Annotated in this window: 97 protein-coding genes, 2 tRNA genes and 10 pseudogenes (2 of these 109 cut by a window edge); 54 read left to right on the forward strand and 55 right to left on the reverse strand. The window is 42.2% G+C overall.

Annotated elements, in window-relative coordinates; genetic code table 11:
• A protein-coding gene (uvrA, locus tag GQR42_RS05050; protein WP_158199142.1) for an excinuclease ABC subunit UvrA crosses the window boundary here: on the forward strand, positions 1-602 show its end. 2,272 nt of this gene lie to the left of the window's left edge; the window shows 602 of its 2,874 coding nt (coding positions 2,273-2,874); the start codon falls outside the window, past its left edge; it ends in the stop codon at positions 600-602.
• A 286-nt stretch (positions 603-888) separates the two neighbouring features.
• Here the strand turns inward: uvrA and GQR42_RS05055 are convergent, their stop codons facing one another.
• The 3 genes from GQR42_RS05055 to GQR42_RS05065 all read right to left on the reverse strand — a co-directional run bounded on the left by GQR42_RS05055 (position 889) and on the right by GQR42_RS05065 (position 2,468).
• Positions 889-1,665, reverse strand: a complete 777-nt coding sequence (locus GQR42_RS05055; protein WP_158199143.1) for a class I SAM-dependent methyltransferase — start codon at positions 1,663-1,665, stop codon at positions 889-891.
• A 151-nt stretch (positions 1,666-1,816) separates the two neighbouring features.
• Positions 1,817-2,164, reverse strand: a complete 348-nt coding sequence (locus GQR42_RS05060) for a PIN domain-containing protein (protein WP_371731304.1) — start codon at positions 2,162-2,164, stop codon at positions 1,817-1,819.
• Positions 2,165-2,213: 49 nt separating this feature from the next.
• Positions 2,214-2,468 (reverse strand): hypothetical protein, encoded by a 255-nt coding sequence (locus GQR42_RS05065; protein WP_233271274.1) that lies wholly within the window; start codon positions 2,466-2,468, stop codon positions 2,214-2,216.
• A gap of 1,153 nt (positions 2,469-3,621) precedes the next feature.
• Between GQR42_RS05065 and GQR42_RS05070 the strand changes: the two genes are divergently transcribed.
• The 7 genes and pseudogenes from GQR42_RS05070 to corA all read left to right on the forward strand — a co-directional run bounded on the left by GQR42_RS05070 (position 3,622) and on the right by corA (position 17,449).
• A complete protein-coding gene (locus GQR42_RS05070; protein WP_158199145.1) occupies positions 3,622-4,908 on the forward strand; it encodes an RNA-guided endonuclease InsQ/TnpB family protein in 1,287 nt (428 codons plus the stop codon).
• Positions 4,909-4,981: 73 nt separating this feature from the next.
• On the forward strand, positions 4,982-11,083 hold the full coding sequence (locus GQR42_RS05075; protein ID WP_158199146.1) for a beta strand repeat-containing protein: 6,102 nt from the start codon (positions 4,982-4,984) through the stop codon (positions 11,081-11,083).
• A gap of 568 nt (positions 11,084-11,651) precedes the next feature.
• Positions 11,652-11,949: pseudogene (locus tag GQR42_RS29835) on the forward strand (hypothetical protein).
• A 6-nt stretch (positions 11,950-11,955) separates the two neighbouring features.
• Positions 11,956-12,359: pseudogene (locus GQR42_RS05085) on the forward strand (type II toxin-antitoxin system VapC family toxin).
• Between the two features lie 232 nt (positions 12,360-12,591).
• Complete coding sequence (locus GQR42_RS05090; protein WP_158199147.1) at positions 12,592-13,077, forward strand: DUF29 domain-containing protein; 486 nt, start codon at positions 12,592-12,594, stop codon at positions 13,075-13,077.
• Between the two features lie 1,842 nt (positions 13,078-14,919).
• On the forward strand, positions 14,920-16,197 hold the full coding sequence (locus GQR42_RS05095; RefSeq protein ID WP_158199148.1) for a recombinase family protein: 1,278 nt from the start codon (positions 14,920-14,922) through the stop codon (positions 16,195-16,197).
• Between the two features lie 91 nt (positions 16,198-16,288).
• Positions 16,289-17,449, forward strand: coding sequence for a magnesium/cobalt transporter CorA (gene corA, locus GQR42_RS05100; protein ID WP_158199149.1), 1,161 nt, complete (start codon positions 16,289-16,291; stop codon positions 17,447-17,449).
• A gap of 59 nt (positions 17,450-17,508) precedes the next feature.
• Here the strand turns inward: corA and GQR42_RS27450 are convergent, their stop codons facing one another.
• From GQR42_RS27450 to GQR42_RS05120, 5 genes are all read right to left on the reverse strand, one after another.
• The gene (locus tag GQR42_RS27450) at positions 17,509-17,685 is read right to left on the reverse strand and encodes a hypothetical protein (protein WP_199273272.1); all 177 of its coding nucleotides are present in this window, start codon (positions 17,683-17,685) and stop codon (positions 17,509-17,511) included.
• Positions 17,686-17,827: 142 nt separating this feature from the next.
• A complete protein-coding gene (locus tag GQR42_RS05105; RefSeq protein WP_158199150.1) occupies positions 17,828-18,652 on the reverse strand; it encodes an ABC transporter permease in 825 nt (274 codons plus the stop codon).
• Positions 18,652-19,161: a tetratricopeptide repeat protein gene (locus GQR42_RS05110; RefSeq protein ID WP_158199151.1), complete on the reverse strand. Its 510-nt coding sequence runs from the start codon at positions 19,159-19,161 to the stop codon at positions 18,652-18,654. The genes GQR42_RS05105 and GQR42_RS05110 overlap by 1 nt, the downstream gene beginning before the upstream one ends.
• A 24-nt stretch (positions 19,162-19,185) precedes the next feature.
• The gene (locus GQR42_RS05115; RefSeq protein ID WP_158199152.1) at positions 19,186-19,698 is read right to left on the reverse strand and encodes a hypothetical protein; all 513 of its coding nucleotides are present in this window, start codon (positions 19,696-19,698) and stop codon (positions 19,186-19,188) included.
• Between the two features lie 229 nt (positions 19,699-19,927).
• The gene (locus GQR42_RS05120; protein WP_052278103.1) at positions 19,928-20,413 is read right to left on the reverse strand and encodes an allophycocyanin subunit alpha-B; all 486 of its coding nucleotides are present in this window, start codon (positions 20,411-20,413) and stop codon (positions 19,928-19,930) included.
• Between the two features lie 232 nt (positions 20,414-20,645).
• Here GQR42_RS05120 and GQR42_RS05125 point away from each other — a divergent pair, with 232 nt between their 5' ends.
• On the forward strand, positions 20,646-21,407 hold the full coding sequence (locus GQR42_RS05125; protein WP_158199153.1) for a slipin family protein: 762 nt from the start codon (positions 20,646-20,648) through the stop codon (positions 21,405-21,407).
• 70 nt (positions 21,408-21,477) lie between these two features.
• Here the strand turns inward: GQR42_RS05125 and gorA are convergent, their stop codons facing one another.
• On the reverse strand, positions 21,478-22,830 hold the full coding sequence (gene gorA / locus GQR42_RS05130; RefSeq protein ID WP_158199154.1) for a glutathione-disulfide reductase: 1,353 nt from the start codon (positions 22,828-22,830) through the stop codon (positions 21,478-21,480).
• A 174-nt stretch (positions 22,831-23,004) separates the two neighbouring features.
• Between gorA and dacB the strand changes: the two genes are divergently transcribed.
• Positions 23,005-24,429 carry a D-alanyl-D-alanine carboxypeptidase/D-alanyl-D-alanine endopeptidase gene (gene dacB / locus GQR42_RS05135; protein ID WP_158199155.1) on the forward strand — a complete coding sequence of 475 codons (1,425 nt, stop codon included), beginning with the start codon at positions 23,005-23,007 and terminating at the stop codon, positions 24,427-24,429.
• 348 nt (positions 24,430-24,777) lie between these two features.
• Positions 24,778-26,256 (forward strand): glycogen synthase GlgA, encoded by a 1,479-nt coding sequence (gene glgA, locus GQR42_RS05140; RefSeq protein WP_158199156.1) that lies wholly within the window; start codon positions 24,778-24,780, stop codon positions 26,254-26,256.
• 276 nt (positions 26,257-26,532) lie between these two features.
• On the opposite strand, the gene GQR42_RS05145 is transcribed toward glgA, so the two are convergent.
• The 3 genes from GQR42_RS05145 to trmB are packed head-to-tail and all read right to left on the reverse strand — an operon-like array spanning position 26,533 to position 28,631.
• Positions 26,533-27,333 (reverse strand): tetratricopeptide repeat protein, encoded by an 801-nt coding sequence (locus GQR42_RS05145; RefSeq protein WP_158199157.1) that lies wholly within the window; start codon positions 27,331-27,333, stop codon positions 26,533-26,535.
• A gap of 19 nt (positions 27,334-27,352) precedes the next feature.
• The gene (locus GQR42_RS05150; RefSeq protein WP_158202392.1) at positions 27,353-27,961 is read right to left on the reverse strand and encodes a hypothetical protein; all 609 of its coding nucleotides are present in this window, start codon (positions 27,959-27,961) and stop codon (positions 27,353-27,355) included.
• A 34-nt stretch (positions 27,962-27,995) separates the two neighbouring features.
• The gene (trmB, locus tag GQR42_RS05155) at positions 27,996-28,631 is read right to left on the reverse strand and encodes a tRNA (guanosine(46)-N7)-methyltransferase TrmB (RefSeq protein ID WP_158199158.1); all 636 of its coding nucleotides are present in this window, start codon (positions 28,629-28,631) and stop codon (positions 27,996-27,998) included.
• A 65-nt stretch (positions 28,632-28,696) separates the two neighbouring features.
• Between trmB and GQR42_RS05160 the strand changes: the two genes are divergently transcribed.
• The 3 genes from GQR42_RS05160 to petG all read left to right on the forward strand — a co-directional run bounded on the left by GQR42_RS05160 (position 28,697) and on the right by petG (position 30,803).
• Positions 28,697-29,833, forward strand: a complete 1,137-nt coding sequence (locus tag GQR42_RS05160; RefSeq protein ID WP_158199159.1) for a metallophosphoesterase family protein — start codon at positions 28,697-28,699, stop codon at positions 29,831-29,833.
• 87 nt (positions 29,834-29,920) lie between these two features.
• Positions 29,921-30,406, forward strand: coding sequence for a hypothetical protein (locus GQR42_RS05165; RefSeq protein WP_158199160.1), 486 nt, complete (start codon positions 29,921-29,923; stop codon positions 30,404-30,406).
• A gap of 280 nt (positions 30,407-30,686) precedes the next feature.
• Entirely contained in the window at positions 30,687-30,803 is a 117-nt protein-coding gene (petG, locus tag GQR42_RS05170) for a cytochrome b6-f complex subunit V (protein ID WP_002738052.1), read from the forward strand.
• Positions 30,804-30,970: 167 nt separating this feature from the next.
• On the opposite strand, the gene GQR42_RS05175 is transcribed toward petG, so the two are convergent.
• The gene (locus GQR42_RS05175; protein ID WP_002769808.1) at positions 30,971-31,522 is read right to left on the reverse strand and encodes a 1,2-dihydroxy-3-keto-5-methylthiopentene dioxygenase; all 552 of its coding nucleotides are present in this window, start codon (positions 31,520-31,522) and stop codon (positions 30,971-30,973) included.
• A gap of 131 nt (positions 31,523-31,653) precedes the next feature.
• Between GQR42_RS05175 and GQR42_RS05180 the strand changes: the two genes are divergently transcribed.
• A tRNA-Ala gene (locus GQR42_RS05180) sits at positions 31,654-31,726 on the forward strand.
• Between the two features lie 293 nt (positions 31,727-32,019).
• Here GQR42_RS05180 and GQR42_RS05185 read toward each other — a convergent pair.
• The 5 genes from GQR42_RS05185 to GQR42_RS05205 all read right to left on the reverse strand — a co-directional run bounded on the left by GQR42_RS05185 (position 32,020) and on the right by GQR42_RS05205 (position 38,698).
• Complete coding sequence (locus tag GQR42_RS05185) at positions 32,020-34,200, reverse strand: hypothetical protein (RefSeq protein ID WP_158199161.1); 2,181 nt, start codon at positions 34,198-34,200, stop codon at positions 32,020-32,022.
• A gap of 23 nt (positions 34,201-34,223) precedes the next feature.
• Positions 34,224-35,288 carry an NAD-dependent epimerase/dehydratase family protein gene (locus GQR42_RS05190; protein WP_158199162.1) on the reverse strand — a complete coding sequence of 355 codons (1,065 nt, stop codon included), beginning with the start codon at positions 35,286-35,288 and terminating at the stop codon, positions 34,224-34,226.
• Between the two features lie 27 nt (positions 35,289-35,315).
• Positions 35,316-36,587, reverse strand: a complete 1,272-nt coding sequence (locus GQR42_RS05195; protein WP_158199163.1) for a glycosyltransferase — start codon at positions 36,585-36,587, stop codon at positions 35,316-35,318.
• A gap of 193 nt (positions 36,588-36,780) precedes the next feature.
• A complete protein-coding gene (locus GQR42_RS05200) occupies positions 36,781-37,848 on the reverse strand; it encodes an NAD-dependent epimerase/dehydratase family protein (protein WP_158202393.1) in 1,068 nt (355 codons plus the stop codon).
• Between the two features lie 70 nt (positions 37,849-37,918).
• Positions 37,919-38,698 (reverse strand): pantothenate kinase, encoded by a 780-nt coding sequence (locus GQR42_RS05205; protein WP_158199164.1) that lies wholly within the window; start codon positions 38,696-38,698, stop codon positions 37,919-37,921.
• A gap of 268 nt (positions 38,699-38,966) precedes the next feature.
• Between GQR42_RS05205 and GQR42_RS05210 the strand changes: the two genes are divergently transcribed.
• Together GQR42_RS05210 and GQR42_RS05215 are read left to right on the forward strand one after the other, a co-directional pair.
• Positions 38,967-40,244 (forward strand): M16 family metallopeptidase, encoded by a 1,278-nt coding sequence (locus tag GQR42_RS05210; protein WP_158199165.1) that lies wholly within the window; start codon positions 38,967-38,969, stop codon positions 40,242-40,244.
• A gap of 3 nt (positions 40,245-40,247) precedes the next feature.
• Entirely contained in the window at positions 40,248-41,507 is a 1,260-nt protein-coding gene (locus GQR42_RS05215; RefSeq protein ID WP_158199166.1) for a M16 family metallopeptidase, read from the forward strand.
• A gap of 302 nt (positions 41,508-41,809) precedes the next feature.
• Here the strand turns inward: GQR42_RS05215 and GQR42_RS05220 are convergent.
• Positions 41,810-41,881 (reverse strand) — tRNA-Asn (locus GQR42_RS05220).
• Positions 41,882-42,028: 147 nt separating this feature from the next.
• Here GQR42_RS05220 and GQR42_RS05225 point away from each other — a divergent pair.
• Entirely contained in the window at positions 42,029-42,502 is a 474-nt protein-coding gene (locus GQR42_RS05225; protein WP_158199167.1) for a hypothetical protein, read from the forward strand.
• 834 nt (positions 42,503-43,336) lie between these two features.
• On the opposite strand, the pseudogene dnaA reads toward GQR42_RS05225, so the two are convergent.
• Positions 43,337-44,386 (reverse strand): annotated as a pseudogene (gene dnaA, locus GQR42_RS05235) (chromosomal replication initiator protein DnaA); the annotation flags it as partial.
• Between the two features lie 84 nt (positions 44,387-44,470).
• Here dnaA and def point away from each other — a divergent pair.
• From def to hemB, 3 genes are all read left to right on the forward strand, one after another.
• Positions 44,471-45,049, forward strand: a complete 579-nt coding sequence (gene def, locus GQR42_RS05240; protein WP_158199169.1) for a peptide deformylase — start codon at positions 44,471-44,473, stop codon at positions 45,047-45,049.
• Between the two features lie 424 nt (positions 45,050-45,473).
• Complete coding sequence (gene folE, locus GQR42_RS05245; protein WP_158199170.1) at positions 45,474-46,130, forward strand: GTP cyclohydrolase I FolE; 657 nt, start codon at positions 45,474-45,476, stop codon at positions 46,128-46,130.
• Between the two features lie 116 nt (positions 46,131-46,246).
• Entirely contained in the window at positions 46,247-47,227 is a 981-nt protein-coding gene (hemB, locus tag GQR42_RS05250; RefSeq protein WP_158199171.1) for a porphobilinogen synthase, read from the forward strand.
• Here hemB and GQR42_RS05255 read toward each other — a convergent pair.
• Entirely contained in the window at positions 47,224-47,832 is a 609-nt protein-coding gene (locus GQR42_RS05255) for a chromophore lyase CpcT/CpeT (RefSeq protein WP_158199172.1), read from the reverse strand. The two genes, hemB and GQR42_RS05255, sit on opposite strands and share 4 nt — an antisense overlap.
• A gap of 77 nt (positions 47,833-47,909) precedes the next feature.
• Between GQR42_RS05255 and GQR42_RS05260 the strand changes: the two genes are divergently transcribed.
• Positions 47,910-49,988 carry a thioredoxin domain-containing protein gene (locus GQR42_RS05260; protein WP_158199173.1) on the forward strand — a complete coding sequence of 693 codons (2,079 nt, stop codon included), beginning with the start codon at positions 47,910-47,912 and terminating at the stop codon, positions 49,986-49,988.
• Positions 49,989-50,052: 64 nt separating this feature from the next.
• Here the strand turns inward: GQR42_RS05260 and GQR42_RS05265 are convergent, their stop codons facing one another.
• The 3 genes from GQR42_RS05265 to GQR42_RS05275 all read right to left on the reverse strand — a co-directional run bounded on the left by GQR42_RS05265 (position 50,053) and on the right by GQR42_RS05275 (position 52,753).
• The gene (locus GQR42_RS05265; protein WP_158199174.1) at positions 50,053-51,240 is read right to left on the reverse strand and encodes an RNA-guided endonuclease InsQ/TnpB family protein; all 1,188 of its coding nucleotides are present in this window, start codon (positions 51,238-51,240) and stop codon (positions 50,053-50,055) included.
• Between the two features lie 391 nt (positions 51,241-51,631).
• Positions 51,632-51,949: a hypothetical protein gene (locus GQR42_RS05270; RefSeq protein WP_158199175.1), complete on the reverse strand. Its 318-nt coding sequence runs from the start codon at positions 51,947-51,949 to the stop codon at positions 51,632-51,634.
• Positions 51,950-52,192: 243 nt separating this feature from the next.
• Positions 52,193-52,753, reverse strand: coding sequence for a 5-formyltetrahydrofolate cyclo-ligase (locus GQR42_RS05275; RefSeq protein ID WP_158199176.1), 561 nt, complete (start codon positions 52,751-52,753; stop codon positions 52,193-52,195).
• A 32-nt stretch (positions 52,754-52,785) separates the two neighbouring features.
• Between GQR42_RS05275 and GQR42_RS30265 the strand changes: the two are divergent.
• The 13 genes and pseudogenes from GQR42_RS30265 to GQR42_RS05340 form a co-directional block, all read left to right on the forward strand.
• Positions 52,786-52,854: pseudogene (locus GQR42_RS30265) on the forward strand (glutaredoxin 3); the annotation flags it as partial.
• Between the two features lie 632 nt (positions 52,855-53,486).
• Positions 53,487-53,744 (forward strand): annotated as a pseudogene (gene grxC / locus GQR42_RS05285) (glutaredoxin 3); the annotation flags it as partial.
• A complete protein-coding gene (gene tadA / locus GQR42_RS05290; RefSeq protein ID WP_158199177.1) occupies positions 53,729-54,241 on the forward strand; it encodes a tRNA adenosine(34) deaminase TadA in 513 nt (170 codons plus the stop codon). The pseudogene grxC and the gene tadA, both read left to right, overlap by 16 nt.
• Positions 54,201-54,368: a hypothetical protein gene (locus tag GQR42_RS05295; protein WP_158199178.1), complete on the forward strand. Its 168-nt coding sequence runs from the start codon at positions 54,201-54,203 to the stop codon at positions 54,366-54,368. Before tadA ends, GQR42_RS05295 begins: the two co-directional genes overlap by 41 nt.
• Positions 54,369-54,392: 24 nt before the next feature.
• Positions 54,393-54,542, forward strand: coding sequence for a hypothetical protein (locus GQR42_RS28355; RefSeq protein ID WP_233271278.1), 150 nt, complete (start codon positions 54,393-54,395; stop codon positions 54,540-54,542).
• A gap of 388 nt (positions 54,543-54,930) precedes the next feature.
• Positions 54,931-55,560 (forward strand): PEP-CTERM sorting domain-containing protein, encoded by a 630-nt coding sequence (locus GQR42_RS05305; RefSeq protein ID WP_158199179.1) that lies wholly within the window; start codon positions 54,931-54,933, stop codon positions 55,558-55,560.
• Positions 55,561-56,189: 629 nt separating this feature from the next.
• The gene (locus GQR42_RS05310; RefSeq protein WP_158199180.1) at positions 56,190-57,914 is read left to right on the forward strand and encodes a diflavin flavoprotein; all 1,725 of its coding nucleotides are present in this window, start codon (positions 56,190-56,192) and stop codon (positions 57,912-57,914) included.
• Positions 57,915-58,098: 184 nt separating this feature from the next.
• Positions 58,099-58,599 carry a phosphate-starvation-inducible PsiE family protein gene (locus GQR42_RS05315; protein ID WP_158199181.1) on the forward strand — a complete coding sequence of 167 codons (501 nt, stop codon included), beginning with the start codon at positions 58,099-58,101 and terminating at the stop codon, positions 58,597-58,599.
• A gap of 162 nt (positions 58,600-58,761) precedes the next feature.
• A complete protein-coding gene (locus tag GQR42_RS05320) occupies positions 58,762-60,507 on the forward strand; it encodes a diflavin flavoprotein (RefSeq protein ID WP_158199182.1) in 1,746 nt (581 codons plus the stop codon).
• 120 nt (positions 60,508-60,627) lie between these two features.
• A pseudogene (locus tag GQR42_RS05325) lies at positions 60,628-61,372 on the forward strand (hypothetical protein).
• Positions 61,373-61,377: 5 nt separating this feature from the next.
• The gene (locus GQR42_RS05330; RefSeq protein ID WP_158199183.1) at positions 61,378-61,650 is read left to right on the forward strand and encodes a hypothetical protein; all 273 of its coding nucleotides are present in this window, start codon (positions 61,378-61,380) and stop codon (positions 61,648-61,650) included.
• Between the two features lie 541 nt (positions 61,651-62,191).
• Positions 62,192-62,935 carry a DUF1995 family protein gene (locus tag GQR42_RS05335; RefSeq protein ID WP_158199184.1) on the forward strand — a complete coding sequence of 248 codons (744 nt, stop codon included), beginning with the start codon at positions 62,192-62,194 and terminating at the stop codon, positions 62,933-62,935.
• 172 nt (positions 62,936-63,107) lie between these two features.
• Positions 63,108-66,737: a type IIG restriction enzyme/methyltransferase gene (locus tag GQR42_RS05340; RefSeq protein ID WP_158199185.1), complete on the forward strand. Its 3,630-nt coding sequence runs from the start codon at positions 63,108-63,110 to the stop codon at positions 66,735-66,737.
• A 358-nt stretch (positions 66,738-67,095) separates the two neighbouring features.
• Here GQR42_RS05340 and GQR42_RS05345 read toward each other — a convergent pair whose 3' ends face one another.
• Together GQR42_RS05345 and bioD are read right to left on the reverse strand one after the other, a co-directional pair.
• The gene (locus GQR42_RS05345) at positions 67,096-69,123 is read right to left on the reverse strand and encodes a pentapeptide repeat-containing protein (protein ID WP_158199186.1); all 2,028 of its coding nucleotides are present in this window, start codon (positions 69,121-69,123) and stop codon (positions 67,096-67,098) included.
• 378 nt (positions 69,124-69,501) lie between these two features.
• Positions 69,502-70,164 carry a dethiobiotin synthase gene (bioD, locus tag GQR42_RS05350; protein ID WP_158199187.1) on the reverse strand — a complete coding sequence of 221 codons (663 nt, stop codon included), beginning with the start codon at positions 70,162-70,164 and terminating at the stop codon, positions 69,502-69,504.
• 342 nt (positions 70,165-70,506) lie between these two features.
• On the opposite strand from bioD, the gene ilvB reads away from it, so the two are divergent.
• The 4 genes from ilvB (at position 70,507) to GQR42_RS05370 (ending at position 76,146) form a co-directional block, all read left to right on the forward strand.
• Positions 70,507-72,360 carry a biosynthetic-type acetolactate synthase large subunit gene (gene ilvB, locus GQR42_RS05355; protein WP_158199188.1) on the forward strand — a complete coding sequence of 618 codons (1,854 nt, stop codon included), beginning with the start codon at positions 70,507-70,509 and terminating at the stop codon, positions 72,358-72,360.
• 256 nt (positions 72,361-72,616) lie between these two features.
• A complete protein-coding gene (gene serA / locus GQR42_RS05360; RefSeq protein WP_158199189.1) occupies positions 72,617-74,194 on the forward strand; it encodes a phosphoglycerate dehydrogenase in 1,578 nt (525 codons plus the stop codon).
• 443 nt (positions 74,195-74,637) lie between these two features.
• Positions 74,638-75,534, forward strand: a complete 897-nt coding sequence (prmA, locus tag GQR42_RS05365) for a 50S ribosomal protein L11 methyltransferase (RefSeq protein ID WP_158199190.1) — start codon at positions 74,638-74,640, stop codon at positions 75,532-75,534.
• 165 nt (positions 75,535-75,699) lie between these two features.
• Entirely contained in the window at positions 75,700-76,146 is a 447-nt protein-coding gene (locus tag GQR42_RS05370; RefSeq protein ID WP_158199191.1) for a molybdenum cofactor biosynthesis protein MoaE, read from the forward strand.
• A gap of 40 nt (positions 76,147-76,186) precedes the next feature.
• Here the strand turns inward: GQR42_RS05370 and GQR42_RS05375 are convergent, their stop codons facing one another.
• A complete protein-coding gene (locus tag GQR42_RS05375) occupies positions 76,187-77,749 on the reverse strand; it encodes a B12-binding domain-containing radical SAM protein (protein ID WP_158199192.1) in 1,563 nt (520 codons plus the stop codon).
• A 272-nt stretch (positions 77,750-78,021) separates the two neighbouring features.
• On the opposite strand from GQR42_RS05375, the gene GQR42_RS05380 reads away from it, so the two are divergent.
• The gene (locus GQR42_RS05380) at positions 78,022-78,165 is read left to right on the forward strand and encodes a high light inducible protein (protein ID WP_002734821.1); all 144 of its coding nucleotides are present in this window, start codon (positions 78,022-78,024) and stop codon (positions 78,163-78,165) included.
• Between the two features lie 448 nt (positions 78,166-78,613).
• On the opposite strand, the gene queA is transcribed toward GQR42_RS05380, so the two are convergent.
• Positions 78,614-79,711 carry a tRNA preQ1(34) S-adenosylmethionine ribosyltransferase-isomerase QueA gene (queA, locus tag GQR42_RS05385; protein ID WP_158202394.1) on the reverse strand — a complete coding sequence of 366 codons (1,098 nt, stop codon included), beginning with the start codon at positions 79,709-79,711 and terminating at the stop codon, positions 78,614-78,616.
• A 160-nt stretch (positions 79,712-79,871) separates the two neighbouring features.
• Between queA and GQR42_RS05390 the strand changes: the two genes are divergently transcribed.
• The gene (locus GQR42_RS05390) at positions 79,872-80,261 is read left to right on the forward strand and encodes a hypothetical protein (RefSeq protein WP_002733765.1); all 390 of its coding nucleotides are present in this window, start codon (positions 79,872-79,874) and stop codon (positions 80,259-80,261) included.
• A gap of 3 nt (positions 80,262-80,264) precedes the next feature.
• Here the strand turns inward: GQR42_RS05390 and GQR42_RS05395 are convergent, their stop codons facing one another.
• Positions 80,265-81,317, reverse strand: coding sequence for an LOG family protein (locus GQR42_RS05395; protein WP_158199193.1), 1,053 nt, complete (start codon positions 81,315-81,317; stop codon positions 80,265-80,267).
• 228 nt (positions 81,318-81,545) lie between these two features.
• On the reverse strand, positions 81,546-82,733 hold the full coding sequence (locus tag GQR42_RS05400; protein ID WP_158199194.1) for a tetratricopeptide repeat protein: 1,188 nt from the start codon (positions 82,731-82,733) through the stop codon (positions 81,546-81,548).
• Positions 82,734-82,770: 37 nt separating this feature from the next.
• Here GQR42_RS05400 and GQR42_RS05405 point away from each other — a divergent pair, with 37 nt between their 5' ends.
• Positions 82,771-83,946: an esterase-like activity of phytase family protein gene (locus GQR42_RS05405; protein ID WP_158199195.1), complete on the forward strand. Its 1,176-nt coding sequence runs from the start codon at positions 82,771-82,773 to the stop codon at positions 83,944-83,946.
• Positions 83,947-84,057: 111 nt separating this feature from the next.
• Here GQR42_RS05405 and GQR42_RS05410 read toward each other — a convergent pair whose 3' ends face one another.
• From GQR42_RS05410 to GQR42_RS05420, 3 genes are all read right to left on the reverse strand, one after another.
• A complete protein-coding gene (locus GQR42_RS05410; RefSeq protein ID WP_002764933.1) occupies positions 84,058-84,609 on the reverse strand; it encodes a LabA-like NYN domain-containing protein in 552 nt (183 codons plus the stop codon).
• Positions 84,610-84,991: 382 nt separating this feature from the next.
• Entirely contained in the window at positions 84,992-85,816 is an 825-nt protein-coding gene (locus GQR42_RS05415) for a sulfurtransferase (RefSeq protein WP_158199196.1), read from the reverse strand.
• Entirely contained in the window at positions 85,785-86,228 is a 444-nt protein-coding gene (locus GQR42_RS05420; RefSeq protein WP_158199197.1) for an ATP-binding protein, read from the reverse strand. The genes GQR42_RS05415 and GQR42_RS05420 overlap by 32 nt, the downstream gene beginning before the upstream one ends.
• Before the next feature lie 172 nt (positions 86,229-86,400).
• Here GQR42_RS05420 and GQR42_RS05425 point away from each other — a divergent pair, with 172 nt between their 5' ends.
• Positions 86,401-87,537, forward strand: a complete 1,137-nt coding sequence (locus GQR42_RS05425; RefSeq protein ID WP_158199198.1) for a SpoIIE family protein phosphatase — start codon at positions 86,401-86,403, stop codon at positions 87,535-87,537.
• Here GQR42_RS05425 and GQR42_RS05430 read toward each other — a convergent pair whose 3' ends face one another.
• A complete protein-coding gene (locus tag GQR42_RS05430; protein WP_158199199.1) occupies positions 87,538-87,861 on the reverse strand; it encodes an STAS domain-containing protein in 324 nt (107 codons plus the stop codon). It lies immediately after the preceding gene.
• A 145-nt stretch (positions 87,862-88,006) separates the two neighbouring features.
• Here GQR42_RS05430 and crtO point away from each other — a divergent pair, with 145 nt between their 5' ends.
• Positions 88,007-89,653: a beta-carotene ketolase CrtO gene (crtO, locus tag GQR42_RS05435; protein ID WP_158199200.1), complete on the forward strand. Its 1,647-nt coding sequence runs from the start codon at positions 88,007-88,009 to the stop codon at positions 89,651-89,653.
• A 34-nt stretch (positions 89,654-89,687) separates the two neighbouring features.
• Here crtO and GQR42_RS05440 read toward each other — a convergent pair.
• The 5 genes and pseudogenes from GQR42_RS05440 to GQR42_RS05460 form a co-directional block, all read right to left on the reverse strand.
• Positions 89,688-90,869: pseudogene (locus tag GQR42_RS05440) on the reverse strand (RNA-guided endonuclease InsQ/TnpB family protein).
• Positions 90,870-91,301: 432 nt separating this feature from the next.
• Positions 91,302-91,889, reverse strand: coding sequence for a DUF3782 domain-containing protein (locus GQR42_RS05445; protein ID WP_158199201.1), 588 nt, complete (start codon positions 91,887-91,889; stop codon positions 91,302-91,304).
• Between the two features lie 253 nt (positions 91,890-92,142).
• Positions 92,143-92,333: pseudogene (locus GQR42_RS30270) on the reverse strand (transposase); the annotation flags it as partial.
• 249 nt (positions 92,334-92,582) lie between these two features.
• Positions 92,583-93,211, reverse strand: a pseudogene (locus GQR42_RS05455) (ISL3 family transposase); the annotation flags it as partial.
• A gap of 147 nt (positions 93,212-93,358) precedes the next feature.
• Positions 93,359-94,126: a segregation/condensation protein A gene (locus GQR42_RS05460; protein ID WP_158199202.1), complete on the reverse strand. Its 768-nt coding sequence runs from the start codon at positions 94,124-94,126 to the stop codon at positions 93,359-93,361.
• Positions 94,127-94,177: 51 nt separating this feature from the next.
• On the opposite strand from GQR42_RS05460, the gene pdxH reads away from it, so the two are divergent.
• The 3 genes from pdxH to GQR42_RS05475 all read left to right on the forward strand — a co-directional run bounded on the left by pdxH (position 94,178) and on the right by GQR42_RS05475 (position 96,607).
• A complete protein-coding gene (gene pdxH / locus GQR42_RS05465) occupies positions 94,178-94,822 on the forward strand; it encodes a pyridoxamine 5'-phosphate oxidase (protein ID WP_158199203.1) in 645 nt (214 codons plus the stop codon).
• A 347-nt stretch (positions 94,823-95,169) separates the two neighbouring features.
• Complete coding sequence (locus tag GQR42_RS05470) at positions 95,170-96,180, forward strand: Npun_R2821/Npun_R2822 family protein (RefSeq protein WP_158199204.1); 1,011 nt, start codon at positions 95,170-95,172, stop codon at positions 96,178-96,180.
• 226 nt (positions 96,181-96,406) lie between these two features.
• A complete protein-coding gene (locus GQR42_RS05475; protein WP_002769558.1) occupies positions 96,407-96,607 on the forward strand; it encodes a hypothetical protein in 201 nt (66 codons plus the stop codon).
• 96 nt (positions 96,608-96,703) lie between these two features.
• Here GQR42_RS05475 and GQR42_RS05480 read toward each other — a convergent pair whose 3' ends face one another.
• A complete protein-coding gene (locus GQR42_RS05480) occupies positions 96,704-97,525 on the reverse strand; it encodes a sulfotransferase family protein (protein ID WP_158199205.1) in 822 nt (273 codons plus the stop codon).
• Between the two features lie 90 nt (positions 97,526-97,615).
• Between GQR42_RS05480 and GQR42_RS05485 the strand changes: the two genes are divergently transcribed.
• A complete protein-coding gene (locus GQR42_RS05485; protein WP_158199206.1) occupies positions 97,616-98,557 on the forward strand; it encodes a hypothetical protein in 942 nt (313 codons plus the stop codon).
• 256 nt (positions 98,558-98,813) lie between these two features.
• A complete protein-coding gene (locus GQR42_RS05490) occupies positions 98,814-99,590 on the forward strand; it encodes a DUF5131 family protein (protein WP_158199207.1) in 777 nt (258 codons plus the stop codon).
• Here the strand turns inward: GQR42_RS05490 and GQR42_RS05495 are convergent.
• The 3 genes from GQR42_RS05495 to GQR42_RS05505 form a co-directional block, all read right to left on the reverse strand.
• Positions 99,580-100,716 carry a three-Cys-motif partner protein TcmP gene (locus tag GQR42_RS05495; RefSeq protein WP_158199208.1) on the reverse strand — a complete coding sequence of 379 codons (1,137 nt, stop codon included), beginning with the start codon at positions 100,714-100,716 and terminating at the stop codon, positions 99,580-99,582. The genes GQR42_RS05490 and GQR42_RS05495 overlap by 11 nt on opposite strands.
• 474 nt (positions 100,717-101,190) lie before the next feature.
• Positions 101,191-102,408: a geranylgeranyl reductase gene (chlP, locus tag GQR42_RS05500; protein ID WP_158199209.1), complete on the reverse strand. Its 1,218-nt coding sequence runs from the start codon at positions 102,406-102,408 to the stop codon at positions 101,191-101,193.
• A gap of 249 nt (positions 102,409-102,657) precedes the next feature.
• The gene (locus GQR42_RS05505) at positions 102,658-103,752 is read right to left on the reverse strand and encodes a class III poly(R)-hydroxyalkanoic acid synthase subunit PhaC (protein WP_158199210.1); all 1,095 of its coding nucleotides are present in this window, start codon (positions 103,750-103,752) and stop codon (positions 102,658-102,660) included.
• Between the two features lie 21 nt (positions 103,753-103,773).
• On the opposite strand from GQR42_RS05505, the gene GQR42_RS05510 reads away from it, so the two are divergent.
• Positions 103,774-103,911 (forward strand): hypothetical protein, encoded by a 138-nt coding sequence (locus tag GQR42_RS05510; RefSeq protein WP_158199211.1) that lies wholly within the window; start codon positions 103,774-103,776, stop codon positions 103,909-103,911.
• A 73-nt stretch (positions 103,912-103,984) separates the two neighbouring features.
• Here GQR42_RS05510 and phaE read toward each other — a convergent pair whose 3' ends face one another.
• The 5 genes from phaE to phaA form a co-directional block, all read right to left on the reverse strand.
• Positions 103,985-104,980 (reverse strand): class III poly(R)-hydroxyalkanoic acid synthase subunit PhaE, encoded by a 996-nt coding sequence (gene phaE / locus GQR42_RS05515; RefSeq protein ID WP_158199212.1) that lies wholly within the window; start codon positions 104,978-104,980, stop codon positions 103,985-103,987.
• 79 nt (positions 104,981-105,059) lie between these two features.
• A complete protein-coding gene (locus GQR42_RS05520; RefSeq protein WP_002784823.1) occupies positions 105,060-105,272 on the reverse strand; it encodes a hypothetical protein in 213 nt (70 codons plus the stop codon).
• Positions 105,256-105,450 (reverse strand): BrnT family toxin, encoded by a 195-nt coding sequence (locus tag GQR42_RS05525; RefSeq protein WP_158199213.1) that lies wholly within the window; start codon positions 105,448-105,450, stop codon positions 105,256-105,258. The genes GQR42_RS05520 and GQR42_RS05525 overlap by 17 nt, the downstream gene beginning before the upstream one ends.
• 55 nt (positions 105,451-105,505) lie before the next feature.
• Positions 105,506-106,222, reverse strand: a complete 717-nt coding sequence (gene phaB / locus GQR42_RS05530; RefSeq protein ID WP_158199214.1) for an acetoacetyl-CoA reductase PhaB — start codon at positions 106,220-106,222, stop codon at positions 105,506-105,508.
• A gap of 12 nt (positions 106,223-106,234) precedes the next feature.
• Positions 106,235-107,425 carry an acetyl-CoA acetyltransferase PhaA gene (gene phaA / locus GQR42_RS05535; RefSeq protein ID WP_158199215.1) on the reverse strand — a complete coding sequence of 397 codons (1,191 nt, stop codon included), beginning with the start codon at positions 107,423-107,425 and terminating at the stop codon, positions 106,235-106,237.
• Positions 107,426-107,644: 219 nt separating this feature from the next.
• On the opposite strand from phaA, the gene GQR42_RS05540 reads away from it, so the two are divergent.
• Positions 107,645-108,802, forward strand: a complete 1,158-nt coding sequence (locus tag GQR42_RS05540) for an FAD-dependent oxidoreductase (RefSeq protein WP_158199216.1) — start codon at positions 107,645-107,647, stop codon at positions 108,800-108,802.
• A gap of 472 nt (positions 108,803-109,274) precedes the next feature.
• Here the strand turns inward: GQR42_RS05540 and GQR42_RS05545 are convergent, their stop codons facing one another.
• The 4 genes from GQR42_RS05545 to GQR42_RS05560 all read right to left on the reverse strand — a co-directional run bounded on the left by GQR42_RS05545 (position 109,275) and on the right by GQR42_RS05560 (position 112,196).
• Entirely contained in the window at positions 109,275-110,258 is a 984-nt protein-coding gene (locus GQR42_RS05545) for a hypothetical protein (RefSeq protein WP_158199217.1), read from the reverse strand.
• A gap of 23 nt (positions 110,259-110,281) precedes the next feature.
• The gene (locus GQR42_RS05550) at positions 110,282-110,578 is read right to left on the reverse strand and encodes a DUF2442 domain-containing protein (RefSeq protein ID WP_233271279.1); all 297 of its coding nucleotides are present in this window, start codon (positions 110,576-110,578) and stop codon (positions 110,282-110,284) included.
• On the reverse strand, positions 110,556-110,810 hold the full coding sequence (locus GQR42_RS05555) for a DUF4160 domain-containing protein (protein ID WP_158199218.1): 255 nt from the start codon (positions 110,808-110,810) through the stop codon (positions 110,556-110,558). The genes GQR42_RS05550 and GQR42_RS05555 overlap by 23 nt, the downstream gene beginning before the upstream one ends.
• Positions 110,811-111,236: 426 nt before the next feature.
• Positions 111,237-112,196, reverse strand: a complete 960-nt coding sequence (locus tag GQR42_RS05560; protein ID WP_233271280.1) for a nuclease-related domain-containing protein — start codon at positions 112,194-112,196, stop codon at positions 111,237-111,239.
• Between the two features lie 150 nt (positions 112,197-112,346).
• Between GQR42_RS05560 and GQR42_RS05565 the strand changes: the two genes are divergently transcribed.
• Together GQR42_RS05565 and GQR42_RS05570 are read left to right on the forward strand one after the other, a co-directional pair.
• Positions 112,347-112,706: a hypothetical protein gene (locus GQR42_RS05565; RefSeq protein ID WP_002763370.1), complete on the forward strand. Its 360-nt coding sequence runs from the start codon at positions 112,347-112,349 to the stop codon at positions 112,704-112,706.
• 13 nt (positions 112,707-112,719) lie between these two features.
• Positions 112,720-113,145, forward strand: a complete 426-nt coding sequence (locus tag GQR42_RS05570; RefSeq protein WP_158199219.1) for a type II toxin-antitoxin system VapC family toxin — start codon at positions 112,720-112,722, stop codon at positions 113,143-113,145.
• Between the two features lie 335 nt (positions 113,146-113,480).
• Here GQR42_RS05570 and GQR42_RS05575 read toward each other — a convergent pair.
• A pseudogene (locus GQR42_RS05575) lies at positions 113,481-113,638 on the reverse strand (IS4/Tn5 family transposase DNA-binding protein); the annotation flags it as partial.
• A gap of 229 nt (positions 113,639-113,867) precedes the next feature.
• Here GQR42_RS05575 and psbQ point away from each other — a divergent pair.
• Complete coding sequence (gene psbQ, locus GQR42_RS05580) at positions 113,868-114,308, forward strand: photosystem II protein PsbQ (RefSeq protein WP_158199220.1); 441 nt, start codon at positions 113,868-113,870, stop codon at positions 114,306-114,308.
• A gap of 486 nt (positions 114,309-114,794) precedes the next feature.
• Here the strand turns inward: psbQ and GQR42_RS05585 are convergent, their stop codons facing one another.
• On the reverse strand, positions 114,795-115,094 hold the full coding sequence (locus GQR42_RS05585) for a 2Fe-2S iron-sulfur cluster-binding protein (RefSeq protein WP_002790976.1): 300 nt from the start codon (positions 115,092-115,094) through the stop codon (positions 114,795-114,797).
• A gap of 43 nt (positions 115,095-115,137) precedes the next feature.
• A protein-coding gene (locus GQR42_RS05590) for a phosphopantothenoylcysteine decarboxylase domain-containing protein (protein ID WP_158199221.1) crosses the window boundary here: on the reverse strand, positions 115,138-115,343 show its final stretch. The gene runs 1,054 nt beyond the window's last position; the window shows 206 of its 1,260 coding nt (coding positions 1,055-1,260); its start codon lies beyond the right edge, outside the window; the stop codon is at positions 115,138-115,140.

The following is a 115,343-nucleotide window of genomic DNA, read 5'->3' on the forward strand; positions in this document are numbered from 1 at the left end:
AGATGAATTTTCTCCCCGATGTCTATGTGCAGTGTGATGTGTGTAAAGGGGCGCGTTACAATCGGGAAACCCTACAGGTTAAGTATAAAGGTTATTCGATCGCCGATGTCTTAGATATGACGATCGAGGAAGCATTAAAAGTCTTTGAAAATGTCCCCCGGGCCACCACCAGATTACAAACTCTCGTGGATGTGGGTTTAGGATACTGTAAACTCGGTCAAAGCGCTCCCACTTTATCCGGTGGAGAAGCGCAAAGGGTGAAATTAGCGGCCGAATTATCCCGACGGGCCACGGGAAAAACCCTATATTTGATCGATGAACCGACTACGGGGTTATCTTTTTATGATGTGCATCATCTCTTAGATGTGTTACAAAGATTGGTCGATAAAGGTAATTCGATTATCGTCATCGAACATAATCTCGACGTGATTCGCTGTAGCGATTGGATTATTGATTTGGGACCAGAAGGAGGGGACAAGGGAGGAGAATTAATCGTGGTGGGAACACCGGAAACCGTGGCTAAATGTGAACAATCCTACACTGGTCATTATCTTGCCCAAGCATTACTTCAATATCCCCCAAAAAAGCAGGATAATAAGTAATGGGATAAAATTAACTTCTTGGTTAGGATAGGCAAGAGGCAAGAGGTAGTTAGATATGTATAATTAGGGTTTGCTGAATAAATCTAAAAACCTTATCCAACAAGGTTTTTAGACTTTTTTTCCCTCAAAAAGTGCCGACACTTGGAGTGATTGGGGGGAAAATTCAGGGACTTTTTCCCTGAAAATTAGGTAATTGGCCACCTCAAAACTGGTAAAACCCCACACCCCACACCCCACACCCCACACCCTACCCCCACCGAAAAACTTTTTCAGCAGACCCTACTTATTAGGGAATAACACAGAGATAATAAAGCCAATGATCAAGATTAGCATTTAACTCTTGTTCGCTTTTAATTTCCTGACCGGTTTTCCAAGAATAAATTTTAATATCTTGAAAGTAGGACTTTAACTGTCTTAATTGTTCTTTGGGTGTGGCGTAATAATTTTGCAGACGAAAATTATGGGGTTCATCCCGAATAATTGCATAGTCAGCAGTCAATAACTGTTCGTAGCTAAGAGAGGGATTACAGGCACGCAAAATCGCCCAGATGACTAAATTGACATAGCTACTAAAAGGATTCAAACTAATCTTTTTTTTCCAATCGAATTCTGGGATAATTCCCTGAAGATTATGACTAGAAAAACAAAAATAACCCCCCGCTTTACCGATGCGGCTAATTTCCTCTAAAACTAGAAAACGGTCAGCATGGGAAATATAATCAATGCCATTAAAACTAAAGAGAATAAAATCAAAATAATTATCGGCAAATTGTTCTAGATTTCTAGCATCGGCCACTTGCCAGACTAAATGGGGAAATTTTTGACAACAAGCGGCGATCATTTCCGCAGAATAATCGACACCGATATATTCTCCCACAAGAGGGGCAAAATACTTCGTAGTCCGTCCCGCACCTACCCCTAAATCAAGCATTTTCATCGTCGATAAACGCTCTTGCAGCAGGGTTAAAATTGTCTTTTCTGCTGGCTGTAGCTCGCTTAATTGGGCATAATAACCGACAATACTAGGGTCTCTATAGGTTTGCTGATTTTTATCCTTAATCATTCTCGATCGCTCTTTCCTACTGCCATCTTTAGGAAAAGATTTAGACTATCATAAGATGCGCTTAAATTATCCAATTGGCATCAATTACAAGGATAGCATTTTCCAAAAGTGATCAAAGAAATATAAAGTTATTTTATAGTATTAGCCATAATTAAATCTCCCAGTCTTCATATTTTAAACCATCTATCCGACTGAATTCACCGATATTATGAGTGATTAAAATTAACTCATTAGCCATAGCAATAGCTGCAATTTGTAAATCATAACCACCGACAGGAATACCTAATTGATTTAATTGAGACCGAATTCTTCCAGCAATTTTTGCAGAATTTTGGTCAAAAGGTAAAATCTTAAATTGATTACAGAAACGCTCTAGCTTCGCTAAATTTTGCTCTTTTCTACTGCTTTTGTAAGCCCCATAATACAATTCTAATTGTACCACAGTAGATAAATAAATCTCGTCTGGCTGATGTTTTGCTAACTCATGAGTAACAGCCAAACTACTATTATTAAGTAGCTTAAACAAACATTTGTATCTAACAGATAGGTCATAGTAGTTGTTCTCTTTCCTCATAATCTGGCTGTTTTTCTCTTACTAATAATTCACCTTCCCAACCGCCAATTACTTCTTCAAAGAAGCCTTCTTGCCATTGCCTAAATGTAGTTTTTTCTTCTTTTTCTTTTAGAGATATTGGCTGATAAACTAAGGTGACTTCTAAATCTGTGTTTTTAAGTTCAGGCGGTAAAGATATTTGTAATGTTCCATCTTCTCCCACATGGGTTTTAAAACTAATTGTTTTCATGGTTTCAGCTAAGGTTACTACTATCATAAGGATAGTATAATATGTCCTCGTCTGACAAGGTGCGTCCCCTGCGGTCTTTTAACCATAAAGACATCTTCACCCCAAACAGGTCGGACATGACAGAAACACCATCCGATGAGAATGGCCATACATCCCACTCAAGACCGAGACGATGGATACTACTCTCTCACGGTAGCCGCTCTTTCCTACTACCATCTTTAAGAAAAGATTTAGACTATCATAAGATGCGATTAAATTATCAACTTGTCATCAATGGAGATTTTTAGCTCTTTTTTCCCATCTACAAGCATAGCATTTTCCAAAAGTGATAAAAGAGGTGTAAAGTTATTTTATAGTAGTTGTCTTTGATAGCCTGGAAATTGTCCTGACGACTTCCCAAATTGCTCCCCACCTGACCCACCGTCCCAACCTCCAGTTGGCGAAAGTAGATAGTGCCGAGATTGACTTGCAGCAGTTTGATTATCTGCTCAACCAGATCCATCCCGGTTGAGCGAGTCGCCGTCGGTTGTCAGATATCTGATCAGAGGCTTGCAGCGATCGCCTAGTTTTAAATTGAGTTACGCGCAAGATCAGGTATTTGTGTTTGAGCAACGCTAAGAGAGAAAAAGCAGCGGGGACCACATATCTGTATAAAGTGCTACAATAATCTAAGATTCCATCAAAGGTTAGATTATCAAACGCCGACTCAGGACTATCAAGGTCGGAAAACCTCGTTCGATAGTCTGAGCAGAGGCAAGACAATCGGTTAGAACTCATTGACCATCTGAGACTGTCCAATCGTTGGGATCGACTTCGGGTATGGGTGAGGATATCGAGCCGCAATTGTCAGGGTAACACCAAATCCCCCTGATTCAGTGCAGTTGAAAAGCCTTCTTGTTCCTAGTGACCACTTCAGTGGTCCCTGATGATAACTGGGTTTTGCTAACTGGATTTGGGATAAACCTGCCTTAGTGCGGTTTTGTTGTTACCTAAAATGTCGGATGAATGCCCCCGCTACATTTTTCGACAAGATACTCACCTTTGCGGGGGATGAAATCCGACCAGAATATCAACCCCGGAGCATCGGTTTAATTCCACCATCTGTGGGTAAACTGTATTATACTTAACCTAGCCAAGGGTCGAGGATTGTTAGATGCTAGTCGTAGAAGCGAAGCTAAAAAACGGAACACCAGAGCAATATCACCAGCTTGATGAAGCTATCAGAACTTCTCAGTTTGTGCATAATTCTTGTGTTCGTTATTGGAGAGAAAATAAAGGAACAACCCGCAATGACCTCCAAAAGCTTTGTGCGGTACTAGCTAACAATAAAGAGACCCCTTGGGTTAATAAATTAAACTCACAAGCTCGTCAATCGGCTGCTGATAGAGCCTGGCAATCAATTAATCGGTTTTACCAGAATTGTCGTGCCAAAATACCAGGGAAAAAAGGTTTTCCTCGGTTCAAAAAGCCTAGTCGTTCGGTTGAGTATAAACTAACGGGATATAAACTATCAGATGATCGACGTAAAATCAGATTTACTGACGGTTTTAAAGCAGGAGAATTTGATTTATGGTGTAGTCAAAAAACCTTAGTTTATTATTCAGAACAACAGATTAAACGGGTAAGAGTTGTTAGACGTGCTGACGGTTATTATTGCCAGTTTTTGATTGACTTAGAACGGCAAGAATACCATAAACCAACGGGACAAATAACAGGAATTGACTTAGGGTTAAAGGAATTTTATACTGACGCTCAAGGCAATACTGTAGAGAATCCACGTTATTTAAGAAAGTCAGAAAAACGACTTCAAAAAGCACAAAGGAGATTATCAAAACGGTTCCGTCAAGGAAAGAAACAGTCTAAAAACTATCACAAGCAACGGATAAAAGTAGCCAAGCTTCATCTTAAAGTGTCAAGACAACGTAAAGACAAAGCAATTAAAGAGGCTTTGGCGTTAGTCCAGTCTAATGATCTGGTAGTCTATGAAGCTTTAAAGGTAAGAAACTTAGTCAAAAACCGTCAGCTTGCCAAGTCGATTTCTGATGCTTCTTGGTATCAATTCACTGAATGGTTGAATTATTTTGCCAAGATTTATGGGATTGTTTGTGTTGCTGTACCACCGCATTTCACTTCTCAAGATTGTTCAGTTTGTGGGACGAGAGTTCAAAAATCATTAAGCACTAGAACTCATCAATGTCCCAATTGTCAAACAGTCTTAGATAGGGATCATAATGCAGCAATAAATATTCTTAAAAAAGGGTTGAAATATTTGGGAAATCATCTCAACGGTACTGTTGGGCAAACAGAAACCGACCCAAACGCCTTGGGAGAGTCCGGCCTCTGGGTTCTTAATGGAGACATTGAGAATCTAAGTTGTCTCGTTGAACAAGGAATTTCCGATAGTGATAGGTCAAGAATCCCCCGTCACAGCGTAGCTTGACGGTGGGAGTATGTCAATTGTCTAACAATTGTTGCTATTTCACTAACTACCTTATTTTTTATAGTTAAAAATTATGGCAAGCAAATCTTATTCGATGGTGCAAAATTCCCCAACTGGAACAACTGGAACGGGACTAGATCAAACGGTTGAAAGAATTGGCAGAGATCCGGGACTCGCTGGTGCTAATCTCGGCACAAATATTACGGATGGAATGACGGCAGCTAACGGATTAAATCAGTTAATCTTAGAAGCCAAACAAGCCACTGGAGTTGCTAGTAATGGCATTTTTACTGTCAGTGACGTAACCGCGATTAATGCTTGGATTCGCGCTAACCGTTTAGCAGAATTTACTGCTCTCCACGGCGATGATGATGGTACAACAGAAACAGGGTTTCATCTAGTCCAAAATGACGGAGCGACTCAACAGTATCGCAACCAAAATTTAGTTGATACGGTTTTTGATGGCATTTATCACATTGGTTTCCTCATTCAAAATGGTACTTTTCTCAATGAAGATGGGAACGCAAATGCCACGGTTGCTCAGGTGGCGGATTGGCTAACCCAATTTTATACAGATCGGGCCACAACTAATACCGGACTTGATCGGATTACGGAATTAATCATTGCTGATCAGGGTTTAGCGCAAAATATACCTTGGCAAGAAATTGCTGGCGGTGCTGATGCTGCCAATGGACTGAATGATTTATTAAAAACAGCGATCACTACCTACAATCTCGCCGCCGATGGTTCAATTTCCGAAAGCGATATTGCACAAATTAACAATTGGATTCGCTCTGATGCCACCCGTTATAATACTTTTGTTGTTCTGCATGGCGATGATGACGGCACAACAGAAACTGGCTTCCATTTAGTTCAAAATGACGGCGCTCAGACCACATATTTTGCGAAAAACCTAGTTAATACCGTTGCCGACGGAATCTATCATATTGGTTTTCAGATCCAAAATGGGCGGTTTCTCAACGAAGATGGTGCAGCTAATGCCACAGTCAAAGACGTAGCAGATTGGGTAACATATTTTTACGTTGATCAGTCCACCACTGGCACAGGATTAGACAAAATTGTCGATACCATCAAAATTGATACTGGCTTAGCCAAGTGGACAAATGCGGGGGATATTAACGCCGGAGCCGCCGCCGCCGACGGACTTAACCATCTATTAGTAGATGGCATTACTGCTACAGGTATCGCTGCTGATGGCTGGATTACCAGCGATGATATTCGCACCCTCAATCAATGGGTTCGCACTAATCACTATGACGAATTTATCCTCCTCCACGGTGACGATGAGGGAAATGAGGAAACAGGCTACCACCTGGTACAAAATGACGGAGCGACAACCCAATACTTCGGTAAAAATTTAGTCAATACCGTAGCCGATGGACTCTATCACATTGGCTTTAACATCCAAGACAATCGTCTTCTCAACGAAGATGGTGATGCCAATGCTCGTCTTAACGATGTTTCCAGTTGGCTCAACTATTTCTATCTTCAGAAAACCATTATTTACGGCAATGATTCTAGCGACACGATTACAGGTACGAATCTTGCCGAACACCTGATGGGTTACGGGGGAAACGATATTCTCAATGGTGGCGGCGGCAATGACCTAATCGATGGAGATTGGGGGTCTGACACTTTATCGGGTGGAGTTGGTAATGACTTACTCTATGGCGGCGCAGACAATGACCAATTAGATGGAGGTGAAGACTCAGACACTTATTATGTCTCCGGTAATCTAGCTGGAGGCTGGTCGAGTTTCCAAGGCTACGACATCTACACCGATACCGGCACCTCTGGGGTGGATAAAATTGTGGCTTTGGGTACAGGAGACGTGGACCTGGGGATTCGTTCCTTTAGTGCCAATAGTGGCATTGAAACCATCGACGGGACAGGAGTAGCAGGAAAAGTCACCATCGTCGGTGATTGGAGTGACAATACCCTCGACTTCTCTAATACGGCTTTTGTCGGTGACAATATCCAAATCCATGGCTATTGGGGGAATGATAATATCACCGGTAATGCGGCCAATAATGTCATTATTGGTGGCGGTGGCGAGGACAAACTTAACGGCGGTAACGGTTCCGACAATTACCTCTATACTGGCTATCAAAGTAATGAGTGGAATACCTTTGAAGGCTATGACACCATTACGGATACAGGAACCACTGGCACAGATACCATCGTCGCCAAAGGTACGGCTAATGTGGATATTGGTCTCAAGAGTTTTGGGGTCAATAGTGGCATTGAAACCATCGACGGGACAGGAGTAGCAGGAAAAGTCACCATCGTCGGTGATTGGAGTGACAATACCCTCGACTTCTCTAATACGGCTTTTGTCGGTGACAATATCCAAATCCATGGCTATTGGGGGAATGATAATATCACTGGTAATGCGGCCAATAATGTCATTATTGGTGGCGGTGGCGAGGACATTCTTAACGGCGGTAACGGTTCCGACCAATACGTTTATACCGGCTATCAAAGTAATGAGTGGAATACCTTTGAAGGCTATGACACCATTACGGATACAGGAACCACTGGCACAGATACCATCGTCGCCAAAGGTACGGCTAATGTGGATATTGGTCTCAAGAGTTTTGGGGTCAATAGCGGCATTGAAACCATCGACGGGACAGGAGTAGCAGGAAAAGTCACCATCGTCGGTGATTGGAGTGACAATACCCTCGACTTCTCTAATACGGCTTTTGTCGGTGACAATATCGAAATAAACGGCTATTGGGGAAATGATAATATCACCGGTAATGCGGCCAATAATGTCATTATTGGTGGCGGTGGCGAGGACAAACTTAACGGCGGTAACGGTTCCGACAATTACCTCTATACTGGCTATCAAAGTAATGAGTGGAATACCTTTGAAGGCTATGACACCATTACGGATACAGGAACCACTGGCACAGATACCATCGTCGCCAAAGGTACGGCTAATGTGGATATTGGTCTCAAGAGTTTTGGGGTCAATAGTGGCATTGAAACCATCGACGGGACAGGAGTAACAGGAAAAGTCACCATCGTCGGTGATTGGAGTGACAATACCCTCGACTTCTCTAATACGGCTTTTGTCGGTGACAATATCGAAATAAACGGCTATTGGGGAAATGATAATATCACCGGTAATGCGGCCAATAATGTCATTATTGGTGGCGGTGGTGAGGACATTCTTAACGGCGGTAACGGTTCCGACCAATACGTTTATACCGGCTATCAAAGTAATGAGTGGAATACCTTTGAAGGCTATGACACCATTACGGATACAGGAACCACTGGCACAGATACCATCGTCGCCAAAGGTACGGCTAATGTGGATATTGGTCTCAAGAGTTTTGGGGTCAATAGTGGCATTGAAACCATCGACGGGACAGGAGTAACAGGAAAAGTCACCATCGTCGGTGATTGGAGTGACAATACCCTCGACTTCTCTAATACGGCTTTTGTCGGTGACAATATCCAAATCCATGGCTATTGGGGAAATGATAATATCACCGGTAATGCGGCCAATAATGTCATTATTGGTGGCGGTGGTGAGGACATTCTTAACGGCGGTAACGGTTCCGACCAATACGTTTATACCGGCTATCAAAGTAATGAGTGGAATACCTTTGAAGGCTATGACACCATTACGGATACAGGAACCACTGGCACAGATACCATCGTCGCCAAAGGTACGGCTAATGTGGATATTGGTCTCAAGAGTTTTGGGGTCAATAGCGGCATTGAAACCATCGACGGGACAGGAGTAGCAGGAAAAGTCACCATCGTCGGTGATTGGAGTGACAATACCCTCGACTTCTCTAATACGGCTTTTGTCGGTGACAATATCGAAATAAACGGCTATTGGGGAAATGATAATATCACCGGTAATGCGGCCAATAATGTCATTATTGGTGGCGGTGGCGAGGACAAACTTAACGGCGGTAACGGTTCCGACAATTACCTCTATACTGGCTATCAAAGTAATGAGTGGAATACCTTTGAAGGCTATGACACCATTACGGATACAGGAACCACTGGCACAGATACCATCGTCGCCAAAGGTACGGCTAATGTGGATATTGGTCTCAAGAGTTTTGGGGTCAATAGTGGCATTGAAACCATCGACGGGACAGGAGTAACAGGAAAAGTCACCATCGTCGGTGATTGGAGTGACAATACCCTCGACTTCTCTAATACGGCTTTTGTCGGTGACAATATCCAAATCCATGGCTATTGGGGGAATGATAATATCACCGGTAATGCGGCCAATAATGTCATTATTGGTGGCGGTGGTGAGGACAAACTTAACGGCGGTAACGGTTCCGACCAATACGTTTATACCGGCTATCAAAGTAATGAGTGGAATACCTTTGAAGGCTATGACACCATTACGGATACAGGAACCACTGGCACAGATACCATCGTCGCCAAAGGTACGGCTAATGTGGATATTGGTCTCAAGAGTTTTGGGGTCAATAGTGGCATTGAAACCATCGACGGGACAGGAGTAACAGGAAAAGTCACCATCGTCGGTGATTGGAGTGACAATACCCTCGACTTCTCTAATACGGCTTTTGTCGGTGACAATATCCAAATCCATGGCTATTGGGGGAATGATAATATCACCGGTAATGCGGCCAATAATGTCATTATTGGTGGCGGTGGTGAGGACAAACTTAACGGCGGTAACGGTTCCGACCAATACGTTTATACCGGCTATCAAAGTAATGAGTGGAATACCTTTGAAGGCTATGACACCATTACGGATACAGGAACCACTGGCACAGATACCATCGTCGCCAAAGGTACGGCTAATGTGGATATTGGTCTCAAGAGTTTTGGGGTCAATAGTGGCATTGAAACCATCGACGGGACAGGAGTAACAGGAAAAGTCACCATCGTCGGTGATTGGAGTGACAATACCCTCGACTTCTCTAATACGGCTTTTGTCGGTGACAATATCGAAATAAACGGCTATTGGGGAAATGATAATATCACTGGTAATGCGGCCAATAATGTCATTATTGGTGGCGGTGGCGAGGACAAACTTAACGGCGGTAACGGTTCCGACCAATACGTTTATACCGGCTATCAAAGTAATGAGTGGAATACCTTTGAAGGCTATGACACCATTACGGATACAGGAACCACTGGCACAGATACCATCGTCGCCAAAGGTACGGCTAATGTGGATATTGGTCTCAAGAGTTTTGGGGTCAATAGTGGCATTGAAACCATCGACGGGACAGGAGTAACAGGAAAAGTCACCATCGTCGGTGATTGGAGTGACAATACCCTCGACTTCTCTAATACGGCTTTTGTCGGTGACAATATCGAAATAAACGGCTATTGGGGAAATGATAATATCACTGGTAATGCGGCCAATAATGTCATTATTGGTGGCGGTGGTGAGGACAAACTTAACGGCGGTAACGGTTCCGACCAATACGTTTATACCGGCTATCAAAGTAATGAGTGGAATACCTTTGAAGGCTATGACACCATTACGGATACAGGAACCACTGGCACAGATACCATCGTCGCCAAAGGTACGGCTAATGTGGATATTGGTCTCAAGAGTTTTGGGGTCAATAGTGGCATTGAAACCATCGACGGGACAGGAGTAGCAGGAAAAGTCACCATCGTCGGTGATTGGAGTGACAATACCCTCGACTTCTCTAATACGGCTTTTGTCGGTGACAATATCCAAATCCATGGCTATTGGGGGAATGATAATATCACTGGTAATGCGGCCAATAATGTCATTATTGGTGGCGGTGGCGAGGACATTCTTAACGGCGGCGGTGGTGAGGACACTCTTATCGGAGGATTAGGGTCAGATCAACTAACGGGAGGTGAAGGTCGGGACTGTTTTATCTTCAACACCGTTGATGAAATCGGTCAAGGCGCAAACCAAGACAATATCCTCGATTTCAATACTGATCTTGATACTATTGACATCTCTGGTATTGATGCCAACTCCCTCAACGATGGTAATCAGAGTTTCACGTTTATTGGTGCCTCGGATTTTTCAGGTCAAGCGGGACAACTGCGCTTTGACGGCGGTCTCCTTTGCGGGGATACCAACGGCGATGCAGTCAGCGACTTTCAATTGGCGATCGCTGGAGTGTATAGTTTACCTGTTACCAATATAGTGCTGTGACATCCTCTGGTTTAAGGCAATAAGCTCTTACTCTATTTAACTGAGTGTCAGCAGAAGTCCCATCGCTAAAAGCGAGGGACTTCTGCTGATACCAAATTAAATTGTATTCAGAGCAGATAAAGCATCAAGGATGAAGGGAAATCCCGTGAGAGAAGCAACCCTCTGGGGTGTTACTTCTTAAACAATTTATCTACTTTGACTTCTAATTCCTCTAAAGTGTTAAAGCACCAATTACTCATTACTCAATTGGGAAACTGGGTATAGCGGTATCGATTAATGTCATTAACTTCATGGTTTCGTCTAAGGTTACTACTATCATAAGGATAGTGTAATATGTCCTCGTCTGACAAGGTGCGTCCCCTGCGGTCTTTTAACCATAAAGACATCTTCCCCCCAAACAGGTTCGACATCGCAGAAATCCCCATCCTATGAGAATGGCGGTACATCCCACTCAAGACACCGTTACGGGGATCTATTCGAGATCGAACTCACGATGTTGCATAACCACGAGAAACTTGATATATTGGCAGTTGATAAATATTATTGAAAATTTACTGGAGGCATAAATATGTTATCAACTGATGTCAAACAAAAATCAATGATTAAGAGAATTGAGCAAGTTGTTTCTATTTTAATGGAAGACCGCCCTTTCTTTAAAGAGGAGCTTAATTATTCAGAAATAGTGAAACATTTGGTTGAATTATTTGAAAAAAAATTTACCTTTTGAGGAATTTAACACTATGTCAGCGGCAGAATTGAACGAGCATTGTAGCTTTATTATGTCCACAGAAATCTTGTCAAAAATTGGCGGCGATTTTACTCCTGAACAAATGGCTATTTTCGATGAAGCAATTAATCGTAAATAGGTAATTATGATTTATTTGCTAGATACTAATATCGTTTCTTTGATTATTAAGCGTAATCTTGAAGTTTATCAAAAAATTGAAGATGTCAAAGCTCAAAGAAAAAGTATCTTTATCAGTTGCATTACTTATTTTGAAATTAAGAGGTAATTTTTGGCAGTTGCTGCACCTAAACAAAGAGAAAGATTTAACAAACTTTGTCAGGATTATCAAATTATTTTATTAGATGATTTAGCTATTTTAGAAAAGCATCCGAAATTCATGCTGATCTTAGATTAAGAGGATTACCCATACAAACAGAAGATATTTTAATTGCTGCTACTGCTATATTTAAAAGTTTAATTGTTGTTTCTAATGACAGTGATTTATTAAGGGTTGAAGGATTAAGTTTAGAGAATTGGGTAGAGTTATAAATGAACCCAATCTTTAATTCATCCGCCATATTTTAATAGCTTGAGTCAGTAAAAATGTGCGTTAACGTAGTGTAACGCACCCTGCAAGGTTGGCGTACTGCTACGCAGTGCCTTTGGCATCGCACTGTCAGGGGGGCGGTGATTTTTCCCGTGTTACTATCAAAATTAGGAGAAAGTGGCCTAATATATATATGAGGGTACTTATTTCCTATTAAAAACCGTCAACAACGAAATGAAAACTTTAAATCAGAATCCCTGGCAAGTAGAGGGAGGAGAAACCCTGCCCCTACTTTACGAAATTGATCAACATCTTTGGTTAGAGGAAACGATAAAACTCCTCAAGGAAAATCGCATAGATGAATTAGATGTAATCCATTTAATTGAGGAATTAGAAAGCTTGAGTAAAAGAGATAAAAACCGAGTCAGTAGCTTACTTGAACAAGTGATCAGGCATTTATTACTTTTACACTATTGGACAACAGAAGTAGAAATAAATGGGAATCATTGGCGAGCGGAAATTATCAGTTTTCGCACGCAATTAAGAAAATATTTAACGACAAATTTACAGAATTATTTAGCTGAGGAATTAGCGATAATCTATGAGGATGCTTTAGCCTATGTTCAAGAAAAAACTGGTTTTTCTGGCGATTTTCCTCCAGAATGTCCTTACAGTTTAGAGCAATTATTAGATAAAAATTGGTTCAACTGTGAAGATTAGACATTAAAGATGATAAAATTATTCAAAAGCTCAACAATAGCCGACAATAAAATGATGCAATGGCAAGAAATAATCGTTAGTGATACTCTGGTATGTTGCGGTAAATTCTGTAGGGTGCATCTCCTATTTGTGACTTTCTCTCACTGATGGTGAGCAGCAGAAGTTATTCAAAGAGGGGGAAGGCAATTCGCCCCTACAATAATATTATGGCGCCAATGGTAGGGGCGCACCGCGTGCGCCCTGTAATATAGCGGTTTTCACACAAGTGAGTCCCGATTGAAACGCTGAAACGCCTATCTATCAAGGGATTTACTATACCTTATTAGACTGAAAACCGCTATACAGATATTTCTCCAAAATTGAGATGCACCCAGTCTGTATTAAGGGAACTCGCATTATTCTCTCTACTCGCGCTTAGAAATTAACTGAATGGGAACATCCTTTCCCTAGCTGAGAGACTATCGGTTTTAGAGTCGTTTCTAGTGGCAGATATGGACAAGCTGGTGATCCTAAACCAGATGGAAAAGATGCTCTTTTGTCCCCTAGTTATACTAAATCCAGTTATTAAAAACTGATTATCTATTCCCCCTTTTGCCTCTTGCCTCTTGCATGAGTGCCTATCCTAATATGTTACCTATACTCAACGGATTTAGTATTATTTTGTTTCTTCTGCGGGAGGTGCGCCCTTGCAAGTTCTTAAGTGCTGTATTATAGATCAAGGAAAGCTGTTCTAAAACGACGGGGTTTTTAACCCAAATTTGCGATAATAAGATGCGCTTAAATTATCCACTTGGCATCAATGCAGATTTTTAGCTCTTTTCTGGCGTTGCTGATTTGAGCTATGAATCTTCTTGTGTGGGATTTTTAAAACCTAGACCCAAACTAACTTTTGGATGGGTGCAAGGTTGTCATTCATACCTTGATTCAGCAACGCCGAAAATCGCTCTGTAGAAGAATCAGACCAGCCAGATGGCACATTATCAAAGCGCAAGTCCCTTATTGGAAGGGGGCTCTCGAAGGCTCTCGCCCTACTTAGGGTGATCAGCAAACCCCCTCCGCGCGGAGGGCGCAAGCTTTGCGCCCCTACAGTAACGGATTTTGTCCACAATGTAGGGGCGAACTGCGTTCGCCCAAAAGGTCTATTATCAAAGCGCAAGTCCCTTATCTCCTAGATTGATCGGTGCGAGGGATGGATAGATAATTATCACCACCCCTGAAATCTAACATTTCTACGGGGTTGTAAGTAGTTGGACAAAAGTAAAGTTAACTGTGGGGTAAGGAGTCTCCGAGTCTCCGAGTCTCCGAGTCAGTAAGAATTGCGGCAATTTACATTTCTTAAGATAGACAACAGAATTTATGTCCGACTACTTATATAGCGGTTCTCGCATCTGTGCGGCACACTTAAACCTTTGCTGATTAAGCTGTTCAGTATCGGAAATGTACCTCTTGTGAATCAGAAACGCTATAAATAATCAGTCTTTAATAACTGGATTTAGTCTAATGTTGTAGGCTGTTTTTGTAGCAGTGGGGTACGTCATTTTTTCAGCAGTACAGCTTAGGGACTGGCGTGGGAATAATATCCCAGCTTTGAAAATCGCTCTGTAGAAGAATCAGACCAGCCAGATGGCACAGGATCAAAGCGCAAGTCCCTTATTGGAAGGGGGCTCTCGAAGGCTCTCGCCCTACTTAGGGTGATCAGCAAACCCCCTCCGCGCGGAGGGCGCAAGCTTTGCGCCCCTACAGTAACGGATTTTGTCCACAATGTAGGGGCGAACTGCGTTCGCCCAAAAGGTCTATTATCAAAGCGCAAGTCCCTTATCTATAGGAGGATTTCGGCAAAACATGAAAATTATCGCCTACACCTATACCAACCCCCTGCTCGATAGTCCCCCCGATGCCTCGATTTGGGCCTATTCTCCCGAACAAGTGTATCAGGATTTTGGCGATCGCTCACAACGGCAGCAACTTCTCCGCGATTGTCAAGGGACTCCCCCCCAACTGCTGATCCTGCGTCGCATAGCAGAATTGGGAGACAATGGCACGGAAGTTAGCAAAATTTTACAATCCTTAGAAGCCCTCGACATAGATATAATTGCCTTAGAAAACCCAGATTATAAGCTGAATTTTGCCAAGATTCTGCAAGAAATATCAAAAAACGAACTAAGTAACCGTTTAAAAGCATCTCACGCTCACAATCGTCTGCAAGCTTTGCCTCCCCCCGGGAAAGCCCCCTACGGTTATCGTCGTGGCAAGGAGCGTTATATACTCGATCGCAGTACCGCACCAGTAGTCAAAGACTTTTTTGATCGCTTTTTGATTTCCGCTTCCCTGCGTTCCACGGTGCGCTACTTAGAAAAACGCTACGGCAAAAAGATATCAGTAGCTACTGCCCATAAATGGCTGACTAATCCCGTTTATCGCGGTGATTTGTGCTATCTCGGTCAAGATATTATCCCCGATACCCACACCCCGATTATCTCCCGGGAAGAAGCAGCCCAGATCGATCGCATCCTGAGAAATAATCGCAAATTACCCCCCCGCAGTGCCAGCGCTCCGCGTTCCTTAGCGGGTTTAGTCGTCTGTAGTCAATGTCAATCGGGGATGACGATTACCAAAGTGACAGCGCGAGGAAAAGGCACAGAATACCTCTATTTGCGACCTTTGCAATGTCCCCGGACAAAAAAATGTTCGGCGATTGCTTACGAAAAAATTCTCGATAGCACAATCGATCGCATTTGTCAAGACCTACCACCGACGATCGCTCAGATATCTTTACCAGATTTAGAGGCGATCAAACGGGGAATGAGCGAGGAAATAGGGCAAAAAAACGATATTTTGTCGCAATTGCCCTCCCTAGAAGCAGCGGGAATTTTAGATCAAGAAACGGCTAATCTCAGGGCCTATAAACTGAAAAACGAGATCGCGCAGATTCAAGGACTTTTAGACCAATTACCCCCCGATAACCTGACTATTATCGCTCGTGCCGTTGCTTTTCCGCAATTTTGGCGAGATTTATCGGAAATCGAGCGCCGTTTTTATTTTCGCGAGTTTATCCGTCGCATCGAAATCGAGAGGGAAACGGCTAATAATTGGCATTTACGTTTAATATTCGTTTTTTAACAATCTTGGATAATCTTAAAGTTAGCTAAAAATTGCGGCATTTTTGAGCGAACAATGCTAAGAAAAAGGCTAACAGCGATCGATCTCAACTATGAGCAATCACAAAAGATTAATCAGGTATAAAAAAGGGCGAAAATCCTCCCGGACAAAACCCCACCTTTACGATTATCACTATAACCAACCCGGGACGATGCCGGGGTTAATCACCATCGATGAAAATGCCGTAGCTACCGAGATATTTTTAATTAATTATAACCCCCAACAAGCCACTAGAGTTAATAATCTCTTACCGAAAGACTGTCTTAAATATTTATCCAATGATTCCATCTCTTGGATTGATATTGTCGGTTTGGGTAATGAAGATAAACTGCAAGAGTTGGGGGAAATTTTTCATTTACATCCCTTAACCCTTGAGGATATAGTCAGTATTCCCCAAAGACCAAAAGTGGAAGAATGCGAGAATTATATTTTAATAATAGTGCCAATGGCTATCCTGATCGATCATCAGGGTTTTTTGCTAGAACAAATCAGTTTAATAGTCGGGAAGAATTATGTTTTAACCGTGCAGGAAGAAGGACAATACGATTCTTTAGAGGGAGTTAGGGAAAGAATCCGTTTGAATAAAGGTTCCATCCGGCAGCAAAAATCTGGTTATTTAGCCTACGCAATTTGGGATGCCATTATTGACGGTTATTTTCCTGTTTTGGAGTCCTACGGAGAAAGAATCGAGGAGTTAGAAAACGAAATTTTAGCTAGTCCCACGGAACAGACTTTATCAAAAATTTACCAACTACGTCAGGAATTACTCTCCCTGCGACGAGCAATTTGGCCGCAAAGAGACACCCTCAATGCTCTTTTGCGGGATGAGTATATTGTCATCGATACAACGATTAAACCCTATCTAAGGGACTGTTATGACCACGTGGTACAAATCCTCGATGTTATCGAAAATTACCGGGAATTTGCCAATGGTTTAATGGATTTTTACCTGTCTTCCGTCAGTAATAAAATGAACGAGATTATGAAAACTTTAACGGTAATCTCGACGATTTTTATCCCTCTCACCTTCATTGTCGGTATTTATGGCATGAACTTTAATCCTGAGAAATCCCCCTATAATATGCCCGAATTAGAATGGTATTGGGGCTATGTGTTCGTCTGGGTGTTGATGCTAACCGTTGCTTTCAGTTTAATCATTTTCTTTTGGCGACGCGGCTGGTTTAAGAACCTATCGACAGGGAAGAAAAGATAAACTGTTAAGCAGATTAAGCGGACCGGATTACCTTACCGGCATCTAGCCAGAGAAAATGGCTATTGCAGAGAAATTAATAATTTAGTGTCGGCGGTATTTTTTAACACTTTCAGTTGATGGCTTCTCATTTTGTCCAACCAACTATAGTGCTGGTTGCGACATTGATAGACGATATCGATGTCACCAATCTCTGACTTAACCTGAGCCAAGTAGTTTTCTAGTTCGCTAATTTTCATAACCAATCTCGCTTGCGCTGAAGGACATCAACCCTAAACCAAGAATTATCGCTAAAGGATAGGGGTGACTACAGTTATTATTATAGGCCGATCATATATTCTCGAAAAAGTTCTTATCTAAAAAAGTTAGCTAATGTCAGGGTTAGATGATATCGGCGAAGTTTCTTTCTAGTCGTCGAAAATACCAAATACCACTGACTAGCAAGAGGACGACTAGGGCTAAGGATAGCAGGAATCCGGGCCAATAGATGCTGGCATCACCTCCGATAATCGCCCAACGAAAACCATCAATGACTCCCACCATGGGATTGAGAGAGTACAACCAACGCCATTTTTCTGGAACTATATTACTACTAAATCCTACGGGAGAAATATATAGCCCAAACTGAATGATAAAGGGAACGATATAACGAAAATCGCGAAATTGAACATTTAATGCTGATAACCATAAACCCCCACCCATAGAGGTAGCAAAAGCCATGAGAATGAATAAAGGTAGGGTTAAAATGCGCCAACTAGGTAAAAAATTATACCAAGCCATTAACCCTAACAGAATCATTCCTGAAAGCAGAAAATCAACAAAACTGACAATAACGGCACTGGTGGGAACAATTAACCGGGGAAAATATACCTTAGAAATTAGATTAGCATTATCGATTAAACTATTACTAGCTTCAGCGAGAGAACTGGCGAAAAATTGCCAGGGTAAGACCCCCGCAAAGACCAAAATTGGATAGGGAGCAGCGCCATCACTAGGCAAACGGGCTAATTTACCGAAGACAAAAGTAAAGACTAACATGGTTAAAAATGGCCGCAGTAATGCCCAAGCAATGCCGATAAAAGTTTGTTTATAACGAACTAAAATATCGCGCCAAGCCAAGAAATAAAATAATTCTCGGTATTGCCATAAATCCCGCCAATATTGTCTTTCACTTCGCCCAGCTTCAATAATTAATTCTTTTTTCATTACTTTTTAGGTTCTGGTGGTTGCTGTTTAGAAGCCTCCGCAATCGCTTGATTTAAACGAGTTAATTCTTCTTTAAACTTCGGTTCTTGGGGATAGTTTTTGACTAACTTTTCTAGGATACTTTTAGCTCCAGAAACGTCTTGAGTTTGTAATCTTGTTCCATAAAGAACTAGCATAACTTCCAGATTGTCGGGATATTTTTGATATAACTTTTCTAAAGGTTCTCTGGCTCCGATAAAATCTTTTAACTGTAAGCGAGCCTGGGCCAGTCCTTGCAAAGCAGTGGGGTTATCCGGTTCACGTTCGAGAATTTTCTCGTAACCTTTGACCATTTCTGCTAATTTTTCGGGGGGAATAGTTGCCTGTTGCTCAGGTTGATTGCCTTGGGGGGAATTAGAATTATTATTCTTCCATAAACCTAAAGTTGGCACCACCATTAAAGCCAGAAATACTAAGCCAGAGGAAACAATTAAGACTCGTTTGAGCGTATCGTTATTTTTTTTTGGCATAATTTTTAAAGATTAGAGATAAGATTAACTATTGGTGACTCGATGAAATTCGTGACCCCAAAGATTATAAGCCCAAATTCCCAAGCCAAAACTACCTAAGCAGAGGATGGTGAGCATCAGGAAAACTTGCCACCTATTGTAACCTGCTTCCTGAAGTTCTAGACGACCGAGGATAGTAGCGGCTAACAGAATTAAAACTCGACTAAATAGCGCCCACTTGTGGAAGATAAAGACTACCGCCAAAGACCAGCCGAGAATTGATAATACAGCGCTAATATCGTTTTTGAGCCAACTGCGGAAAAATACCGACATTAGGTGACTAAACAGAGTTAATCCTAGGGCAATTGAGAGGATAACCCCTACCGCTAGGATATAGATGATGATTTCTAGCCATTCGCTAGTGAGAGTCCAATTCATCTCATCACCGCGGGCAAGTAACCAATCACTCCATGATAAACGCTCATGGGCGATTGACCAGCCAAACACCCCATAGACCGATGGTATTAGAAAAGTCAGTAGTATAATGCGCCAAAACATAATCAGTTATCAGTTATCAGTTATCAGTTTTGAGTTATTAGTTATCAGTTTTGAGTCTTAAGTGAGCAGTATGTATTAAGTGAGCCTGATCAAATGCCAGTTTACTACTGTCTTTTCACTGATTACTGTTTACTGATCACTGATCACTGAAAAAAGTCAAGCCTGAACCCTGAAAGAGGGGAAAATTGCCCCTTTTCAGACTTCAGGCCCTTGGGATTGTCCCGATCGCTTAGGACATATACTGGATGATAAAGTCGAAGTAGGGGGCTGCTTCCACGGCATCCTCTTGAGTCAAAAGACCTAAAGCGGCCTCTTTGAGACAACGAATCGCTTCCACCATGCCGGGGACGGGAACATTAAGAGAGTTATACATCTCTTTGACCCCGATCAGACCGGTTTGTTCGATCGGTGCTTTATCTCCGGCTAATACCCCATAGGTAACTAGACGCAGATACCAACCATAATCGCGCAAGCATTGATTATATTGACGCTGACCGTAGGCATTACCCCCCGGCGCTCTATAATCGGGACGTTTCTTGAACAGTTGTTTTTGAGCCTGATCGACGATTTTTTTCTCATTTTCAGCGAGAGTTTCGGCAATGCGAATTCTCTGCTCACCGGTTTTTAAAAATTGCCCGATACCCTGTAGTTCACCACTACTAGGATAACGAAGTTCGTCGTCGGCTTTGAGGATGACTTGGCTAACTACGCTCATAATATCAAGGTAAATTCTGATAACATTCTGTAGTTTATCTCAGGTCGGGGTCTGGAAGTCGAGTCATCCCTGCTGGTTGGGCAATTCCGAAAAATTGTAATATTTCGTTATCAGTTTCCCCGACAGCCTAGTTACTCTCTAGAATGAATGTATTAGTGGTCAGGAGCGAGGAGATGGCAATTGAGATGTCACCGCACACTGATGAACTTGAACCCGATAAGTGGTAATTAATATGGAATTTTTAGCACCCTTCTTGTTGATAGCGGGCATTCTGGGATTAAATGGCTTTAAAATCGATCGAGAATACCAGCGTGGTGTTATCTTTCGTCTAGGGCGTTATCAAGACACCAAAGGCCCCGGACTGTACTGGATCATTCCCCTAGTTGACCAAAAAATGCGGGTGGATATTCGCACCAAAACCGTCGATATCGCCCCGCAAGAAACTGTCACCGCCGATAATGTCACAATCAAGGTTAATGCGGTTCTCTACTATCGCATTATCGACCCCAACAAAGCGATTAATAAAGTTGAATCCTATCCCGCAGCCGTTTATCAAGCGGCCATGACCACTTTAAGAAATGTAGTTGGTCAAAATCATCTCGATGATGTCTTGCAAAAACGAGACAAAATTAATCATGCAGTCCAACAAATTGTCGATGAAATTAGCGAACCCTGGGGCATTGATATCGAACGGGTGGAGATGAAAGATGTGGAAATTCCCACCGCTATGCAGCGAGCTATGGCCAAGGAAGCGGAAGCATTGCGAGAAAAACGCGCCCGTTTGATTAAAGCTGCCGCAGAACAGGAAGCCTCCCTAAAATTAGCGGAAGCTTCCCGATTAATCATGGAAAATCCCGCAGCTTTGGAATTACGCCGCCTACAAATGTTAACGGAAATTGGAGCGGAAAATAACACCAGTACCGTGATTATGCTCCCCTCCGATATCTTAAATCTGGCTCAAAAATTAACCGATAAAATATCACAAAATGGCTGAATTGTCAATAGCCAAAAGGGTTAATTTTCTCTGGTGTGTTAGGTTGGTTTAACACACCTAAAATTGTTAATTAACGCATGGTGACAAATTCCTCGGCAGCACTGGGGTGAATGCCGACAGTGGCATCAAAATCGGCTTTTGTTGCGCCCATTTTTACGGCAATGGCTACTCCTTGAATAATTTCGGCGGCATGATCTCCCACCATGTGCGCCCCAAGGATTTTACCACTTTCCTGATGAACAACTAATTTCATCAAAGTTTTGTCCTCTCGGGCCGGTAAAACATTGTAACCAGGGCGGAATTTAGACCGATAAACTTTAATCCCCGTGTCACCATATTGTTTTTTGGCTTGCAATTCTGTTAATCCCACCGTCGCCGCTTCAGGAGTAGAAAATACTGCTGAAGGAACGTTTTCATAACTCATTAACCGGGGTTTATTACCGAAGACTGTATCGGCAAAAGCTCGCCCCTCATTAATCGCCACGGGAGTTAAATTAATTTTATCGGTACAATCGCCCACGGCATAGATACTCTCTTCGCTGGTTTGGCTATACTCGTTGACGACAATTGCCCCGTTTTTTACCTCGACATTGACATTCTCTAAGCCCAATTTTTCCAGCTTAGGAATTCTTCCCGTAGCGGCTAATCCTAGGGCATCAACAAAGAGAATTTCTGAGGTTTCTTTCCCCTGAATATGTACTTTTAACCCCTCGGCAGTTTTCTCGATCGAAGTGGGGAAAGTTTCGGGCATAATTTTAATTCCCTGACGGATCATTTCCGCTTGAATCTCATCGCGGATATCCTCATCAAACCCTCTTAAAATCTTGTCTTTACGGATTAACTGCACCACTTCTGTCCCTAATCCGTGCATAATACCGGCAAATTCTACCCCAATATATCCCGCCCCTAAAACTATAATTCTTTTTGGTTGTTCTGGCAGTTGAAACATGGCATCAGAAACTACTGTATGTTCGATCCCCGGAATATTAGGTTTAACGGGATGTCCCCCCACGGCAATTAAAATTTTATCGGCAGTAATTTTCTCGTCTCCCACCTCTAGGGTATGGGTATCAAGAAACTTGGCATAATTAGGAAAAAGCGTCACTTGAGAATTATCGAGCATCTTTTGATAAATGCCATTTAAACGGATAGTTTCCTGATTAACGGCACTAATTAATTTTTGCCAATTTAACTGACTCTCTACTCGACTCCAACCGTAACCTTCTGCATCCTTAAATAGTTGCGGAAAACGACTAGAATAAACCATTAATTTTTTGGGAATACAGCCGCGATTAACACAGGTTCCTCCCAAGCGATCATATTCTGCTAATCCCACTTTTGCCCCGTATTCGGCTGCCCGTCTAGCGGTGGCAATACCCCCAGAACCACCACCAATCACCAATAAATCAAAATCATAACTCATAAAAATATCCTCGTAAATGAATAGAAATTTGACGGAATCAAAAAACTTTCTGGGCAAAAAGGGGAGAGAATATCTCGGATCAATCCCTAATCGAATCTATCGAGTAACTAGGACAATATAGTCACTAATTTTGCTAAATTAGAGTCAATTTACCTACTGCCAAGATTTAATTCTATGCTAACACGCCGCTCGAAATTATCTTTTCTCTTGGGGACTTGTTCCCTATTTCTCTGGGTAAACCATCCCGTCACCCTCGCAACCCCCATCAGTCAAGACAATTCCCCCCCTTCCCAGTTTATCTGTCCCGCAGACTTAGCCACCAAGATCGATCGCATTTTAGCCCGCCCCGATTATCAAGGCGCTTATTGGGGAATTTTAGTAAAATCTCTCAATTCTGAGGAAAATCTCTATAGTCTCCACGAAAATAACTTTTTTACTCCCGCTTCTACCACAAAATTATTAACCACTGCCGCCGCTTTAACCAAATTTAACCGCGATTATCGTCTGAAAACCCCCATTTTAGCCCAAGGCAACCCCCCCAATTTAGAGACTTTAACCTTAGTCGGGAGGGGAGATGCAACCATAACCACAGAAAAGTTAGAAAAATTAGCAGAAAAGTTAAAAGCACGGGGAATTAACTCAATTTCTCGCTTAATTGTCGTTGCTAGTCCTTTTCTCGTCTCCGATAGTCAAAAAACCTGGGAATGGGAAGATGTCTTTTTTGACTATGCTGTACCCGCTTCTAGCTTGGTTTTAAACGAAAATTCCGTCACTTTAAGGCTTTTACCGCGACAATTGGGGCAAAGCTTAGATTTACAATGGTCTGATCCCATTGCCGCTCAACAATGGCTAATTGAGAATCAAACCAGCACCGCGGCGCAAGGAAGCCCGAATACTCTGGCAATTAAGGGCAATTTAGCCAATAATCGCCTGATTATCACCGGTTCTCTGGCTATTGATAGTCAAGATGATTTTAATTTAGCTATTCCCCAACCTTCGGAATATTTCCTCGATCGCTGGCGTAATATCCTTGAAAAAGCGGGAATTACCGTTAAAACCGCCGAAATTAGCTCAGAAATTCGCGGCGATGAAATCACCAATTTAGAATCAGAACCCCTAGCATATTTGGTGGAAAAAGTCAATAAAAATAGCGATAATTTACTAGCCGAAACCCTACTACAAATGATCGGCGGTGTCTCGGGATTGCAAGAAACTTTAACAAAACTGGGAATTAACAGCGATAGTTATAAAATCGGCGATGGTTCGGGGCTATCACGACAAAATCTGATTAAACCCAAGACTTTAGGTCAAATTTTACAACTAATGGCAGAAAAACCTGATTATCGTCGTTCTTTAGCCATTGGCGGCATTGATGGCACTTTAACCAATAGATTTCGCCAGACTCCCCTAGAAGGACGATTACAGGCAAAAACCGGGACATTAACTGGAGTTATCGCCCTCGCCGGTTATCTAGAAACCGCCGACAATCAACCTCTAATCTTTAGCATAACCGTCAATAACAGCGATAAACCCGCCAGTCCCCTCAGAAACGGCATCGATGAGGTGATTTTGCTCCTAGGACAGTTAAAACGCTGTTAATCTTCAGGAGCCTGGAGATGGGGAGATAGGGAGATGGGGAGATAGGGAGATAGGGAGATAGGGAGATGGGGAGATAGGGAGATAGGGAGATAGGGAGATAGGGAGATAGGGAGATAGGGAGATAGGGAAATTTCAGCTAAATTCCCCCACTACCCCAACACCCCAACACCCCAACACCCCAACATCCCAACACCCCACTCCCCAATTCATAATTCATAATTCATAATTCCCACTTCCCCAACCCGCAACTAATTCGATCGATCGAGTCATTTAACCACAGAAGATTGTATACTTTTGTAAAAATTGTTTCTAGCTGACCTGTAGATTAATCGACGGAGTTATTGATATATGTATATAGTTCAGGTTGCCTCTGAGTGCGCCCCAGTGATTAAAGCTGGGGGATTGGGGGATGTGGTATATGGATTGAGTCGGGAATTAGAAATTCGGGGTCATTGCGTGGAGCTAATCCTACCCATGTATGATTGTATGCGCTACGACCAAATTTGGGGCTTACACGAGGCTTATCGCGACCTGTGGGTGCCTTGGTACGGTGGGGCAATTCACTGTAACGTTTTTTGTGGTTGGGTACACGGGCGCTTGTGTTTCTTTATTCAACCCAATTCGGAGGATAATTTCTTTAATCGCGGTACTTACTACGGTTGCAAAGACGATAATATGCGTTTTGCTTTCTTCTCTAAAGCCGCTTTAGAATTTTTGCTCAGAAGTAATAAACGTCCCGATATAATTCATTGTCACGACTGGCAAACCGGTTTAATTCCGCCCTTACTTTTTGAAATTTATAAATATCATGGTATGGGCAATCAGCGCGTTCTCTACACCATCCATAACTTTAAACATCAAGGATTTGCTGGTGCGGAAATTCTCTGGGCAACAGGATTAAATAACGATACTTACTACTTTAGCTATGCCCGAATGCGCGATAACTTCAATCCTTTTGTGATTAATTTTATGAAAGGTGGGATCGTTTTTTCTAACTATTTCAATACTGTCTCGCCCCACCATGCTTGGGAAGCACACCACACCGATGTTAGTTACGGTTTAGGCCATACAATTCACCTGCATCAACACAAATTTACTGGCATTCTCAACGGTTTAGATTACAATATCTGGAACCCAGAAGTGGATAAATTTATTCCTGCACCCTACGGTATTGATAATTTCTCCGAGAAAGCAAGCAATAAAAAGGCACTGAGAGAAAGACTCTGGTTAAGAGATGAACCAGAAAAACCCTTAATTTGTTATGTCGGTCGTTTAGATGACCAAAAAGGCGTGCATTTAGTTCACCATGCCATGTATTATGCCTTAGCTCGCGGGGCGCAATTTGTCCTCCTAGGTTCCGCCACCGAATCGTTAATTAATAACTGGTTCTGGCACGAGAAAAATCACCTCAATAATAACCCTGATGTCCATATTGAATTGGGCTTTAATGAGGAATTATCTCACCTCATTTATGCGGGTGCTGATATGATTGTGGTTCCCAGTAATTTTGAACCCTGCGGACTGACACAAGTAATCAGCTTAAAATACGGAACCGTTCCCATCGTCCGGGGAGTTGGTGGTTTGGTTAATACGGTTTTTGATCGGGATTATGATACCTATCACCAACCGGAAGAACGCAATGGTTTTGTCTTTTTTGATCCCGATAATAATGCCCTCGAATCAGCCATGTCCCGGGCATTAGAATTGTGGTACACTCAACCAGAAGAATTCCAAAAATTAGCGATTCAAGGTATGGAATGCGATTACTCTTGGAATCACCCCGGGGAAGAATACGTTGCCCTTTATGAAATGATTCGCCACAAATAAGCTGTCTTGTCTCTAGCCATTCCCTGGGGGTTGTTTGTTTCAATTTTTAGGTAATTGCTTTGTTTGTAGATGACATTTTGGGCGCCCACGATGCGCCCCTACCATTGCCGCAATAATATCATTGTAGGGGCGAATTGCATTCGCCCTCTTTTAATAACTTCTGCTGCTCACCATCAACGAGAGAAAGTCACAGATATGAGATGCACCCGTTACCGTTTTCTTTTCAATGTTTACTGTTTACCGATAACTGAAGAAGCTCTCTTTTCTTTCCTCTACCTAGTAGAGCAGAAATGTTAACTTTGCTTGGTATTCTTGGGTGAGGGGATGACTAACTCCCAAAATCTGAAATATGGCTAACATGGCTTTTCTTGCCCCATCCTGACGATATTTTCTACTTTCTCCCACCAGGCTGATCAGTTTATCTAAAGCGGCGGCATAATCTTCTTTTAAGGCGGAATTAATACCAGTAAAAAATATCGGATCGAGGGGATTATTTTCTGGTTTTAACTGTTGAAATTCTAGGAGAGTTTTCCACCCTTTAATCGGGGGATTTTCCTCTTTAATAGCACTGATTAATCGATAAGCATCAGACCATTTTTCTAGACGCATGAGAAATTTTACCGCCATAATAATTAATCGCGGTTCGTTGGGATATTTGGGAAAAAGACGATCAAATAATTGTTTAGCTGTGGGCAAATTATCGAGGGCGATCGCTTCTTGTATTTCTGCTAATCCTGTTTCTAATTCCGATTGTAAATCGAGACGGGAAAATAAGTCTCTAATTTGTTCTTCTGGCAAAGCACCGACAAAACAGGGTAACACTTCTCCCTTGCTGACAATTCGCACATCGGGAACTCCTTCTACATCGTATTGTTCGGCTAATTCGGGATTTTTATCTATATCTATTTTGGCTAGGATAAAATTATATTCACTTGCTAGTTTTTCTAGCATCGGTTTTACCAATTTACAGGGTCCACACCAGAGGGCATAAAAGTCTAAAATCACTGTATTTAGATAGGATTTTTCGATCACTTCACTATCAAAATTTGTCCCATCTACCTCGATAGAATATCCCATCTATTTCTCCTCTAATAACTTATTTTTCAGCTAGTTGTGTCTCACTTATCTCTTTTACCCAAAGGGCTAATCCTCCCCCTCGTCCCCGGGCTGCTATCATTGTTTCTGTGATCAAAAAATAGGCAAAAAATGCCTGTTTTTTGATGCTTTCCTGATAAAAATTCGCTTCACTTACCTGGCCATTTCTAATAAAACCTGAATAGAGAGAGCGATTAAATAGGGTTAGGTTGAGCCGGGTAAAATCAAAGGCAAGAAGACGGGTTTTAGGAAAAAACTTAACTGGACCGCTTACAGATAGTTTTACTGCCCCTAAAACTATGTGATTGCTGACGGTTCCAGAGATAAATTCTCCCGGTTCTAAGCTCTCATTTCTTTGGTAAGAGATGGTAATTTTTAACCAGGATGGTAGATAGCGACCCTTACCTAAAACAATCCCCGCTCTCTTTTTCGCTTTTTGAGTTCCCGTGATCAAGTATAATCGCCAATTACCGACCAAAGCCTCAAAAGTAAGATTTTCTTTAGTTTTTTTATTGTTTTTTTCTGTTGCTAAGAGAAATTCCAGCAATTGAGAGACAGGGGGGCGATTATTCTCCTCAAGTATTAGGGGTGAGTCGAGATTTCTAACCATGATTTGAGACAGTGCCAAAATATTTTAACTGAAGCTACCGAACTCGAAAAAGCGAGCGATAAACTGGTTGACCTTTATTATAAGTGGACTTTTCCCTTTCCGTCGGTACGGGGAAAATATTTTCCTCTAACCAGGGGGTTTGATGTTGCCGAACAAAATGGGGATGTGCTTGAAATCTCTCCGTCATTTCCAGGGCGATCGATTCCACATCCGACTGTAAAAAAACCCAGCCTCCAGATACCATATACTTAGCCAAAGCTATGACTAATTCCGGCTGCACGACTCGACGCTTACTGTGACGCTGTTTAAACCAAGGATCGGGAAATTGAATCGACACCCAAAATAACTTATCTGGGGGCAAAGATTGCAGGAAAATTTCTGGGGTAACATTCATATTGCCAAAAACAAAAGCGAGATTTTTTAATCCTAACCTTTCCCGTTCCTGATTCGCTTCAATTACCAAAGGTTGACGAATTTCAATCCCCAAAAAATTAATTTCTGGATATACTTGGGCCATTTGTAACAAAAATTTACCCCGCGCACAACCAATGTCAAGATGGAGAGGTAGTGTCATATCCTGATAAACTTGATTCCAATCGGGGGGAGCGATCGGATGGCGATATTTATGACTTAAGGGATTGACGTGCTGACGAACGCGAACTTTAGCCAAAGATATTTTCTCCTCATTTCTCCTCGATCGATCTAGTTTACCGATATTTAGCCCAATTGAATGCGATGAATTTCCGTTTCGCCATTCTCAGCGATCCTCATATCGCTTTACCCACAACCATTTTGAACCATTCTAATCGCTTTCATCTGGTGGAAGTGAGTATTCCCGCTTTAAAAATTGTTTTAGACCATCTCATCACCCTTAACCTCGATTTTCTGCTGATTGCCGGCGATTTAACCCAAGATGGTGAACCAGAAAATCATCGTTGGTTAGCCGATTGTTTAGCCACTTTACCCTTTCCCGTCTATGTGGTGCCGGGTAATCATGATGTTTTGAGTTTAACCGCAACAGAAAACCAGATCGGTTTAGCTGATTTTCCCTTTTATTATCAACAATTTGGTTACAGCCATCCCGAACAAATATACTACCAAAAAGAAATTTTACCAGGAGTGCAATTAATCGGTCTTAATTCCAATCAATTTGATGACCAAGGTAAACAAATTGGCAGTTTAGATGCAGAACAATTGCATTGGTTAAAACAGACTTTACCAGCGCTAAAAAACGATCTAGTGATGGTGATGATCCATCATAACGTTATCGAGCATTTACCCGGACAAAGCAATCATGAATTAGGTAAACGCTATATGTTGGCTAATGCGGTAGAACTGCTCGATATACTACAGGAAAACGGCGTAAAATTGTTGATTACTGGTCATCTCCACGTGCAAGATTTGGCTTTTACCAGAGGTATCTATGAAATTACCACCGGTTCCCTCGTCAGTTATCCCCATCCCTACCGGGTGTTAGAATATTGCGAAAACACGGTTGAATTAGCCATAGAATCCTTTCATCTGCAAAATATACCGGGATGGGAGAATTTACCCGCTATTTCTCGGCAATGGTTAGGCGATCGCTCTTATCCTTTTATGATGCGTTTATTAACCTGTCATCCCCTCAATCTTCCCGTGAGTCTAGCGGAGGAATTAGCCCCAAAATTACGCAATTTTTGGGCAGATGTGGCCCAAGGTGACACAATCTTCGATTTTAGCGATTTTCCGCCCCTAGTACGCCGTTATTTTTACGCTTTCAGTGCCATCGATCCCCTCGGTAATCCTCATTTTATCGACAATCAAGCTGTAATTAGTTTCAAGCATCAGTTTACTTATCAGCGCTCAAACTTGCTGGTAGAGTTGAGAGAATAGCTGCAATAAATAATTAACTATAGCTATAGTTATGGCACTATCCGGCAGCGCGACCGCTATATTGGCAGAAAATATCAAAAAAAATCAATGGAAGCACTGAAAAAGGAATTAAAAAAAATCGGTTCTCTTGCCCTGTTTTTTTTCTTGGCTTTCGGTTATATTCTTCTGATCATGAAATTATTTCTGGAAGAGTATTCGATTACTACCTACGTTTTGGGTAAAGCGATCGTAGGAGCGATCCTTGCCGCAAAAACCGTGGCCATTCTCGACGCAGCCATGAAGCTAGAATGGTTAGAAAATCGACCCCGTTACGTTAGTATTCTGTATCGAACCTTTGTTTATACCCTAGCAGCACTGATTCTCGGCTCGATCGAGGGTTTTATCGAAGCTTATCTGGGAACGCGGGTAATTTCGGAGGCAATGGCCAAATTTTGGCAAAGGGAAAGTTTCTCTCAAATCCTTGCGGTTACTCTCTGTCTCGCAGTGGTTTTTTGTCTCCACAATCTCTGGCACGAAATCGATCGCTATTGGGGTAAAGGCAAATTGAGAAAATTTTTTCTCGATCGCTCCTAAAGTACAGCAGTTATCTTCATGGTGAGATAGGAAGTTTTCCTTTTGGGGAGTCGGGAGATAGGATTTAGGGAGATAGGGATTTAGGGAAATTTCAGCTAAATTCCCCACTACCCCCCGCAACGCGCACGCAGTGACCACCCCACTACCCCAACACCCCACTACCCCCACGAAAAACTTTTTGCCGCAAACCCCATCTCCCCCCTGCTCGCCCTATCTTTCGCAGGCGACCCCTGCTAGGATAAAATACGGGTGAAAAATTGCTAATCCAAGGAGTACAGACGTGATTGAACCTTTAGTGCTAGGGATTGTCCTAGGCTTAATTCCCATTACCCTAGCGGGTTTGTTCGTTGCCGCCTATTTACAGTACAAACGGGGCAATCAATTCGGCTTAGACTAAATCTATCACGCCAATCCCCCGAATTGAGAAAATCTCCCATCCAGCTAGGCACTAGACGGGAGATTTTTTGACATAGCAAATTTGCCGCTTAACAGATTGTTGATGCTGACGTTGCCATCCCTGCAAAATTCATCTGTCTTGGGAGATCGATCGCCTGAAAGCAAGAACTAAACGGCTGTTAAACTAGGAAAACGAATGACAGTTTCGGTATATTCGGGAACCCATCCGGCGGTACTGGTGAAGTAACGCACTGCTTTAACTCGTTTACTGGCAGTGAGGTGAAACCAGTGTTCGCTGTGGGCGGGAACATTGATATATTCTTGAGGTTGAATAGTTAATTCCCCCTGAGAACCATCGGCAAAGACAAAGCCAAAAACCCCCTCTCCATCAATGATATAACGCACCTCATCGTCAGCGTGGGTGTGACAGCGCTCGAATTTGGCCAGTAAAGTGTCGAGATTGGCAATGTCGGGGTGTAAAACGATTAAATCTCTAGCTTGATAACCCGCTTCTTGCTTTAGTTGCTCAAAATAACCGTCTAAGCTAGTTAAAACTATTTCTTTTTCTTCGTCAGTCAGAGAAGCTTGCTTAAGTAGCTGACGGGTGGCCTCGTTTTCGATCGGCCAATAGTTTAAAGTAACATTTAATTTAGCCAATTCCAGACTAATATCGGCTAACTGGGTATAGGTTGTCCCATTCTCTAAGCGTAGTATCGCCATTGGTTATCATCCTCAAGATTACTTTTTCTATTTTAAAGTTTTCCAGAGAGAAGCCGCTCGATTTTTTGTCCCTCGATCCCTTGCCAGTTCCTAGGATTTTCTCCTCAAAAATGCTATTATGTCCTATATATGGGGAATTAGCTCAGTTGGTAGAGCGCTGCGATCGCACCGCAGAGGTCAGGGATTCGAGTTCCCTATTCTCCATTGGCCAGAGATACTAACCGCTTTTCAAGGTTCAAGAAAGGGACTTGCGTAGGAATAATATCCCAGCTTTGAAAATCGCTCTGTAGAAGAACCAGACCAGCCAGATGGTACATTATCAAAGCGCAAGTCCCCAACATCTCGAAGGCTCTCCCCCTATTTAGGGTGATCAGCAAACCCCCTCCGCGCGGAGGGCGCAGGTTCCTTGCGCCCCTACAGTAACGGATTTTGTCCACAATGTAGGGGCGAACTGCGTTCGCCCAAAAGGTACATTATCAAAGCGCAAGTCCCAAAGATTATGAACCAGTCTCAACTTCCCCAAAAGGCGTTACTTTTATTTCTGGGGAGAATAGCAGAAGATTACTGACAGAAAAGCTAAAAGATTTGACCTGTGGTGGTAATTTTCCTTGAAAAAATGCCATTAATTCCTGATCATTTCTTGGTAAGTGACTAAGGATAACTCCATTAGCTGAATTATCTTGAACAAAGCGAAAATTGGCTTGAGTTCCATCGAGATAATTAACGTTAATTATCACGGGGGGGATTCTAAAGAGTTGTTTGACTATTTTACCCAACCAAGAATATTCAAATTTAACTTGAACACGAGTAATCCCACTATTACGAGTAGGTAATTCATAGACTTGATCCCAAGTAATATTAGTAGTCTCTCCTAGAGGGGTTGGACTACAACGACTGACTTTTTGTTTTTCTAAAAGATAAAAGTTGGTTTTGATTGCGGGGACTTGGAATGGCGAATTTACCGAGTCAAGTTGATAATTACAAACCACATAGGAAAAAGCTTTAGGTTCATCAAAAAAAGGATGTCTGCCATCAATAGATTGAAAGTGATAAATCAGATAATCTCTGGGAGATTGAGATAAGCTTTGATAATTTAGTTCATCCAGTTTTTCTGTATAAGCAGAATAGGATTGAATAATCGGCCTCGGTTTCCAATTAAGCTGATTGCCCGGAATAAGTGAAAATTCCCACGGAATTATATCAATAGTTTTGCCTTGCACTTTTTCCAGCACAGAATCGGGAAGTTTTAGTCGATTATTTAGCTTAACTAAATTTTCGCTCGTAATCCTTTGAACCTCTGCTTGAAATTTCTTTATATCGAGCAATAAAACAACCCTATTTATGTTATTGGCTACTTTGGCAGGATTGAGTTTACTAAATTGATAATTTCTAAGAGTTGAAATAACGACACAAGATAGTAATAAAATTAAGTAGGTAATGTATAATTTGGGTTTATTCTTAACTGGATTATTGTCAATTTTGATAAAATATAATGAGATGATTAGCAGGACAATAATACAGAACAGCACTACATGAGAATCCTGACGAACAAATCCGTGCTTAAATCCTAAAAATAGAGGAAATAGCAGGGCAATACTTAGGCTGGTTGAACCACTATTGCACAGACGAAAAAGTAGATTTATTATCACTGCACAACATAATATTGCTAAGAGGGCATTTATATCTCTGATCAATGATATAAATGCTCTCTTAGAACCTGTAAGACTCATGGCACTGGAATAACCTGAAGATATTGACCAAGAATTGAGTATATATTCATATAAAGAAGGAAAGTTATTTGATGAAAAACTTTGAATCAATAAAGTTGTATAAAACAGATAAAAAACTAGATAAGGTAATAATTTTTTTAAAAATGTTATCAGCCTTGTTTTATTCAAAATTTTATCAATAACAAAAGCTACTATTCCAGAAATTATAAAATTAACCAATAGTTTTGTTAAAACTGTTATCGATTGACCAGAATATAAAAAAATACTAGCAACGGAAATAGCGATTAAAGTGAAATTAAACAGGGATTGAATATATTTACTCAAATTCTTTAGTTTTTGTTTTCTATAGGCTAGGTAAAAGCCGGAAAATAAAAAGAGATAAAAAGTACCTGCTATATAAATTCCCAAGGTTAACTTAGTTAAAATAGCTAACCCAGTAAACATACCTACTATAATAGAATTTACTTGTAAATATTTTACAAAAAATTTCTCAAAACTTAAAGCCAGTAAAAATATAGAAAATATTTGATAATCTGTAGTAAATCCTATAGTATTTTTGTAATGAACTCCTAGTAAAAATATAAAAATAAAATTAATTACTATCAATATTTTAAGACTATTTGTTTGTAACTTTATGATCCTTAAAATCAATAATCCTAATAGTACAAAATGAACGGCAAATCTGAAAATTATAATTTGCTTAAAATTGCTAGATAAAGCAGCTCCTTGCATTAAATATCCCAGAGGGCCATAGGTAAAAACTATCTCTTTTCCAAAAACTAACTTTTCCTTGGCTGCTTGACTAATTCCGTAAGACCAAGAAGCATCTAATCCGGGATTTATTAAGTGTATCGTCGGCAAAAATGCCAAAAACAGGTAAATCAGAGTTAGACTAATAATTAAATTAAAAACAATTGTTTTTGAAGCAAGTATTTTGGTGATTTGCATAGCCTTATTTCCAGAATTTTTCTTTAAAAAATACCTTTTAATTCCTTTTCATGGGTATGAATCCAATCAAAAATATCTTGGATTAATTTTCTACCGTCTCGCTGGGGTTGCCATCCAGTCATAGAACTGATTTTGCGAGAATCAGTGATAAAAATTGGCATATCTCCGGTGCGATTTTCGGGAATTGCCTCAATCATTATACTATTGCCCGTGATTTCTTGACATAGTTTTGTGGTTTCATAAAGAGACAAGGAAAAATCTTGCCCACCCCCCACATTAAAAGTCTGCCCTTTGAATTGTGCTAAATTAGCAATCTGAATATCGATTAAATCGAGTAAATCAGCTACATGAAGAAAATCTCTAACCTGTTTCCCTGTACCCCCATAACCGATATATTTTAAGGACTTCTGAAAGTAATGATTAGCCACCCAAAGGGCAAAAACTCCCTGATCAACTTTTCCCATCTGCCAAGGACCGGTTAAAACTCCACAGCGATTAATTAAAGTTCTTAATCCGTAGGCATCCCCATATTCATTAATAATCAATTCCGATGCTAACTTAGTGGAACCGTAGAGAGAACGGGGCAAATCTAGGGGAAATTGTTCACTGATACCAAAAGCAGAAACCCCGGGTAAATTTTGCTGTTCAGATAAATGAAAACGAGTATCTGTTTCTGTATAGTTTAATTGATTAAGATAGGCAATGGGATAAACTCTGCTGGTGGAGAGAAAAATAAAATCTGCTTGGGTTTGTCTAGCTAATTCTAAACAGTTAATCGTTCCAATTAAGTTAGTCTGCAAAACGTAGCCCGGGGAAGTATAACCAGCTAAAACGGAAGGTTCTGCCGAACATTCTAGGATTAAATCCACTGGCAAAGCGGATGCTTCTAAGTCTTCTGCATTTCTGACATCTCCATGAACAAACTCAATTCTCGCTTGTTTGAGACGGGGAATATTTAATTCAGAACCGCGACGTTTTAAGTTATCTAAGGCGATAATTTTCCAGTCGGGATAACGTTGGGCTAATCCTAAACCTAAAGAACTGCCCACAAAACCCGCACCACCAGTAATTAACACTCGTCTAGTCATCAACAATACTCCTCTAGATAATAATTATCAAACGACTTGATTCTTTTTCTGTTTGCGCTTATAGTCGCCTCTAGAAAAGTGTTTTTCTAACCAGATAGAGAGAACTATAAATAAATAACGACTGCCCATTTCCTTGAGTTTTAACTTGGAAACCCCCGTGGTACGATTGCGCCAAGTGATGGGAATTGTCGTGTAGGAATATCCTCGCACGATCGCTTTTAAGGGCATCTCTACTGTTAAATTAAAATGGTGAGATAGTAGAGGTGAGATTCCTTCGATAACCTCCTTACGATAGATTTTAAAGGCGTTAGTAGTGTCATTAAATTTTAGCCCAAATAAAACTTGAATGAAGAGATTAGCCAAACGATTAATGAATAGCTTGTGTATGGGATAATCAATAACTTTTCCTCCTTTGATAAAACGGGAACCAAAAACGCAATCGTAGCCTTCTTGGAGCTTATAATAATAGTCCACCATGTTATCGGGAGAGTCGGAATTATCTGCCATTACTACTGCCACTGCATCACCGCTAAAATTTTCTAATCCACAGCGCACCGCAAAACCAAACCCGTTAGGATAATAGTTATTAATGTAGCGAATCCGAGGATTTTCTTGGTTGATTTTTTGCAGAACTGCTTCGGTGTTATCTTTGCTATTGTCATTAACAACTAGGATTTCATAATCAATTCTATCCTCTTTTAAACGTTCAGATATTAAGTTAGTGGTGCTTTCGATGCAATCTTCTTCGTTGTAAGCAGGAATAACTATTGATAAGGTTTTTACTGCATAGTTATCCCTTGATTGACGTGGGTGAGAGTAACCGTCCATCTCGAAAGCTGGTGCTAATCCTTCGGGATAGTACATTTCTGTCTCATTAGTCTTATTCTTGGGTTTAAAAACTAGGCTATCACTGGCGACATAATTAATACTAGCCCCCACTAAAACCCCAATCATTGTGTTAACTCCAGGGCTAATTCCTAACCAGTTTAAGAAGGGAAATATCAAAAAAACTCGCAGTAAAACTGCTAAACCTGCCGAGAGATGATAGAGAGGAAGTTGTATCAAAATCACATCTCTAATTGTCCAATCTCCTCCAGTCCACACCCAGATTCTATAGATAAAGAAACTGGCAATTAAAGATATTTCTATCGAAATGACATTAGCAACATTCTTCAGAAATGGGGTATTAAATCCCAAGTCATCAATGAACCAATAAATTAAGAATAAGTTGATTAGAAATGCCACTCCCCCAGCAATGAGAAATCGGAAAATTTTATTGTTGTAGATTTTAGTTAACATAATAGTCTCTTAAAACATGATCTGGTTTAGTTTTTCTAGGTCAATATTGCTCTATTAATAACATTATTAATGTCCTCTGGTTAACTAATTAACATAGTTCCTCAATTACTAGCAGTATATTTGGCTAAAAATAACTTTTGTAACGAGGGAAAACTAGCAGATAAAAGCTGACCAGAATAATTCTTGATTTACCCTAAGTCCAACGGCTAACGTTTTGACTAAAAATCTCTTTGAGAATATCTGTTACCGTGTAGGTTAACTGCCAATCAGGATAATGATTTTTAAACTTACTCACATCAGAAATCCACCAAATATGATCACCAATACGATTAGTCTCTACATACTGCCAGTTTAACTTTTTATCTGCAATCGCTTCACATTCTTGAATAGCTTCTAACATGGAACAATTACTAAAGCGACTACCACCGATATTATAAACTTCTGCTACTCGCGGAGTCTGATAAAAATGATAGAAAGCATTGACAAGATCGTAACTATGAATATTATCGCGTACCTGCTTACCCTTATAGCCATAAATACTGTATTCTTTGCCAGTCATCGTACATTTCATTAAGTAGGATAAAAACCCGTGTAATTGGGTTCCCGAATGACTTGGACCGGTTAAACAACCACCACGAAAAGAGGCAGTTTTCATCTCAAAATAACGCCCGTATTCCTGTACCAACACATCCGCTGCCACTTTCGAGGCACCAAACAAAGAATGTTTACAAGCATCAATACTCATCAACTCGTCAATACCTTGAGCAAAATAAGAATGATTTTCCGAGATTTCCCAACGTAATTCTTTTTCTACTAAAGGCAATTCATTCGGTCTATCCCCGTAAACTTTATTGGTGGAACAGAAAATAAATACTGCTTGGGGACATTGTTGACGAGTATTTTCTAATAATACTAAAGTTCCGTTAGCATTGACACTAAAATCCATATAGGGATCCTTAGCTGCCCAATCGTGGGAAGGTTGCGCCGCCGTGTGGATAATTAAGGATATATCATGACTATAGGTTTTAAATATAGCTGCAATAGCTTCATGATCGCGAATATCTACAGCATGGTGAATGTATTTATCCCCGTAATCTTGGGATAATTTGGCTCGATTCCACTCCGTTGAAGCGTCTTCGCCAAAAAATACCTGACGCATATTATTATCGATACCGACGACAGTATAACCCCGATCACAAAAAAATCGTACTGATTCGGAACCGATTAAACCAGCAGAACCAGTTACTAGAACGATCGCCATAACTATATCCTGAATTTTTTGCCTAGTTGTTGAGAAATTTCCCAAGTTGAGAAAACTTTCCCCGACTTTACTAGATAGGTTCACCTTTGTCAATTAAACAGGAGGAGATTCCCTTAACTGCGGCAATTCCTTCAAAAATTATCGTCCTATCCACTAGGAGTGATTTAATGGCGTTTTCTTGCCAGTAATCCCTCATTAAGTCCCCATCTCCCCCCGTTAAAATTATCCCGCTCTCTGGATATAAATTTAACCATTCCAGACTGAATTTTTCTATTCCCGCCAAAATTGTATAAATTATCCCACTTCTTATCCCTTCTGCTGTTTCTTTTGCCCACATCTGAGGTAATCTTTCCAGTAAAGACACCTCTGGTAAGGTTGCCGTCCGTTCCCTTAAACTGGCTAATTGCACCTTTAACCCGGGTAAAATTGCCCCCCCCACTAGCTTTTTATCCCCATCCACCCCCGTAAAAGTTAAAGCTGTTCCCGCATCGATGACTAAACAGGGAAATCCGTATTTTTTTCCCGCACCTAAGACAGCTAAAGCTCGATCGATGCCGAATGTCGGATATAAATCCAGTAAAGGAATATCTTTCAGAGTAATTATCCGTAAATTGCCATAATTTGCCCATAATTCTCTTTGGCTAGGAACCACAGAAGCGACAACCAATTCACAGTTGCATTTATTTGTCAAGAGTTTAGGGAAAATTTGTTGCAAAAATTCATCACTTAGGGGTTCGGTCAGGTGGGGAGTATCGAGACAAGCTAACAGGGTTTGACCGCGAAAATACCCCCAATGTAGCCGAGAATTGCCGATCATCAACCCTATCCAGTCAGTATCTTGCTCAGTCATTTAGTTAGTGGGAAGTATTTTCAGTGAACAGTGAACAGTAAACAGTAAACAGTAATCAGTGATTAGGGATCGGTAAACAGTACAGTAAACAGTAATCAGTGAACCGAAAACTCACATCTGATCACTGATAACTGATCACTGATCACTGATAAGGCTGATATTCGGGGGAATTATCTAGAAATCATGACAAAACTTTTTTAATGGTTGAGCAGGCAAGAGATAATATAACCTATGTATAGAATTTAACAAAAAATCTGGTTAACGGACATTGATCAAGTCGATAGCGCAGTGTCAAACAAGTTCTTTTCCCGCTCAGGTATGGCAATTAGATCACGGCTTAACCGTAATTCATCAGTATTTACCCGTGACTCCTGTGGTGGTGGTGGATGTGTGGGTGAAAGCAGGTGCGATCGCTGAACCCGACCCATGGTTAGGTATGGCCCATTTTCTCGAACACATGATCTTTAAGGGGACGAAAAAACTTCCCCCCGGACTCTTTGACTATTTAATCGAAAATTGTGGCGGAATGACCAACGCTGCCACCAGTCACGATTACGCGCACTTCTATCTCACCACCAGTGTGGATCAAATTGAACATACCTTACCCCATCTGGCCGAAATTCTCCTCCATGCTGAGATTGACGATGAGGAATTCTATCGGGAAAAAGATGTAGTCTTAGAAGAATTACGGGCCTGTTATGATGATCCCGATTGGATTGCCTACCAAACCCTCTGCGGAAGTATCTACCAAAACCATCCCTACGGACGCTCTATTCTAGGCGATCAACCCTGTTTAGAGCAATTAACCCCCAATCAAATGCGCTGTTTCCATCGCACCTATTATCAACCGGAAAATATGTGTGTGGCGATTATTGGGGGAATTGAACCCCAACCAGCTTTAGAAATTATCCGGCAATCTTTTCGGGAATTTCCCGTCCCCTCGGAATCCCCTCCCCATCTAGTGGCTGCCGAACCCCCCATGATCGAAATTCGTCGCTCCCAAGTATATTTACCCCATCTAGAACATTCTCGTCTCTTGATGGGATGGACTGGACCGGGATGCGATCGCCTAGAAGATGCCTTTGGATTAGACTTGATTTCTGTAATTCTTGCCGGAGGACGCTGTTCGCGGTTAGTGCGACAGCTGCGGGAAGAAGCGCAAATCGTCCTCGATATTAACAGTAATTTTTCCCTGCAACGAGATTCCAGTCTCTTTACCATCGGTGCTTGCCTATCTAGCTCACAAACCGCAGCAATTGAAGCTATTATCTGTGAACATCTCCAACATCTGCACGATCATCCCGTCCCCCCCGCAGAATTACACCGCACTCAACAGATATTAGCTAACGATTATATTTTCTCCACAGAAACCCCGGGCCAATTAGCCGGACTCTATGGATATTATCAAACCCTGAGAGCTGCCGACCTAGCAACGATCTATCCCCAAGTTATCCAAAGTTTGCAACCGTCAGATCTACAGCGTCTCGCTCGTCAGTATCTCTCCCCGGAGCGATATGCTATTACAATAATGCAACCCTGTGAATAAACGATGTCCGCTTCTCCCATTCACCGCTTAACCTTAGAAAATGGCATCACTCTTTTAGTGGTGGAAAATACGGCCGTGGAGTTAGTTGCAGGGAGGATTTTTCTCAAAAATGCGGGTACTCGTTGGGAAAAAACCGAAAAGGCGGGTTTATTTCGTCTCTTGGCCGTGCTGCTCACCAAAGGTACAGAAAAGTTATCTTCCCTAGAAATTGCCGATCGCGTTGAGTCCACGGGGGCCGGTTTAAGTGCCGATACGGGGACCGATTATTTTGTGGTGAGTTTAAAGACCGTTACTAAGGATTTTTTAGATATATTGCGTCTAGCGGCGGAAATTATTCGTTTTCCCAGTTTTCCCCCTCCAGAAATCGAATTAGAGAAAAATCTCACCCGTCAAAGCATTCGCTCTCAATTGGAACAGCCTTTTAATGTCGCTTTTAATCAATTACGCGCAGCTATGTACCCCGATCATCCCTATGGTATGTCTTTATTGGGTACGGAGGCAACGGTTTCGCAATTGCAACGGGAGGATATGCAGGCCTATCATAGTCGCTTTTTCCGTCCCGATAACCTCGTGATTAGTCTTTCTGGCCGTATTACCCTAGAGGAAGCGGTAAAAGCAGTGACGGAAATTTTTGGCAGTTGGTCAATTCCCGATCTTCCTTTATCTAGTTTACCCCCGGCCGCTTTTGATTTTCAGCCTACCTGTTTAACTACCGTCCAAGCTAGTCAACAGGCGATCGTTATGTTAGGATACCCCGGGTCTTCTGTACAAGAGGATGATTATCCCGTTTTAAAATTATTGAGTACCTATCTGGGGAATGGGTTATCTAGTCGTTTATTCGTGGAATTGCGAGAAAAACGGGGATTAGCCTACGATGTTTCCTCTTTTTATCCCACCCGTCTCGATTCTTCCCAATTTGTCATTTATATGGGTACTGCACCCCAAAACACAGCGATTGCCGTGTCGGGATTGCGTCAGGAAGCAGAAAGGTTATATAAAGTAACTTTGAGTGAGGAGGAGTTACAGTCAGCTAAAAATAAGTTATTGGGTCAATATGCTCTCGGTAAACAAACTAACGCCGAAATCGCTCAATTATACGGTTGGTATGAAAGCTTAGGTTTGGGGATTGAATTCGATCGCACTTTCCTGGATTCTATTAATCAGATTACTCCCGAACAAGCGCGATCGGTAGCCGATAAATATTTTCAAAATCCTTACATTTCTCTAGTCGGTCCAGAAAATGCGATCGCTGAAATTCTCTAGGAAGTCGCACAGAAAACGGGGTTCTCCGAGAAACCCGTTTTCTACTCATGCAAAAGGCAAAATGGAGAATAAATAATCAGTTTTTAATAACTGGATTTAGTATCAGGAGATAAGATACAGGAGATAGGTGTTGGGGTTTTAGGGTGTTGGGGTTTTAGTTGAAATTCCCCATTTCCCCATTTCCCTAACCCCCGCTCCCATCTCATAGACAGTCTCAACGAGTAATTTAGATAGTCAACAGCTTAGTTAAAAACATCAAAAAGCAGCAACAAGAGACTATTGCTGCTGCTTTTTTTGATTAACTCCCCGGGTGGGATTCGAACCTACGACCAATCGGTTAACAGCCGACCGCTCTACCACTGAGCTACCGAGGAAAGCTACTCACAATTAATAATTATAATCATAAGTCCCTCAATAATGCAAGTGTTTTCTGGATTTTTTCTCAAAAAAATTTCCGGTGCCGGTAGAGGTGGGCGGAGAATCCACTATTGTGGAGATAAGGACACCATTAAGTCTAGTCTATGCTTGCCCATCACCACCGTCCCGTTTCCCTCTGTCTGCTCTCCACAGATCTACCCATCCTCTCCTCTTTAGACACTTCCGCTACCCTCTACCAAAAGGATCGCCACCGGTTTCATCTTCTCCTCAATCAACCACCGATGGCTCTGGCAGAAATAGAGACACTTAAACCCGAAAATAGGCAAAATAAATTAATTTGGCTAGAAATTTCGGTCAATCGGGTAATTATGACCATGCAGGGCCAGGGAAAATTCGCCTATCGTCATTTTTGGGAGCAAGGGGTTTTTGGTGTCAGTCGCTACTGGTTAAATGCCGAAAGTCTTCAACCGGGTGACGCTTTTCGCGTCCGCAACTATACCCGTAGTCTCCAATTAGAGGGGAATAATCTCCCCGAATATTTGCGTCTAGAGTACGAATTATGGTCAGATAACCTGATTTTAGGTCATTATGTCCTTCATCTGCAAGTACACCACTAAATAGGGTATGCTGAAAAAGTTTCTCGTGGGGGTAGGGTGTGGGGTGTGGGGTGTAGGGTGTAGGGTTTTACCAATTTTCATCTGGTCAATTACCTAATTTTCAGAGAAAAAGTCCCTGAATTTTCCCCCCGATCCCCGCAATGGCTGGCACTTTTTGAGGGTAAAAAAGTCTAAAAGTCCTATCCAACAAGGTTTTTAGATTTATTCAGCAGACCCTAAATAGGACTCTTTTGCCCTGAAAATTAGGTAATTGTCGGGTGGATTGAAGAAATTAGTCCTACACTAAACTAAAAGCCGTATAAATAGACCGTTAGACAGAAATCGATAAATACACTATTGTCGTATCAATTATGAAATCATTTCTCATCACAGTGCGATCGCTATCGCTGTAGGGTGCGTTCCCTAATGCAAGTCCTACTGCTCCAGCGATCGATTTTGGGGAACGCACCATGCACATTGATTAAACCTCTTGCATAATTAATTTTTGAGGATTCAAAAACGGCAAAAATAAGGATTAAATTGCATAAAATCCTTAAATAGGGCTTGCTGAATAAATGTGAAATGTAGGCAAAGTAAGGGTTTTGGGGCTTTACGAGCGAAACAGGTGCAAGATTTTGAGAGAATCGTGGTTCAAAACCTTGCATCTTCATCGGCCCGCGTCCTGTAGGGGCGAAGCATTCGGGCAATAACCTATCGGTGAAACCGGAGATTTTCTATCCGAATGCTTCGCCCGTACTTTTTGCTGCAAACCCTATTTAGGGTTTGCAGCAAAAAGTTTGTTGGTGGGGTTAGGAGTCGGTCGTCAGTAGCCAGTCGTCAGTAGCCGGTCGTTTTAATCTCAGGAGAAGTGGCAATTTTGGCCATTGGTGGATTTAAAACCGGTGCGATATTTTCTACCGTCATCGGCAATCCAGAGATAGAAATATAAGTAGTAGCCCGAATTAATGCTCCCTCTAATTCGCGAATATTAGAAGTATAATTAACGGCAATATATTCGATAACTTCTCGTGGGAGACGCAGATTTTCGTACTCGGCCTTTTTTTGTAAAATTGCCATACGAGTTTCGATATCTGGTGCTTGGATATCGGCGACTAATCCCATAGAAAAGCGAGAAATTAAACGATCCTGTAAACTGGGAATCTGTTTAGGGAGGCGATCGGAGGCTAAAACTACCTGTTTTCCCGCTTCGTGCAGGGTATTAAAGGTATGAAAAAATTCTTCTTGAGTGTATTCTTTTCCTTCAATAAATTCCAGATCATCCACTAATAATATGTCCGCATGGCGATAATGATTACGAAAACTTTCCATACTATCTTGACGGATAGCGGTGATTAAATCATTAGTAAATTGTTCCGTCGATACATAAAAAACCCTGGATTGGGGATATAATTCCAGACGATAATGACCGATCGCTTGCATTAAATGGGTTTTACCTAATCCCACACCACCACAGAGAAAAAGCGGGTTAAATTCGCGTCCGGGTAATTCCGCCACCGCTAAAGCGGCCGCGTGGGCCATGCGATTAGTTGGCCCGACAACAAAACGGGAGAAATTATATTTAGGGTTAAGTTGATTACTGGGGGATAGTTCTAATTCTAAGCTAGTGTGAGGCTGGAAAATAGCGATCGAATCCCCCTGTTGTGCCGTTAGTTGAATCTCGACGGGATAACCGACGATATCCTACACTACTTCGGCAATTGTTGACAGATAATTTTTCTGAAGATGGTTAAGAATAAAAGGATTGGCAGCCTGAATTACTAAGCGATCGTTTTGCCATTCTTTAACCGTCGCCGTTTGAAACCAAGTTTCAAAAGCGGGACGGGTTAATAGTAATTTTAGACGCTCTAGGAGATTATGCCAAAGTTGTTGGGGGCTGCTATCCACGGTTAATTTTGATTAACAAAGTTGCTCTAGTGCTGCTGCGGGGAAACCTTATCAGTTTAGCGAGATTTTTCCGCTCAAGATAAAATGATTTTCAGAGGGAAACAATTAATCCTTATACAGATGACACAAGTTTTAACAATCACCCAATTAGGAAACCCAATTCTACAGCAAAAAGCACCAGCGCTCGATCATCTTCTCGATTCTGACTGTCAAGATTTGATCGATTCCCTGATTACCACCGTGCAAGCTGCCCACGGGGTGGGAATCGCCGCACCCCAAGTTGCTCGGTCTCTGCGTCTGTTTATCGTTGCTTCTCACCCCAATCCTCGTTATCCCGACGCTCCGATCATGTCACCCACTGCCATGATTAATCCGCGTATTTTGCAGGTCAGCGAGGAAATGGTCAAGGGTTGGGAAGGTTGTCTCAGTGTCCCCAATTGGCGCGGTTTTGTCCCCCGTCATCAGTGGATTGAGGTGGCCTATTATGATCGCAATGGTCGGGAAATCCGTCAAGTTTTCAGGGATTTTGTCGCACGCATCTTTCAACACGAATACGATCATCTGGAAGGAATCCTCTTTCTCGATCGCCTTGCTTCTCCGGCGGATTTATATTCGGAGGAAGAATATCAAAAAATCAGTAATATTGCTGAATATAAGCGATAAAATCGCAAAATCTCCCTATATCTTCAAAATAAGTTCAATAACTTAACGGGAATATTTTATCTGGCGACAAAATTTTTGTGGGCAAATCTAAATTTTTTGTTAGAATGATAACGATTATCATTCTAGGCAGGCCACCTTTGCAAACAAATAAACTACTTGACAAAATAAACTAATTGTGTTTTAGAACTCTGCCCTCAATTAACTAGGGAGATACTCAAGACTTTTTCGGTGACTAGGAAAATCAATTTTTCCAGATTTCCGTACCGGAGATAAACCCAAAGACGAGGGAATAACCCGATAGCTTTCATTAGTTATCGTCTAGATGCCCAGAAAAATAAATACTCTAGCAAAGGGTATTTATTGACATTGGTAAAATCAGAAAACTTTGCCGATTAATTAACTATTGGAGTCCGTAAAAATATCTATGACCTTAGCTAAGTCCAAAGCAATTTTCGACAATGATGACTACAATCACTTTCCCGAAGTGATTACCGAACCTAAATCGCCAGTATCGGAAGCCGAGATGATGCAAGCGGTACGAACACTGCTGTTAGGATTAGGAGAAGAGCCCGATCGCGAAGGTTTACGAGACACTCCTAAACGAGTAGTAAAAGCCCTAAAATTTCTCACTTCTGGTTATCAGCAATCCCTAGATGAATTGCTGAATGGGGCAGTTTTTCACGAGAATGCTAACGAGATGGTTTTAATCCGAGACATCGATATTTTTAGCTCCTGTGAACACCATATTTTACCCATTATCGGCCGCGCTCATGTTGCCTATATTCCTAACGGGAAAGTGATCGGTTTATCGAAAATTGCCCGCATCTGTGAAATGTACGCCAGACGACTGCAAGTACAGGAACGTTTAACCGCACAAATTGCCGATGCTTTGCTAGGATTACTGCAACCTCAAGGGGTAGCTGTGGTGATTGAAGCGACTCATATGTGTATGGTAATGCGCGGGGTTGAAAAACCCGGTTCTTGGACTTCTACGAGTGCCGTGCGCGGTATTTTTGCCGATTCTGCTAAGACTCGTCAAGAGTTTATGAGTTTGATTCGTCATAGTCCCGATTTTCACTAATTAGTCAGGGGGATCAGGATTATTTGATCGTCCTATCCCCGGTTTTTTCCTAGGCAAAAAACCAGCACCAAACCAGCTATTTACTGTTTACTTTTTATTTTTAACTCGCTGTTATCATGCTGATTCGTCCCCGTCGTCTTCGTTACACTCCAGCGATTCGCCGTCTTGTTCGTGAAACCGAATTAACCGTTAATGACTTGATTTATCCCCTCTTTATCATGGAGGGAGAAAATCAAAAGGTGGCTATTCCTTCTATGCCCGATTGTTATCGTTATTCCCTCGATTTATTGCTCAAAGAAGTGGTTAATGCTTATAATTTAGGCATTAATGCCATCGCTCTTTTCCCTCTGATTGCCGAAGATAAAAAAGATAATTTCGGTACAGAAAGTTATAATCCCGATGGTTTAGTACAAAGGACAGTGAAAGCGATTAAAAAAGAAGTACCTGAAATAATTATTATTACCGATGTTGCTCTTGATCCTTTTTCAATTTATGGTCATGATGGTATCGTCCAAGACGGTAAAATTCTTAACGATGAAACCGTGCAAGTTTTAGTGAAAATGTCGCTCTCGCAAGCGGCAGCCGGGGCTAATTTCGTCGCTCCTTCCGATATGATGGATGGTAGGGTTGGGGCGATCCGTCGAGCTTTAGATGCGGCTGGCTATTTTGATGTGGGAATTCTCGCTTATACGGCTAAATATGCCTCTGCTTATTATGGTCCCTTCCGAGATGCCTTAGAATCAGCACCAAAATTTGGTGATAAGAAAACCTATCAAATGGATGGGGCTAATAGTCGGGAAGCGTTACGGGAAGCCAGTTTAGACATAACAGAAGGGGCAGATATTATCATGGTTAAGCCCGCTCTTGCTTACCTCGATATTATCCGTCGTCTGCGAGATAGTAGCCATCTTCCCGTTGCCGCTTACAACGTCAGTGGGGAATACGCGATGATTAAAGCGGCGGCAAAACAGGGCTGGATTGACGAAAAAAGCCTGATTTTGGAAACTTTAACCAGTATGAAACGAGCGGGGGCCGATTTGATTTTGACCTATTTTGCTGCCGATGTGGCATTAATGAAACAGGAAAGCCGATTTTAGGGTTTTTGCCAGCGAAATTGATAGAAATTATCCCGCGCACCCCACAGCTGCCGGCCAAGGCTATCATAACCTCGATCGCTGGTATCCATGCCCTGGGAATGTAGAATAATTGTATTAGTTATTTTCACCGCACCTCTGGCATTAGTGGGACAACCCTGGGGGGGAGTTTCTCCCCGATAACCCCCCGCTATCGGTTTTAAAAACACAGTACACACCGACTCAGCCAAATCTGATACATTTAAATTTCTTTCTGTCAAGTCTTTGTTACAAAAATTAATAAAGTTAGCGGCATTATTTAACTTATAAGCTTTTGATTCCACAGTGGAATTATCGGGGCTAGGTTGAATGACTAAAATTCTTTGACGATAGGGTTGATTTAACTGATCGATAATCGCCTGTTCTTGATAGAGATAAATATTATCCTGTTTAGGGGAAAAATTCACCGCACAGGTAGTCATTTGCACCTTAGCAATGCGGGGGTTAGTCTGCGCTTGTTGCCTGGTATCCATAACCCCAATTAAATGATTAGCCACCCCTTGCACTTGCGGGTTAAGGGGCAAAGATTGAGTGAGAAAAAATCCTAGGGCGATCGAAGTTTTCAGCATGAGGGGAAGCTTAATTCCGGTTAGTCTCTAATTAGCTTAAACTGATAAGCAGCAAGAGCAAAAATTCCCCTTTTCCCATGGCTAATCATCTGGCTGAATCTGAAAGTCTTTACCTGCGAAAACACGCCGAAAACCCGATCGATTGGTGGTATTGGTGTGACAGCGCCCTAGAAATTGCCAGGAGAGAAGATAAACCGATCTTTCTCTCGATCGGTTATTCTAGCTGTCATTGGTGTACGGTGATGGAAGGAGAAGCTTTTTCCGATCGGGCTATTGCCGATTATCTCAATCAGTATTTTTTGCCGATCAAAGTCGATCGCGAGGAAAGACCAGACATCGATAGTATCTATATGCAAGCATTGCAGCTGATGGTCGGTCAAGGGGGTTGGCCTCTGAATGTCTTCCTAACACCGGATAGTTTAATTCCCTTCTATGGTGGCACTTATTTTCCCGTGCAACCGCGGTTTAACCGGCCTGGTTTTCTGCAAGTGTTGCAATCGATACGTCGTTATTACGACGAGGAAAAGGAGAAATTAAGCAAATTTACCGCCGAAATACTGGGCGCACTGCGTCAATCGGCTATTTTACCGCGAGCAGAGACCAATTTAGCCGATCCTTCCCTTTTAGCCACAGGAATCGAGAGAAATACGGCGGTGATTCGGGTTAATCCCAATAACTACGGTCGGCCCAGTTTTCCGATGATTCCATATTCTCATCTGGCTTTGCAGGGTAGTCGCTTTGGTGACGATTTTGACGATTCCCTCCGGCAAGCGGCCTATCAACGGGGGGAAGCTCTGGCCTTGGGGGGAATCTATGACCATGTAGGGGGAGGATTCCATCGTTATACGGTGGATTCAACGTGGACAGTTCCCCATTTTGAAAAAATGCTCTACGATAACGGGCAAATTGTCGAATATTTAGCTAATTTGTGGAGTGCTGGTGATCGAGAAGCGGCCTTTGAGAGAGGGATTAAAGGCACGGTTAACTGGCTAAAACGGGAAATGACCGCCCCAGAAGGTTATTTTTATGCGGCCCAAGATGCCGATAGTTTTGAGAAGGCCACGGATGGGGAACCGGAGGAAGGAGCCTTTTATGTCTGGTCGGATTTAGAGTTAAGAGATGATCTCTCGACCGAGGAATTAGGGTTGCTGCAAGCTAATTTTACCGTCACTGCCGAGGGGAATTTTGAGGGACGTAATGTCCTGCAGCGTCGTCAAGGAGGAGAATTATCGTCGGAGATAGAAAATATGCTCGATAAGTTATTTATTCGGCGTTATGGCAGTTCTCAGACCCAATTAGCTCTTTTTCCCCCGGCCAGAGACAATCAAGAGGCGAAAACCGTCTCTTGGCCGGGACGGATTCCGGCGGTAACGGATACGAAAATGATTGTCGCTTGGAATAGTTTGATGATTTCTGGTTTGGCCCGGGCCTTTGCTGTCTTTGGCGAACCTTTGTACTGGCAAATGGCTACTCAAGCGGCCGAGTTTATTCTCAAGCATCAGTGGTTAGATGGACGTTTTCAGCGCTTGAATTATCAGGGTCAGGCCTCGGTTTTAGCCCAATCGGAGGATTTTGCCTATTTTATTAAGGCTTTGCTCGACCTGCAAACGGCTAAACCCCAAGAAACTCCCTGGTTAGAGGCTGCTATCGATTTGCAAGGGGAATTTGATCGCTGGTTTTGGGCTGAGGATGAGGGGGGATATTTTAATACCGCTTCCGATCATAGTCTCGATCTGATCGTGCGAGAACGGGGTTATACGGATAATGCCACCCCTTCAGCCAATGGAATTGCGATCGCTAATTTAGTTCGTCTGTCGCGATTGACGGAAAATCTAGAATATCTCGATCGGGCCGAAAAGGCCTTGCAATCTTTTAGTACCATCCTAGAAGAGTCCCCCACCGCTTGCCCCAGTTTATTTGTCGCTCTCGATCACTATCGTCACGGTTTCTGCCTGCGCGCCCCGGAAAGCTCGATCGAGCGGCTGTTAGGTCGCTATTTGCCCACTGTGGTGTATCGAGTCGATGCCAGTTTGCCGCCTAGCACATTTGGGTTAATTTGTCAAGGGTTATGCTGCCTTGAACCAGCAGAAAATTTAGAACAGTTAGACCGACAAATTGCCGGGGTGATGGCAGGGGAGTCAATACTGCTCGGTTAACTTAAAGATGGTGCGTTCCCCTTGACATCCTCGCCGCCGTAAAACGGACGGCGATTCCCAAACCTCACGATTTGGGTTTCTGCTTCTGTCCCGAAGGATTTTTCGCACCTGCCGCCCCAGTTTTACTCTGTTCTGGTCTTATGGTCGCTCTACAGACTGACACCGCAAGTCCTGCGGCCAAAATATTTTTACTAGCGTTAATATCTCGGTCATGGTGCGTCCCACAGTCTGGACAGTCCCACTCTCGAATATTTAACGGCATTTTCTCAGCAATATACCCACAATTACTACACCTTTTAGAGCTAGGAAACCATCTATCTATTTCGAGGTAATTTCTCCCATACCAACGGCATTTATAGGCTAATTGTCGAGTTATTTCTCCCCAACTAACGTCAGATATTGCCTGAGATAATTTCGGGTTTTTGACCAGATTCTTGACGGCTAAATTCTCAACTACAATCGTTTGGTTTTCACGAACTAATTGAGTGGTTAGCTTGTGTAAATGGTCTTTTCTACTATCAGTAATTTGGGCGTGAATTTTGGCTACTTTGATTCTCGCTTTTTCCCGATTTTTTGAACCTTTCTGTTTTCGAGAAAGGCTTTTCGATGCTCTTCGCAGTCTCTGATAATGCTTTTTAAAATGCTTAGGATTAGACACTTTGTCACCATCGCTGGTAATTACTAGGCTACTAATTCCTAAGTCAATTCCAATGGCTTTATCTGTTACTGGTAATGGCTTAATTGTTGGGTCATCAAATCTTATTGAGATATGCCAGCGTCCAGAAGGATGTAATCTGACTGTTACTGTGCTTGGTTCACAGCTTTCTGGTATTTGTCTTGACCATCGAATAGGTAAAGGTTCTGTGCATTTAGCTAAATAGATTTGTTTGTCTTTAAATTTAAAGGCTGACTTAGTAAATTCGGCACTTCCTCCCTGATGTTTTTTCCTAAAGTTAGGATACTTAGTACGACCAGCAAAGAAGTTAGTGAAAGCTGTTTGTAGGTGTCTTAACCCTTGTTGCAAAGGTACACAGCTTACTTCGTTGAGAAAGTCTAATTCTTCTTGCTTTTTCCAATCAGTTAGCATTGAAGAGGTTTGAGCGTAGCCTACTCTTTCTTGCTTTTCGTACCATGCTTGTGTTCTGAGATGGAGAGCTTTATTGTAAACCAATCTTACACAGCCCAAAGTGCGCCGCAATAGCGACTCTTGTTCGGGTGTGGGGTAAATTCGAAACGAATAGGCTTTTTCCATGCCTCACATTTTAGCATATATTTCGTAAACGATGCTCATATTTAGGGTTTGCTGAATAAATCTAAAAACCTTGTTGGGTAAAACTTTTAGACCTTTTGGCCATCAAAAAGTAATGGATCTGGGAGTGATCGGGGGAAAAATTCCTGGACTTTTTCCCTGAAAATTAGGTAATTGACCCCCTCAAAATCGGTAAAACCCTACACCCCACACCCCACACCCTACACCCTGCCCCCAGGAAAAACTTTTTCAGCAAACCCTATTTAACAGTAAAGCCGTCGTAGAACGACGGGGTTTCAGACCCAAATTTTCGATGATCAAACGAAAGTTAGTTTGAGTCTAGTTTTTAAAAATCCCACAAAAGAAGATTCATATCTCAAATCAGCAACGCCGATTAATATTCCACTTCTAATCGCGCTGCGGTGACAGCATCAAAAGCAAAAGCGAGAACTATAGGCATAGGACAAGCGAGGATGACAGCGATAATTAAAGCTGTCACAGTCAATCCGATCGCCACTCCTAACCAAAGTTTTTCGGCAGGAGATAGACCTTTTTGGCGCTTAATTTTTTGTAACACTTTGGTCGGAATTGGTTCCGGCATCACGGCATTGGGAGGGAATGCCCAATAATTACTGTAGCGTTCGAGAAATAGCTCTGTCCAGCCGTTTTCTTGACACCATTCTTGAATCCATGGTTCGTGAAAGTGTTTCATTGCTTCCCTGTTGACTTTTTCCAGTGATTACTTTAAACATCTCCTGATGTGAACTTCATCCTAGCAAAGCTATCTTAAGCGTCGATCGGATTCAATAAAACTTAATATATGAGTAGTCGCTGAAAGGTAAAGTTAACGGTGAGGTAAGGAGTCAGGAGACAGGAGACTCCGAGACAGGAGACTCCGAGACAGGAGACAGGGATCGGGTTGGGGATTGGGTGTGAGGGAATAGGGAAATAATTGTTAAAAAATTTCGGTTCTTGATTCGGTACAGATTCCTGGCAATTTTTGATCCCAAGTATCGAGGGGAAGGGTATCGAGATAGGCAAAGTCAAAGACAATCCCGAGCGAGGGGATAGCTTGCCATTCGGGGGAATTTAAGAGACGATCAAAATAACCTCCCCCGTAGCCTAAGCGATAACCTTGGCGATCGCAAGCGACGGCGGGAATTAACAGTAAGTCCACTTCGGCCGGTAAAATGAGAGGAGCGATCGCTGTTGGTTCGTAGATGCCATAACGATTTAATTCTAGGGGATCGTCGGCACTCCAACAGTGCCAGGTGAGGCTATCTCCCTCACAACGGGAAAAACCCCAGCGATGGTGTTGGCAAAATAAGGAACTTAAATCCGGCTCTTGACGATGACTGAAGTAAGCGAGAATGGTTTTAGCGTGCTGAAAGAGGGGTAAAGATTGTAAATTTTTGCAAAGTTGCTGACTATTTTCTTGCCAAATATGCTTAGGAAGCGATCGTCTTTGGGCAATTAGTTGTTTGCGTAATTGGGCTTTTTTGGTAGCGGAATCCATAAAATAGAGATAAATATTTCTGTAGTCACAAGATGCTAAATCTATTTAACTCGCTTTTTGGGCGTTATAACGAGAATATCAAGGCCAATGTGGAAATTTACCTTAAATGTCGGCTTGAAGGAACTCTCGGTTTTACCTAGGAGATGAAAGGTTCCGTCAATATAAAACAGCACTTCGACACATTTCGACACATTTCGACAGGCTCAATGTAAAGGCTCAGTGACACGAAGCACAGCTAAAAATAAATGTCTAATCTCAAGAGCAAAATCTCGAATAACTTCTGAAATTGTTAATTGCATTCTAGATGCGTATTTTGAAGTGCGCTTGCTCATATTCGGAGTCATGAGCATCGGCAGTCTTTTTTCTTTTAAGGGTCTTGACATACTTACGAAAAATAGCTACTATGTGAGCATAGCGGATAGGGTAATCAACCGCTCTAAAAACCCATGTAGTCTAATCACTACAACCTCTGCACCTTGACAATCAAAGATATAGGGTTCTACTCAATAGTTCTAGTTTCTCACCTGCTCGTGATGTAAAATCTTTGTAGGAACTAGACAAAGCAGTATTTGAAGCTAACGTTTCAATTAAAGCAAATTTTGTAGAAATACAACTATCGTGGGGCGCACGAAAAGTAACGCGCAGGCGTAAGAACCACCTCTGTTTTAGATAACGCAAGGAATCTAAAGTAAGTGGACTTGTTGAACCAAGAATCCCTCGCTTTTAGCGATGGGAGCGTCAAACCTGGGCAACTTGTCCCTACTGTATTCGTGCTAAATGGTTGCTGGGTTGGAAAGGAGTAAAATACACCGAATACAAGATTGATGGGGATGAAAGCGCTCGTCAAGCCATGGCCGAACGTGCCAAGGGTAAACGCAGTGTACCACAGATTTTTATTAATAATGAACCTATAGGTGGTGGTGATGATTTGTATGCTTTGGATGGTCAGAAAAAATTAGATAATTTATTGGCTAAATGTGGGACTATCTAAAGTCTATTGACGAAAAAGCCTATGAGAAACATCGGCAATGGATGCAGTTAGCTTTAAATTTAGCGGCAACTGCGGGGGACCGGGGTGATGTACCTGTGGGAGCGGTTATCGTGGATAAACAGGGCAATTTAATCGCTCAAGGGGCTAATTGCAAGGAAAAACACCATGATTCCACGGCTCACGCTGAAATTCTGGCGATTCGTGCTGCTAGTCAGCTGTTGGGCAATTGGCACTTAAATGATTGTACCCTCTACGTCACCCTCGAACCCTGTCCCATGTGTGCCGGGGCAATCATTCAGGCTAGATTAGGATTATTAGTGTACGGTGCTGACGATCCGAAAACAGGAGTTATCCGCACTGTGGCTAATTTTATTGATAGTCCTTTTTCTAACCATCGTTTACCGGTAATCGCGGGAATTTTAGCTAAGGAATCGGGGGAATTATTACAAACTTGGTTTGAGAAAAAAAGAAATATTTCAAGGAGTCAGTCCCGATGAAAAAATTTTCACCCCCACAGATGAAAGAGGTTTCCTTCCCTACACCCCACACCCCACACCCTACACCCTCTTTCAAGTCAGGGAGATAGGAGTTAATATCAAATTAGGTTACACTTCTTCTTTATGAGAAGGGCTGTAAGGAGAATTAACGATGAATAATTGGAAAAGTACTATTCACCCCGGTGAAATTTTAGCTGATGAATTAGAGGAAATTAATCTTGATGTTTTTCAGCTTGCAAAAAGGGTTATAGCGGTATGCAGTCGAATGAGGTATACTGCAACAAGCTATAAGTCAGTCTAGGCAATACTTTATCTGTATCTCACTCAAGCGAATACCGCTATAGTTCGGGGTGACTTAGCACCATTACAAGCCGCTTTCAACAGTAGTATTGGTAGTCCTAAATACGATCCCACTGCTGATATTAATGGAGACGGTGGAATCAATTTAGGTGACTTCTTAGTCTTAAATTCTGACTACGGACTAAGCTTGTTCTAACCTAATTTATAGCAATGAAAAGTGTAGAGTTTATGGTGCGTTAGGTCAAAAAAATAAAATTAACAATCTGCCGTAACGCACCACCTCTATCATTCAATTTATGCGTTACCCTATCGCTCTTCACAACCTACGAGTGCCACGAGTAATCTACAACCTGATTTAGTCTTATCCATTCACAAATTGACAGAAAATTATGCCTAATTTAGCCGTTGAATTTAATCTGAGGGAAGACATCGCAGGAACCCCCGGTGGATTCCTTAATCAAAATAATCCCTTAAATATAGGCGATCGCTTTTTTGTTCAAGTCTTAATGAGGGATATTCATAGTAATCCTATCGGATTAACTGGTAGTGCTATCAATCTCAATTTTGAAGCCAACAAAATCCAAAATATTGACATTCCTTTTAATCCAGTTGATGATAACAGTCCCTTAGTTACTGCTAACTTTACTCTCTTTCGGGGAGGAACCTTAAATAACATTAATGGGACAATTACCGACTTAGGGGGAGCATCTTTTCCTGCTGCCGGTTTAGGTTCAATCTTGGGACTGAATCAACTAGAACAATTTAGCTTAATGCACTTTCAAGTTATCGGAAAAGGTAGCTCTAATTTAAGCCTAAATGTAGATTTGAGTCAAACAAATTTTGCTGATGGAACCTTAGCCGCTAATGATCCAACTAATCTAAGTCAATTAATTCAAATTGTCCCTATTGTCCCCGCCAATGACCCTGTAACTATACCTGAACCCAGTCTAAATATAGGTTTATTTATCCTACTAGGCGTTATACCTGTTCTCAAGAAACAGTATGCCAAAAGAGTGTAGATTGCCTGTTTGCGGCTATCAATTCCGTCAAAAAAACACGCATCAACAATCCGCCGTAACGCACCACCTCTATTATTAAATCGGTGCGTTACGCTATTGTGCTTCATACCCTACGGGTAAGCAGACAACTCCAATGAACCAAACAACCGCTAATTATGATGAACCTTGGAAAGAAGCATTAACCTAGAAAACAGGTTTCTTCGAGAAACCCGTTTTCTGGACTTTAAGACAAAAAAACGTTTCACCGGCACGGAATGGCTGGTAAATATCCTCAAGGGTTACAGGTTCACCCATAGACTGAGATCGAAAACAAAACACCCCAAGAGAGCGAGAGAGCAAAAACGAGAAAAATATTAAGAATTGTGTAAAAAGCTTGACAAATAGGCAAAAGTGCAGGTTGCAAAACCGAGGACTAGGCCAACTGGTGGATACGATGCACAGTCAGTATTCAGGTGTTGATTCGGTAAGACCGGCACTCAAATTAATATCCGCAACCATAGATAAAACGTTATATAAATCTAACTAATAATTTACTTGAGTAATTGGTATTTTACAAATCGCTGAAAGCAAGTCACCATAGGAATTAAGCAAATGCAGTTCCGAATCAAATCCTGTGGGAGATAGAAATTATGGTTGCTTTAATCACCCCAAAACCCGCTAAAACCAGCCGTTTAACCACACAAATCCAAAAAATAGCCGAAAATACCTTTACCTTACGCTGTTTGGATTGGGACCGCGATCGCTTTGATATCGAATTTGGTTTAGAAAACGGTACCACTTATAACTCTTTTGTTATTCAAGGGGAAAAAACCGCCCTAATTGATACATCTCACCGCAAATTCGATCGCCTTTATCTGGATGAATTAACTAAACTAATCAACATCAATCATCTTGATTATTTAATTATCAGTCACACCGAACCCGACCACAGTGGTTTAGTCAAAGAAGTTTTAGAATTAGTCCCAGAAGTTACCGTGGTGGGGGCAAAAGTTGCCATGCAATTCCTCGAAAACATGGTACACAGACCCTTTAAACAGTTAATCGTTAAAAGTGGTGATACTTTAGATTTAGGTAATGGTCATGTCTTAGAATTTGTTTCGGCCCCTAATCTTCATTGGCCTGATACTATCTTCACTTTTGATGCTAAAACTGCCACCCTTTTTACCTGTGATGCCTTCGGAATGCACTTTTGCGATGATCAAACCTATGATCGAGAAAAAGAGCTGCTAGAAGCCGATTTTCAAACCTATTATGACTGTCTGATGCGACCGAATGCTCGTTCGGTTTTAGGGGCAATTAAAAGAATCGAGAAATTTGAGATTAATCTCATTGCCACTGGTCACGGTCCCCTATTAAAACACCATATTTCTGATTGGGTGGGACGCTATCAAACTTGGAGTCAAGAACAAACTTCTGCCGATACTTTAGTGGCTGTATTCTTTACCCAAGATTACGGACAAAGCGAACATTTAGCTACTATGATCAGTCAGGGGTTGACTAAAACTGATGTGGTGACAGAATTAGTCGATATGAATAATGCTGATCCCCACGAAGTCAGAGAATTAATCAATCAATCGAAGGGAGTTGTCATCGGAATGCCTCCCCAATCTTCCCTGATTAACCAGACGATTTTAAGCACGATTCTTGCTTCAGTCAATGGCAAACAAGCAGTAGGATTATTTGAGTCAGGAGGTGGGGAAGATGAACCAATTTTTCCCTTAAGAAATAAATTACAGGAAATGGTCGCGATCGAAGCTTTTCCTCCTCTTTTAGTTAAAGACAATCCCAGTCAATCCCTCGATTTTATTGCCGATGAAGCAGGAACCGACCTCGGCCAATGGTTAAGCCGAGAAAAAACGATTAAACAAATTAAGTCGATTAACAACGACTTAGAAAAAGCTCTAGGACGTATTAGCACCGGATTATACCTAATTACTTCACAAAAAGCTGATTTATCTAGCGCCATGATTGCCTCTTGGGTGACACAAGCAAGTTTAAATCCTTTAGGTGTGGCGATTGCAGTGGCTAAAGATCGGGCAATGGTATCCTTTTTACAGCCTAGCGATACCTTTGTTTTAAATGTTTTGGCTGAGGATAATTATCAGAAATTAATGAAACATTTCCTCAAGCGTTTCTCTCCCGGTGCCAATCGTTTTGAAGGCATTAAAACCTATACTGCTAACAATGGATCACCAATTTTAGCCGATGCCTTAGCTTACATAGAATGTGAAGTCACCAGTCGTTTAGATTGCGGCGATCATTGGGTAGTTTATTGTACCGTTAATACCGGACGAGTTGCCCGTTTAGATACCTTAACTGCTGTCCATCATCGCAAAGTTGGCAATCATTATTAACAGTTACCAGTTATCAGTTAACAGTTATCAGTTATCAGTTATCAGTTATCAGATGTGAGTTATCAGATGTGAGTTTTCATGGGATAGTGTTAAGTAGGAAGTTACCGCTTTATTTTCACTGATTACTGTTTACTGCTCACTGATAACTGAAACATCCAATTCTATCAATCTTAGGAGCAATAAAATGTACGAACCAATTAAAAAACCTTCCCCAATGATGGTGAGAGTAGTGCAAGTCTTAGAAATGATTCAAGATTTAATTGTCATTTCTCTCTGTATTGGTTTATTTAGCTTCATGGTGTTAGAAGTCAGAGAAATGTTTATGTCTCTGCTGCCACCGATTCAATTTCGGATTGTTACCGCCGATATTTTATTCCTCTTAATTCTGGTAGAATTGTTCCGATTGTTAATTATTTATTTGCAAGAAAAACGAGTTTCTATCGGTGTTGCCGTGGAAGTTTCTATCGTCTCGGTTTTGCGAGAATTAATTGTCAGAGGAGTCCTAGAAACTAATTGGACACAAGTATTAGCAGCCTGTGCTTTTCTAATAGTTCTCGGTGCCTTAATGGTGTTAAGAGTTTGGCTTCCTCCCACCTTTGAAGGTATCGATCCCGAACAAAAAGTTTCTGAGCGTTATCGTCAACATTTAGTTAAAGACTTAACTGAAATAAACAGCAAAACTTAATCAGTTATCAGTTATCAGTTATCAGTTAGAAGGGGATAGGTAAATGGGGGAATAGGGTAATGGGGAGATAGAGTAATTTCCACTAAAACCCTAAAACCTCACTCCCCCAACACCCCACACCCCACACCCCACACCGAACAACTAATAACCAAATTAACAACTATGACCACTACTACCTTAATTCCCAATCCTGCTATTAATAATCGCTCCCGCGATGTTCAAACCGCAGAAATAGCCGATCAAACTTGGGTTTTTCGCTCCCGTACTTGGGACAGATTAAAATTTGAAATAGAATATGCTCGTCAACGGGGAACCACCGCTAATTCCTATCTGATCCGTGGTGATCAAACCGCCTTAATTGATCCTCCCGGAGAATCATTCACCGAAATTTATTTAGAAGAAATTCGTCAATATATCTCCTTACATCGTCTCGATTATCTGATTCTCAGTCACGTTAATCCCAACCGTATTGTCACTTTAAAGGCATTATTAGCCGAAACCCATCAAATCACCATCCTCTGTTCTAAATCTGCCGTCAATACCCTTAAAAATGCCTTGCCCGCCGCACAAATTTTGGGCATACGAACCGATGAAATTATTGATTTAGGGCAAGGTCATCAACTAAGCTTTATTAATGTCCCTACGCCACGCTGGCCTGATGGTATCTGCACTTTTGACCAAAAAACCCAAATTTTATACAGCGATAAATTCTTTAGTGTGCATCTGTGCGGTGACGATATTTGGGATAAAAATTGGAAAGAATTAGACGCAGATCGTCGTTATTATTTTGATTGTCTCCATGCTGTGCAATCAAAACCAGTAGAAACAGCCCTCGACAAAATTAAAGAATTTCCCGCCCAATATTATGCACCCGCCCACGGTCCGATAATTCGTTATAGTCTTAGTCGTCTTGCCCACGATTATCGTTATTGGTGTCAAGAACAAAAAACTCGACCCCTACAAGTGGCTTTATTATATGCTTCTGCCTACGGAAATACTGCCACCCTGGCCCGCTCGATCGAACGAGGATTATTAGAAAATGATCTGGCCGTAGAATCAATCAATTGTGAGTTTGCCACCCCTGCCGAAATTAGTCAAGCGATCGAAAATTGTGACGGATTTATTATCGGTTCTCCCACCTTAGCCGGTCATGCTCCTACCCAGATTCAAACCGCTTTAGGAATTGTTCTTTCTACGGCAGCAAAAACTAAATTAGCTGGGGTTTTTGGTTCCTATGGTTGGAGTGGGGAAGCTGTAGATTTAATTGAAACTAAACTCAAAGATGCCAATTATCGCCTCGGTTTTGAATCCTTGCGCGTGCGTTTTAACCCCACAGAAAGCAGTTTACAAGCAGGTTATTTAGCCGGAGAAACCTTCGCCCGGACCTTGAAAAAAACCAAAAAATTGCGGGTTCCCCAACAGGGAATGACCGAGGCACAAATCGATCGCACTGCCCAGGCCGTTGGCCGGATCGTCGGTTCCCTCTCTGTTCTCACCACTCGCCAGGGCGAGGATCATGCTGGTTTCTTGACCTCTTGGGTATCCCAAGCCAGTTTTAACCCCCCGGGGCTAATTATCGCCGTTGCTGACGAACAAGCCGCCGATCGCCTAATTAACTCGGGAACCGCCTTTATCTTGAATATTCTCAAGGAAGGGCGCAATTTACGCCGCCATTTTTCCAATCGCATCAAATCTGGCGGCGATGTCTTTACGGGATTAGAAACCCAAGTCGGGGAAAATGGCTGTCTGATTTTAAGTGAAAGTCTCGCCTATCTAGAGTGTACGGTCAAAGAGCGACAACTCTGCGGCGATCGCTGGTTAGTCTATGCTACCGTCGAGCGGGGTCAAGTTTTGGATAGTAACGGTGTCACCGCCATCGGTCATCGCAAATCCGGCGGTCAGTATTAAAACCGGACCAGCGGGGTCAAGCTCCTGACTTTCCCGTGTGGTCTGCCTGGATTTCTGGGAAACAAATGTTATGTTAGTATCTAAAGTTATCATTCAGGGCTATTTTGTCTTTGTTTTCCCATGAAAAAATTGCCGCTAATACTGTCGGTGGGGAGTGTCGCTCTATTGTTGGTGGGATGTCCAACTTCTGACCAAGCTAATCAATCCCCACCGATTACCCAAGAAACCCCCACCCCCTCTCCTAGTCCCCCGGCTGCCCAACCACCTGCCTTTAGCAATCCTGTGCAACCAGCTACCGAACCACCCCCCCTAAGGGTAGCTGGATTAATTCCCGCCACCGATTCCCGACCAAAAACGGGCAGAAATTAACCGCGGTCGCAGCGATCCCTTCGCTATTTTGCCTCTGCAGCCCAATATTACGATTACAGTGGAGGAAGAACCCCCAACTGGGACTCCGGCGGCCACTGGCGCACCTGCACCAGGAGGCAATCGTCCCGCACCCGCACCCGCATCCGTAGGCAATCGTCCCACCCCCGGACGACCGATAGTGAAAGCGCCGCCACCACCACCGCAACCGACGGAAGCGGAAGAAGTGCAAGTATCAGGCATCGTCCAATTACCTACCACTCCTATGGCGATCGTGAAAGCCCCCAGAGAAGCCACGGAACGTCGAGTTATCCCCGGTTCTACCCTCTCTAATGGTTTAATTTTAGTTAAAGCGATCGATACTAATCCCAAAAACCCCTCTATTGTCCTAGAACAATACGGTCGAACTATTACCCGTCGTTTAGGGGATGGTGTCCCCGAACCCGCCGCCGCACCGCAAGCCTCGATCAGTTATAATGTTTCCGAATCAGGAGAATAAAACCCGTGCGATCGATTGCTATTCAACAAAAACAAACCATTATTTATCCGCGAATGCCCTTGGCTATCTATCGAGAATTAGCCAGCCATTTACAACAGGTTCAGGGTGTGGAAACCCATCTCACTCCCCAGCAGTTCCAACAATTCGATTATCACCAAAGTCAGATCGGTAGTTTGGAAATTAACTATACCCAGGCTTTTCAGGAAAGCGATCGCACTCTGGTCACGGCAATTCTCGATTATTATGCCCAACGTCACGGCTCCTATCAGCTTTCCTAAGCTTTCTCTCCTCACCTTTTCCCCAATTACCGACCTTCTTCTTAAAAACTAAAAGTATTTTATAGGATTTATCTTAATGCTGGGGATGATGCCAGATATCGTCATACTTCATCTAAACTTAAGTAGGGTTTGCGGCAAAAAGTACGGGCGAAGCATTCGGATAGAAAATCTCCGGTTTCACCGATAGGTTATTGCCCGAATGCTTCGCCCCTACAGGACGCGGGCCGATGAAGACCCAAGGTTTTGAAGCACGATTCTCTCAAAATCTTGCACCTGTTTCACGAGAAAAGCCATAAAACCCTTACCTTGCCTACATTTCACATTTATTCAGCAAGCCCTAAGTAGGTAGGTATTAAAAACAAACTTTCAGATGCCCCCCTTATTAAGGGTAGGGTTCATTCATGAATCAACCCTACCTTTTATAAAAATTAAAATCTTTCTGATTTTAAGCCACCGACGACCAGAGGTAATCACTGATAACTGCTCACTGATAACTGATAACTGATAACCGATAACCGATAACTGCTCACTGATAACTGAAATGATCCTGCCCAATTCCCTAGAAGAAACAATCCTGCAAGCGAAAGCCGCCACCCAACTGGCTCTAGAATCAGGAGCTAGACGCATACAAGTGGAATTAGTTATCCCAGAAATTGCTCTACAAGCGCAAGCTTTAGCCCTTGATTTTACCTCTATTTTTGACAGTTATGGTTCTGGTTTAAGGGTAATTTTTCCCGATACTGGGGCTGCCATGTTAGCTCGACGGGATTGGGGAGAAACAGTTTTTCAACTGGGAGATTTAGGTAGTCGTTTTATTCCCGTCGAAGACAAAATTAAGCCCGAAGATGAAGCTTTTTTAGTTGTTTGTCCCTCCTCGGTGGAGATTAATTCCGTAGAAAAACTCTGTTACCTTGCCGAAGATCGCCCCGTAGTTCTTCTGATTCCCCAATTGGAAGATGTATCGGTAGTGGGTATCGGTTACGCAGCCCGACAATTACGAGAAAGATTTTTAAGTACCCTAGAAAGTTGTTATTATTTTCGTCCCTTGGAATCAGCGATCGTTTATCGTTCCTATCCCTCTTTGTGGCAAGTTTGGCTCGAAAAAGAAGACGGTTACGACTTAATTTCTGAACAATCCACTAAACCCATGGGCGAAGCTTTAGAAAATCTGATTCTGAAAGCTTCTAGTAATAATCCTAATGATAGTTCTAATCCTGCTAATAAAGCCAAAAAATCTGGTTTATTTGCCACTATGGGACGCTTCTTAAAAGCATTGCAACAGTGACATATTCCCCCCGTCACAGCCTAGCTTGACGGGGGATTTTTTCCCCATTGCTGTTAGAAATTCCTTACTTTGACGGATTGACCTCGATTGCAACTTTTGTTCTTCTATTTTAACCTATAATTGGGCAATGCTATAATAAAATTAATCGGTAGTTTCCTAGAGGTAAACTTTTATGATCGTCAATAAGCGAGAACTCAAGCAAACCTTAAATCGGGTGTACTTGAAAATTAAGCCTGATACTGAAACAATTCAGGTTTTTCAAGCTAATTTGACGCGCTTGTTGGAGCAATGTGACAGCAAAAAGTCTGAAGAGTTTAATAAAAATTTGCTGATAGATTTTTTGAAAAATACCTATTATACTGATCGCTATTTTATCAATACAAAAGAGCGCATCGATCTGGTAATTCATAATAACCAGGATGTTAAAAGTCCAGTGGGGGTTATTTTTGAGACGAAGAAACCTAGTCGGACAATAAATGCAGAAATGCCAAGACTGGATCATCTCAATACTAAGGCTTTTCAGCAGTTAGTTTTATATTTTCTCCGCGAAAGGGTGACGGATAAAAATCTTGAGATTAAACACTTGATCGTGACAAATATTTATGAGTGGTTTATTTTCGATGGGAAGATTTTTGAGGAGTTGTTTTTTGCTAATAAGGCTCTAGTTAACCAGTTTTGCGATTTTGAAGCAGGGAGACTGAGTAGTACGAAAACGGATTTTTTCTATCAACAAATTGCCGAACCAGCCATCACTAAAGTTATGGAGCAAATTAAGTTTACTCATTTTGATCTGCGAGAACTGGAAAATTTAGATTTGCTGGATATTTACAAGATTCTTTCGCCAGAGCATTTACTTAAGTTACCTTTTGTTAATGACAGTAATACTTTAAATAAGCCTTTTTATAATGAGCTTTTGTATATTATTGGTTTGACGGAAGTTAAGGATAAAGGGAAAAAATTAATCGGACGAATGAAAGAAGGCGATCGCTGTGATGGTTCCCTGATTGAAAATGCGATTAGTCGGTTGGATAGTTTAGATAAAATTGCACAATTAAAAAATCCTGAAGAGTTTGGAACTACGGATGAGGAACGGCTTTTTAATGTGGCGTTGCGGTTATCAATTAATTGGATTAATCGGGTTTTGTTTCTCAAATTATTGGAAGCGCAGTTAATTAAATATCATCAAGGCGATCGAGATTTTGCCTTTCTCAATTTGGCGAAAGTTCCCAGTTATGATGATCTCGATAGTTTGTTTTTTGATGTGTTAGCCAGGGAGACAAATAAGCGCGAGGCTAAGGTTAAAACGACTTTTGCTCATGTACCTTATTTAAATAGTTCGTTATTTGAGCCAACGGAGACGGAACAGCAAACGATTGTCATTGGCAATTTGCGGGAGCGAACTTTACCCATTTTTGCAGGTACGGTGCTAAAAGATAATCAGGGTAATAAGCGAGTAGATGAGTTGAATGCTTTAGCTTATTTGTTTGAGTTTTTGGATGCTTATAAATTTGATCGAGATGAGTTAGAAAATCCTCAAGAAGATAGCGAAAAGTTAATTAATGCTTCGGTGTTGGGGTTAATTTTTGAAAAGATTAATGGTTATAAGGACGGTTCTTTTTATACGCCGAGTTTTATTACCATGTATATGTGTCGGGAAACGATACGACGAGCGATTGTGCAGAAGTTTAAGGAAGTAAAAGGCTGGAATTGTCAAAGTTTAGATGATTTGTATGAACGAATTGAGGATAAAAAAGAGGCGAATACTATTATTAATAGTCTAAAGATTTGTGATCCAGCGGTGGGTTCGGGACATTTTTTAGTTTCCGCTTTAAATGAGATAATCGCGATTAAGAGTGAGTTACGGGTTTTATTAGATAGTTCGGGTAAGTCGCTAAAAGATTATCGGGTAGAGGTGCGAAATGATAAGTTACTGGTTTACGATGATGAGGGAAATTTATTTGCTTATCATCCCCATAACCAAGAAAAGCAACGAGTACAGAAAGCCTTATTTCATGAGAAACAGACGATTATCGAGGGGTGTTTATTTGGGGTGGATATTAACCCTAATTCCGTGACGATTTGTCAGTTGCGGTTATGGATTGAGCTTTTAAAGAATGCTTATTATCGAGAGGATGGCAACTTGGAAACTTTGCCAAATATTGATATTAATATCAAGTGTGGTAATTCTTTGATTAGTCGGTTTGCTTTGGATGTGGATGTTAAACAGGTTTTACAGAAGCAGAAGTTTAGTATTGAGCAATATCGCAATGCGGTACAGACTTATCGCAATGCGGAAAATAAGGAACAAAAGCAGCAGATGAAAACGCTGATTGCTAAGATTAAGGCTGGTTTTAGTGCTAATTTATTAATTGGTGATCCTAAGAAGGTGAAGTTACGTCAATTACAAGGGGAGCTTTATAATCTGGAAAATCAGGGTTTATTATTTGAGGAGACTAAGACGGAGCAAAAAGCGCGGGAGAAAAAAGTTACTAAGTTAAATAATGAGATTGATAAGCTAACTGCTGAAATTGCAGATATTGAAAGCGGTAGGCTGTATGAAAATGCTTTGGAATGGCGGTTTGAGTTTCCCGAAGTGTTAAATGATGACGGGGATTTTGTTGGGTTTGATGTGGTGATTGGGAATCCTCCTTATTTGGTAGTCTTTAATAAGAATCTCAAAAACCTGTATGAACAAAATTATCCTGAATTTAGGAGGAATAATGATCTATATGTTGCTTTTATTAAAATGGTTTGTCCATTAATTAAGCCAAATTATGTTTTTTCTTTTATCACGCCTAATACTTTTATTAAAGGAACCTATTTTGAACAAATAAGAAATTTTTTGGCAAAACAATATCAAATTTTAGAAATTATTGACTTTGGCAATTATCTTATATTTCAAGAAGTAAATGTTTTTTGTGCGATCACTATTGCAATAAGTATTAAGCCTCAAAAGAGTTGGATTCTTAAAAGTAATACCAAAACAATAAAAGGCACAATTGAACCAGGCGTAACAGACTTTATCATCAAAAATAGTATTATTTATAAACTTGACAGACTTCCCAAGTTTGATACATTTTTCTATATTAAAGATGTTGGCTTTAACTATTGGAGTGAAGGAAGAGGAAAAGTAAGAGGTGGTTCCATCGGTAGTAGGGTATTTTACCAAGGTAACAAAGAAAAATATAATGATATTCTTTATATCAAAGGTATAGATTTAAAAAGGTATTCAATCTCTTTTTCAAATAATTATTTGAGAGGTGAGTGGAAAAGTTATTTAAACGCAAATGACACTTTTAGATTTAGTGACGATTTCTTAAAAAGAAATCTAAAAATAGTTTATAGACAAACAAGCAATAAACTAATTGGTGCATTAGATGATCAACAGCTTTACACGGATAAAACAGTTCATTTAATTGTGAATAAAGAAAATTTTAACTTTGATTTAAAATATGTGTTAGCTCTATTTAATAGCCAACTTCTAAATTATTTTTTTCGGTCATTTAAAGAAGAGGAAGGTAGAGCATTTGCTCAAGTAAAAACTGTTGACATTAAAAATCTTCCCTTTCAAGAAATCGAAAAAGATAAACAAAAACCATTTATTAAATTAGTAGATCAAATTCTCGCCGCAAAAAAAGACGATCCTACTGCTGACACAAGCGAATTAGAAAAGCAGATTGATCACTTAGTTTACAAACTCTATCAACTCACCTATAATGAAGTAAAAATCATTGATCCAGAATTTGAGCTTACAGAACAAGAATATCTGGACTTACCCCAAGCAAAAATACTAAAAAACTAACCAACCCCTTACTGCATGGGGCTTCTAAGAAAAATTGACAAGCCACCAATTGGTATGATATCCTCGCCTTATCTAGAAGTTTTTTGGAAATTCACCCCTCCCAAATCCCATCTTTGTCATCACTATTTTCAGAGAAATTAATCCTCTTGTTTAGTTAGGGTTTGCTGAAAAAGTACGGGCGAAGCATTCGGATAGAAAATCTACGGTTTCACCGATAGGTTATTGCCCGAATGCTTCGCCCCTACAGGACGCGGGCCGATGAAGATGCAAGGTTTTGAACCACGATTCTCTCAAAATCTTGCACCTGTTTCGCTCGTAAAGCCCCAAAACCCTTACTTTGCATACATTTCACATTTATTCAGCCAGCCCTAGTTAATCTTTCGATCAATTGGCGTACTTTTGTCTCCTCTTGGGTTTTTCCCTGCTGTTGATAAAGAGTAGCAACGGTTTGAAAATCAGCGATCGCTTCTTTTTTGTTACCCATCTTGTATTTTGTCCAAGCACGGTTATACAAAGCATTAGCATGATCGGGATCGAGCTTCAGGACTTGATTATAATCTGCCAGGGCTTTTGACCATTCCTTGCGAGCGTAGTACAAATTACCCCGCAATAAATAGGCTGATTCCGCATTAGCATCAACTGCCAGAGCCTGCTCGATATCCTTGAGTGCTAAATCAATTTGGTCTAAATTCCAATGTGCCAAAGCCCGTTCTAGATGAATACTAACCAATGCCGGTGATTGCGCCAAGGTCATCGGAGCCAAACCCTTGCTGTAACTTGCCACGGCCACTTCAGGAGCGATCGCAAAAACCTGTTGATAATCTTTTTTGCTCTTTTCGACTTCTCCGATCTGCTGATAAAGTAGGCCTCGATTCAAGTAAACTATCGGTAGGTTGCCATCGATCTGCAAAGCTCGCTCGTAGTCAATAAAGGCATCGCGCAAATTGCCTAAATGAGCCTGCATCGCCCCTCGATCGTTGTAAACCGATGCCAATTCCGGTTGTAGGGCAATTACTTGATTGTAATCGGCCAGAGCCTGATTAAAATCTTCTAGGCGAGCGTAGGCATGACCTCTTTGATAGTAAGTCAGAGCATCATCGGGTTTAATCGTCAGAATTGCCGTAAAATCGGCAATAGCACCTTGATAATCTTGTTTTTGGTATTTTTCTAGCCCTTGTTGCCATAAAGCACTTGTATCCTCTGGAGTGATTGCGGTGGCAGTATTGGGTGGGGGAACCTCTAGGGACAAATCAGCCAGATCGTGAGAGGCAATACGACAAACATCACCACTGGTAAGGGTAGTCACGGGAATTTTTTCCTTACAGGGAGCAGTAGATTTGGAACCATCCGATAAAGTGACATTACAGAGATTAGACCGGTCTAATTCCGTTTTGTCTAGTTGCGCTCCCGTCAGATCCGCATTAGTCAGATTAATATTGGTTAGACGAGTCGAAGTTAGGTTTGCGTGATCGAGAATGCCATTCACCAAGTAAGCTTGATCGAGATTAGCTTGACTGAGATCCGCTTCCCTAAAATTAGCGTTTCTTAAATCAGAACCTTCGAGCAGGGTTTCGATCAGTAGTGCTTGTCTGAAATCGGCCGCCGTTAATTGTACTCCTTTTAATAGCGCCTGACTGAGATCCGCCTTCACAAAAGTCGCTCCAGTTAGATTGGTCATTTGGGAGTTATGGTAAACAAAGGTTCCACCATAACCAGCGATCGCCGTCCCCAGAGAAACCACGTTACCTAAAGCTTGCCACCAGGGAGTTTGAGCTTTATCGGGGGAAAAATCCGCACCCTTAAGATTGGCTCGATCAAAATGAACACAAGGAGCCCACACCGCTCGTAATTTCGCCTTTTCTAAGTTAGCTCCTTGTAGATTCCCATAACCCAGAAAAACTGGTTTGCCGTCGTGCATGGTCAGATCTGCCCCTTGCAAATTGGCCGATTCTAGCAACGCTCCTCGTAATTGTACCCCGCGCATTTGCGCCTCAACTAGATTGGCATTTTTTAAGTTGATAAAATCCAAGTTAGCGTTGACTAAGTTCGCTTTGGCTAAATTCGCCCCTTCTAAGTTAGCCTTTTCTAAATTAGCGTGGATTAACTTCGCTCCTTCTAGGTTTGCTCCTGCTAAGTTAGCATTAGTGAGATTGGCATCCTGCAAATTGGCATTTTCTAGATTGGCATTTTCTAGATTGATATTACTTAGATTAGCTTTGCGAAGATCGCAGTTCGGGCATTCTTTTGTTGCTAATAATTGTTTCATTTGTTCAGCGTTTTCTGCTTTAGCCATGAGATTATTACCAGAAACGCCTACTAAACCAATGCTGATGACAAAGAGTCGCCAAAAAACCGATGATAACCTCGGATAAGTATTGCTGTCCATACCTTTACCCCCTGCAACTTTTTAAGTTTTTATCGCTGATCATCAGGTTTTAAGGATTAGGGAAAATACAACGAATTCTATTTTGTCTTGCTATTCTTGGGTGGTTGCCCTTGGCCTTAATGTCCTAACCGAAAATTTTATTGATGTATAATGTGCGGCTAACTAATTCCCCAATCCATACCTCTAGTTCCCATTGTCCCGAAATTATGCTCACATTTTTTGAGTTTTGAAACAATTTTTCAAGAATTTTCATAAGACTTTGTATTTTTGCCTGAGAATTTAAACTTTTCCCAATAACTATATATTTTTATCAGAAATAATATATATTTAACAAATATTTCTTGACAAAAATTACAAAATCTGCTAGGTTTTCCTGCTCTAAATAATTTCTGGCCAACTAGCTACCACCGAGGCCAATTTATCCAAATCCCGACGATCTTCGATAAAGGGAAAAACACCTAAAACTGGACAATTAGTCAAGGATTGAATTAAATCGATCGGTGTTAACTGCTCTATCTCCGTCTCAGTGCGCGGTTCAAGACAATTAAGGATAATTCCGCCCAAATTCACCTTTTTCTGCTCTGCTAGGGCAATATTAGCCACCGTTTGGGAAATCGCTCCCAATTTCACCGGCACCACTAAAAGGGTTTTTAACCGCCATTGAGCCGCTAAATCCGCCACAGTTAGCTCGTGGGTGACAGGACAACCTAAACCCCCTAAACCCTCAATTAAAACCAAATCTTGGCTTTTTTGTAGGTTTAGCAGAGCTTGCCACACCGTCCCTAAAGGAATATCTCGACCTTCCAAATCAGCAGCCACAGGAGGCGCTAAGGGTGCTTGATATTGCAGCGGTGTGATCATTTCTAATTGACCCTGAAATAAACCCTCATACCATTCTCGATCGCCTTGACCCGTTTGCATTAATTTCATCAACCCCAGGGCCTTCGACGGATAGTATTTTTGCCAATAAGCCACTAAAGCAGTGGTGACAACGGTTTTACCCGCGTCGGTATCCGTAGCCGTAATCAAAAGACTATTCATAAACTCCCAGGCTAAGTCAAGATCAGGTAAAATCACCAATATTTATCATCTTATCTCCCTTCTCCCCACTTCCCCACTTCCCCATCCCCCCACTACCCCACTACCCCACCACCCCACCACCCCACTTCCCCATCACCCCACTTCCCCATCACCCCACTTCCCCATCACCCCACTTCTCAGATATTGCATGGATAAGATGCAAAAAGAAAAAAAACTGCGGCCAAAAAGGTGAGATGGAATACACTAAAAGTATAAGGTTATCAATTTTGCTATTTTTCAAGTTGCATCCTAGGCAACAGAATTGCAATTATCCCTCTAGTTAGAAATTGGACGGTTTGCCCTGTGGTTTCATCACTTCCCAAGCCCAATGACTCTTTAACAACGGTTCCCCAGCGTTGTTCTGGGGCTTATGCCTTGATGGACAGTCTCAAACGTCATGGTGTTAAGCACATCTTCGGTTATCCCGGTGGTGCGATCCTGCCCATCTATGACGAACTCTACCGCTTTGAAGAACGGGGAGAATTACAACATATTTTAGTGCGCCACGAACAAGCGGCCGCCCATGCCGCCGATGCCTACGCTAGGGCCACCGGCAAAGTGGGAGTCTGTTTCGGCACTTCCGGCCCCGGGGCGACCAATTTGGTGACAGGCATCGCTAACGCACACATGGACTCCATCCCGATGGTGATTATCACCGGTCAGGTCAGCCGGGCAGCCATCGGTTCCGATGCTTTCCAAGAAACCGATATTTATGGTATTACTCTCCCGATTGTTAAACATTCCTATGTGGCTAGGAATGCCCGCGAAGTAGCGAGAATCGTCGCTGAGGCTTTCCATATCGCCAGTACAGGACGACCGGGACCGGTTTTAGTCGATATTCCCAAAGATGTCGGTTTAGAACTATGTGATTATATCCCCGTCGAACCGGGAGATGTGAAACTAACTGGCTATCGTCCCACGGTTAAGGGCAATCGCCGTCAAATCGAGGCCGCTTTACACCTCTTGGAAACCGCCGAAAAACCTTTACTGTACGTTGGCGGAGGTGCGATCGCAGCGAATGCCCACGCCCAAATTGCCGAGTTGGCCGAGCGTTTTCAGTTACCCGTTACCACCACGTTAATGGGGATCGGTGCTTTTGATGAACATCATCCCCTCTCGGTGGGAATGTTAGGAATGCACGGCACTGCCTACGCTAATTTTGCCGTGACCGAGTGTGATTTATTAATTGCCGTCGGCGCTCGTTTTGATGACCGAGTAACGGGGAAATTGGACGAATTCGCCTCGAAAGCTAAGGTAATCCATGTGGATATAGACCCCGCCGAAGTGGGCAAAAATCGCGCCCCTGACGTGCCGATTGTCGGGGACGTGCGGGTGGTTTTAGAACAAATACTCCAAAAAGCCAGAGAATTTGATTATCCCACTAATTCCGATCGCACCCAAGCTTGGTTAGCCAAGATTGATCGCTGGCGACAAGATTATCCCCTGCAAGTACCTCGACCGGAAGGCAGACTTTCCCCCCAAGAAGTGATCGTTGAAGTGGGTCGTCAAGCACCCCACGCCTACTATACCACCGATGTGGGCCAGCATCAGATGTGGGCGGCCCAATTCCTCAAAAATGGACCCCGACGTTGGATTTCTAGCGCGGGATTGGGGACGATGGGTTTCGGTTTACCGGCTGCGATGGGGGTGAAGGTGGCGATTCCCGATGAGGAGGTCATTTGTATTAGTGGTGATTCCAGTTTCCAAATGAATCTACAGGAATTAGGCACCCTAACGCAATTTAATATTCATGCCAAGACGATTATTATTAATAATGGTTGGCAGGGTATGGTACGTCAATGGCAAGAAGCTTTCTATGGGGAACGTTATTCTAATTCCAATATGGAAGTGGGAATGCCGGATGTGGAACTGTTAGCCCAAGCTTACGGCATGAAAGGGATTACTATTCGCCATCGAGAGGAATTAGCCGCAAAAATTGCCGAAATGTTGGCCCACGATGGTCCAGTTTTGGTCAATGCGATCGTGACTAAAGAGGAAAATTGTTATCCCATGGTCGCCCCCGGTCAAAGTAATGCCCGTATGATTGGTTTACCGAAAATTGTCACCGGGGGTTGTGAAATGCTCGATTGTCCCAGTTGCGGTGCAGTTAACAATTGGAATAATAAATTCTGTCCTGAATGTGGGGCGAAATTGTAGCCAAAAATTGTTAATTAATTATCTAGCCTCCGTTAAGTATAACGGAGGTTTTTCGCTTGCGGCTGTGATTAAATTGACAAGCTCTCAGTTACAAAGACAAGAGGCTGAAATCAACACCATTGACGACAACCTAAAATCTTTTTGCTAATTTTGCCCTAGACTGCACCCTTTGCTTCTAAAATGGGCTATTGCTGCTAGATCCCAATATTGGTCAAGCATTTGCCCGTAGACTGAAATAAAGTACGTTATAAAGATTATGGCCAAAGTTCTGGTATCCGATTCGATCGATCCGGTAGGAGTAGAAATTCTGTCACAGGTTGCCCAAGTGGACGTGAAAACAGGACTATCTGCCGAGGAAATCATTCAAATTATCCCCGAATACGACGCACTGATGCTCCGTTCCAGTACCCGCGTCACCAAAGAAATTGTCGAAGCGGGCAGCAAACTGCAAATTATCGGCCGCGCAGGGGTAGGAGTCGATAATATCGATGTTCCTGCGGCCACTCGTCAGGGTATTATTGTCGTTAACTCTCCCGAAGGTAACACGATCGCCGCTGCCGAACACGCCTTGGCCATGATGTTATCCCTCTCCCGTCATATTCCCGATGCCAATCAGTCGGTAAAAGCGAATAAATGGGAAAGAAATCGCTTTATCGGCACAGAAGTTTATAAAAAGAACCTAGGAGTCGTCGGTTTAGGGAAAATTGGCTCCCACGTCGCCAAAGTGGCTAGATCCCTAGGCATGAAAATTCTCGCCTACGATCCCTTTATTTCCAAAGAACGCGCCGATCAACTCGGTTGCACCCTGGTGGATCTGGAACTACTCTTTGCTGAGTCCGATTTTATCACCCTCCACGTCCCGAAAACTCCCGAAACCCAGCATCTCATCGGTCGGGAAACCATCGCTAAGATGAAACCCACGGTCCGCATCATTAACTGTTCCAGAGGCGGCATTATCGATGAATTGGCTTTAATTGAAGCCCTCGAATCCGGTAGAATTGCTGGGGCAGCCTTGGATGTATTTGAACAGGAACCCTTAGGCGAATCTAGATTAAGAGAATTATCTAACGTCATTCTCACTCCCCACCTAGGTGCATCGACTACGGAAGCACAGGTGGGTGTAGCTGTTGATGTGGCCGAACAAATTCGCGATGTCCTCCTCGGTTTGCCAGCGCGTTCGGCCGTTAATATCCCCGGACTAACTCCCGATGTTATGGAAAAACTGCGCCCTTACCTGCAATTAGCGGAAACTATGGGGAATCTCGTTAGCCAGTTGGCAGGAGGTCGCTGTGACTCGTTAAATGTCCGTTTACAGGGAGAATTGGCCACTAAAGACAGTCAACCTCTGGTGGTGGCGGCAATTAAGGGTTTACTTTCCCAAGCTCTCCGGGAACGGGTAAACTATGTTAACGCGGCGATCGAAGCTAAGGAACGCGGTATCCGGGTAATCGAAACCCGTGATGCTTCGACCCGCGACTATTCGGGATCGATTCATTTGGAAGCCAATGGTTCCATGGGGACCCATTCCGTCACCGGAGCGCTGTTAAGTACGGGAGAAATCCGCATTACTGACCTCGATGAGTTCCCAATTAACGTGCCACCGAGTAATCATATGTTATTCACCCTTCACCAAGATATGCCCGGTATTATCGGCAAAATTGGCGCACTTTTAGGCAGTTTTAATGTCAATATCGCCAGTATGCAGGTAGGACGCAAAATTATTCGCGGTGATGCAGTTATGGCCCTGAGTCTCGATGATCCTCTACCGGAAGGTCTTCTCTCGGAAATTACTAAAGTCCCCGGTATCCGTGATGCTTATACAGTAAAACTCTAGGTTAAATCAGTTATCAGTAAACAGTAATCAGTAATCAGTGAAAAGAAAGCTCGGCTCTCCTCGACTTTGTGTGATAATCGGTGCTTATCATTCGTAGGAGTCTTGCCAGACAAGGCTTTAAAGACTATATTTCCCGAAAATTATCGGCTGCATCTCCTATTTATGACTTTCCCTCACCTATGGTGAGCAGCAGCAGTTATTCAAAGAGGGCGAATGCAATTCGCCCCTACAATAATATGATTGCGCCAATGGTAGGGGCGCACCGCGTGCGCCCAAAATGTCCTCTAGATATTTCGACAAAATTGAGATGCACCCAAATTATCCCTATTCTTCTTCCTTTCACACAAAAACCAGAAGAGCCAAAGCTCCGCACTTGCCACTTAATACTGTTGACTGAAAACTCAAATTTGATAACTGATCCCTGATCACGGATAACTGAATATATGTCTAATAGTTGGTGGGAAATTACGGTTTTGTGCGAACCTAGTCTCGAAGAAACGGTTTTCTGGAGACTGGAAAATTTTGGCTGTTCGGGAACGGCCACTGCTAAAAAACAATCCTCTTTAGAGGTTAAGGCCTATATACCAGAAATTAAAGCGCAATTGCCCGATTTAGAGGCACTAAGCCTCTGGTTAAAGCAGGATGCTTTGATTTTAGGTTTTTCTGAACCTGTCAGCCATTGGCAGTTAATCGACGAGGAAGACTGGGCCAGCAGTTGGAAACAACATTGGCAAATTAGCGAAATCGGCGATCGCTTTTTGATCTGTCCCGCTTGGTTAAATCCCCCGGAAAATAACCAGAGATTGGTGATTAAAATTGACCCCGGTTCCGCTTTCGGCACAGGAACGCACCCCACCACCCAATTATGTCTAGAATCCCTAGAAATGCGTTTAAGTAGCCATCCAGAGAATCAAATTATCGCCGATATTGGTTGTGGTTCCGGCATACTGGCGATCGGGGCGATTTTATTGGGGGCCAAAAAAGTTTATGCTGTTGATACAGATCCGCTGGCAGTGAATGCGACGCGCAGTAATCGCCATCTCAACGAGATTAACCCCGAAAATTTGGCTATTAATCAGGGTAGTGTCGAGGAGTTATTAGAATTAATTCCCGATGGTGTTGATGGCATCGTTTGTAATATTTTAGCCGAGACAATTATCGCTTTAATGCCCGCAATCACCCGTCTGGCAAAACCCACCACTTGGGGAATTTTAAGCGGCCTCCTCGTTACCCAAGCACAAGCAGTTACAGATATTTTAGAACCCCAAGGCTGGACAGTGGCTGCCCTGTGGAAACGTCAAGAATGGTGTTGTCTTCAAATTCGCCGCACTGTAGATTAATATAGCTGTCAGCCTTGAATCAGTTATCAGTGATCAGTTATCAGATTTGAGTTTTCAGTGAGCGGTATCAAGTGAGGAGTATTAAATGGCATTAACAGTGCTGTCTTTTCACTTCACTGATTACCATTTACTGATTACTGATTACTGTTTACTGAAAAAGCATCCATGACTCAAGATAGTTTTCGCATCAGTTTTGCTCCCTTATCTTTGCAGGAAGTATATCAATTAGCCGATGATGGGGCTAATGGTGCTATTGTACTAATGAGTGGGACTGTACGGGAGCAAACCGACGGTAAACCGGTTATTTATCTTGATTATCAGGCCTACGAACCGATGGCGATCGAAGTTTTCCGGCAAATTGCTCGGCAAATTCGGCAAACTTGGCCCGATACCAATCGAGTTGTCATTCACCATCGCACCGGTAAGCTACAAATCGGTGAAATTAGCGTCTTAGTAGCGGTGGGTTGTCCCCATCGGGGGGAAGCTTTCGCAGCCTGTCGTTATGCTATTGATAGTCTCAAGCATAATGCCCCTATCTGGAAAAAAGAATACTGGTCTGATGGTTCTAGTCAATGGGTTAGTATTGGCGCTTGTGAACTGGAAAATCAATAAATGGCGTTCAGGATGGGTAAATAACCCATCCTCGGAATAATTAGGCCGCTATCGCGGTTTTTTCCGATGTTAATGCCTCTTGGCGTTGGAATTCGGCTAATTGTGCCATAATCTCATCCCGAACAATCTGACGGTATTCCAGGAAATGCTCGTTGTGGGCGCAGACAGTGATATAGTGTTCGGCATTGGCGGGATTATGGCGCAAAATACCGAATAAATTCTGCCAGAATTTCCAGCGAGTGGAACGTTTAAAGCCCTGTCGCCAGATAATTACCGCTAGGGCATAGAGATCAGCCCGGCGAGGCAGTTTAAAGGCAGGTTTAGCTTTAGGTGCGCCTAATTTCAAGAAACAGCGATAGGTGCGATCAAGAAATACCTCCGGATCGTACAATGTCCAGAAGGCTTCAATATATTCTGTGGCAATATCTTCGATCGGCCGGGTGGGAACGAAATTCATCAGGGTACTTTGGTTAATGTCCTGTTTCCCCGTTAATCGTAGTCGTCCTTCTTTTTCCAAGCGAGTCCATAGGGCGGTATTCGGTAAAGCTTGTAACATTCCAAATAGAGCCGTGGGAATGGCCGCTTCTTCGACAAAATTAATAATGCGATCGGCCGCACCTTTTTTCTCGCCATCAAAACCGATGATAAATCCCGCCATAGGGCGCAATCCAGCTTTAATAATCTTTTCTACCGTCTCGGTTAAAGAACTACGGGTGTTTTGGAATTTTTTGGTTAATTGTAAACTTTCTTCGTCGGGGGTTTCAATGCCTAAAAAGACCGCATCAAAATAACAATCAACCATCATTTCCATTAATTCGGGATCGGCGGCTAAATCTACCGATGCTTCCGTGTTAAACCGGAAAGGATACTGGTGTTCTTCTTGCCAAACTTTTAATTCTTTGAGGAGTAATTTAACGTTACGCTTGTTACCGATAAAATTATCATCCACCATGAACACGCCCCGGCGCCAACCTAATTCGTAGAGATAATCTAATTCTTTTAATAGTTGTGCGGGGGTTTTGGTGCGGGGTTTACGACCGTAGAGAACGATAATATCGCAAAATTCGCACTGGAAGGGACATCCCCGCGAGAATTGTACCGACATGGAATCATAAGCTTCAAAATCGAGCAGATCGTAGCGGGGGATCGGGGTAATTGTCACATCGGGTTTTTCTGTGGTGCGGAAAACACCTTTAGTTTCTCCTTTTGCCAATGCTTCCACAAACATCGGGATGGTGATTTCTCCCTCATCGAGAATCAGAAAATCGGCCTCAGCCACTTCGTGGGGGATAGAAGTGGGATAGGGACCCCCCACAGCCACCAGTTTACCCCGTTGCTTGGCTTCGTGAATTTGCTCGATTAAATCTTGACGTTGGACAATCATGCCGGAAAGAATCACTATTTCGGCCCAGTCCCATTCTGCTTCTGTCACCGCCCGAATATTGCGATCGACCAGTTTAAATTCCCATTCCTGCGGTAAAATCGCCGCCACCGTCACCATACCTAGGGGAGGAAGTAAGACTTTGCGATCAACTAATTCCAGAATTTTGTTATAGGACCAGAAAGTCGGCGGAAAAACGGGATAAATCAGTAAGGCACGCATATTCACTCCTCGCTCGACGGCGATCGATTCTTGACCTTTCGCTTGATTGTAATCTTTTTCGGTCAGGGATGGGAAAACCGTTGTTTACTAGAACTAAGATCAGGCTTGATTTTCGGCCGCCATGCCAACCCTTGACCCTACCCCCATAAAAGTTTATGGTCAACATTAAGAAAATTTATGTAAAGAAATGTTGCATAGTCTGGAAAGTTATGTTACATTAAATATCAAGCACTTGACTTAAACGCAATTTTCTTATAGGAAGGCAATTCACCATGGATAAGCAAGAAAACAAACTCGGCTTCACCGCTTTCGCTGAAAACTGGAATGGTCGTTTAGCCATGCTCGGTTTCGTTATTGGCGTAGCTACGGAATACTTAACCCACAAAGGCATCCTTGCTCAATTGGGCTTAATGTAATTTCAGCCTCGATTGCTGTGCATCTACAATCAACTTGAATAAATTATCAAAAAAAGGGGAGGAGCATAGCTCTTTCCCTTTTTAAGTTGGGGGATATGGGATAGGGGATGGGGGATGGGTGTGGGGTGTAGGGTGTAGGGTGTGGGGTGTGGGGTGTGGGGTGTAGGGTGCGGGGGGATGGGGAAGTGGGGAGATGGGGTGATGGGGAAGTGGGAAGTGGGGGTGTAGGGTGTGGGGTGTGGGGTGTGGGGTGTGGGGTGTGGGGTGTGGGGTGTGGGGTGTAGGGTGTGGGGTGTAGGGTGTGGGGTGTAGGGTGTGGGGTGTGGGGTGTGGGGTGTAGGGTGTGGGGTGTAGGGTGTGGGGTGTAGGGTGTAGGGAAGAATGTCTCCTGTCTCCCGTCTCCTGAATACTGAATACTGAATACTGATTACTGATTACTGATTACTGATTACTGATTGATGCTGCGAGCGCTGGGTAGGATTAACATAGCGTCACCGAAGGAATAGAAACGGAAACGCTCTTGGATAGCTTCCTGATACAATGCCAGTAGTCTTTCCCGTCCGATTAAGGCACTGACTAACATCATCAAACTGGACTTGGGTAGGTGAAAATTAGTGATCATGCCGTCGATAACCCGCCATTGATAACCCGGATAGACAAATAAATTCGTTTTTCCCTGAAAAGCGGTTAATTTATCGCTCTTACTTTCTTTAATTGCCCCTTCCAAGGCGCGAGCTACCGTGGTTCCCACAGCGATAATCCGGCCACCTCTAGCTTTTGTTTCTGCGATTTTTTCGGCAGTTGCGGCGGAAATTTGCAAAAATTCTTGGTGCATTAGGTGTTCTGTAATATTTTCCACTTCCACGGGACGAAAAGTCCCCACTCCCACATGAAGGGTGATATAGGCGGTATCTATACCCTTCTGGGCGAGCTTATGGAATAATTCGGGAGTAAAATGTAGTCCAGCCGTGGGAGCGGCCACAGAACCCTGTTTATAACCGTAAACTGTTTGATAACGGTCTTCTTCCGCCTCTGATTCCGTGACGTAGGGGGGGAAAGGAATATGACCGTACTCCGCCAAAATATCCCAAAAACTGCGTCCGGGATGAGGTTGAAATTCCAGCAGACGACCACCGGTGTTCAGATCTCGAGCGATTACTTTCGCTAACCATAATTTTTCTTTGTCTTCCGTCGGCCCTGTTTTCGGATAAAAAAGGACTTCTGAACCGACTTTAAAGCGTTTTCCCGGTTTCACTAGGGATAACCAACGATGGTCATCTTGTTCTTCTAATAGTAATATTTCTATGGGTGCGCCCGTGGTTTTACGTCCAAATAAACGGGCCGGAATCACGCGGGTATCGTTGAAAATCAGCAAATCCCCCGACTCTAACCAAGTGGGTAAATCCCGAAAAATAGCTAAATTATGACTATTGGGAGAATCTACCACCAAAAGACGGGAACTATCCCGGGGTTCTGCGGGATTTTGGGCAATTAACTCCGGAGGAAGGTGATAATCGTAGCTGGAGAGTAATTGGTCAGGGATCATCGTCATTACCATCATAAAAATCTTCGCAAAAGTTGGGTAATCCTACCCAGGCGAACTTCACTAAATCGGGGATTTCTCCCCTTGGTATCTGGAACGGTTTATCGTCAGACTAGAGATATAACACTAATCGTGACTGTTAGCCAACATCCCAGCGGCCAATATGGACTATCTCTATTTTCTTGCTAACGCTAGTCTAACGCTACGAGTCACCGAATACCTGCGCTCGATGACTCATCTACCCTCCTCCGTGATGACGGTTATCCATCAGATTAACGGTTGGGTGGTCAAGGTAAAGTTTAATCAAATGCTCACTCCTTGCCAACACGGTGATTTTCGCGCCTACATGAATGAGTTAGGGATTCCCTATCAACCGGAAATGCGTCTCCAGATGGTTTTTTGGAGTTTGGAAACGGGACAATCTCCTATTGATGTTATGCGTCGTTACCAAGTGGCGATCGTGTCCCATGGTACCCCGGATCAGCAAGATATAGAGGCTTTTCGGCAACAATTTACTAAGGGTTTAGGATACTGTCCGGAAACTCTAGCCTAGGGTTTATTTTCTTTCGGGATGCTCTTCTAGGGCAACTACAGGACTCAAATCGTTGATGTGATCAATTAATTGATACAAGCGTCCGTAACTCTTGCCGTTGAAGTAAAAAACTAGACGGGGTAAATGGTGGCTGGAATCCCGACTCTCTCGTTCTAGAATTTGACTGGGTGCGATTTTCCCCTTAACTAGGATATCGCCGAAGTTTTGGTTAATTTGTTCGATCTGTTCCCCGCTTAGTTCGTGATTAAGACGAATAACAAAGGATTCTCCCACAAAACGGCTGGAGTGATACACCCGATAGAAGTGGCGAATTGTTTGACAAGCGTGGTCTAGATCGTTGGTAATTGTATAAAAATTCCGGTCTTCGGCGGATATCAGCCCTCTTTTTTGCAGATTTTCACTAATTTGTTCTTGCCAAGTTTGCCAGTAATCCCCATCAGGCTCATCAATTAATACTAGGGGTGCAGGTCCGTATTTACCGGTTTGACAGAGGGTAAGCGTTTCAAAGGCCTCATCTTGCGTACCGAAACCGCCAGGGAATAAAGCTACTGCGTCACTTTCCCGCAGAAAAAATAGTTTTCTGGTAAAGAAATATTTAAAATCGATTAATTTGGCATCATTTATGATATAGGGATTAGCCCCCTGTTCAAAGGGTAGCTGAATATTTAATCCGAAGGAATTTTCCCGTCCAGCGCCTTCATTCCCCGCTTGCATGATGCCACCCCCAGCGCCGGTTAACACCATAAAACCGTATTGACTGATAGAGCGAGCGAATTCCACTGCCAGACGGTATTCACTGCTGTCGGGTTTGATGCGTGCCGAGCCAAAAATGGTCAGTTTACGAATGTGACGGTAGGGGTAAAATACCTGAAATCCCTTTTCTAGATCTTCGATCGCGTAGGTTAAAATTTTCCAATCCAGGCGATCGATTTCCTCCTCGGCAATTCTGACTATTGCTTCTAGAGATCTTTGAATCCATTTGCCATCTTTTAAGTGGGGCAAATGTTGCACCAATTTCAGTAAGTCTTCGGTTAATTGAGAATAGGAATTTTCCATTGGTGGGTTGGGTTTTGGGTTTTAGGTTTTAGGGTGTTGGGGTTTTAGGGTTTTAGGGTTTTAGGGTGTTGGGGTTTTAGGGTGTTGGGGTTTTAGGGTGTTGGGGTTTTAGGGTTTTAGTTGAATTTCCCCATTCCCCCATTCCCCCATTCCCCCATTCCCCCATTTCCCCATTTCCCCATTTCCCCATTTCTCTGTCCATTAGTTAACTATTCAAAGATGTAAAGATCACTGTTCAGGATTATTTATTGCTTGATTAATTTGGGTGATTTGGGTTTGAAAATATTGTTCACGATAACGGATAGCTTGGGCTAATTCCGCACCTTTTTGGAAAGCTAGTAAAGCTTGGGGATAATTTTTTCTCTCTAGATAAATTTGACCGATTTGATCGTAGGTGTTCATTAAACCGTAATAATTATAACCCAATTCATGGACTTTAATTAATTCTTGATAGATTTGTAAAGCATAATCCACCTGTTGATAACTTTTATAAAGTTCTGCTAACTTATTTAAAGCTTCTCCTGCGGTGCCGTACTGTTGTAAAGCAAAAGCGAGAGAATAGGCTTCTTGAAAGTTTTGGCTGGCTTTATTTGCATCTTTTAAAGCTTGATAATCTAAACCAATTTGAATTTTTAGAGCGGGGATTAACTGTATTTGCTGATTTCTGATCTGGGTTTCAGCTATTTCTTCTTTAATTTTTACTGCGTTAGCTGGTTGCAAAGATTCTCGATAAATTTCTGCTAGTCTTTGCAAATAAATTCCTTGAGTTAAAGAATTATTCTGCCTCTTAGAAATAGTTAATAATTCCTCGTAAACTGGGGCGGCTTTTTGATAATCAAAACGAGATAAATGAATTTGACCAAGTTGATTTAAAGTTGCTTCTACTGCTGTGTTATCGCCAGATTGTCTGGCATTAGCTAGGATTTTATCATAGATGATTATCGCCTCGTTAAAAGCTCGTACCTGTTGATAGGATGTACCTAATAATGCTAATAATTCCTCATCCATATTCTGGTTAGTTTCTGCGGTTTGTTGCAGAGCTTTTAAACGATTAGTAATTAATTTAACATCCTCAGTTCGATCTCGATTCCAAGCTGCTAACCCCACTTTTCCCAAAGATTTTACTTCTTCTTTTGCCCCTAAATAACGATTTAATTTAATCACTTCATACCAGATGGGAAAAGCTTCCTCATTTAATCCCGCATCGTATTTAGCTTGAGCTTCAGCATCGCGTCGATCGATGTATAATAGCAGTTGACGACGCTCTAAGGGAGTTAAAGGGCGATCGATTGCGGGTAATAAAGGACTTTGTAGGGGAGTTTCGAGGGGATTGGCTGCAGGGGTTTCTGTTTGTGCTAGGAGAGGAAGGGAACTACCGATCAAACAGAGCCATAAACTGAGAGAAAAACGTAGCATAATAGATTGATAGGAGCGTAGTAGAGGGTGATATTTTGTGATCGATCGATTCTATAAGAGACTGACTGCCGAAAATTTTCGTTTCCCAATTTTGGGTTTAATTGCTAGTTTAATTGTAACCTTTAGTCTGGCTGCCTGTGGTGTCTCCCCACAAGTTTTGGCAGAACAACGAATGTTTCTACCCCTCTCGGTCGAGTTTTTGGGAGAATATCAATTACCACAAGCGGATTATCAAGACACAAGGGTGGGGGGATTATCGGCAATTACCTATGATCGCAGCAATAACCGCTTTTATCTCCTCAGTGATGATCGTTCTCAGAAAGCTCCGGCCCGCTTTTATCGGGCTAGTTTGCAGATAAATGATCAAAAAATCGAAAAAGTGAATTTAGAGGCAGTCACGTTCCTAAAAGATGGCAAGGGAGAAACGTTTAAAAAGGGATCGATCGATCCGGAAGGTATCGCTTTTTCGCCCCGACAAACTTTGTTTATTTCCAGTGAAGGTGCGGTTAAAGAGGGAATTGCTCCTTTTATTGCTGAATTTGATTTGCAGGGACAATTAAAGGAGTCTTTGTTAATTCCTAATCGCTTTTTACCGGATGATAGCAATCAAAAAGGAATACAGGATAATTTAGGGTTTGAATCCTTAACTTTAGGGATTACCAGCACTCTCAAAGAGGATCCTTTTCGTTTGTTTACTGCCACAGAAAACGCTTTAATTCAAGATAGTCCCACGGGAAAAAGAGCAGAAAATCTCAGAGTGCGACTTCTTCATTATGTGATCGATCCGATTGGTTCGCCTGTGTTAGTATCAGAACAATTGTATGTGTTAGATGAGCCACCTAATACGGCTAGTTCCTATGGTTTAACGGAATTATTAGCTTTAGAAAAAGAGGGTTATTTTCTCAGTTTAGAGCGAACTTTTGGTTTAGAAGGTTTTGGAGCGAAACTATTTCAGGTAGTTAATGGGAGTGCCACCGATACCTCGAAAATCGCCAGAATACCGGGGGAATTAGAAGCTTTACAGGTGCAACCCTTGCGGAAAAAATTATTACTAGATTTAGGGACTTTGGGGATTGATTTAGATAATTTAGAAGCAATGACCCTCGGTCCAAGATTAGCTGATGGTAGTCGCTCTTTGATTTTGGTCAGTGATGATAATTTTAATCCGAATCAGGTCAATCAGTTTTTACTCTTTCGACTCAAGGAACAATAAACAAGAGATGGTTAATTGCCTCACCTATCTCCTTCTGGGAGAAGGTTTGGGGTGAGGACTACCAATAAAGAAAAATAGGATAAATAGCCGGTTTAAAGACAAAACAGCCGATTAATAATCACTTTTTTCGATATCTTTGCGAATATCATTCAGGTCAATATAGCGATCGGTAGCATTTCGCAATTCCCTAGCGATCATCCCTTCCGTAGAAACTACGGTAATATGAGTATTTTTAGAGCGCAATAGTTCGATCGCTCGTTCAAAATCGCCATCACCACTAAATAAAATCACTCGATCGTATTGATCGACGGTATTAAACATATCGACGACAATTTCGATATCTAAATTAGCTTTCTGGGAAAAACGACCCGAACTATCATCATAATATTCTTTCAAAATTTTTGTTCTCACTGTATAACCCAAACTAATTAAAGCATCGCGAAAACCTCTTTGATCTTGGGAATCTTTTAAACCCGTGTACCAAAAGGCATTAATTAACATAATATTCGGGTCGTTGGTGAAGTAATTTAACACCTTACGCGGGTCAAAAAACCAACCATTTTTTTGTTGAGCATAAAACATATTATTGCCATCCACAAAAATCGAAAGGCGATCTTTCGGACGGCCGCCACCATTACAATGACAAAGACCGGCTTCTGTCATACAAAATACATACCTAATTTTTTATAGAGTTTAACTATAAAACTACTTTTTAGTAATTTTACGGGGGAAAACTACTATTCTTTGGGGAATAGCGGTGATTTGAGAGCAAAAGGATAGCAACTAAAATAAAAATTAGCTTTTTTGTCTAAGTAGGGAGGCACAATTATTTGTAGGATGGGTTAGCGCACTTCGTAACATAATCGGGCGTTGGGTTTCATGCTTCAACCCAACCTACGTTCATCTTATATTTAATTCCACCCACCCACTTAGGAGACAAACTAGATAATAGTTTCGGAATAATTAAAAGTGATAATAGGGGGATTGTACAGTAATTAGGTCATTTTGATCATCTTTCTCGATAGATGGGTATCAATAGGGCTGGTTAGATCAGGTAGGAACACCAATCACTCCAACCTCCAGAATATAGCTTAACATTGTCGTATCCGGCTAGGGTAAGGGAAAAGATATTAACACAGGCTGTCACTCCTGAACCACAGTAGAGGATAATTTCTCGATCGCCTTGCCGCTCTTGCCAACGTTGTGTTTGCTGGGCCAGGGGTTGAGAAAAACCCTGACTATCGGTGACTTCCAACCAGGGATAATTCAGCGCCCCCTCGATGTGACCGGCGATCGGATCGAGCGGTTCCCTTTCGCCTCGATAGCGATCGCTTTCCCTGGCATCAATTAACACCACTCCCGCTTGCTCTTTTTGCCTTTTTACCTGCTCGATCGTCACTACCCAATCCTGTTGAACTTGGGGGAGAAAAGCACCAGTTTTCGGCACAGGTATCTGATTAGAGACGGGATAACCGGCATTTAACCAATTTTGCCAACCACCATCGAGAATACTGACTTTTTCATGGCCGAGATAACGTAATAACCACCAGAGACGACTGGCAAAGGCAAAGCGGGAGGAATCGTAGACGATGACATGGGTTTGACCAGAAATCACCCCTAAAGAGCTTAATTTAGCGGCTATCGTCTGCGGATTCGGTAAAGGATGACGGCCGCCATGACAGGCAACGGGAGCCGATAAATCGCGATCGAGGTGTAAATAGAAGGAATTTTGAATATGATTGGCTAAATACTCTTGATAACCGAGATCGGGATCATTTAATTGAAAACGACAGTCAATAACCATCAGATCGGGGCGATCGAGATTAGTTACTAACCAGCTAGGAGAAACGAGGGGTGCGATCGGATTCATGGCGGGAAAATTGTTTAATAATTAATAGACAGTTGCGCTGATCTTCGCTGCGAGTATAACTGAGTTGATCGGCGATTTTTTCGAGGATCGGCAGTCCTTGCCCATGGCCGGAGAAACTATGGTCACGATGGGCATTTTTCTCGATAAAGCTCTCTAAATCGAAGGCGGAACCCCGATCCCAGATGCGAATTTCCATCTGGTGGGGGGCAATCTCGATCTCGATCTCGATCGGGATTTCGGGGGGGAGGTGTCGGTGAGCGTGACGGACTGCATTGGTAAAACCTTCGGCAAGAGCAAGCTGACACTGGAGCCAGTCTTTTTGGGGAATGCCCGCCGGTTCAAGTTGCTCAAAATATTTTAAAACGCTATCTAAGGACTTGAGATCGCTATCTACCTGAAAAGAAATCTTCACCCCCGGTTTACCTCTGCAATGCCTTACGCTAGAAGTTATACCATTTTTCCCAAACTATGACTGATGTGTTAGCTCGATTCTGGATTTAATCCCTTGTTGAGGGACAAGCAAAGTCATCCGTCAGGGGGTCAGGGGTAGGCAGTAAGATTGAGATAGTCGAGTCACAAAAAAGATGGTACGAATTTTAGTAATTGATGATGATGGAGTAATTCAAACGTTTCTGAGACGAGCTTTGCAGAAGGAATACGAGGTTTTTGTTGCCAGTGATGGGGAAGAAGGATTAAAGCAAGCGGGGCAACTAAAACCAGCGATGATTATTTGTGATTGGATGATGCCGGGGATCGATGGGTTGGAAGTTTGCCGGCAAATTAAGCTCAATCCCCAACTGTCAACCACTTTTTTTATCCTCTTAACTTCTTTGGGATCGGTGGAGGATCGGGTGAAGGGATTGGATGCGGGGGCAGATGATTTTTTATGTAAACCGATCGAGATTAATGAGTTAAGAGCGCGCGTACGGGCGGGAATGCGTTTGCATCAATTAAGTCATGATTTACAAGCGCAAAAACAATTACTAGAAATGGAGTTAGCGGAGGCGGCGGCATATGTGCGATCGCTGTTACCCGAACCTTTTATTTCTCCAAAACTTGCTATCGATTTTCGCTTCCTTCCTTCTCGTCGATTGGGGGGCGATGGTTTTGATTATTATTGGTTAGATAATGACCATTTGATGTTATATCTTTTAGATGTGGCGGGCCATGGTTTACGAGCGGCTTTACCTTCCCTTTCGGTGATTCATCTTCTCCGTTCCCGTGGTTTAAGTCAGGTGAATTACTATCAACCTAATCAGGTTTTACAAGGGTTAAATCAAGTTTATCAAATCAGTCCTAAGAATGATAAATATTTTACTATTTGGTACGGAATTTATGATCAGAGACAACAACAGTTAACCTATGCCAGCGCCGGTCATCCCCCAGCAGTTCTCCTGACTCAAAAACCTTTTGGCCAGGTCATTGAAACCAGACTGAAAGCACCCGGGTTTCCCATCGGAATGTTTCCAGAAGCGGAATATACTAATCAGGTTCAATCCCTGAATTTACCCAGTAGCCTTTATCTTTTTAGCGACGGAATTTACGAGATCGATTGTGCTGATGGTAGGATGTGGGGACTAGAGAACTTTCTTCAATCTTTGCAAAATTATCACTGTAATTCGGCTAAAAATCTCGATAATTTTATCGAAGAAATTCAAGCTTTACAATTTGATGGTAATTTTAAGGACGATCTCTCGATCATGCAGGTGGATTTTCGCTAATTAACTTCCTAAAATTTTTTGTTCTAATTCTTCTCGGTTATTAAAAATTTCAAAAACTCGATCCATATTGGTTAATTCAAATAACATTTTTATCTGATCATTAATCGAGCAGATAAATAGTTTAGCCCCCGCAGAACGCACGGTTTTTAAGGATAAAACTAGAGCCCCTAAACCAGAACTATCCATAAAGGTGACATCCTTAAAATCAACGATAATCACCTCTGAACCTCCCTGCACAGCTTCAGCAATTTCTTGGCGAAATTGGCTGGCTTGGTTGCCATCTAAAATACCCGATGGTTGAATGACTTTGATTGAAGAACTCATAAAAAAAAGGAAAAATTAAATGTTTTCTACCTGCTCACTGATAACTGCTGGCTGAAATCTGCTGACCGCAGCGAATCTTTAACTATTTTTAACATATTAGGGCCAAGAAAAGCGCAAAATTAAAAATAGGAATTTTTGAAACTGCATGGAAAGTTACGATGTCATCCTCATCGGTGCGGGGCATAATGGTTTAGTTTGTGCCGCCTATCTCCTCAAAGCTGGTTATCGCGTCCTCCTTCTCGAACAGCGTAGCGTACCCGGAGGAGCGGCTACCACAGAAGCGGTTATCCCAGATCTGGCCCCCGATTTTAAGTTTAATCTCTGTGCGATCGATCACGAATTTATCTTTTTGGGGCCGGTAATTGAGGAATTGGAGCTAAAACGCCACGGATTAGAGTATTTATTCTTCGATCCTACCGTTTTCTGTCCCCATCCCTCCGGCCAATATTTTCTTTCCTATCGCTCTCTGGAAAAAACTCACGCCGCCATTGCCCAGTTTTGTCGGCGAGATGCCGATCGCTACCTTCAGTTTATCGACTATTGGGGACAGTTGCTGAATGCGATCGCTCCTTGGTTTAACGCTCCGCCCCAAGATTTGCTCAGAATCGCCCGCAATTATGACTCTAGTGCCTTAGCTAGTGTCTGGAAAGCGATCGGCTCGAAAAAGAAACTGCTCGACTTCATCCGCACGATGATTACTTCCCCCGAAGATGTCCTCAATGAGTGGTTTGAGAGCGAATTTGTCAAAGCACCCCTAGCTCGTCTAGCGGCAGAAATTGGCGCTCCTCCCTCCCAAAAAGGCATTACCTCCGGGATGATGATGATGGCGATGCGTCACTCCCCCGGGGTGGCTCGCCCTCGTGGTGGTACAGGCGCACTAACCGAGGCTCTGGTGAAATGTGTTGTCAGTCTCGGTGGGGTGATTTTAACCGAGCAGAAGGTTAAACAGATTCTGGTGGAGGAAGGACAAGCGATCGGGGTTAGGGTGGACTCTGGACAGGAATATCTGGCAAAAGCGGCTGTTATTTCTAATATTGACGCTAGACGAGTCTTTTTACAGTTAGTCGCCCCCGCCGATGTGGATGCCGCCGATCCAGAATTGCGAGAAAGGGTAGAACGGCGAATTGTCAATAACAATGAAACAATTCTTAAAATTGATTGCGCCCTCGCCGAAGCACCAAGGTTCGAGGCTTACGATCACAAAGAGGAGTATTTACAGGGAACGATTCTCATCGCCGATTCCGTGCGTCACGTTGAACAGGCCCACGCTTTAACGATTTTGGGGCAGATTCCCGACGAAAATCCCTCGATGTACCTAGATATACCCACTATTCTCGATCCCTCCATGGCTCCCCAGGGCAAGCATACCCTCTGGATCGAATTTTTTGCCCCCTATCAGATTGCCGGGGCCGAGGGAACGGGATTAAACGGGACAGGATGGACCGAAGAATTAAAAAATCGCGTGGCCGATCGAGTTCTTGATAAACTGGCCGATTATGCCCCAAATCTCAAATCCGCCATTATTGCCCGTCGGGTGGAAAGTCCGGCCGAATTAGCTAATCGTTTGGGTTCCTATAAAGGTAATTACTATCATCTTGATATGACCTTAGATCAGATGATTTTCCTGCGTCCTTTGCCAGAAATAGCTAACTACAAAACCCCAATTAAAAACCTTTATTTAACTGGGGCAGGCACTCACCCCGGCGGCTCAATTTCGGGAATGCCGGGGCGCAATTGCGCTCAGGTTTTCCTGCGGGATCGAAGCACTTTTCTGCAAAGATTATTCAATTGACGCTCCCATCGCACTCATGGGAGGGATTCCCTGTTCATCCAGTTACCTTATCTATTAAGCGAAAGCTTAATAGACAGTGGGTAGTCTGTAGTCGGGCTTGAATTTCTGTCCGCCCGACAGTATTTGCGCGTGCGAGGATGTTTATAGCAGCGTTTTCATCTCTGTCTAAAACACATCCACAAGAACAAATATGAGTTCTAACAGACAATGTTTTCTTGACAATGGAACCACAATTAGAACATTCTTGACTTGTATATTGTGGATTGACCGCTATAACGAACTTCCCGTGTATTTGTCCAAAGTAGTCCAACCAATTGGTGAACATAGACCAACTTGCATCACTAATAGACTTAGCAAGCTTTCTATTTTTCACCATAGGAGAAACCTTCAAGTCTTCATAGACTACCAAATCGTTAGATTGGATTAACGCTTTTGCTGTCTTAACGGCAAAATCTTTACGTTGTCGAGAAACTTTTAAATGAAGGCGACCTACTTGAGATTTTTGTTGTTGACGTTTTTGACTTCCCTTTTTCTTTTTAGAAAGCTGGCGTTGAGCTTTCCTCAAGCGTTTTTCTGCTTGACGAAGAAACCGAGGGTTATCAACTTTATCTCCATTGGAATCAGTCAAGAAATGGTTTAGTCCTAAGTCAATCCCCACTTCTTTTCCTGTAGATTCAAGAGGTTCTATCCGCTCAATGTCTAAGACAAATTGACAATAGAACCCGTCTGCTCTTTTAAGGGGCCTAACTCTTTTGATGGAAGATTTATCAAGAATGTCACGGTTAAAACTGCCGAGCAGCTTTAATTTACCTATCCCTGTTTTATCCGTGATCTGGATAAACTTTTTATCTTCTGTGATTTTCCAGCCAGAAGATTTGTCCTCGACAGACCGAGAATACTTTTTGAATTTAGGATAGCCTTTCTTGGCTAAACCTTTTTGACAATTGTGGTAGAAACGGGAGATGGCAAACCACGCTCTTTCGGCACTGGCTTAACGAGCCATAGAGTTGAGATTGACCAGAAAAGGGAAATCAGAGTTCTTGCTTAATTCGGTAACGTAACGACACAAAGAAGCATAATTTACTTGGTCTTCTTTAGTAGAGTCCATCCAGAACCTTAGACATTTATTTCTAACAAATTGCCCAATTCTTATAGCCTCAGAGCTGGCTACCTGTTGCTGTTGTGAGACTTTTAGCTTAAACTCTATGACTCCCATTGAACCGACCTCTCAATGGTTTATATTAACAGTATATCACCTTCAGTCCACAGACTGTCAAGAGCCTGAAAGCTGTTTACGTTAAAACTCACAGGGCTACGTTTAATCTCGTTGAAAACCAAGACTAAGAGCGAATATTAGCTGTGCTTCGCTGTCTTAATATTGGTCGGATTTTCATCTCCGAGGTAAAACCGAGAGCCTTCAATCCGACATTCAAGGTAAATCCCCTCCTCCCCAAAATCCCGATCCCTCACGGGGGGACAGAGAGCCTGAAAAGTAGACAGGGTGTAGGGGGTGGGGGGTAGGGAAAAATTTTTGACTTGCCCTTACAGGTCAAAACGATCGATGATTGAGAAAAGAAGGTGATTGTTCTTGATATTGGGAAAATTATCCCTGACAAGATTCAAATCAAAAGCGATCGCATTGGCTGTTTTAATAGGTTTGAGGTTGAAAATTATCGGGAATATCCAATTCAAATACTTGGTCATGAATCCGAGCCACATAAAGCCCTTCTTGCAGAATTTTTTCCCGTAATTCTCCAGATAAATGAACCGCCGCTAATATGCCATAGAGTTTTTTATCTTTGTGTTCAGGGAAAAAGCGGCGAAACCGTTGCAAAATACTTTTTAATTGAGTAATAGACTCCTCTGTGGCATGACTTTTAACTTCAACGATATAGGCGGTATTTAGCTCACCATTGGTATAGGCAAGGACATCAATTTCTAGGTGTTGTCCATCTTTACTGACTCGCACACTAGGACTAACAACTTCCATACCGAACCGTTGTCTGAGAATCGTTTCCATTGAGGGAAGGGCAAGTCCTTCGGTAAAGCTGCCGAATTTGGCACCAAGTCCCCCAATTTGTTTACCTAATTCTCTGAGTTGTCGGTCGGTTTCCTGTTGTCGTCGCTCGGTTTCCTTCTGTTGTCGGTCAGTTTCTTTTTGAGCAGCAGTTAATTCGGCTTGAGCAGTGGCTAATTCGACTAAGAGTCGCCATACGTCTTCGGATGTAGTTGCCATAGATACTTTTTTCCCTCTGATTTGGTTTATTACTATTTTACTGAATTTTTAGGACGAAATTGGTATCATAAGATGATTCCTTCTCAAGGCACGTCAGCAATAGTTTTAGAGTAATTCTAAGAATTCTTCGCTAGTTAAACCCGCTTCTTTAACAATCCCTGCCATTGTATAAGCATTAACCGGATTTGCTCGTGGAATGGTGATAGTCAGTATTTGTTATGGTAATACGTTTGGCTCTTCGCTTTATGCTAAATCAACAGACAAAATGCCAAGACAACATACTTCTAACCCAAAAATTCCGAAAGTTTCTCAAGCCATAGCCTCGCCGTTTTATTAGTTTAACTTTATTGTTGATTCCCTCGACCCGACCTTCGTTGTCCTTCGCTCAAAATAACTAATGATTTCTCCAAACCAGCTTCGGATTGTTTGACAACTCTTGGTAAATAGGGTTGGCTGAATAAATCTAAAAACCTTGTTGGGTAAGACTTTTAGACTTTTTGTCAATCGAAAAGTACCGGACTGGGAGTGATCAGGGGGAAAATTCAGGTACTTTTTCCCTGAAAATTAGGTAGTTGACCACCTGAAAATCGGTAAAACCCTACACCCCACACCCCACAACCCACACCCGTTCGGCAAAAGCTCACGGCCGAAGCCCACACCCTGCCCCCACGAAAAACTTTTTCAGCAACCCCTAAATATACTGGACGATTTTGCCAACCATTCTGAGATGGATAGCAGTCCTTCTGTCGGATTGTAAATCCTTCTGAATTCTTCCTTCGTGCATCTCTTTCAAATTTGGTCAAGTTTTTTTGCTATCTTCTAGTTTAATTTTTTGGGTTTCCGTTAAATCTTCTTCATTTTTTAAAAGGCTATATTTACTTCGCTTTAAAACTTCTAGCTTCCCTTCCTTTTCCGCTTCCTGTTTTTTATTTTTCTGCGCTTCTATGGCTCTTTTTTCCGCGGCTCGACTGAGCATCGCCGAACGTCTCTTCTCCGTTCGTCTAACTCTTGATTAATTTGTTTCATTACATAGAATCTATCAGCGACCACCTCGGCCGATGGCATCAATTCTTTCACCAGATTTTTATAGGTTAACCAAAGATCTATGCACAATTATTCAATTGGCTCTAACACCTCTTTCCCCCAGCCTGTAAGCGTTTTTCTCAACTCATGTTGTGTTCGCTTCTCTAGAATAGCTATTAGTTTTCCCGTATCTAAATCTACTAAAACTGCACAGTATTTTTTTGTGCTTTGACTAGAGCGATTTTATCGATTCCCAGTCTTTTTAATTTCGACAGGTCTTGATCAATAATTTCTTCAGCCTTTTGGTATTAACCCGTTTGTGCCTAAAGTCCCTCCCTGTATGAATTTCAGTCACTTTTGGGCGTAGGTGCTCTCAGGGAATTTTATTTTAAATTAATTATTCCCATAACAAGTCCCGAAGAGCCAACTTCCGTTTAAAGAGTAATCTAGAAAGTAATTAAAGCAATAGTTAAATCCTGATAAAAATCCTCTTGTTTTAATTCCACCTTTGATTGAGAAGCGAGTAAAAGTAAAGCCCAAAAAATTGCCACCTTTTCCTGTGTTGCCGAGTGACTAGAGGGCTTTTCTGCTTGCCATAACGCCAATAAATCCTCAAAATCTAGCTGATTTTTCTCTAATTTAAAAAACTTTCTCTGCAAAAAAAAGTCCAGTTCCGCTGCCAATTCCGTGAGATTTTCTTGGTGGGCCAATTCCGTGATAATTTGTACCGCTTCCCGTCGGGATTGGGGACGGGGTTTCGGGACAACTACAGGCAGTTTCGGTAAAGCTTCAATCTCTAGGGCAATCTGTTGTAATTGAGTGATTAACTCCTGCAAAGTTACCCGTCTTTTTCGCGGTGGTGGGGCGGCAGTACGACGGCGAATATGATTTTCTAGATAACGGGGTAAAGTTCTTAATTCCTGTTCTAAATCGCTAATTTCCTCATCAATCAGACTTTCTTCTTGCGAGTCCAAAGACAATCTTTCTAGGGTATCAGCCTTAAATAAAACTAACATGGAAGCCCATAAAAAAGCCTGTCCCGATTGGGGTAAATTAGCCTGGGCCATGGCTAAATCTAGATCATTTAATAACCCCAATTCTGCCAAAAAGCGATCGATCACATCGATAACCTGCACATCCCAGGGGTCAATCTCTCCCTGTTCCGCCATTTCTAAAAGAGAGGCGATCGCATCACTGGCCGAGGTGATAGTCATGATTCTAGAATCTTGTAGTATCTGAAAGGATAGAATTTAGCAAGCAAAACCATGGACATATCGATCGCTGACCTGCGCTTGGACTACAATCTTGAAGAATTGCTAGAGTCAGAAACAGCTGCCGATCCTTTCATTGTATTTAAACAATGGCTAGAAAGGGCGGTATCTTCGGGAAAATTGGAACCCAACGCTATGACTTTAGCTACTATTTCCCCAGAGGGTAAACCCCGGGCCCGCATGGTACTGTTAAAAGACTTCGATCCTTGCGGTTTTGTTCTCTTTACCAACTACCACAGCGCCAAAGGAGAGGAATTAATCGCCAATCCCAATGCGGCCCTAGTGTTTTGGTGGGGGGAATTGCAACGGCAAATTAGGATTGAGGGGACTGTAGAAAAAATCAGTGAGGAGGAGTCGGATAATTACTTTTTTGTCCGTCCCTGGGAATCTCGTTTAGGGGCCTGGGCCTCTAATCAAAGTGAAGTGATTTCCGGGCGGTATATCCTCGAAAAACGCCTTGCAGAACTAAAAGAAGAATATGCTGGTCGTGAAGTTCCTCGTCCTCCTCATTGGGGGGGGTTTCGCTTAATTCCTAGTTTAATCGAGTTCTGGCAAGGTCGCCCCAGTCGTCTCCACGATCGTCTCTGTTATCTTCGTCAAGAAGATGGCACTTGGCAAAGGCAACGTTTAGCTCCTTAGTTTTATCTTGACACCTTGTAAGTAGTCGGACATAAATTCTCTTGTCTATCTTAAGAAATGTAAATTGCCGCAATTCTTACTGACTCGGAGACTCGGAGACTCGGAGACTCCTTACCCCACAGTTAACTTTACTTTTGTCCAACTACTTACTAGCAAGATAGTCAGGGTAAGCGCATCTTAACAATCCTTGACAAAATGAACTTTATGTGAGTTGCTTACCCAAGATTCAGGCATATTTGAGGAGAATCTGAATCACCACATCTCAAATTACCCAAATTTATCGACCAAAATAAGCTAAACTAACGGCAAAGATAATAGGTTTTGATTTTTTTTCTTCCTGAGCTGCAATGAACTACGGTATTTACACCCTCGGCAATGATGTCGTGTTTGACCAACTGGTGGCCTTGCTGAATAGCATCGCCGTCAATGCGGGTGCGGGTATGCCCGTCTGCGTCATCGCCTACGACGACCGGTTGGAAAAAACCGCCGCCGAAATCGCCACCCGTCCCAATGTCACCCTCTGGAATGACAAAGATCTGTTTAAGCCGTGGGAGGACTTTTCGTTACAAGTCTGGCAAGCTCACCCCACAGCACTGCAACACTGGCAGAAAACCGAAGGCATCCAAGGAGTACGACGGTTGGGTATGAACCGCCGTTACTGTGCCTTTGACCCCAACGCCCCCTTTGAAAAATTCATCTACATTGACGCAGATGCGCTGATTTTGGATGATGTCACCCCTGTGTTTGAACAGCTAGACACTTCTGATGTGGTGACTTACGACTTTCAGTACAAAGACCCCACCCACATTTACAATGTCAATTCACCGAAACTGCTGGAAGTGTTTCCCCAAGAACGGATTGAGGCGGATATCTTTTGTGCTGGGTTCTACGCCTCCAAGCGCGGCTTTATGCTGTCGGAACAAAGGGATTGGCTAGTGGCAAGGCTACAGGAGGGCGAGGCAGAGGTATTGTATCCCTCAGCCCCCAATCAGTCGGTGCTGAACTATATGGTGATGAGATCGCAGCTATCCGTCTCTAACTTAGCGAAAGAATGGCCTGCCACTCGTCGCACCGGCAACGCCGTCACCTCCGCCCATTTCCAACAACGGGATGGGCTATTATACGACCACGACAAACGGGTGATGTATCTGCACTACATTGGTTTATCTTCCTCTCTGTTCACTCGACTTTGTAGCGGTGAAAATCTCGATTTTCCCTATCGAGATATTTTCTTACACTATCGTTATCTCTACCAACCTAGTCAACGTCCTATATTTACAGGTAGTCCCAAACCCTATCAACCACCGACCCCAACCTTTTGGCAAAAAGTAACCAGAAAACTCGGTTTAGGAAAATAATCATTAAGATTGAGAAGATCAATGCCAGAGTTACTAGGGGTTTCACCGGTCTAGATCGTGTCAGACTTATCTGAAATGACTATACATTTTCAAGGTCTAATCTTCTCCATAAGAAGATTCCAGGCGAAAAAAAGCCAAAAAGTAGCGGAATGTATAGCGCGCCACTACATCTCAGAAAAAACCTCTTACAATAGAGACAAATCAGAGATCAATGGGGGTGAACGTCATGTTAGTGATTTTAACCGACGAACACATTCTCGATCCGGGTTCTGTCTGTCAGGGCTGTCTTTTAGCCAACCAGCAGGGGCAACCCCGGTGGCGAGAGGGTAAACTAGGCTGTGGTCACTCCTTGGGCAAAGGGGGCAGCCAACAGCCGAATCTCTACGAGTGTCAGATGGGCTTTACAATTGCTAATATTGAAGGCTAATCAGACCTTTTAAATGATCAACTTAGAGTTGAGTTAGGGGGATTTTCTTTGGACTCGGAGGAGAGAATCAAGGCTATTACTAATCCCCAATTCAGCTTAGATACAATGACAATAATGGCTGAGGGTTTCGTAGCATCGATCGTAGGCTTTTTGGGCTTGGGTTAAAACAGCGTCGGAAATTTCTATATCTAATTTTCTGGCTTGTTTAATAATTTTACCCGCTTTGATATTCTCGGAAGAATCTCCTATACCGCGGCGGCCAGTGGTTTTTAAAACTCGATATTCTTCAGAAAATCCCGTTTTAGTATCGAGATGACTCTGTAAACTATTAAAGACCAATTGACTTTGGTTTAATACCTGATCGTGGGTGATAAATAAACTCTTTTCTTGGCTGTTAATTAATCGAGCATAACTTTCTAAGGTGGCTAAACGACCAGTGTAATAGCCTAGAGCGTGCTGCTCGTTTTGATGGGGTTTAATATCTAGAATACTAGCTAAAGTGCGCTGCGGTTCTCGTAGTAAAAATATGGTCTTAACCGCATCAGATTGTAAAAAACTATGATCTAAAAACTTCTGATCATGAAGAACTTTATCTAAAATATATTTATGATTCATGTTTAAATCTTTCAAACGCCAGTAGAGTTGAAACATTAAAGTTTTAAAATCCTGTTCACTCTCATAAACCAGATGAGTTTCGCCAAAACCGATAATTTCAGGATTAGAATTGAGGATATGGGTCAATAAAGACGAACCCGATCGCATATGGCTAAGGATAAATAAAACCTGATAGGGTTGGGGACGAAAGAGAATTTTATAGGGGTCTTTGGGTGTATCAATGCGTACCTGAAAATACTTATAAGTTAAACGATGGGTTAAACCCTGCCAAGATTGGGGTAAGCGATCGAGGGCTATAGTCATAGGTTAATCAGGAATTGTGTCAACTTGTCGCTAAGATTCCCCTATAATGTATCCCATTTAAGACCCAAACAAAAGTGAGGTTTATACAAAATGGGATTGCCAAGTTGTTCGCTCTGGTTTTTTACGGCGCGAACCGATGTCTGGTTTATGATGAACACTATTCCCCATCTAGTCAAAATGAGTCAGTTTCCCTTCCAGGAAAAGGTACTCGCTATTGACACGGCCCCTTTAAGCGGGGAAAAGGTTAATCGCCCCGGACTGGGTACAATGGAGGAATTAAGAGCCTGTGGTGAAAAATTAGTTAAAGATGGCATAATCGATCGCCTAGTGGATTTTAACTACGATCCGGGCTATCGTCAGCGTATCTATCAAAAGCATTTCGGCAGTCCCCTCCGTTCCACCCATAACTACAAAGGTTATCCGATTTTCGGCTCGATCTTCAAAATCGAGCAATGTCGCAGTGATTATATGGTTCATTATGACAGTGACATGATGCTCTACCAAGAACCGGATTACAGTTGGATCCGCGAAGGGATCGAGTTAATGGAAACCCATCCAGAAATGATGTTTGTGCGTCCTTTGTCCGGTCCACCCCGGCCCGATGGTACGATTTATTCTCCCCATCCTTGCACGAAAAATCCCGACGGATTCTATCAATTTAAATTTTTTGGTAGTCGTGCCTATCTACTTAATTGTCATCGCTACGATCGCCTTTTACCGATCACCCCCCTCTGGCGCTCCTATAAAAATACCTTTCTCGATCATTTACCCGATGGTTTAAAAGCTTGGGGCAATATTTTGACCGGTAAAGGAAAACTCGACTCTTGGGAAATTATGGTTTCTCGCTCCCTAGAACAAAGCAACTACTATCGCGCCACTCTCACCAATGCCAAGGGTTGGACTCTGCACCCCAACGAGCGCTCTGCCGCTTTTAGGCAAGCTTGGCCGACTATTATCGAAAAAATCGAAGCGGGTATTTACCCACCTCAGCAAGCTGGTTATTATGACCTGATTCCGGAATTATGGTATTAAAAGAGCGTTAGTTCTCTAGATTTGAGGTGAGGCGATCATTGCTTAGATTTCATAGCACCAGTTATAACCTCGTAAGCGCCTGTTGTTTTCGTTAAACGATGTAATATTTTGTGTACACCGCAACTCATTGACGATTGCGTAATGTAGAAAGTGAGTGCAGCGACAATTGTACTTGTCAAACAATGGTATAGTACAAGTAAATTGCTAATTATCGGCAGGTAGCGTCTGTCATAGATATAGCTTGTGGAGTTGAAATATGTCTAGTACACACACTGGTATTGAGTGGACTGATAAAACGTGGAATCCAACAACCGGGTGCGACAAAATTAGCACTGGTTGTCTGCATTGTTATGCCGAAGCTATTACACAGCGTTTTCCCAAAAACTTTCCCAATGGATTCACCTTGACTTTGCATCCAGAAAGATTGGAAGAACCCTTACGTTGGCGCACTCCCAGTCGAGTTTTCGTCAACTCAATGAGTGATCTTTTTCATGATGATGTGCCTCTCGACTTTATCAGACAAGTTTTCTCCGTTATTCATTCAACACCATGGCATATATATCAGATTCTAACAAAGCGACATCAACGTCTAGGTGATTTAGCGTCTAAATTAGATTTTCCCGACAACATTTGGCTAGGTGTATCTGTCGAGAACCAAAACCACACAGATCGGATTGAATCTCTTCGGACAGTGCCTGTTTCAGTGCGCTTCATTTCATGCGAGCCACTTTTAGGACCACTAGAACTTAATTTAACTGGCATTGATTGGGTTATTGTCGGCGGAGAATCTGGGCAAAAACATCGCCCGATGAAACTTGACTGGGCAAGGGATATCCGCGATCAATGTCAAAATTCAGGGGTCGCATTTTTTTTCAAACAAGTTGGGGGAAGGACACCAAAAGCAGGGGGGAGATTACTTGATGATAAAATCAGGGACGAGATGCCTAATGCCTGGAATCAGCATATCCAAAAATGGGGAACTGTCCCACTTAAATCAGCAAAACATTCAAAGAAACTAGAACTTATTGCCTAGTTGGAAACGTTACCTTTACTGAATCTGCAAACGTAACTGCTCCCTTTTTCTTTGGACGTTTGTTTGCTGGTGGATCTGCAACAATTTTGTTCTGAGCTTCAAGATTGCTAAGGGCGGTTTTATAGTTTTTACTAATATATGGTTTCCCAACATGATGCTGATTATAGATATCCTTCATTGTCATGCTTTTTCCTGAAAATGTATCCAACAACATAGATTCTAGTTCATCAAGAGGACGGGTTAGCTCAAAGAGTAAAGGTTGTTGGAGAGTCGCAGGATTATACTCAAAAGATGGCACGCCCTGCGTCTGCTCAGAACTCTCTTTAGCCATTATCTCTTTCATAATTTTATAGCCTATAGGATTCTTGCTTACAAAAATTAGGTGATGGCTAGTACGATTTCCCATTTCATGTCTGAAACGAAATGGAAGAACATATTTACCCCCCATTTCTTTCAAGGCTTCACAGATAGCTTCTAAAACGGTTAACTCACGCTCTTGTGGAGTAAGTGTTTTCAATCGTTCGCGGAGTTGATCTGCTCGCACTTGTCCGAATAGCGCATTGATGTGTTCTTTGACTGCATCATTACTTAAAGCCATGTTGATGCGATTGTAATTGAAGAAGAAGATGCAATCACAACCCCAATCTTTGACGACCGAATTAACAAGTTGAAGAGATATCCCCTTGTAACCCCAAGGATCAACAAAAAGTAAAGTGGGAACTAATTTCATGCTTTGGAAGGTTTTAACTATGTTCTCTCCAACCTCATGGTTGAATATTTGAGGGGGGTATTTTAAATTTTCTATGCCCGGAATTGAATCTATAGCTTGTTGAAGAGAATTAACATTTTCCACATCGGCATCGTTAAAGATCGATACCAACATATTTCGCATATCTGGATCTGCGATGGCAGTTTCTAGAACCTTTACTGGGGTTGATTTTGAGCCATCTTTATATCGTCCGGCACCAGCAAAAAGGTCAACATAAGCGATTTTCTGGTTTGAAGACGATCCCTTCTTAACTTTTGAAATTATCACTTTTGCCCAAGCCCAGAAATATTTCTCAACAATCCTAGCTTTGATCAAGGACTGTTCTTTTTGCTCATTGAAGAAAGAATTTTCAGTCATAAGCTATATCAATAGTTACGATGAGGAATTGCGCTAGGTAGCGGCAAGTCGCTCTCGTCGGATGCGTTAATCAAATGTAATACCAAATTTCTAAATCCATGACAGACATCCACGCTCGAATGCTTGCCAAGCCTGCATTCGTTGTGACGCGAATAAAGAAAAATGGTATCCTATTGGTGATTTTCTCTCACTTAAGGTGAGCAGCAGAAGTTGTTCAAAGAGGGCGAAGGCAATTCGCCCCTACAATAATATTATTTCGCCAATGGTAGGGGCGCACCGCGTGCGCCCAAAATGTCATCTGGATATTTCGACAAAATTGAGATGCACCAGGCATAACCATCTCTGTCATTACTTTTGAAAAATGGTATAACACACCTTATTTTTGTTTGAATTAGAGAAGACAGAAAGGGACAACCCAAAAGAAAACCCAACCACCGCGATGGGGAGATTGGGTTTTCTGGTTATCAATTGATTTTAAGGAGCTAAAGCGTTACCGCGCAGGAGAGAACCGATGGTTTTAGCAGTAATCTTCATCTGTACGAGAGGATTAGCGGGAACAACGGTTTTATAGAGATAACTGTCAAAAGTCATCTTCTGTACGTCCTTATCGGAACACATTTCCACAAAAGCTTCCCGGGTGGCATCGGTACGGTAGAAAACCCGTTGCAGGATATCTAACACCAGATAGGTCATACCGTATTTCTTATCCCAACGCTTCAGGTAGAGTTTTAACTCCTCCTCTGTGGGAATACGTTGGCCGCCGTTGGTGACTTCGACAATGGTTTCCGCACACATCCGCGCCGATTTAGCGGCGAAATAGATGCCTTCTCCCGAAGACTTAGTAACGGTTCCCGCAGCATCACCAACGAGGGCTACACGACCAACTACACGGCGAGGACGGGGATGTTCAGGGATGGGGTGAGCCTCCACGCGGATGATTTCGCCCCCTTCCAGACGACGGGCCGCGCGAGCGCGAATACCAGCTTGTAGGTCTTTAATCATGGCTTTATTGACCTTCATTGTGCCAGTACCGACGGCGACGTGATCGTATTTGGGGAATACCCAAGCGTAGAAGTCGGGGGATACGTCTTTTCCTACATACATTTCGGCCAGATCTTCGTAGTAGGCCATTTTGTCTTGGGGAAGACGGATGCGTTCTTGGAAAGCGATCGCATAGTTGTAATCCCCGGCATCAATAGCTTTAGCAATGCGAGAATTAGCACCGTCCGCACCGATAACCACATCCACCTTCAGAGATTTCATTTCCCCTTGAGAATTGCCGTGGGAGTGATCGGCGTAGTGTAGGGTATAGGGATCGGTGCTATTGGTGGGAATGTCGAGACCGTAAACGGTTCCGTTGATTAAATGCGCTCCTAATTTATGGGCGCGTTCTCTCATAAAACCGTCGAGGACTTCCCGACGACACATTCCGATATATTCGTCTTGATTATCGAGATTAATATCGACTTCGACGTTAGAGGGGGAGATCATTTTCATTTTTCTCACCCGGCGATCGATAATTTCAGGAGGTAGGTCAAATTCGCTCACCATACAGAGAGGAATCGCTCCACCACAGGGTTTAGCATTATCTAATTTGCGTTCAAATAAATAGGTTTCAATGCCTGCTTTAGCTAATGTTTCTGCCGCCGAAGAACCGGCCGGCCCTGAACCCACAACAGCGACTCTTAACACTCAGGTTTTCTCCTACATACTTACGAGCGACTACGCTTTGCAGTGTACCACAGGGCTTTCGCCGAAAGAAACGATATCCTCCGATTCTGCCCGATCTTGCAACAGTGCTTAACATCCTCTGTTACAAAAGTTTATTTTATTGTCTGTAGATGTTTTTTGATCGATGTGTTGTATTGTGTTACACCAATAGAGAAAAAAAGTGCTAAACCCCTCTCCCAAACTGGGAAAAGGGGATATTTTCGAGGATTGTTAAGCTCTTGCTTTCAACCAATCGCTAATAGCGGGGGGTAAATCCCGTTGCACTTTGCCACTGACATACATTCCGATATGTCCGACCGGGAAAGCACAAGCGGTATAGTCAGAAGTACCGATATAATTCCCTAAAGCGAGGGAAGAAGCGGGAGGTACAAGGTGATCTTTATCCGCATAAAGATTGAGAATTGGCATGGTCAGATTGTGTAAATCTACCCGTTTATCTCCTAACATCACTTCCCCTTTAATCAGTTTATTTTGCTGATAGAAATCCTTGAGAAACTGTCGATAGGATTCTCCCGCTTGGTCGGGACTATCAAAAATCCATTTTTCCATACGCAGAAAATTAACTAATTTTGATTCGTCTTCCATGATGTCAGGAAAATCGAGGTATTTCTGATAACCTAACTGCAAAGGTTTCAATTCCAGAAACTCTAAGTTGAGAAAATCTCCCGGGATATTTCCCATAGTATCTACCATTAAATCGATGTCTAACGCTTCGGAACCCAGGGAACACCCCCCGCGCATATTTAAGAGGGTCTCGGTTTGATAAAAGTCCACCGGTGTCACCATTGTCACCAGATTTTTTACCTTATCGGGATAGAGGGAACTATAGCATAAACTAAAGGTTCCTCCCTGACAAATTCCTAACAGATTAATCTTGTCGAGATGATGACTTTGACGAATAAAATCGACGCAATTATCCACATAACCATTGATATAATCATCAAGGGTTAACCAGCGATCGCTTCTGGTGGGATATCCCCAATCAATTAAGTAGATATCTAAGCCTAATTTCAGCAGATTGGCCACTAAAGAACGCCCTTCCTGTAAATCTACCATGTAGGGACGATTGACCAAAGCATAAACCATCAGCAAGGGAATCTCGAAGGGTTTTTCAACCACGGGTTTAAAGTGGTAGAGAATGATTTTATCTTCCCGATAAACTGCTTCTTTTTCCGAGACTCCACACTGAATATCTTCTTCTTTAACTCGTTTGAGATTGTCTAAACCTTTGAGATTTTTCTGAGTTAATTCTAGATAATCTTGGGTAAAATCTTCCAGTTTCACTTGCGTCAAAAATGGCCACATAATTTAATTCTCCTAGGGAAGTTGGGTGATAGGGAAGTGGGGAAGTGGGGAAGTGGGGAAGTGGGGAAGTGGGGAAGTGGGGAAGTGGGGAAGTGGGGAGGTGGGGAGGTGGGGAGGTGGGGAGGTGGGGAGGTGGGGGAATTTCAACTAAAACCCTAAAACCCTAAAACCCTATCTCCTGAATCCTGAATCCTGACTCCTGATAGCTTACCTGATTGTCAAGCACAATTAACTAATTGTTACTTTCTATTTCTTTTTTTTCTCCTAAAGTTTTTTTGAGACTTTTTACCTCTTTGCGTAATTCATAGATAGTCCGATGAATTTCATCGACTTCGCTGCGGGTAGGCAGATTCATTGAGCGCAGGTAAATTTCCATTAAATCCTGCTGTTTGAGGCGATAATCATTGAGGGAATTAATAAATTTTCCTCTTACTTTTAGGTTTTCTGGTTGACAAAAAGCCTTTTCAAAAATATCATCAGCGACGACACTCCACACATCTTGAAATTCTCGCCAATCCTTGACAGGTTGACCTTTTTCTGCTAGGAAAACTAATTTTTTAGTTAAAGCTTCAAAGGATTTAACTTGAATATCAGCCAGCACAATTTGATAGTTAATACTAGCTTGATAAAGAATGCGCCAAGTTTCAAAACTATCGAGTAATTTGCGGTTAAATTCTCGCGGCAATCCCAATAAAGGCATCTGCAACCATTGGCCAAAAGTTTCATCATAAAACTTCTGCCAATAGATATTATTGAGTTCGATTAAAGAAGAAGTGTTACCTAACCAAGCTTTGGTTATTGTGTCATTTGACAGCACCAAAGGATCGAACCATAAATGATTGAGACTTTGCAATTGTTGCAGGTAAATTGTCCATAGTTGACTGACATCTTGACTACTTTGGGAAGTGGTGGCAGTAAAACTATTCAGTTGACCGCGCATCTGTTGGGTATAATTATCTAAAATTGTTTGCCAGTCTTCTCCTGTTTGCATTTTCGGAAAGATACTTTCCCAAGCTTCCATCGATAATTTTAGGAATTTGATCAATAAATCCCGATTATCAAAATAGCGCTGGGTTGCCTCTTGCAATTCTGGTTTAATATTGCCCATAGGAGTCGGTATCGCCCCCATCATATCAAACCAACTTGACCACATTTTTGCGCCAGTTTCCGTCCAAAGATTGACGTAATCGGTGGCCATCTCACTCCAAGCTTGTGTCGGTTTATCCATTATTTTTGCCCTTTTCCTTTAACTCTAATTTCGCTAGTTTACTAACCCACCCTACACCCGATAACTGATAACTGATAAGTCATATTTTTCCAGACTTGGCAATTTTTGCTAGTAATCTTAACGCTTCATTGACTGAGGCTGAATCTTGAAAAATTTCCGCCACATCGGGATCGAGAATGATCACATTACTAGCCTGTCGATAAGCTTGATAATATTTGCCACGAATACCACCAGAAAAGTCATATTCAGTCCGCATCTCGTCATTAACCGTTTCTTCAGACTCCTGATTCATAATTTTTTCTCTCCTGTTTACTAGCTAAACGGGCGCTAATTAAGCGAATCTCATTTTCTCTTTCTGTATGGGATATGACTAACAACTTTTGTAATTTTGACTGTCCTATCGTCAGAAAACGAAACTCACCCACTGAATCAAGCAACTTAGCAGGGACAATAACAAACACATTTTCCATCTTTGAATTAGATAACTGATAACTTACCCACTGATAACTGATAACTGATAACTGATTAGGTGTGATGGGCCCCATTAACTCTGAGGACTTCTCCAGAGACATAACTGCTGGCAATAGGAGAGAGTAAATAAGCAGTTGCCCAGGCGATATCGGCGGGTTCACCGAAGCGACGACAGGGAATTTCGGCGGTGATTTTATCGCGAACTTTCTCGGGAATCGCTAAAGTCATTTCCGTGTTAATAAACCCCGGCGCAATCGCATTGGCGCGAATATTATAACGGGCAGCTTCTCGCGCTAAGGATTTGACTAAACCGATAACTGCCGCTTTTGTGGCCGCGTAATTAGTTTGGCCGGCATTACCGCGATCACCGGAAATAGAACTAATACAAACGATCGATCCCGCTTGTCGTTCGTACATTCCCTCAATAAACGGCTTAATCGTGTGATTAACCCCTTTTAAGTTGACATTAATCACTAAATCCCAATCTAGCGGCGTTAATTTAGGGAAAAAGTTATCTCTGGTAATCCCCGCGTTAGCGACGATGCCATACACTGGCCCCAATTCCGCTTCAATTTGTTGAGCTGCCGCTGCCATCGATTCCAACTTAGTCACGTCGGCAACGATGCCTAAACCCTGGGGATTATCGGTGGCTAAATCGGTGTAGGCCACCTTGGCCCCCAAATCTATCAAAAGAGAGACAATAGCCGCCCCAATGCCTCGATTTCCGCCGGTGACGACGATAACTTTCTCCTCTAGTCCCAGAGATACCATAGCTTTTTCCTCCTAAACTCTTTCAATTGCGATCGCTGTTCCGCCACCGGTCCCATGACAGATGGCCGCCATACCGAGGGTTTTATCCTGTACTTGCAAAGCGTTAATTAACGTCACCAGAATCCGCGCTCCGGAAGCACCGATGGGATGACCTAATGCGATCGCACCACCGTGAACGTTTTGTTTTTCCCTCGCTAACCCCAGATCCATCTCAAAAAGCAGATTATTTAAGGCAAAAGCTTCGTTATTTTCCACTAAATCGAAGTCTTCGAGCGTTTTATCTAGGGATGCCAGTAATTTTTTCACCGCTAGGACGGAGAATTCTGGGAAGCGCTCGGTTTTTCCAGCACCCACAGCACCGCCAAGGATTTTGGCAATTGGTTTTAAACCGTACTGATCCACAGCTTTTTGACTGGCTAAAAGGATAGCGGCGGCCCCATCGGAAATCTGACTACTATTCCCCGCGGTTAAAACTCCCGACGGATTAAAAGCCGTCCGCAGTTTTCCTAACCCTTCTGGGGTACTATCGGGACGAATACCCTCATCTTGATCAATAATTGTGGAACCTTTCTTAGATTTGATCTCAATTGGCACGATTTCGCCCTTAAACCAGCCTTTTTCTGTGGCTGTGGCCGCTCTTTGGTGGGATAAAGCGGCAATTTCGTCTAATGCTTGCCGAGAAACCCCGCGATCGAGACAGAGGCGATCGACTTGGGAACCCATACCCTCACCCGTGGTAGCATCGGTTAAGCCATCGTGGACTAATAGATCCGTTAATTGTTCCGGCGCACCCATGAGGGATTTATAACCCCACCGGGCCCGATGGGAGAGAAAAAAGCCAGTTTGGGACATGGATTCGATGCCACCGGCGAGGACGAGATCCGCTTCTCCTGCGCGAATTGAGGTGGCAGCGTTACTAACGGCCATCATTCCCGAAGAACAAACCATATCCACCCGATATCCGTCCACGCTTACGGGAATTCCCGCTTTAATCGCCGCTTGTCGGGGAATTAACTGACCATGACCCGATCCCAAAACATTGCCGAAAATGTACAAATCTAGGGCTTCTGGGGGCAAATTAGCGATTTCTAGGGCGGATTTCATCACTGTTGCCCCTAAATCGGCCGGGGATAATCCGATTAATCCCCCACCAAAACGACCAATTGGAGTCCGGACAGCGGCCACGATATAAACTTCTTGCATAGACTTCTCTCTATTGGGAAGCGAAGATAATAGATAGAATTTACTTAAGAATATCGAGTCCGAAAAAAGCAAAATCCCAATTTACTGTCATTGGTTAAAAGTTCCTGGCCTCGATGCCTTGAGTTTTTGTCTATCTACTCTCGATTTTGCAACAGAATTTCTGGGTAAGAAGATATATTCATTAGAATTTAACTTTTCTGGCAGCAATCCCCTTTTTTTATGGATTTAGTCAAGCGCCTAGTTTTTATCGGTGGGGGTCATAGTCATGCGATCGCCCTTCGTCTTTGGGGACAATCACCCCTCAAAAACGTTCAATTAACTTTAATTAGTGATGTCACCCATACCCCCTATTCGGGAATGTTACCCGGTCACATCGCCGGTTTTTATGATTTTGCTGAGACTCATATCGATTTACCTTCTCTAGCTAGGTATTCTCAAGCGCAATTCTGTTTAGCTACAGCTAATTTCATAGATACGGAAAAATGTCAAGTAATTTGTAATAATTCTTCACCAATTCCCTTTGATTATCTCTCGATCGATATCGGCAGCATCCCGGCAGTAGATAATGTTATCGGTGCTAAAGAGTACGCTATTCCCGCCAAACCAGTGCCGATTTTTCGGGAAGGATGGCAAGAAATCCTGAAAAAAGCGGTTAGTAACCCTAATAATCCTCTCAATATCGTCATTGTGGGTGGTGGCGCGGGCGGGGTAGAATTAGCTTTAAATATGCAGTCCCGTTTGGCTAAAATTATCAACTCTAGCAGTAATTTGAATTTATCTCTAATTCATCGAGGAAAAAAACTACTACCAGCCCATAATAATTGGGTCGGTCAACGTTTAGAGAAGATTTTTAAACAAAGGGGAATTAGATTATATTTATCAACGAATGTAATAGAGGTAAGACCAGATCAAGTTATCTGTTCATCGGGGTTAGTTTTACCCATAGATTATACAATTTGGGTAACAGCTGCCTCGGCCCCTAGTTGGATTAAAGAGTCGGGATTACTGACAGATGAAAAAGGTTTTATTTTAGTGAATAATTATCTGCAATCTCTTTCCCATCCCCATATTTTTGCCGTGGGAGATATTGCCACGATTCCAGATTATCCCCGTCCGAAAGCGGGAGTTTTTGCCGTCCGACAAGGAAAACCTTTATACGATAATTTACAAAGAATTCTGCAAAATCGGCCCTTAACACCCTATTTTCCCCAGAAAAATTATCTGAGTTTAATCGGTACAGGAGACCAAAAAGCGATCGCATCTTGGGGCGGTTTTGGATGGCAATCACCGTTATTATGGTTATGGAAAGATCGGATCGATCGAGCTTTTATGAGACAATTTGATACGCTCTACGATACTTTACCAAAATCTCGATGATTACGAGTTAATAAAATCACTCCACAGGACAGTGCAATCGCTTCGATTCGAGCATCCATCTTTACCAGAAGAATGCTTAGATAATCTGTGTCTAATAAATATCTCATATAGTCATTTCAGATAAGTCTGATACAGTCTAGACCGACAAAACCCTTAGGAACTCTGGGATTAATATTCTCAATCTTAATTGAAATGACTATAATTCTAATTGTAGTTGAGCGTCGAGACTTGCTACTCAAATTTCTTAAAAAGGTGCGTTGTCAAATTGAAAGATGATCCGAATCAGCACCGGAACTGAAATTACTTTGATAGCAAGGATTGCATTGCATCTTTCATATTCTGATCTGACAACGCCTAAAAAGGTGCGTTACATTCCCTTAACGCACCCTACAAGATCTAAAGTAAAGTTAGAGAACGAATAAGCATAGCATAGGTTTGGTTTCCTTGCGTCAACCCAACCTACAGGGTTTATTTAAGGACAATGTTGGGACTTATCTAATTTATTAATAGCGTTATTTACCCGCATTTTAAATGTTGGATCATTGTAATTTTTTGATGTTTTTAAATTGCAAACCTTTTGATATTGGGGTGAACTCCAATCCTTAATCTTCCCTAAGGTGTAAGCAATATACAAGTTTTTAAGATATGGGTTCTCTTTATTGTCATTGTCACCAACTATGCCGCCGATCAAAGCCTTCACCACTAGGGGTTTTGCTTCTGGATCCTTATTGGCTAACTCACTTAAAGTCAAACTTGCAGTTTTTCGCTCAGACGTAGTAAATTTTTGAATCAAGTGTTCTATTTGGATTGTTACTTTATCAGATTTAAGCTTTGATATACTCGTCGCTTGTTCTTGTGCTTGTTGTTTGTCTTCAGGAGATGGTGGCTCATATAAATGGGGTTGTTGTTCTGAAAATTGCCATAAGATGGATTTACATTTTGTTGCATTGACATTATCAGCTAGTCGGTTAAAGATAGGACCCAAATCTTTACTGCCATGATAAACAGCATCCGTGATACGCGCGAAATTTTCGCATTCGCTTGGGTTTGTAGAGTAGATTACATTTCTGTTGGTTAAAAATATTCCATAAATATCCTTTAGTCTATTTTTGTGCGCTTGTTCTTTCAGATCCTGAATCTCTGCATCTTTTTGAGCAATCTCTCGGTTTTTTTGAGCAATCACTGTATTTTGTTGAGCAATCTCTTGTTGTTTGTCACGAGCTACTAACCCCAGACTAATTAAAGGGATTAATGCACCTGCAACAACAGTTAAAAAAGTTTTTAACCAATGATTATCCTCTTTAAGTTTTTCATATTCTAATATTATCTTGGCTTGTTCAGGATTCAATTTTCTCAGATCTTCAAGTGATACACCTGCATGAGGTAACGCATTCTGATTGTTCCGATTTTGAAACCGTGCTTGCAAATTTTGAAGCCATGCTTGTAGAATTGTCATCTGCTTGTCCTCGTTTGAACGAATTAATATTGCTTGGCTTTACGCCGCTGTAACCAGCGTTTGAACGAAGTAGCACTTTCTGTAGATTGTTTGCCAAGCAACAATCCTTCAATACCGATATCCTCATCGAGTTCTGGCCAATACATACCATAACCTCCACCGCTAATTTGAACATTAACACGCTCAGCCGGACTACCATGAGCCAGACGCGGATACCAACCAATCGGGACAGCAATGGTACGACCGTCTTCGAGGTCAACAGACAGGGTATCATCTGTCACCGTGACACTAACTATTTTAGGCTGGGCCAGTGTCACCACCGCAGAAATCATCCCATTCATGTCTCAATACCTCCAGATGTTCACGGATTATACGCTCAATGTCACGCAACTCTCTGCGATTATAACCGTGATTTGTTGCCAGTGTGACATCGGGATCTAGCCAGAATTTGGCGCTTCGGTTCTCTCGATCTGCGTGTATATGTCGTGGTTCATGGCAATCATAGGAATAGAAGTAGAAGCGGTAAGGACCAGTCCGTAAGGCCGTCGGCATAGGTACAGATTGCCCCCAATCTTGACTTTATCTATTAGACATCTCCAAAAATTATAATCCAGTCACAGCTTGCTTTTAGTTTGTGTACTCACTAAATAGTTCGATAGCTGAAATGTATATCTATCGTTGCTAATTCAATTTCACTGAAAAAATATGAGGCAATTAAAATAATTTTTATTCGGGTAGATTCCTTAACTAGAAAGACTTTTGCTCTTGAGATAATATTAGGTCGAGGTCTATTCTTGACCAAAGATCAAACATAATTAGGGTTTGCTGAATAAATCTAAAAACCTTGTCGGATAACACTTTTGGACTTTTTTGACATCAAAAAGTGCCTGACCTTGGAGTGATCGGGGGGAAAATTCAGGCACTTTTTCCCTGAAAAATAGGTAATTGACCACCTGAAAATCGGTAAAACCCTACACCCTACACCCTACACCCCGCCCCCAGGAAAAACTTTTTGCCGCAAACCCTAATTAAGTATTCATCAGTTATGTAATAATCTGTGCTGACTTCCTGAAACTGTCTGACAGGCTTTTTTACTTTATTAAGCGAAATTTCCTTATAGATATAATCTTTTGAATCCTGAGAATTAGTAATGAATAAAACCAATCTATCAAATTGAATATCTAAAATAGCTTGTGAGATTGCGAGTTGAGTTTTTCCTGTTCCCGCAGGTCCATCAATAAGGATTGGAGTTTTAACTTTATAAAAACCATCTAAAATTTCTTGTTGCTCTTTAGTCAGCTTAATTATAGTTTGTCCCTCATCTTCTAGTTCTGCACTTAGGGATTTTCTAAATTCTGATTTAGGGGTAATTAACGTTTTAATTTCTTCTACTATCTTTTTGCCAAGAGGTTGATGACTATTATTACTATAATGACTATATATTTCGTTGATTTTCTCACCTAGATTTTTCAGATCATCTCTAAATAAAGTAACGTCTCTTTCCATAAAGAGAGCTAAATTTCCCTCTAAAATATCAATATGAGGAAAACAAATTGCATATCCACAAGGTATCCAACGATTTTTCAAACTAGGTAGTTTACCTCTTAGAAATAACGGCAATTTTTTTGAGTTAGCTAATTGTTTTTTGTAGGGATTTTGATAAGAAATATTATCTCCCGATTTCCACTGATCATGTTCCCCGTCGTAAGAAAATCGAGTTCCTCCCTTGACTTCAATAATCAATAGACCTTTCTGGGGATGAACTAACAAGAAATCCGTTTCTCTTTCAGTTCTAGCTCCATCTTTATTCTTAAAAATCCAGTATCTGTCTTGAAAAATGTAAAAATCATCGTCAAGTTGAGATAGTAAATGATATACTTCTGATTCTCCCCGTAAATCAGGATTAGAAGGCGCATCTGGGGGAAACATTTTAGCCATAATTGATATTACCCATAATTAAAAACGAGCGATCACACAGTGTGCCTTCGGCAACGCAACTCTCTAAACCCTAACTTACCCAAAAATGCCTCATACTTATCTTGACTTCCAATAAAATAAGGAAGTAAAGCGATAAATCAACAAAATGCTATGGTCATCAATCTCAATATCCCGCCCTCCCAACCATCAGCTAATCTAAAGGTAAAAATACTGATAGAAACCCTTAAAAATGGTCAATATGCTGTATCTATCGCTGAATTGCCTCATTTTCGAGTCCAAGCACCCACCAAAGAAGAAGCCATTTCCCAACTACAAACAACCTTTATCGAACAAATTAGCCAAATTGAAACGATATCATGGACAACACCCCTAGATAACCCCTCACCCAATTGGCGAGAATTTGCAGGTATCTTTGAAAATGACGCAGATTTTCAAGAAATCATGGATACACTTCAAGCAGAACGTACTTTAGATGATGACAGTGAAGTAGATCCCTCATATTATCTGTAGAGGATAAAGATTTGTGTCTCAATATATTCTCGATACTGACCATATTTCCCTAATTCTTCGCAATCATCCCCAAGTTATTGCTAATGCGTCCCGTCATTCCATTTCCGTTACAATAATTACTGTTCAGGAACTTTTCAACGGTTGGATGGGTAAAATTAACGATCCTTGGGCTATCAATAATCTGCCCCAACTCTACTCAAAACTTTCAATAACCGTCAAATATCTGCAAACAATTGAGATTCTAGACTTTACAAACCAAGCAGATAATCTTCTCAAACAATTACTTAAAGAGAATCCGCCTCTGCGAAAAAATCGCCTACAAAAAGATCTGCGAATAGCTGCTATTGCATTATCACTTAATGCTACAGTCGTTACTCGTAATCAAAGAGATTTCAGTTTAGTACCCAGATTATCAATAGTAGATTGGACGGGGAGCTAAAGCCAGTTTTACCCTTTTATTTCCCTAATTTTACCCTTAAACTGTTCTAAATTCTCTCTTAAACTCTCATAAATACTATTACTCCAAAATGGGGTCGTGATTCCACAGTGGTGGTAAGCCATATTGCTTGCCCTGTATGAAGTGTGTATAATACTTATTAATAAAAATAATTTATCCGAATCAGCCTTAAAACCTCTAACTTAATGATAACTTTTCTGATAAATATCTTTTTGTGGCTCGTGAAAAGCTTATTCAAGCACCAGTCGCTCACAGAACAAAATCATCCTTCTAGTCCGACTCTATTCCCTTGTCCTAGTTATGGTTCTCACCATACCATCAAGAAGAGTTCTACTGATCATGATAAATCCAAACGTCAAGGTAACACTCGTCCCTGGTTGCCTGGCCAAGTTTTCCACAATACTGTTAATCTTTTATTTCTTCTGGTGTCCCCTAGTTCTGCATACTGTAATTCTTGGGCTGCCCATTTCTCCATTTTTTTCCTGACATCTCAATACACTCCTTCTTTCAAAACTATACCTCTCAATCGTTTCCGCCTTTTTTAAGTTTCTTCTCTTTTTGTTATTGAAAGATGTGACCAATGGATACCCGAAAAGGAGCGAGATTTTAAACCCAAAATTCTGATAAAGTAAAAATCGTCCCGATAGCTTGACTGGTTATCGGGAGAAAACGTCAATAGTTTGTTAAATAGTACATATAAACCAATGCCACGTCTTCGCTCGATTATTTCCCTAGTTTTAGTCCTAGTTACTACCCTGCTGGTTAGCTGCAGCGGTCCGCAAGCAACTATCCCCACCGTCTATAGTCCGCAAAAAATCGAACAGTTACAGGTTTACATCCAACCTATCGCAGAGTTTCGCCAAAAAATGAGCGTTTTGCAAGACCTCATCGCTGACAAAAATTGGGTAGATACTCGCACCTATATCCACGGTCCTTTGGGGCAATTGCGTCAGGAAATGGTAGGATTATCCCGTAATTTACTGCCCAAAGACCAAGAAAAAGCCAAGCAGTTAGCGAAAAATCTTTTCGTTCACTTTGAACGTATCGATGCGGCAGCCAAAGAAAAAGATGCTAGTCTCGCTGCTAATCAATTCCAAGAAGCATTAAAAGACTTCGATGCTTTCTTAAATATTGTTCCTAGTTAGTTTGTATTAGTGATCAGTTATCAGTGATCAGTTATCAGTGATCAGTTATCAGTGATCAGCTTTTAAAAAAATCTCCGGCTTTTTGCCTAGAGATTTTTGTCAGAGAGAAGCACACAAAAACTTTTTTTTATTTATAGCAGCAAAATTTAACCCTCCGCAAGGGCAAGGATGATATTGGTTAAAATGATCAAGCTGGCACTCAAATCATTAAACCCTGATGCCGAAAAACCTTCCAGAAAAAAATTTTTCTTTTGGGGTAGGGGGTACGGGTAAATTTTTCTTCAGGTTCGGGTTTATTGAGGAGTAGGGACAGGAAAAATATACTCAAAAACACAGTGATCGCACTTATCTTAATAGTGAGGTACGAAGTCTCTGGTTTTAGGGAACAGGCAGCGGGGAGAAGGGAGTGGGAATTATGGATTATGAAGTGGGAAGAATAAATAAAAATAATCTCCTGTCTCGGAGTCTCCTGTCTCCTGATAAATGCTATTTTGGTTTAGTTTGGACGCTAATAGGGCCATTGACCATGGTTTGACAGGCTAAACGATAATTTTCGGGTTTTTTCTTCAGACAGCGCTGCTCAAAGTCGGTTTTAGCCGAGAGATTTTCCATACCCTCGACAATTGCCACTATACAAGTACCACACTGACCGTAACCGCCACAATTCATCAATTTACCGCCAAAAGTGTAGATATCAACGCCATTCTGGATTGCTTTCTCTCGTAAATTCGCTCCATCTGCCGCTACCACGATCTTATTCTCTTTGACGAAGTTGATGTTACCCATGACTGTCTTACCCTAAATTTTTGCAAATTAATATTAAAAAATATTAAATTTTTTTGATTGTAACATTTTTGGCTCGCTCTTCTAAATATTCGGCGATGCCAATAGCGATCGCTTTTTTGCCGATAAATTTCCTCAATGCCGCTTTTGTGACCAAATAAGCCACCTGTTCCCCGTGATCGCCCTTTTCCTCACCCCGATTAGCAATGACGGCCTGATAGCCCTTTTCTAGGCGTTTACGAGCGATTTCCA

This window comes from Microcystis aeruginosa FD4, assembly GCF_009792235.1.
In the GTDB taxonomy this organism is placed as follows: domain Bacteria; phylum Cyanobacteriota; class Cyanobacteriia; order Cyanobacteriales; family Microcystaceae; genus Microcystis; species Microcystis viridis.

Bases quoted from the DNA above. Each gene is read 5' to 3' on its own strand.
- GQR42_RS05055 (WP_158199143.1), bottom strand. From the start codon at position 1,665: ATGATTAAGGATAAAAATCAGCAAACCTATAGAGACCCTAGTATTGTC.
- GQR42_RS05065 (WP_233271274.1), bottom strand. From the start codon at position 2,468: ATGAAAACAATTAGTTTTAAAACCCATGTGGGAGAAGATGGAACATTA.
- GQR42_RS05070 (WP_158199145.1), top strand. From the start codon at position 3,622: ATGCTAGTCGTAGAAGCGAAGCTAAAAAACGGAACACCAGAGCAATAT.
- GQR42_RS05075 (WP_158199146.1), top strand. From the start codon at position 4,982: ATGGCAAGCAAATCTTATTCGATGGTGCAAAATTCCCCAACTGGAACA.
- GQR42_RS05090 (WP_158199147.1), top strand. From the start codon at position 12,592: ATGAAAACTTTAAATCAGAATCCCTGGCAAGTAGAGGGAGGAGAAACC.
- GQR42_RS05095 (WP_158199148.1), top strand. From the start codon at position 14,920: ATGAAAATTATCGCCTACACCTATACCAACCCCCTGCTCGATAGTCCC.
- corA (WP_158199149.1), top strand. From the start codon at position 16,289: ATGAGCAATCACAAAAGATTAATCAGGTATAAAAAAGGGCGAAAATCC.
- GQR42_RS27450 (WP_199273272.1), bottom strand. From the start codon at position 17,685: ATGAAAATTAGCGAACTAGAAAACTACTTGGCTCAGGTTAAGTCAGAG.
- GQR42_RS05105 (WP_158199150.1), bottom strand. From the start codon at position 18,652: ATGAAAAAAGAATTAATTATTGAAGCTGGGCGAAGTGAAAGACAATAT.
- GQR42_RS05110 (WP_158199151.1), bottom strand. From the start codon at position 19,161: ATGCCAAAAAAAAATAACGATACGCTCAAACGAGTCTTAATTGTTTCC.
- GQR42_RS05115 (WP_158199152.1), bottom strand. From the start codon at position 19,698: ATGTTTTGGCGCATTATACTACTGACTTTTCTAATACCATCGGTCTAT.
- GQR42_RS05120 (WP_052278103.1), bottom strand. From the start codon at position 20,413: ATGAGCGTAGTTAGCCAAGTCATCCTCAAAGCCGACGACGAACTTCGT.
- GQR42_RS05125 (WP_158199153.1), top strand. From the start codon at position 20,646: ATGGAATTTTTAGCACCCTTCTTGTTGATAGCGGGCATTCTGGGATTA.
- gorA (WP_158199154.1), bottom strand. From the start codon at position 22,830: ATGAGTTATGATTTTGATTTATTGGTGATTGGTGGTGGTTCTGGGGGT.
- dacB (WP_158199155.1), top strand. From the start codon at position 23,005: ATGCTAACACGCCGCTCGAAATTATCTTTTCTCTTGGGGACTTGTTCC.
- glgA (WP_158199156.1), top strand. From the start codon at position 24,778: ATGTATATAGTTCAGGTTGCCTCTGAGTGCGCCCCAGTGATTAAAGCT.
- GQR42_RS05145 (WP_158199157.1), bottom strand. From the start codon at position 27,333: ATGGGATATTCTATCGAGGTAGATGGGACAAATTTTGATAGTGAAGTG.
- GQR42_RS05150 (WP_158202392.1), bottom strand. From the start codon at position 27,961: ATGGTTAGAAATCTCGACTCACCCCTAATACTTGAGGAGAATAATCGC.
- GQR42_RS05160 (WP_158199159.1), top strand. From the start codon at position 28,697: ATGAATTTCCGTTTCGCCATTCTCAGCGATCCTCATATCGCTTTACCC.
- GQR42_RS05165 (WP_158199160.1), top strand. From the start codon at position 29,921: ATGGAAGCACTGAAAAAGGAATTAAAAAAAATCGGTTCTCTTGCCCTG.
- GQR42_RS05175 (WP_002769808.1), bottom strand. From the start codon at position 31,522: ATGGCGATACTACGCTTAGAGAATGGGACAACCTATACCCAGTTAGCC.
- GQR42_RS05185 (WP_158199161.1), bottom strand. From the start codon at position 34,200: ATGCAAATCACCAAAATACTTGCTTCAAAAACAATTGTTTTTAATTTA.
- GQR42_RS05190 (WP_158199162.1), bottom strand. From the start codon at position 35,288: ATGACTAGACGAGTGTTAATTACTGGTGGTGCGGGTTTTGTGGGCAGT.
- GQR42_RS05195 (WP_158199163.1), bottom strand. From the start codon at position 36,587: ATGTTAACTAAAATCTACAACAATAAAATTTTCCGATTTCTCATTGCT.
- GQR42_RS05200 (WP_158202393.1), bottom strand. From the start codon at position 37,848: ATGGCGATCGTTCTAGTAACTGGTTCTGCTGGTTTAATCGGTTCCGAA.
- GQR42_RS05205 (WP_158199164.1), bottom strand. From the start codon at position 38,698: ATGACTGAGCAAGATACTGACTGGATAGGGTTGATGATCGGCAATTCT.
- GQR42_RS05215 (WP_158199166.1), top strand. From the start codon at position 40,248: ATGTCCGCTTCTCCCATTCACCGCTTAACCTTAGAAAATGGCATCACT.
- GQR42_RS05225 (WP_158199167.1), top strand. From the start codon at position 42,029: ATGCTTGCCCATCACCACCGTCCCGTTTCCCTCTGTCTGCTCTCCACA.
- def (WP_158199169.1), top strand. From the start codon at position 44,471: ATGATTTTCAGAGGGAAACAATTAATCCTTATACAGATGACACAAGTT.
- folE (WP_158199170.1), top strand. From the start codon at position 45,474: ATGACCTTAGCTAAGTCCAAAGCAATTTTCGACAATGATGACTACAAT.
- hemB (WP_158199171.1), top strand. From the start codon at position 46,247: ATGCTGATTCGTCCCCGTCGTCTTCGTTACACTCCAGCGATTCGCCGT.
- GQR42_RS05255 (WP_158199172.1), bottom strand. From the start codon at position 47,832: ATGCTGAAAACTTCGATCGCCCTAGGATTTTTTCTCACTCAATCTTTG.
- GQR42_RS05260 (WP_158199173.1), top strand. From the start codon at position 47,910: ATGGCTAATCATCTGGCTGAATCTGAAAGTCTTTACCTGCGAAAACAC.
- GQR42_RS05265 (WP_158199174.1), bottom strand. From the start codon at position 51,240: ATGGAAAAAGCCTATTCGTTTCGAATTTACCCCACACCCGAACAAGAG.
- GQR42_RS05270 (WP_158199175.1), bottom strand. From the start codon at position 51,949: ATGAAACACTTTCACGAACCATGGATTCAAGAATGGTGTCAAGAAAAC.
- GQR42_RS05275 (WP_158199176.1), bottom strand. From the start codon at position 52,753: ATGGATTCCGCTACCAAAAAAGCCCAATTACGCAAACAACTAATTGCC.
- tadA (WP_158199177.1), top strand. From the start codon at position 53,729: ATGTGGGACTATCTAAAGTCTATTGACGAAAAAGCCTATGAGAAACAT.
- GQR42_RS28355 (WP_233271278.1), top strand. From the start codon at position 54,393: ATGAATAATTGGAAAAGTACTATTCACCCCGGTGAAATTTTAGCTGAT.
- GQR42_RS05305 (WP_158199179.1), top strand. From the start codon at position 54,931: ATGCCTAATTTAGCCGTTGAATTTAATCTGAGGGAAGACATCGCAGGA.
- GQR42_RS05310 (WP_158199180.1), top strand. From the start codon at position 56,190: ATGGTTGCTTTAATCACCCCAAAACCCGCTAAAACCAGCCGTTTAACC.
- GQR42_RS05315 (WP_158199181.1), top strand. From the start codon at position 58,099: ATGTACGAACCAATTAAAAAACCTTCCCCAATGATGGTGAGAGTAGTG.
- GQR42_RS05320 (WP_158199182.1), top strand. From the start codon at position 58,762: ATGACCACTACTACCTTAATTCCCAATCCTGCTATTAATAATCGCTCC.
- GQR42_RS05335 (WP_158199184.1), top strand. From the start codon at position 62,192: ATGATCCTGCCCAATTCCCTAGAAGAAACAATCCTGCAAGCGAAAGCC.
- GQR42_RS05340 (WP_158199185.1), top strand. From the start codon at position 63,108: ATGATCGTCAATAAGCGAGAACTCAAGCAAACCTTAAATCGGGTGTAC.
- GQR42_RS05345 (WP_158199186.1), bottom strand. From the start codon at position 69,123: ATGGACAGCAATACTTATCCGAGGTTATCATCGGTTTTTTGGCGACTC.
- bioD (WP_158199187.1), bottom strand. From the start codon at position 70,164: ATGAATAGTCTTTTGATTACGGCTACGGATACCGACGCGGGTAAAACC.
- serA (WP_158199189.1), top strand. From the start codon at position 72,617: ATGGCCAAAGTTCTGGTATCCGATTCGATCGATCCGGTAGGAGTAGAA.
- prmA (WP_158199190.1), top strand. From the start codon at position 74,638: ATGTCTAATAGTTGGTGGGAAATTACGGTTTTGTGCGAACCTAGTCTC.
- GQR42_RS05370 (WP_158199191.1), top strand. From the start codon at position 75,700: ATGACTCAAGATAGTTTTCGCATCAGTTTTGCTCCCTTATCTTTGCAG.
- GQR42_RS05375 (WP_158199192.1), bottom strand. From the start codon at position 77,749: ATGCGTGCCTTACTGATTTATCCCGTTTTTCCGCCGACTTTCTGGTCC.
- GQR42_RS05380 (WP_002734821.1), top strand. From the start codon at position 78,022: ATGGATAAGCAAGAAAACAAACTCGGCTTCACCGCTTTCGCTGAAAAC.
- queA (WP_158202394.1), bottom strand. From the start codon at position 79,711: ATGATCCCTGACCAATTACTCTCCAGCTACGATTATCACCTTCCTCCG.
- GQR42_RS05390 (WP_002733765.1), top strand. From the start codon at position 79,872: ATGGACTATCTCTATTTTCTTGCTAACGCTAGTCTAACGCTACGAGTC.
- GQR42_RS05395 (WP_158199193.1), bottom strand. From the start codon at position 81,317: ATGGAAAATTCCTATTCTCAATTAACCGAAGACTTACTGAAATTGGTG.
- GQR42_RS05400 (WP_158199194.1), bottom strand. From the start codon at position 82,733: ATGCTACGTTTTTCTCTCAGTTTATGGCTCTGTTTGATCGGTAGTTCC.
- GQR42_RS05410 (WP_002764933.1), bottom strand. From the start codon at position 84,609: ATGACAGAAGCCGGTCTTTGTCATTGTAATGGTGGCGGCCGTCCGAAA.
- GQR42_RS05415 (WP_158199196.1), bottom strand. From the start codon at position 85,816: ATGAATCCGATCGCACCCCTCGTTTCTCCTAGCTGGTTAGTAACTAAT.
- GQR42_RS05425 (WP_158199198.1), top strand. From the start codon at position 86,401: ATGGTACGAATTTTAGTAATTGATGATGATGGAGTAATTCAAACGTTT.
- GQR42_RS05430 (WP_158199199.1), bottom strand. From the start codon at position 87,861: ATGAGTTCTTCAATCAAAGTCATTCAACCATCGGGTATTTTAGATGGC.
- crtO (WP_158199200.1), top strand. From the start codon at position 88,007: ATGGAAAGTTACGATGTCATCCTCATCGGTGCGGGGCATAATGGTTTA.
- GQR42_RS05445 (WP_158199201.1), bottom strand. From the start codon at position 91,889: ATGGCAACTACATCCGAAGACGTATGGCGACTCTTAGTCGAATTAGCC.
- GQR42_RS05460 (WP_158199202.1), bottom strand. From the start codon at position 94,126: ATGACTATCACCTCGGCCAGTGATGCGATCGCCTCTCTTTTAGAAATG.
- pdxH (WP_158199203.1), top strand. From the start codon at position 94,178: ATGGACATATCGATCGCTGACCTGCGCTTGGACTACAATCTTGAAGAA.
- GQR42_RS05470 (WP_158199204.1), top strand. From the start codon at position 95,170: ATGAACTACGGTATTTACACCCTCGGCAATGATGTCGTGTTTGACCAA.
- GQR42_RS05475 (WP_002769558.1), top strand. From the start codon at position 96,407: ATGTTAGTGATTTTAACCGACGAACACATTCTCGATCCGGGTTCTGTC.
- GQR42_RS05480 (WP_158199205.1), bottom strand. From the start codon at position 97,525: ATGACTATAGCCCTCGATCGCTTACCCCAATCTTGGCAGGGTTTAACC.
- GQR42_RS05485 (WP_158199206.1), top strand. From the start codon at position 97,616: ATGGGATTGCCAAGTTGTTCGCTCTGGTTTTTTACGGCGCGAACCGAT.
- GQR42_RS05490 (WP_158199207.1), top strand. From the start codon at position 98,814: ATGTCTAGTACACACACTGGTATTGAGTGGACTGATAAAACGTGGAAT.
- GQR42_RS05495 (WP_158199208.1), bottom strand. From the start codon at position 100,716: ATGACTGAAAATTCTTTCTTCAATGAGCAAAAAGAACAGTCCTTGATC.
- GQR42_RS05505 (WP_158199210.1), bottom strand. From the start codon at position 103,752: ATGTGGCCATTTTTGACGCAAGTGAAACTGGAAGATTTTACCCAAGAT.
- phaE (WP_158199212.1), bottom strand. From the start codon at position 104,980: ATGGATAAACCGACACAAGCTTGGAGTGAGATGGCCACCGATTACGTC.
- GQR42_RS05520 (WP_002784823.1), bottom strand. From the start codon at position 105,272: ATGAATCAGGAGTCTGAAGAAACGGTTAATGACGAGATGCGGACTGAA.
- GQR42_RS05525 (WP_158199213.1), bottom strand. From the start codon at position 105,450: ATGGAAAATGTGTTTGTTATTGTCCCTGCTAAGTTGCTTGATTCAGTG.
- phaB (WP_158199214.1), bottom strand. From the start codon at position 106,222: ATGGTATCTCTGGGACTAGAGGAGAAAGTTATCGTCGTCACCGGCGGA.
- phaA (WP_158199215.1), bottom strand. From the start codon at position 107,425: ATGCAAGAAGTTTATATCGTGGCCGCTGTCCGGACTCCAATTGGTCGT.
- GQR42_RS05540 (WP_158199216.1), top strand. From the start codon at position 107,645: ATGGATTTAGTCAAGCGCCTAGTTTTTATCGGTGGGGGTCATAGTCAT.
- GQR42_RS05545 (WP_158199217.1), bottom strand. From the start codon at position 110,258: ATGACAATTCTACAAGCATGGCTTCAAAATTTGCAAGCACGGTTTCAA.
- GQR42_RS05555 (WP_158199218.1), bottom strand. From the start codon at position 110,810: ATGCCGACGGCCTTACGGACTGGTCCTTACCGCTTCTACTTCTATTCC.
- GQR42_RS05560 (WP_233271280.1), bottom strand. From the start codon at position 112,196: ATGGCTAAAATGTTTCCCCCAGATGCGCCTTCTAATCCTGATTTACGG.
- GQR42_RS05565 (WP_002763370.1), top strand. From the start codon at position 112,347: ATGGTCATCAATCTCAATATCCCGCCCTCCCAACCATCAGCTAATCTA.
- psbQ (WP_158199220.1), top strand. From the start codon at position 113,868: ATGCCACGTCTTCGCTCGATTATTTCCCTAGTTTTAGTCCTAGTTACT.
- GQR42_RS05585 (WP_002790976.1), bottom strand. From the start codon at position 115,094: ATGGGTAACATCAACTTCGTCAAAGAGAATAAGATCGTGGTAGCGGCA.